Here is a 111,509-nt window from a genome sequence, read left to right as displayed (position 1 = left end):
GCGCCGACATCATGCTCGGCGCATGTGCCTATGCCGCTCGGACATGCAGGCGCACACCCAAGGCACGGATCACGGACCCAATCCGCAGTCAAAAGATGCTGTGCTAGATTCAAGAGCGTGACATTGGCGCGAGAGATGCTTTCATGGATGCGTGGGTCGAGAAATGCGATTCTTCATCAAAACGCGGACGTCGGCGCCGCATCTGGATCGCAGCGCGTCGTCGCCTCGCGATCGTTATTCCGGCGCTTGTGCTGACAGCATGTTCGAGCGCCGCGACGTCGCCCCCATCAGATCATGTGAATCAAAGACAGGCCATCAAATCAGGGAGTGAAGCTGGTATGGAGCGATTCAAGAACAGCATCGAGCGATTGTCCAATGTGCGTTTTGGCGATATCGATGCATTGAACGAACAGCTTCACACGCATCTTGGAAAACCGGCTCGGCAGGGCCTGAGAGACGAGCGAACCGCAGAACGTGGAATGTTGGGCGGCCTTGAAGTTCGGAACATCACACTGAGAAGTGCTGTCGATAATCCTGCGCAGGCGAAGCTGACCTTCGATGTCGCGCCACCGAGCGTCGCGCTCAAAGAAGTCATCTGGGAGGGAACGGCGCAGTATCCACCTCGGCCTGATGCCCCTGACTCCCTCCCCTACTGGACCGCGCCAGTCAACGGTGCTGAGGTTGTACTCACTCTGGCCCCTGACAATGCGACATTGACCCACGTATTGATCAGTCAGCGTTGACCCCCTGGGCAGGAGCTCGAACATGGAACGTACTGAAGACTCTGAACTGCCGCAGCCGCAGGACGGGCCTCGCCCAGGACCCGTACGTCGGCCGGAGTCCCCGTTGGCTGACCCTTCGTTGGCGCCGCTTCTGGCGAAATCCCCAACACTTCGAGCGGGTCTCGCACAGGCCGAGCGCGACGATCTGGATGTTGTCTGGGGACAAGCCGGTAGGGGCACCTATCTTGTTCCGGGTGAGAAGATCGTTATTGACGAGAACGCGGTTGGGCAAGGCCCCAGAATCGCGCGCTCTCTTTCCCATGAAGTGGGGCACCATCTCTTCACTGAACGTCCCGATCCGACGTCCAAGCAATCCTATGTAAACACCCTGCTACGCGGAGAAGCAGCTGCGACGCTCAGTAATGTCCAGGTCCAGCGTGAACTCATTGCAGCTGGTGGGCCGGACATTGGTGTGTCCGGCACGGGTAATCGTCCACAACAGTATGGAGCTATTGCCGTTGAACTCCAGGCCGGGCGGATCAATCGAAACCAAGCGCTTGGGCAGATCGCTGAAGTGTTCAAAACAGAGGCTCCTTCTGTTGGTCCTCATGCGACATACGAGCTTTACTATGGCGCGCACTATGATCAGCACATAGCACCCACGCAGCGTCGACGTAGGCCCGAGCCAGAACTTGACGCCGAGCGCACTTCGGCTGCGGAAAGAGTCGCCGTGGTCGCCGACGACTCACTTTCGCTGCAACGAGCGGCTTTCTCAGTAGCTGAACTCTGCGATGCTGACCGTTCTCTCTATAAGCAGATAAGAGCGGGTGTGGAACGCCTGGATGCCGAGAGCGGGAAGCAGTGGGATGAGTCGAGCCAACGCATGTCCGCGAGTTTGCTGGTGCTCGCGAAGGAGCAAGGGCTTTCAAGAGTTGACCACGTCGTAGTGAACAACCCGACAGAGTCCCTTGCACGTGGCGAGAGAGTATTCATCGTCGAGGGAGCGATGGACGATCCTGCCCAACGCCGTGGAACCATGAATACGATGGACGCGCTTCGCGCGCCTGAAGCGGAGTCACTTCATCGCGCTGATTCATTGGCAGCAAATCTTGAACAGCAGTCAGCGCAGCAGGTCCATGCGCAGGACGGACCATCATTCTCAAGGTAAGACTGCCGAGGCACCGGGTGCACCGCCTTTCGAACCACTGGGCGAGTACCTGGAGCAGCGCAAAGAGGCGCTGACTCATGGGGATGGTGCCGCTTATCCGAATCGAACGGATGACCTACTGTTTACAAGACAGTTAGAATAATTCATATAATCAATGGCTTAGGGCCTCTATTTTTCCTAACTGGTTGTCGTGGAACACCTGACACTGTTGGTTCCGCTACAGAATTTTCCCAGGCCTAGCGCTTGTAGCTTTCGGCTGCCCCACCGCAGACATTGCGCTGCGTTCACCTGCATCTACGCGCTTGGGGCGCCTGGGACCGAGAACGGGAGGCGAAGGCCAGACTGCGCTCACTGGATTACCTAGTGATTAGCCAAGCAGGATGCCGGCCTCATTCGGCCCTCACGCAAAAATTGCAATAATCGCCAATGCGTGATGAACGTCACAATTATCCATTAATATTTGTGATAACCACTGGCTGCGGCATCCCATGTGCCGTGATGAAAGCTGCACGAATCCTAGACCAAGGAGAGATCTAGTATGACTGTGAAAGTCTCGAAGGCTTTAGCCCTTTCCGCTATCGCACTAGGCACGGCATTTATATTGAGTGGCTGTGCCATGAAAACCATGAAGGCCTATGGTGAATGCAGTGGAAAGCAAACGGGCGGTGGCGAATGCAAGATTGGCATGGAGGTGATCTGGGAGGGTGATGGTGGCGGGAAAAAATCAATATACAACTCCCTTCTCTCCACGCTAGACGTACTTCCAGACGCGGCAAGCTTTGAACTGGATACGTCAGGCTCCACCATCCCCTACCCATCAAATGGCAGCGTGGTGCTTCGCGTTAAGAATTCATCGACCGGCGCAATCAGCGCCTCTCAAACCTTCGCATGGATTCGAACGGGGACAGTGATCCGGGTCGCTGATCCTGCCGCCGTGAATGCATGGATCTATTCCAACGTCGGCAGTGGAGATTCGTTGTCGTACGATCTCGCTCCATTCCATTCAGCGTATGGGAACGGACTTCAGGTAATAGCCGGCCAAGCCAAACAGGAGGGCATCACTAAGGCTAGTTATTATCTTGAATTTGAGGGACGCGACTGTGTCAATCATCCATCGCCGCATTTGTGCATGGAAATGTAGTACCTGTTAATTGACTGGAGCGGGGGCATCAGCCCCCGCTCTCATGTGGGGACAAGATGCACAAAATCGCAATCTTCCTGGTCGGCGTCTGCGCCATTGTTCTTTCAGGCTGCGCGACTACCGTACCACCGAAAGGCGTTGCCTCAGCTGGATATACTGAAGTTGTTTCCGTCCCTCTAGGCCCTCTTCGCTACTTCTACACGGCTTCCATGCTTCCTGGCCAGAACGCCGTAGGCACCACTTATCTCGTCCGCTGCGCGCACACCAAGCGGACGATCAACTTACAGATCGCGGATGGGCTTGCGATTAACGCCGAAGATGCCTGCGCACGTGTCGATGCGGCGGCTGCCTCATCCGAGTCATGGATACCGGCAGCATCGAACAGCTATCGGATCCTTCTTGTACAGGAAGGCACTTCTGCGGCAGCGCGGGCAAGATCGCTTGGCCGCTTTGCCACGGGCAGGACGCTCGCACTTGTGTCACCGGTCTACGGCGATCAACATCAGACCTTCGCGAATCTCGTTGACCTGGTTGCGCACGAGAGCCTTCATGCATTGGGCCACGCTACAAAGCATCCCCGAGCGCTGGACGAAAGAAGCGCTTACTACGCGGGCCTATGCGCGCAACTTCAGATCAACGGCTTCATCACGGAAGAAGGCTTGCCGGGGGCCCCTCTCGCGTCCGGTGATCGGGCAGTACGCTACTCCTCGCAGGAAGCCTATCGCGTGCGGCTGGAAACCTATCCGTTGCTAGCGGACGGAGGCATCCGGCTTGGAGCTCGATCCGGCGAGTTGATGCTGCAACGGTGTCAGCAGATCAGACGCGAGATGAATCGGCTTCGGTAGCCTCATTGGCTCCTCTCCCAGAACCTGAGCTCAAGGTCGTTTCCCCGATCGTCGCGAATGAGCCGGCGTACCGCGCTGACCTCTCTCGCTGCACCTGCTTTCAGGGCGTTGGGGCAGTCCCGAGTGATGCCGCTTATCCCATCCAGCCAAACTGCGGCGGGATGTGCAGCTTGGCCGACCTGTTCGCGCGTCTGGCCTCCCGGTGCGCCGTGATCTTGGCCACGTCCTCGCGCAGGCGCGCTTCATGCCTGCCAGCCGAAGGGTGGCTTGATGTGCAGCTTCTTCAACCTGTTCGCCCGCACCGCCTCTCGATAGGCCTCGATCTTGGCCACATCCTCGCGCAGGCGGGTCTCGTGCCTGGTCACCCACATCTCGGCGCCGGCCCGCCCCTGCTCGTAGCTGGTACACCAGCGGAACGGCCCGCCGGGACCATGCCGGTGCCGGCCGAGACTGGCGATCCAGATCCCGTCGTTCACCCGTTGCATCAGTACGACTACCCACACGCCGCTGCAAGCGATGACCGTGGGGGCATCGTCCGGGAGGCTGGCAGAACGCGTCGTCCAGTAGAAGTCGGGGGCAGCGGCATGGCCGGCAGGATACGGCTGGGCGTCGCAAACGCTGCGACAAGGGCGCGGGCTGCAGGCGTGAGCGCGTGCGGCGGCAGGGAAGCTGATGGCCCCCTTACGCGCGCTAGAGTGCAATTTTTGAGGTGACCACGGGAAAGAGGTAACAAAGGTAATCAGCCCATCGAGTTAGGCAAATTAACCTTTAAAATCAATTTCTTATATTATCTTTATGAAGGTAACAATAGGGTAACCTTGGAGTAACCCGATTACCTTTTGGGGAGGTAACATCGGCAGAGTAAAAATTCCTTAGGAATCAATGACATTACTTTGTAGGCCGCAGAAAATTACCTCCTATCACCTCAAAAGGTAACCACCTTTATGATTTTGCAATCAGAGGCTTAGCACCTGTTCGAGGCCGCGTGTTACCTGGTTACCTCTTTCCCGTGGTCACCTGAAAAATCGGGCCTGTCGAGAAGGGCCAGGGGACGCCCGCAGAGGGCCTCGCAGGCGCCCCTCTCGCGCAGGGAACCGCAGGGCCGGGCGTTGGCTGGAAACCCCGGAGAACGCCATACAGGGCCGGGGCTGGGCTTTGCTGCAGGGAGTGCAGAAAAAGCACCCTATGAAGTGCGCAGGCGTGGCGGGGAGACGAGTGCGCACGGCAGGCTCAGAGGCGCGCACGGGCCGGCGCCCCCGAGCGCTATGCTGCTACCCCTGGTTGAGGAACGCTGCACGTGAACGAACTGCAGGACGCGATACGCCGAGCGCTCGCCCAGACCCCGGCCCCCAACCATTCGCGTCGCCTCCCACCACGCGAATCGTTGATGGCTCTCGCCACCGATGCCCAGCAATTCGTTGAAGACACTCGATCAGCAATGGCGGCCGGTGCCGGCGGCCCAAGGACCGAGCGACGGGTCGTCGTCGGCGGACTGCTGGTTTACGCGTTAGACATCGCATGGTCGATTTGCCACCTTCTGCGCACAGAGCCAATGCGCACACATATCGTGGTGCTCACCTTATGGCGACCTTTATTGGAAATCTGGCTGCGCGCAGCGTTCTTTGCGTTGGAGGCGAGCGACGATGAGGTGGCTACCTTCCACAATGAAGGCCTACTTCCTCATCGCCCCTGGCCTAGCAACCCTGGAAGCCCGACGCAGATCACCCCTCGACTTATCGCTAGGCTCGTCGGCCCCAGGATCTGCCCGGATGAGCCAGACATGCTGAACGACCTTGCAGACGAGGTCCCGGACTGGCACAGCCTCGTACACGGTGGGAACGTGGTAGTCGATCTGTACGATGGCGGCGACACACTGCAGTCGCAGGTCGGGCCGGACGACATGGCGTTTAAGGTTAGGCGCGTTGCCGTCCTAGCGTTCCTGAGCGGCATCGTCGGTTTGAACCTCACGGCGGATGAGGGCAGACGCCATGAAGTGGATCACATTGGGAGCCGGCTGCTCGAAAAGATCCGAGCATTCCAGGCGAGGTGGCCACCACCTAGCGAAGTCGGCGAGGCTAAGAATGACGAAAGCCGCCCGTAGATGGGTTCCGGTGGGCTGGCAGGGAAAAAATCACCCTAGGAAGGGTACGGCCTAGCCAAGCGAACCGATACTCTGCTATCTAGATCCCTTTCAGCTTTTAGCTCCGAGGGCCGACCACACCGCAGATGTTGCCGCTGAGCGGTTGCACTCCCTCTGCTAACTCTTGTGTAGGGATGAAAGCGCCGGACTGCTGAACGACTTCTTGCTTTTGCAATACTACTAAGGAGATTGCTATGCCCAAGGAAGAAAAAACCATAACGCTCACGGTTTCGGGCCCTGATCGTGATCCGAACCTAATGAATAAACTCACGGCGAGCGACATCGTCGTAGAAGCGGCGCATGCCGCCATTCAGGCGGTCCCTGTTGTGGGACCGGCCGCGAGCGGGATGCTAAAAATTGCCTTTCAGTCACCGAGCCAGAAGCGGGCGTCGGAGTTCTTCAATCACGTTCACAATGACCTGAGAGCTGTCGAGGGCAAGCTGTCAAGCCTGCCTGATGAACTCTTTGAATCAGGGGCTTACTCCTCAGCTCTTATCAGCACGACCCATATTGCACTACTGACAAAAGAGCCGGAAAAAATTGATGCACTGAGAGCTGCAATGCTCAACGTTGCCCTTAATGCCAGCGATGATGAGGCTTTCAATCAGATGCGAATTGCGGCCTTAAGGGACATGACCAGCATCCATATCAAAGTGCTTCAGTTTTATGCAGCGAGACGGCCAGATGTTGTAGAAAGACTGGGGAAGGATAATAGGGCAATCACCCCATCTGACTTTGAGACACCGTTACGGGCTTGTTTCAGACATGACCTGCCCTTCTACATTGTAGAGAGGGCCTGCCGTGAGCTTGAATCTGCAGGACTAATTTCCGTACGGCCAGGCTTCTACAAAATCATGTCTGGAGACAATTTCGCCACGATGCTTCCCACTGCCTTTGGTTCAGTTGTCCATGGATTCATTAAGCTTCCGGCAGAAGTCAGCCCGCTAACATCGGCGGAGTAGGATCGCTCAGCACAGGTCGGAAGTACGAGGTTGCCAACACAAGTGGTCCGTTACCAGCGAGACACTTTCGACGACGCGAAGCTGTAGTTTCTCCATCTTGGTTCTCACCAGATAGATGCATCCAGCACTGCATCTAGAACGCACAGGGGAAGGCCGCAGATAAGCGGCCTTCCTTCCTGAAGGCATGAGGTCAGTGACCGCCCAATCTACTGCTAGCAACATCGTAGTAGTGTTGGGTCATCTCAATGCCGGTCCATGCATAGCCCTCAGCATCCGCGGCTACCAGGGTGGTACCCGAACCAGCGAAGGGATCGAGGATGCGGCCACCCTCCTCGCAGATGCGTACCAGTTGCCGCATTAGGTCGGTCGGCTTGCCGGTCAGGTGATGCTTGTCGGCTTTGCGTACCGCCTCGCGGAACACGCCCGGAAGCGTGGGCGCCGCCCGGTCCAGCGGCATCCCGCCCTTGCTACCCCACACGACGTATTCGGCTTGGTTGGAGAATCGGCCACGCTGCGGCCGGACGCCGCCTGTCTTGTCCCATACCGCGACACCGCGCCAGGTAAAGCCGGCGCATTGCAGCGCGTCGGTGGTCAGAGGCAGCTGCCGCCAGTCAGTGAAGAGCAACACGGGGGCTCCATCGCGCAGGACGCGGTGGCACTGCGCCAGCCACAGGTGCATCCACGCCAGGTGCGAACGCTGGTCGCGTTCGTCGCTCGGGAAGTCGGCATGCAGGTGCGGGCCACCACTCTGCATGTACTTCTCGTTCGGACTGCGCTGACGGGCGGAGGCGTGCGTGCCGCCGCTGGCGTATGGCGGATCAGTGATGAGGGCGTCGAAGCTGTTGGCCGGCAGGGTCGGCAGGACGGTCAGCGCATCGCCGTGGATCAGTTCGTTCTTCATGGGTAGAGCCTTCTTCGTGGTGTCGCTCGCGGCGATCCGTGGAGAGGCTCTGGGCCTTCATGTGGTTCATGTCCCCACACCGGGGGCACTTCATCTGTAGGTCGTAGTCGCCAGCCGCTCTGGCCAGCAGGCGCGCACAGGCGCCGCAGCGCAGGTTCTGTCGTGCTTGATTCATGCAGCTGCCGCTCCCAGCTCGAAGGCGTCGAAGCGGATCACCTCTTGGCCCAGCCATTCGTTGATCGCAGTCATTCGCGTCTGCAGCGGGGCAAGCTCCATCGCCGCCCACACCGCCGCTCAACCCGGAGATCCCTGGTCACATTGACCAGGGATCGCTTCCACGCGGCGTGTATTGGGGCGAGGGCCGTTGGTACGTGCTCGACCCACACCCCGAGGGCATCGGACAGAAGAAGGAAACGGTGGCCTCGCGGCGCGCCCGCCTTTCGGATCTGCACGCGATCATGGAGGCGCGAGCCGGCGGCAACATTCGTGGAACCCTCGACTACCTGGTCGAGGTGTTCAAGCGGTCCAGCGAGTACATCGACCTGTCGAAGAAGTCGAAGGAGGGCTACGACTACTGCGCAGCAAAGGCGAGCGGCTACCTCCTGCGCGATGGTCGCCCACTGGGCCAACAGCGCATCGAGCATCTTTCGGTGCCGGTCCTCCAGCGAGTGGTGGAAACCATGGCCACCGGCCGGCCTGCCATAGGTAAGCTGCCCCTGATCGCGGCAACACCGGCGGCGGCGAACCGCGTGGCCAGCTATCTGCGGCGTCTGTTCGCTTGGGGAATCCGGCATGGCCACTGCACGTCGAACCCTGCCGACGGCATACGCAAGGTGCGTGAGAAGCGCGATGCGCGCATGCCTGACCACGATTCTTTCGACGCGGTGCTGCGATTCGCACGCACGTGCGCGAGCCGCCAGGCGCATACCGCTGGCAGCTGTCCGCCCTATCTCCCTGCAGTTATGGTGCTGGCCTATGCGGTCCGCCTACGCGGCATTGAGGTGAACACTCTCACCGACGCCAACCTGCAGACTGATGGCATTCGCAGCAATCGCCGAAAGGGGTCGCGCGACAACGTGACGCTGTGGACCAAGGATCTGCGCGCGGCCGTGAAGTGGCTACAGTCCTACCGGGACGAACGGATGCAGGCGCATGGGCGGCCGGTACCGATCAAACCTGAGCAGCGACGCCTTCTTGTTTCGGAGTCCGGCACCCCGCTCACGAAATCAGCCCTCGACAGCGCCTGGCAACGCCTGGTCCGCCGCGCGATTGCGGAGGACGTGATCGATCGAGGAGGAGCAGCGGTTCGCGCTCCATGGCCTGAAACACCGGGGAATCACCGACAGCGAGGACAAGAGCGCTGGCGGCCACGTGACCGAGGCCATGCGTCAGCTGTACGACCATTCCGTACCGGTGGTGAAAGCGGCCGTGAAACCAAAAAAGAAGGGCTAATTTTACCGGCAATTTTACCGGCGGAAGCCAAAAGGCCAGCGCACCGCGCTGGCCTTTTTCGTTGAAACCCCTGTTTTAAAAGGCGTTTCGGCGCTTCCCGAGTGGTGCCGCTTATCCGAATCGAACGGATGACCTACTGTTTACAAGACAGTTGCTCTACCAACTGAGCTAAAGCGGCATGGGTGGTGCACCGGCGGCAGCGCCGCGGTCCGGGGATTCTAGCGCAACCGCGTGCATTCCAGCGACCGGCTCTGTGCCGCTCCGCTGCGCTGCTGGGCCTGGGCCGGCTGCGTGCCCGCCGCCAGCTGTCCTTCCAGCCACCATTGGCCGGCGTCGCCGCTGGCGACCAGGCGCGGCTGGAACCCGGCGGCCTGCACCGCCGCCATGCGCCGTTCGGCGCCTTCGCGGTTGCGGTACTGGCCCAGCGCCACGGCGTTGGCCTCCTCGCCCTGGCTGATGATGTAGTAGTCGCTCAGGCCGGCGGCGATGATGCGCTTCACGGTGGCCTGGGCCTCGTCGCGGTTGGCGGCGGCCGGCAGCAGCACCCGGTAACGGGCGCTGCCGCTGGCAGCGGGCTGTTCGCGCAGGCGCACCTGGCTGAGCAGCGCGCCGGCCTTGCCCTGCGCGCTGCTCGCGGCGGCGCGGTCGGCGAACGGGCCCAGCGCGACGCAGCGCGGCGGCTCGGCGGCCGAGGGCGGGGTTACGGGTTTTTCAGGTGCCGGCACGGCTGCGGGCGGTATTCCCGGCTTGGCAGCGTCAGCAACCGGCGCAGCCTCAGCCACCTGCGGCCTGGCGATCTCCGGCTTGGCCGGCGCAACGGGCGCGGGCGTCGCAGCCACCGTGGTCTTCGCGGCGGGTTCGCGCTCCATCAGCGGTGCGGTCGGGGCGGTGGCAGTGGCCTCGGCTGCGGCATTGGCATCCACGCCACCGGGCACCCAGCGCAGCTCGGCCACGCCAGCGGGTTGCGGTGGCGGCGCAGGCTTCTGTGGTGCATCGCGCAGCAGCCACCAGCAGGCGACGCCAAGGTTGAGGATGGCCAGTACGACGATCAGGGCACGGGTCAGCATGCGCGGATACTAGCGCGCGGGCTGGTGCACCGCCCAGCGGGCGAGGCCATCCAGCACCAGCGAGGGGTGGTAGTCGGCACCGGGCAGCAACGGCATCAGCGCCGGTGCGCCGCCACCGTGCACCAGCAGCGACGGTGCCACACCCAGCAGCGTGTGCGCCTGCTGTGCGCTGCGTTCAATCAGCGCCACCGCGGCGCCATCGCAGCCGGAGGCCAACGCATCGGCGGTGTCGTTGGCGAACTCGCTGTAGTCGCCGCCAGTGGCCGGCAGCTGCACCGCACGCGCGTGCAATGCCTCGCGCATGGTGGTGGGCGATGCGGAGATGCGGCCACCGTGGTGCTGGCCGTCGGCGTCGAGCAGATCGATCGTCAATGCGGTACCCACGCCGACCACCAGCACCGGGCGCTGTGCCTTTGCGGCAGCCAGCAGGGCCAGGAAGCGGTCGACGCCGAACTTTTCCGGCCTGGCATAGGCGATGCGCACACCGGCGCATTCGGCGCTGGTGCGCACCACGTGCACATGCTCGAAGCGGCGCTGCAGCTGGTCCAGCATGGCGCTGGTCAGCGACGGTGCCGCTACGCTGGCCACGAACGCGGTGCGGCCGCTGGGCAGGCTGTGCGGCGGCTGCCCGGCCATGCCTTCGGCGCCATGCGCCCAGGCCTGTACGTCACCGGCACGGTCACCCTGCAACGGCGCGAACTTGAAGCGCGAGTTGCCGAGGTCGAACAACCAATCGCTCATGCCGCCCTCACGCTGACTTCGCCGGCGTGCAGCAAGCGTTCCTGGCCATCGATGCGCACGCGCAGTGCGCCGTCATCGGCCAGGCCGAGCGCGGTACCGTGCTGCCACTGCCCTTCCAGTTCCACGCGTACTTCGCGGCCGGCCAGCATGTCGAAGGCGGCGTAGCGCGGCAGGAACGGAGCGAGGCCTTCGCGATCGAATTCTTCCAGCGCCGGCAGCAACCGCGCCAGCACGGCAGCAACCACCCCATTGCGGTCCACCGGCTTGCCGGCCAACGTATCCAGGTCCACCCACGGCTGAGTGATCTGCTCGCCGAACGACGGCGGCATGTGGGTGTTGATGCCGATGCCGATCACCGCGCGCGCCGGGCCGGCGTATTCGCCACCGCCCTCGGCAAGCAGGCCGACCAGCTTGCGCTTGCCATCGACGATCAGGTCGTTCGGCCACTTCAACTGCGCCTGGGTGTAGCCCAGGTCGTGCAGCGCTTCGGCCACGGCGATGCCGGCCACCAGGCTCAACCCGGCCAGGCGGCCCAGGCCGCCGGAGTACAGGCGCATCACCGACAGGTAGATATGCGCGGCCAACGGCGAGGCCCAGGTGCGGCCACGACGGCCGCGGCCGCCGGTCTGGCGTTCGGCCAGCAGGACGCTGACCCCGCGCTGGGGCGCGCTGCACCGCAGCAATTCGGCGTTGGTGGAGTCCACCGTCCAGGCCACCTGCAGGTCGTGCAGCAGGGCCTGGGCATCGGCAGGCAGGCCGGCGCGGATCGCCGCCGGGTCCAGCAGGTCGACCGGGCGGGTCAGGCCATAGCCCTCGCCAGCACGGCCCTCGATGTCCACACCTGCGGCCCTAAGCCCTTGAATACGCTTCCAAACAGCCGCCCGGGTCTGGCCCAGCTCTCGGGCCAGGGCGTCGCCGGACAGGCGACCGGCAGCGAGTTTGGCCAGCAATTGGCGATCGTCCACGGCAGCTTCCACGAAGTCAGGAAGGAATTATGCGGGAAAGCCGCCAGCGACGCCTGCCACGCTGGGTTCCGCCGGGGCTTCCAACGGGGCGCCGGGTTCGGGCTAGAATCGGGAACTCACCCTCCCTTAACGTGGATGTCGTCAATGCGCCGTTATGCCCATTGCCTGATCCTGCTGATGATGCCCTTCGCGGCGTCTGCAACGGCAGCGCTGGACGACAGCCGGGGCGCCTGCGTGTCCTCCAACGGCGATGCCGCCTCGCAGCGCGCGCCGACCGCGACCGCCTCGGCTGCGACCACCAAGCCGGCACCGGTACGCCCTGCGGCCGGCAGTGCCACCAGCACCGGGGGCGGCGGCAGCGACGACGACGTGCTGCAGCGCATCCGTGCGCCGAAGTGGCACAGCTACCTGCCGGGAATGTTCCGCTGATCAAGTCGTTGCTGCAGTGGCTGCGGCCCTCGCCGCGGCCGATCGACGATGCGCTTTGGGAAGACGCCTGCCGCCGCGCGGCCTGGCTGCGCGGCCTGGACGATGAACGCCGCGCGCGACTGCGCGTGCTGGCCACACGCTTCCTGCATGAGAAGACCATTACCCCTGTCGGCGAACTGCAACTGCAGGCTGGCGATGGCGTGCTGCTGGCCGCACTGTGCTGTCTGCCGCTGCTGGAGTTCGGCGAAGTGGGGCTGGAGGGCTGGTCGCAGCTGATCGTCTACCCCGATGCGTTCCGCGTGCACCGCAGCCACATGGATGCGGCCGGCGTGCTGCACGAGTGGGATGACGAGCTGATCGGCGAGTCGTGGGACAGTGGTCCGCTGATCCTGTCCTGGGCCGACGTGCAGGCCGACCTGGCCGCGCCGCACGAGGGCTACTGCGTGGCGGTGCATGAGATGGTGCACAAGCTCGATGCGCTGGATGGCGCGATGGACGGCACACCGCCACTGCCGCGGCAATGGCAGCGCGAGTGGGCGGCCACGTTCCAGCGCGCCTACGACGCCTTCTGCGCGCAAGTAGATGCAGGCGAGGAAACGCTGATCGACCCGTATGCGGCCGAGGCGCCGGAGGAGTTCTTCGCGGTGGCCAGCGAGTACCACTTCTCGGCACCGGACCTGCTGCAGCAGGCGTTGCCGGAAGTGGCCGCGCAGCTGCGGCGGTTCTACGGCGAGCCGCCCAGCATCGCAATACGGTAGTGCCGGCCGCTGGCCGGCACCCTCATGCTCTTCGATGGCATGGCTTGGTTGCCGGCCAGCGGCCGGCACTACCGATCAACGCGGTTTACGGCCCTGTCGGCAAGCGCACTTCGAAGCGGGCGCCGCCCAGTTCGGCCGAACGGCCCACGGTCAGTTCGCCGCGGTAGTCCTTGATCAGGTCCTGCACGATCGACAGGCCGATGCCGTGGCCCTGCACGCGCTCGTCGCCACGCACGCCGCGCTGCAGTACCTTGCCGATGTCATCCGGGGCGATGCCCGGGCCATCATCGTCCACCGCCAGCAGCAGGCCGGCGCGGCGCGCGTTCGGCGCCGGCAGCGGCTGCGCGGTCAGCAGCACGCGGCGGTTGGCCCACTTGAAGGCGTTCTCCAGCAGGTTGCCGAGCAGTTCCTGCAGGTCACCCGGTTCGCCGTGGAAGCGCGCGGCCGGGTCGATATCGAATTCGCACAGCACGCCCTTGGAGGCATAGACCTTCTCCAGGCCACGCACGATTTCCTCGGCGTTGGACTCGATCGGCAGCGGCGCGGAGAACAGCTTGTGGCCGGACGAGGCCGCGCGCGCCAGCTGGTACGAGACCAGGTTGTTCATGCGCTGCAGCTGCACGTCCAGTTCTTCGCGCAGCGCACCATCGCCAGCGCCGCTGTCCATCTGCGTGCGCAACACCGCAATCGGCGTTTTCAGGCTGTGCGCCAGGTCGGCCAGGGTGTTGCGCTGGCGCTCGAGGTTCTCGCGCTCGCTTTCGATGAAAGCGTTGATGCTGTCGGTCAGCGGTTCCAGCTCGCGCGGGTGGCGCTCGCTCATACGCTCGGTCTCGCCGCGCTGCACCTTGGTCAGCTCGGTGATCACGCGGCGCAGCGGGCGCAGGCTCCACTGCAGGATGACGGTCTGCAGCAGCAGCAGGATCAGGCCGATGCCGCCCAGGTAGAACCAGACGCGGCCACGGAACACGCGCAGCTGCGCACCCAGCGCGCGCGAGTCTTCCATCACGTAGATGGTGTACGGGAATTCGGTGGCGGGGTCGGCGTCGGCGCCCCACACCAGGCCCAGGCCATAGCGGTAGACCGAGCCCTGGCTGCCATCGATCTGGATCATCGGCAGTGGGCCTTCGAACACTTCCTGGCGCGGTGCCAGCAGGCCGCCGCCCACCGTGGGCAGCATCGGGCCTTCGGCGGACATCGAATTGCCCTTGCCGTGCGGCATGACCACCTGCAGGTACAGGCCACTGCCAGGTACGTCGAAGCGCGAATCCGGTGGCTGCTCACGGATGTACAGCGAGCGGTCGCGGGTGAAGTCGATGCCGGCCGCGTAGGAGGTGGCGTAGTTCTTCAGGCGCTCACGCAGGTTCGCCTTCGCCGTATCGGCGAAGGCGGCGTCAAGCGCGTAGCCGGCCAGGGCCAGGAACGCGACCAGGCCCACGGACGCGGCGAGCATCTGGCGCGCCTGCAGTGAGCGCGGCCGCCAGCGTCGGAAGAACCACAGACGGCCGGACATCGTGTTATCGCCAGGGTGAGCCGGCTCAGCCCTCGTTGCGCGGGATCGCGAAACGGTAGCCGCGACCGCGCACGGTCTCGATCGGCTTCAGTTCGCCGTCCGGGTCCAGCTTCTTGCGCAGGCGGCCGATGAAGACCTCCAGCACGTTCGAGTCGCGGTCGAAGTCCTGCTGGTAGATGTGTTCGGTGAGGTCGGCCTTGGAGACCAGTTCACCGGCATGCATCATCAGGTACTCCAGCACCTTGTACTCGTAGCTGGTCAGGTCGACATTGCTGCCGGCCACGCTGACCGTCTGGGCAGCCAGATCCAGGGCGACGGGGCCGCATTCCAGGGTCGGCTTGCTCCAGCCGGCGGCGCGGCGCAGCAGCGCGTTGACGCGGGCCAGCAGCTCTTCGACGTGGAACGGCTTGACCAGGTAATCGTCGGCGCCCTGCTTCAGGCCCTCGACCTTGTCCTGCCAGCTCGAACGCGCGGTCAGGATCAATACCGGGAACTTCTTGCCTTCGTCACGCAGGGCCTTGATCAGCTCCATGCCCGACATCTTGGGCAGGCCGAGGTCGATGATGCCGACATCGAACGGAACTTCGCGCCCCATGTAGAGGCCTTCCTCGCCGTCCTGCGCAGCATCGACGGCAAAGCCTTCGCGCTTGAGCCGGGCTGCCAGGGTCTCACGCAGCGGGGCTTCGTCTTCGACCAGAAGGATACGCATGAACTCTCCCTAGTGTCCTGGGTGTGGCCCGGAGGCCTGTGGGGTACGGGTTGATAGCGACGACTATCCCTGTTCAGGGGTTATCGCCGCGTAGTGATGACATATCCGACCGCGGCGTGCGCGGCTGTGAACGCGACGGGGCGGGGTCGTCCATGTAGCGGACCCGGCCCCGGTCGTCCATGTACTTCACCCGGTTGATATCACGACCATCGAACGGCACGCGCTCGGCGCCGAGGATGTGGCCGCCGGTGCTGCGCTGCACGCGGCGCACGGCATCGGACAGCGAACGCTCGTCGCCACGGTTGCCGCGCTCTCCCCGATCCATCATTTCCGCCCGTGCCTGCTCGCCACGCGGCGGCTGTTGCGCCAGCGCCGACGACAGCGGCGCAGCCGACAGCACCACGCAGGTGGCCAGGGCAATGCGGCAATGGAAGGGAGCGGAAGACATCGATGCGATCCTAGCCGAGCACGGCGATTCGTTCAAAAGTCGTAAATCCGGGAGCCGGGTGCGGGACCCGGCCTTTACAATTCCTTTGCAAATTCTTGGTTTGGGGCAGTGAATCCGGTCTGAACTTTTCCGGCCGCAGCCCTGCGATGTTCAGCTAGGTGAACATTCGGGACGAATCGCCGTCCCTTGTCAAGTCAGGAATGTGACTGCGGTCACGCTGCGGCACGATCGGCTTCGCGCTCGGTGACCGACAGCGCCTGCTCGACCAGGCTCCAGTCGGCGCCCGGGCGGTGCGCGCCCTCGCTCAGCACCTGGCGGAACGCGCGGCCACCGGGCTGGCCGTGGAACAGGCCGAGCAGGTGGCGGGTGATGTGCTTCAGTGCCAGGCCTTCGCCCAGGCGCGCTTCCACGTAGGGACGCAGCGTGCGCAGCAGGTCACCGCGCGCCTGCAACGGGGCGCCGGTCTGCAGCGCCTCCAGCTGATGCAGCAGGTAGGGGTCGTGGTAGGCCGCGCGGCCCAGCATCACGCCATCGACATGCGCGGCCTGCGCCTGCACCGCCTCGATGCTGGCCAGGCCGCCGTTGAGCACCACCGGCAACGCCGGGCGCTCCTGCTTCAGACGGTAGGCCCAGTCGTACTTCAGCGGCGGAACCTCGCGGTTCTCCTTCGGCGACAGGCCCTTCAGCCACGCGTTGCGCGCATGCACCACCACCATTGCCGCACCGGCGGCGACCTGGCGGTCGACGAAGGCGGCGAACACGTCGTAGTCGTTGTCCTCGTCCACGCCCAGGCGGCACTTCACCGTCACCGGGATCTCGACCGCGTCGACCATCGCCGCCACGCAGTCGGCCACCAGCACCGGCTCGCGCATCAGGCAGGCGCCGAAACGCCCTGCCTGCACGCGGTCGGAGGGGCAGCCGCAGTTGAGGTTGACCTCGTCGTAGCCCCACTCCGCCGCGATGCGCGCAGCCTGCGCCAGCAGCGCCGGGTCGCTGCCGCCCAGCTGCAGCGCCAGCGGCTGCTCGCTGCGGTCGAAGCCGAGCAGGCGCTCGCGATCGCCGTGGATGACCGCATTGGCGTGCACCATTTCCGTGTACAGGCGCACACCCGGTGCCAGCACGCGATGGAACACGCGGCAATGGCGGTCGGTCCAGTCCATCATGGGGGCCACGGACAGGCGCAGGGAATCGGCGTAACGGGCGGTGGCGGACGTCATCGGGGTGTTGATCGGGGAGACTGGCATTGCCAGTGAGATCAATAGTTTACACCGGACGGCTGAATAACGCCGGGGCGTCAGGCGGTGTGCGAAGCGTCGGTGCCCCATTGCCGGTGTGGCACACGCCCGCCATCCAATCAAATACGAATGAGAAGTGATATCATTTGAGCGCCGCATGACGATGTGCGGCATGGATGTCCCAAGCAAACGGAACATGTAATGCAGCAACGCACCTATATCGAACTGGTCCTGGAGCTGTTCGGCTTCATCAGCCTGTGCATGGCGATGACGACCTCCGGCACCCCGGTGCTGGTTTTTGGTCTCACGACCATCCTGCTCACGGTATGGATACCCTTCCAACGGCGCGAGATTCATCGCTTCACCCGCGCCGTGTCGATTGCGCTGGTCATTGCGGCAGTAGCCAGGATCGTCATTCATTTCCTACCCAATCCATCCATCTAGGAATCGAATTCGATGAGGCTGTTCCGATACGCCACTGCGGTGGCGTTGTTGCTCTGTGCGCAGGGAGCGCACGCGCAGGTGAAGCAGATACAAGATATCCCGTGCGAAGGGTGTTCATACGCTCAGATGCAGGCGGCCGCGCTGTCGGACGTCGACGTCGGCGGTGCGCTGGTAACCAGTATTTCCACGGGAGAGATACGGAAGTTCGTCATCCTGTGGGATCGCAGGATCCAGGAGCTGCCGATCGAACAGGACCTGGAAGACTACTTCGTAGCCCTGGTCCGCTTCTGGCACGCGAATGGGCGCAGCCTTGAAATGAACTACGACGTTGCGTCGAACACGTGGAGACTCCCCCAGCAAGCGATGGCGACTGCAGGCGTGCGACGGGCACTGGCGGCTCCCGCCGCAGACCGGCCGATTCCGGCAACCGTATACGATGCATTGCAGAGCCCGGCCAGGATGAACAACGCGATCGAACAGTTGAATGCCTCCTGGCTCGCCCGCGGGTATGCGGCGCACATGACCTTCGTCAATTCGGTCAGGGGAAAGAACATCTCGCTGACTGCGGGCCGCCCGGTGACCACCCTGAACTTCGCCGATGGCTCCAGCATCAAGGCCTCCTACGACATCGAGATGAAAAGCTGGGCGCCTATTCCCGGCACCGGCCTCGACGTTCACGGCAACCCGGTTCCAGAGACGAAAGCAGACGTTGCCAAGGACGGCAAGCCGGTGGTGTACGAGTTCCCCGGTGGCATCACCAGTGACGCCTACATGGACTTCAGTCGCTACCTCTTCGATCTGGGCGTGCGCCCCAACATCGGGCCGGGCGACAACCAGATGATCTGCACCAGCGAAGTGATGGACGCCGACATGCGGGTGGAAGTCAGATGCATGGGCCGCAGGCACTGATGCAACAACGCGGGTGACCGCCGCTGCGGTCACCCGGGTGCCCCCTGCCGAAGCGCTTCTGGACCCATGTCCCAGCACAGGTGGCGGCGAGTGAAGAGTGCGAACTCAGTGCCCGCCGCCGCGCCCGCCCACCTGTTCGATCAGCGTCCGGCTGGCGGCATTGAGCCCCACCACCATTACATCGGCGCCATGCGCGGCCAGTTTTTCCTGCGCACGCTCCAGCGCGGCCACGGCGGTCAGATCCCACAGATGGGCATCGCGCAGGTCAATCTGCACCTTCGGTGCTACGTGCTGGTAGTCAAACGCCGCGCCCAGCTGGCCGGCGGAAGCGAAGAACACCTGGCCACGTACGCGGTAGACCTGCGTGTCTCCGGCATCCTCGCACTGCACCTCCAGCATGCGGCCGACCTTGCGGGCGAAGAACAGCGCCGACAGCAGCACGCCACTGAGCACGCCCTTGGCCAGGTCGTGGGTGGCCACGGTGACCACCACGGTCAGCAACATCACCGCCGAGGAACTGCGCGGATGCGTGCGCAGGTCGCGCAGCGAGCGCCAGCTGAAAGTGCCGATGCTGACCATGATCATCACCGCCACCAGCGCAGCCATCGGGATCTGCCGCACCAGGTTGCTGCCGTACACCACCAGCACCAGCAGCAGCACACCGGCCACCAGGCAGGACAGGCGGCCGCGGCCACCAGACGTCACGTTGATGACCGACTGGCCGATCATCGCGCAGCCGGCCATGCCGCCGAGGAAACCGGTGACCGCGTTGGCCACGCCCTGGCCGACGCATTCGCGGTTGCGCTCGCTGGGCGTCTCGGTGATGTCCTCGACGATCTGCAGGGTCATCATCGATTCGAGCAGGCCGACCACGGCCAGCGTGGCCGACACCGGCAGCAGGATGCGCAGCGTTTCCCAGCTGAGCGGTACATCGGGGATGAGGAACTGCGGCAGGCTGTCCGGCAGCTGGCCCATGTCGCCAACACTGCGCACGTCCACGCCAAAGCCGATCACTACGGCGGTGAGCACGACGATTGCCACCAGCGGCGAAGGCACGGCGCGGGTGAGGCGCGGCAGCAGGTAGATGATCGCCAGTGCGGCGGCACACAGCACGTAGACGGTGGGGCCGCGGCCGATCAGTTCCGGCATCTGCGCCAGGAAGATCAGGATCGCCAACGCGTTGACGAAGCCGGTGATGACCGAGCGCGAGACGAATCGCATCAGCGACCCAAGCTTGAACACACCGGCCAGCACCTGCAGCAGGCCGGCCAGGATGCTGGCGGCGAACAGGTACTGCAGGCCATGGTCCTTGACCAGGTCGACCATCACCAGCGCCATTGCACCGGTGGCGGCGGAGATCATGCCCGGCCGGCCGCCAGCGATGGCGGTGACCACCGCGATGGAAAACGCGGCGTACAGGCCGACCTTGGGGTCGACGCCGGCGATGAGCGAGAAGGCGATGGCCTCGGGAATCAGGGCCAGGGCGACGACCATGCCGGACAGCAGATCACCACGGATGTTGCCGAGCCATTGCTGGCGCAGGGGGTAGGACGTTTGCATGGAAAAACTCCGCGCGCACGCGGGCGTGGCCGCGAGGCGCTGCAGTGGAAAGACACGGGATCCTGAGCCGGGCGGGCCGGCTGCCGAGGTGCGGCAAGGGTCAGGGTGGCGTGATCACTGCAGGCGGGAATCGGTACGTGGGAGGGACGCAGTCTACGGCACAGGGCTGCCCAGGGACAGCGTCGGCAGGCCGCAACGGCAGCGGAGCATGGCTCCACTCTACAATCGGGGCATGGCCACTCACCGCCCACAGTTCTTCGATCCCACCACCGAACAGGGCGTGCTGCGCCTGTCGATCGCCGCCTCACTGCTGCTGGCTGCCGCTGCGGTGGTGTTCGGCCTGCTGGCCAATTCCTCGCTGATCATCTTCGACGGCATCTACGGCCTGATCGACGTGGTGATGACCTGGCTGTCGCTGCTGGTCGCGCGGCTGATCGCGCTTTCAACCAGCACCGACGCGCTGCAGTCGCGGCTCAACCAGCGCTTCACCATGGGCTTCTGGCACCTGGAGCCGATCGTGCTGGGGGTGAGCGGCACGCTGATGATCGGTGCGGCGCTGTATGCGCTGGTCAACGCGGTGGATGCGCTGATGTCCGGCGGCCGCCACATCGCGCTCGGCCCAGCCATCGCCTTCGCCGGGTTGTCGATCGTCGGCGAAGGTGCGCTGGCCGGGTTCATCCTGCGCGCCAACCGCCGCATCGGTTCGGAGTTCATCGCGCTGGACGCGAAGAACTGGGTGATCGCCGCCAGCATGTCGGCCTGCTATCTGCTGGCCTTCCTCGGCGGCGTGCTGGTGCAGGGCACCTCGCTGGCGTGGGTCGGGCCGTACATCGACCCGGCCATCCTTGCCTTCGTCTGCGTGCTGGTGATGATCGCCCCGCTCGGCACCGTGCGCCGGGCGCTGGCCGGCATCCTGCTGGTCACCCCGCCGGAGCTGCAGGCGCATGTGGATGCGGTGGCACGCGGGATCGTGGCCAGGCACGGCTTCGTCGAGCACCGCAGCTACGTGGCGCAGGTGGGGCGTGGCGAGCAGATCGAGTTGTTCTTCGTGGTGCCGGAAGACGACCCGCCGCGGCCCTTGGTGGAATGGGACCGGCTGCGCGACGAGATCGGCGACGCGCTGGGCGAGGCTTCGCCGGACCGCTGGCTGACCATCATGTTCACCACCGACCGCGAGTGGACGATCTAGGCCGACAGGACGATCGATCAAGTTTTTCGTACGCGTTGCAACCCAACGTACGCGGAAAGCGGGCAAAGTAGGCTCCAACGCAACACCCACCCACTGACCAGGAGCATCCCGATGTCCATCGAAAAGGTTCTGTACACCGCCCAGGCCACCTCCACCGGCGGCCGCGAAGGCCGTTCCGTCTCCTCCGACAACGTGCTGGACATCCAGCTGTCGACACCGCGTGAACTGGGCGGCGCCGGTGGCCCGGGCACCAACCCGGAACAACTGTTCGCCGCCGGCTACTCGGCCTGCTTCCTGGGCGCACTGAAGTTCGTGGCCGGCCAGGCCAAGGTCGCGCTGCCGGCCGACACCACCGTCACTGGCAAGGTCGGCATCGGCCAGATCCCGACCGGCTTCGGCATCGAGGCCGAGCTGACCATCAACGTGCCGGGCGTGCCGCGCGAGCAGGTGGAAGAACTGGTGCAGAAGGCGCACATCGTGTGCCCGTACTCCAACGCCACCCGCGGCAACATTGATGTAACGCTGATCGTTGCCTGATGCAGTGCTGCCGGCCAGCGGCCGGCACTACCCGCGCGCGGTGCAAAAAAATGGGCGGATGCCGGTCGAAACCGGGCATCCGCCCATCCCACCTCGGGTGGGCCCCAGCACGTGGCCGGGGACGCATTCGCTGCGGCGCGCATCCATCCTTCTGGAGAAGAGCCCCCTTGTTGTTCAAGGGGGCGCGCCAACGGCGCGGGGATAAGGTGGAATGCGCGGACCAGCGACCAGTTACTGGTCGCTGGTGATCAGCTGCACGACGCTGGAGAAATCCAGCTTGCCGCGGCCGGCCTGGTGGTTCATCGAGTACAGGTTGCGGGCCACTTCGCCCAGTGGGATCGAGGCGCCGACGCTCATTGCCGCTTCCACCGCCAGGCCCATGTCCTTCAGCATCAGATCGCTGCCGAAGCCACCGCTGTAGCCGCGCGAGGCCGGAGCGTTTTCCAGCACGCCCGGCCACGGGTTGCACACCTCGGTGGCCCAGCTGCGGCCGGTGCTGACGGCCATCATCTGCGACAGCACCTTCGGGTCCAGCCCGTGCGCCACGCCGAGGGCGATGGCTTCGCCGGTCACCGCCATGATCACGCCCAGCGCCATGTTGTTGCACAGCTTGGCGACCTGGCCGGCACCGCTGGCGCCGACATGGAAGATGTTCTTGCCCATTGCCTGCAGCACCGGGCGGGCGCGTTCCAGCGCGTCCTCTTCGCCACCGACGATGAAGGTCAGGGTGCCGGCCTGGGCACCGGCGGTACCGCCGGAGACCGGTGCGTCGATCATCTGCAGGCCACGCGCGGCGGCCGCTTCCGAGACCTTGCGGGCACTGGCCGGTGCGATCGTGCTGCAGTCGATGACCAGTGCACCGGCGGGGATTGCGGCAAGAATGCCGTCGTCGCCCAGGTATACGCCTTCGACGTGGCGGCTGGCCGGCAGCATCGAGATCACCACTTCGGCATCGGCCAGGGTGTCGCGTGCCGACGACGCCGCGCTTGCACCGGCATCGACGGCGGCCTGCACCGCGGCCGGGACCAGATCGAACACGCGCACGCTGTGGCCGTTCTTGACCAGATTGGCGGCCATCGGGCCACCCATGTTGCCCAACCCGATGAATGCAATGCGGCTCATGCAAGGCTCCTTTCAACAAGGGGAGTGCCCAGGTCGGCCAGCGGATGCGCGGCGTCGGCCCAGGGGGAAGCGAAGAAGGTGTCGGACCACGCGCAGGTGGCCTCGGCCAGGGTGGCCGGGTTCCACTGCGGATTGCGGTCCTTGTCGATCAGCAGCGCGCGGATGCCTTCGGCGAAATCACCGTGGGCGGCGCAATGCAGGGCGACGATGTACTCCAGGCGATAGATCGCGGCCAGGTCCTGGCCGGCACTGCGGCGTTGCAGCTCGTACGCCAACCGTGCCGAACCCGGTGCGCCGGCCGCAAGGGTCTTCTGAGCCGCCTGCAACCAGGCGTCGTCGGTCTGCAGGCCGGCAATGCGCGCGACAATGGCTTCAAGGTCATCGCCTTCGCACAACGCATCGACCTGCGCCGCGTTGGCCAGCAGCGGACCGGTGGCGGCATCGCTGGCATGCGACTGCAGCAGATGGGTCAGGCGTTCGTGGTTGTGTGCGGGGTCACTGGACCAGGCCACCTGCAGCAGCGCATCGAACGCCGCACCGCGGCGCTCTTCGGGCACATGTACATCGGCCAGGCCAGCGTAGATGGCATCGCCCGGGTTGAGCAGCGCCCCGGTCAGCGCCAGGAACAGCCCACCCTTGCCCGGCACGCGCGGCAGCAGCCAGCTGCCACCGACATCAGGGAACAGGCCGACGGTGATTTCCGGGAAGGCCAGCTTGGAGCGCTCGCTGACCACACGATGGCTGGCGCCGGACATCAGGCCGATACCGCCGCCCATCACGATGCCGTGGCCCCAGCACAGGATCGGCTTGGCATAGGTGTGGATGAGGTAATCAACGCGGTACTCGACGTCGAAGAACTCGGCGGCATAGGCGTTTTCGCGGATGTCGCTGCGGCCGGCCTCACGGAAGGCGACCATGGCCTTGTACAGGCTGTGCAGGTCGCCGCCGGCGCAGAACGCCTTTTCGCCGGCACCCTGCAGCACCACCATGGCGATGCCGTCGTCGTCGGCCCAGGCGTTCAACTGCGCCAGCAGCAGGTGTGCCATCGGCAGCGAGAAGCCATTGAGCGTGCGCGGCGCGTTGAGCGTGGCGATGCCGATGCGCATGCCGTTACCGGCCACGCGCTCCTCGAACAGCACCGGTGCGTCGTCGGCAGCGGTGTCGGTGCTCATGCGTTCTTCCACTGCGCGGCGCGCTTTTCCAGGAAGGCAGTCACGCCTTCGACCTGGTCAGCGGTGTCGAACAGGTCGACGAAGGCTTCGCGCTCGGCCACCAGCGCCGAGGCGTGGGTGCCGGTGCGGGTGGCCTGTACCAGGGTCTTGCAGGCGGCGATGCTGGTCGGGCTCTGCTTGCCGGCCTTTTTCGCCCATTCCAGCGCCAGTGCCTTGGCTTCGCCCTTGCCGACCTTTTCTTCGGCCAGGCCGATGCGCAGCGCGGTCTCGGCATTGATGCGCTCGCCCAGCAGGATCATGCGCTTGGCCCAGCCCTCGCCGACCAGGCGCGGCAGGTTCTGGGTGCCACCGGCGCACGGCAGCAGGCCGACGGTGGCCTCCGGCAGCGCGACCTGGGCGTGCTCTTCGATGATGCGCAGGTCGCAGGCCAGTGCGCATTCCAGGCCTCCGCCCATCGCGTAGCCGTTGATCGCGGCGATCGACACGCCACGGAAACCGGACAGCGTCTCGAAGGCTTCACCGAAGCGGCGCGCGGCTTCGCGCGCAGCGGCCTTGTCGCCGGAAGCGAACTGGTTGAGGTCGGCACCGGCGGAGAAGAACTTCTCGCCCTCGCCAGTGATCACCAGCGCGTAGATGTCGCGGTCTGCGTTGAGCGCGCCGACCAGGTCGCGCAGCGCCGACAGGCTGTGCACGGTCCAGGTATGCGCCGGCGGGTTGTTCAGGGTGACCACGGCGGTGTGGCCATCGACCTCGACCTTCAGGCCCACGTGCTCCTGGGTACGCCAATCCTTCATCGCAGTTCCTCTTCGGTGTTGAGCAGGTGGCGGGCAACGATCACCCGCATGATCTCGTTGGTGCCTTCCAGGATCTGGTGCACGCGGCAGTCACGCAGCAGGCGCTCGATCGGGTACTCGCGGATGTAGCCGTAGCCACCATGGATCTGCAGCGCTTCGTTGCAGACGTTGAAACCCGCATCGGTAGCAAAACGCTTGGCCATCGCGCACCACACGTTGGCGTCGCTGGCACCGGCATCGAGCTTGCGCGCGGCGGTGTGCACCATCTGCCGCGCGGCCACCAGCTGGGTGACCATGTCGGCCAGCTTGAACTGCAGCGCCTGGAACTCGGCCAGCGCCTTGCCGAACTGGCGGCGCTCGCCCATGTAGCGGCGCGCGGCATCCAGCGCGCCCTGCGCGGCACCCAGCGAGCAGGCGGCAATATTGATGCGGCCACCATCAAGCCCCTTCATCGCCAGCTTGAAGCCGCCGCCTTCCTCTCCCAGAAGGTGGCTGGCCGGCACGCGGACGTTTTCGAAGGTGATGCCGCGGGTGGGCTGGCTGTTCCAGCCCATCTTCTCTTCCTTGCGGCCGAAGCTGATGCCTGGCAGGTCCGACGGCACCGCGATCGCGCTGACACCGCCGGCACCAGCACCGCCGGTACGCGCCATCACCACCAGCAGTTCGGTGGCCCCGGCGCCGGAAATGAAGGCCTTCGAGCCGTTCAGCACGAAATGGTCGCCCTCACGCACGGCGGTGGTCTTCAGCGAGGCCGCATCGGAACCGGCGCCCGGCTCGGTCAGGCAGTACGAGGCCAGCTTGTTGCCCGAGGACAGGTCGCTGCCCCAGGCGTCGCGCAGGGCCGGCTGGCCCCACGTGGACACCATCCACGAGGCCATGTTGTGGATGCTGATGTAGGCCGCAGTCGACGGATCGACGTTGGCGAGCTCCTCGATGACGACGGCGGCGTCCAGGCGGCTCAGGCCGCTGCCGCCCACTTCCGGGTCCATGTACAGACCGCAGAAGCCCAGTTCACCGGCCTTGGCGATCGCCTCGCGCGGAAAGATGCCCTCCGCATCCCATCGCGCGGCGTGCGGCGCCAGTTCGGCCAGTGCGAAGTCGCGCGCAGCCTCGCGGTACGCCTGCTGTGCTTCGTCCAGTTCCGTCGTCATCGAGTGGCTCATGGCTGCTCCTGCGCTTACTTCAGGCTGATCGTGGTGTTGACGCCGTGGCTCAGCGTCTCGTCGTCGAACCAGCGCGCGGTGACCGTCTTGGTCTGGGTGTAGAACAGCACCACCTGCTTGCCGTACGGGCCCAGGTCGCCCAGCTTGGAGGCGCGCGAACCGGTGAACGAGAACAGCGGCACCGGCACCGGGATCGGCACGTTGATGCCGACCTGGCCGACGTCGATGTCTTCCTGGAACTTGCGCGCGGCCGCGCCGGACTGGGTGAACAGTGCGGTGCCGTTGCCGTTCGGGTTGCTGTTGACCATCGCGATGGCGTCTTCCAGCGTCTCCGCTTCGAGGATGACCAGCACCGGCCCGAAGATTTCTTCCTGGTAGATGCGCATGTCGGTGGTGACACCGGCAAAGATGGTCGGGCCGACGAAGTTGCCCTTCTCGAAGCCATCGACCTGCGGCTTGCGGCCATCGAGCACCAGCTTGGCGCCCTGCTCCACGCCCGAGGCGATCAGGCCTTCCACGCGCTCGCGGGCGCTGCAGGAAATGACCGGGCCGACGTCGGTACCGGACACGGTGCCGGCGCTGACCTTCAACGTCTTGGCCTTTTCGACCAGGTCCTGCACCCAGTTGCGCGCCTCACCGACCAGCACCAGGGTGGAGGCGGCCATGCAGCGCTGGCCCGCGGCACCGAAGGCGGCACCGACCATCGCGTTGAGGGTCTGTTCCTTGTTGGCGTCCGGCAGCACCACGGCGTGGTTCTTGGCGCCCATCATGCACTGCACGCGCTTGCCGGCCAGCGAGGCGCGGTTGTAGACGTGGGTACCGACGCGGGTGGAACCGACGAACGACACGGCCTTGATGTCCGGGTGGTCGCAGATCGCGTTGACCACGTCCTCGCCGCCGTGGACGACGTTCAGCACGCCCTTCGGAATGCCGGCTTCCAGCGCCAGTTCAACCAGGCGCATGGTCACCATCGGGTCCTGTTCGGACGGCTTGAGAATGAAGGTGTTGCCGGTGGCAATCGCCATCGGGAACATCCACAGCGGGATCATCGCCGGGAAATTGAACGGGGTGATGCCGGCGCACACGCCCAGCGGCTGCATGATCGTGTAGGTGTCCACGCCATTGGCCACGTTGTTGGCCAGCTCGCCCAGTTGCAGGTTGCCGATGGCGGCGGCGTGCTCGACCACTTCCAGGCCGCGGAACACATCGCCTTCGGCGTCGGGCAGGGTCTTGCCCTGTTCGGCGGTGAGGATGTGGGCCAGCTCGCTCATGTTCTCGCGGATCAGCTGCTGGTACTTCAGGAAGATGCGCGCGCGGGTGCCGATCGGGGTCTTGCGCCAGGTCTTGAAGGCTTCCTTGGCGGCGGCGACGGCGGCGTCCACTTCGCCGGTGGTGGCGAACGGCACCTTGGCCAGCACGTCCTGGGTGGCCGGATTGATCACGTCCTGCCAGTGGGAGGTGGCCGATTCAACGAACTGGCCATCGATCAGCATGCGGATACGGGGCGCTGCAACAGTCATGACGACAATCCCACGGGGTGCGAAAGATGCTTGGCATTATTCACAGCACCCGTCTCGATTTCTGGGCTGAATCCGCTTAATCTGGCCAACACGCCCCACGATTCCTGTTAATTCTGTGAATCTCTCAGCTCCCCAGCGGCAACTCGGCCTGCGCCTGCTGCGGCTGCGCGAACAGCGCGGCTACAGCCAGGTTGACCTGGCGCGTGCGCTGGGGCTGTCGGCCAGCTACCTGAACCAGATCGAACGCAACAAGCGCCCACTCACACCAGCGGTGCAGAAGAAGCTGGGCGAGGTATTGGGCGACGTTTCCGCACTGTTCGACGAGGATGAGCCCGCCGCGCTGCAGGAAGCGCTGGGCGAGACCCTGCGCGACCTGGGCCTGGCCGAAGTCAGCGCGACCGAACTGCGCGCCCTGGCGGGCAACCTGCCGCAGGTCAGCCGCGCGCTGCTGGACCTGCATCGCCGCCATCTGGCACTGCGCGAACATGCCGCCGCGCTGGAGTTCCAGCTGGGCGAGCCCGGCGCCGGCAGCACCCTGCCCGCCGGTGACCAGGTGCGTGAGTTCTTCAACCGCATGCACAACCACATTCCCGAACTGGACGAGCTGGCCGAACGCCTGTTCGCCGAGTGGGGGCTGTCGCCCGGGCATGTGGCGCCACGCCTGCGCCAGCTGCTGGCCGACCGCCACGGCGTGCTGGTGGAAGTGGCCGCGCTGCAGGCCGGGCGCGAGAAGCGCCAGTACGACGCCGGCACGCGCCGGTTGTGGCTACCCGATTATCTGGAACCGGGCCAGCAGGCGTTCCAGATGGCCGCCGAACTGGCCCTGCACGGCTACCTGCCGCAGATCGATGCGGTGGTGGCGCGTGCCGGCTTCACCGATGACGCACGCATCGCGCAGGCGCGGGTGGGTCTTTCGAACTACTTCGCCGGCGCGCTGGTCATGCCCTACATGCGCTTCCTGCGTGCGGCCGAGGCCAGCAGCTACGACATCGAACTGCTGGCGCACCAGTTCGGCGTCGGCTTCGAGGCGGTCTGCCACCGGCTGAGCACGCTGGCACGGCGCAGTGCGCCCGGCCTGCCGTTCTTCTTCATCCGCGTGGACCGCGCGGGCAACGTATCCAAGCGCCATTCGGCCACCGATTTCCACTTCTCGCAGGTGGGCGGTTCGTGCCCGCTGTGGATCGTCTACGAAGCGTTCAACCAGCCCGGTCGCATCCTTACCCAGACCGCGCGCATGCCCGACGGGCGCCGCCATTTCTGGCTGGCGCGGCAGGTCAGCAGTGGCCCGGTCGGCCATGGCCAGCCCCGCAAGACCTTCGCAGTGGCGCTGGGCTGCGATCTGCAGCATGCCGAGCGACTGGTGTATTCACTGGGGCTGGATGTGCAGAGCCCGGGCAACTCGGTATCGATCGGACCGGGTTGCCGGGTGTGCCCACGCGAGGACTGCATGCAGCGCGCGTTCGCGCAGCTGCCGGGGAGGTAGGGGGGTTTGCAGGGCTGCGCCCTGCACCTGCGGTAGTGCCGGCCGCTGGCCGGCAACCTCAAAAGCAGAAGCGGGCATTCCGGGAGATGGCGGGGTGGATCCGGTTGCAGGGGACGCTGCAAGTATCCCTCCGGGGCCCGGCCCAGCCGCTGGCGGCTGTGCGTTCGGGCGCTTGCGAAGCAGTGCTTCGCAAGCAAAGCGCCCTCACCCATGTAAGCCCGGTCGCCGCTTGCTCGTGTGCGCTGTCCTGCGCACACGGCAAGACCGGGGTTGGGCGTCCTGCCCAACCCGCCCGAGGCACGCCTCGGGCCCATGCGGCTCACGCCCCTGCAACCGGACCCACCCCACCTTCGACAGTTTCCGCGGCTGTTGGAACGGCACGGGGTCAGATCCCGTTGCCACGCAACGGGCTCTGACCCCATTAGGTGCCAACCCTGGTTGGCGCGTTCTAGTCCCAGAACACGGTCAGTACGCGGTGGCCTTCCGAGGGCACGGGTGCGTCGATGTGTTGGCCGTACGGCCAGCCTTCGCCCACACCGTCGCACTCCAGACCCTGCAGCCAGCCTTCCACGGTCTCGACGTCGGCACTGGTCAGCACGTGCACGTTCTCCGCGGCAGGCCATTCGCTGTCGTCGTCCAGTGCGCTGCCCCAATCCTGGTGCAGCCCCACGTAGACACCTTCCACTTCGGGCTTTTCGGCAATCGCGGCGAGGCGTGCGTACAGCTCGGCAATCGGCGGGCGGCCGTAGCCCCACTGGTTCGGTGCAATGCACTCTTCGAAATCGTTCCCTTCGAAGTACGCGGCCAGTGGCACAACCGGCAGGTGCTCCGGGTCGCGGATATCGAGGCGTTCAAGCAGATCCAGCAGTTCCTGACGGGCAGACATCCAAACTCCTTGCAGCGAGAAGCGCGATTGTATCGGCGCCGGTCAGTAGATCGGCGTCACCTTCATCTGCGGCAGCGGGCGCGGTGCGCCATCGGTCAGGTCCGGGCCCAGGTCTTCCCAGGTTCGGCCCTGCTCGACCATCTGCGCCCACAGCTGCTGCGAGCCGCGACGCTTGTCTTCCGAGCCAAGCTTGTACGACGGCGGTGCCGGCTCGCCACGGGCAACCATCGAGTACGCCGCGCGGTAGGCCAGCACCTGCTGCGCCGGGTCGTCGGTACGCGCCACTTCCAGCGTGTAGCGCTGGTAGGCCGAGGCCAGGTTGCGCCAGCGGATCCAGTAGTGGTTCCCGAACGAGAACGAACAGAAGCGCGCGCCCGCCAGGCTGCCCTTGTCGGCGATGCGGGTCAGCACCTCCTGCGGCATGTCCAGGTTCATGCCACCTTCGTCGCCCTGCAGGCTCACGTGCACGATACGGTCGCGGTAACCCGGCGCGCGCGCCTGCAGCAGGTCACGCCAGTTCTGCATGGTCGCCACGACTGCGAACAGGAAGCGCCCCAGCTCGGCTGCGGCCAGCGGCGTGGCAATGGACTGGTAATGCCGTTGCCAACCGTGGCGGTTTTCGGTGGGCAGGAACACGGCACGTTCCAGCGCCTGTCGGCCATCACTGCCGCGACCCACGTCTTCGGCATGCTGCGGGTAGACCAGGTTGATGGCGAAGGTCGGCCAGCGCGGTAGCGCGGCATCAAACAGATGGATCGGGAAGTTGCTGCTGATGCCGCCATCGGAGAACCAGCAGATGCGGAACGCGGTGATCACAGGGCCGCAGGTCTGCCCGGCGCTGGTCAGCCCTTCCATGCTGTCGGCCACGTTGTGCTCCGGGTCGGCTGCCGGCGCGGTCGGTTCGCAGCGGCGTTCGCGGCGCGAGGGCTCATGCAGCGGCACCGCGCTGATCAGCAGCGGGAAGCTCAGGCTCATGCGCGTGGCCACCAGCACAGGCAGCTTCGGGCCCTGCGGCAAGTGGTAGTACCGGCGCCCCTCCACCTCCAGCGGCGGACCGGCCTGCGTCACCAGCCACTGCACCACGCTGGCGGGGAATAGCTGCTCGAACTCCTCGCGCAGGAACCAGAACTGCGCGCCGCCCAGCGGCAGTGTGCGCGGCTCGTTGTGCGACACGCAGGTGGTGATCATCTGCAGGCTGATCGCATGCGGGCTGTCCGGCTCGCCGGCATAGCGCGGCGCGTCGTGCAGGTCGGCAAAGGTCAGGGGTGCATCCAGCGGCTTGCCGGACAACTGCTGCAGGCATTCATGCAGCCACTCGGTCAATGCCGGTTTACGTGCATCGCGACCGAGGCCACTGCACAGGCCCAGCAGGTTGCGCCGGGCCACACGCGCTACACGCAGCGCGGCTCCGGCCACGCCTGCACCGTAGGCGCACAGCAGCGACGGCAGCAGCGTCGCGGCCACGCCGCTCCAGCCCCCGCCCCACCAGCCCAGGCCGAGCAGCAGCGCCAGCGACACCAGCACTTCCAACGGCGCGATCTCGAATACCGCCACCGCCAGGCACAGCAGCTTGTGCGGCAAGCTGGCATTGCCGGTCAGCACCACCAGCAGCCGATAGGCCGCGCGCGCGCCCCGCGCCGGTTGGAACAGGCTGTAGATGAACCCCCGCCGCGACAACTGCGCCGACACTGCCGACAGCCCGCCATAACCGGCATCACCGGGCAGGTGCTCGCCGGCCTGCTGGCGGCGATCACCGCATGCCGCCGCAGCCGCCACCGCCGCAGCGATGGCGCCGGCAGAGGTGCCGCCAATGCTCTTGAACCGGTACTCGCGTGCCAGCGCCAGTACCGCATTGGGGTACACGATGCCGCTGGTGATGCCGCCTTTCATGACCAGATCGCAGTACTTGTCCGCCACCGTCTTGCCCCCGAGCATGCCGTCCGCCGCGTGGATGCCAGTATGGCGCAGCGGCTTCTCAGGGCCTGAGAACACCACCGCAGTCCGGGCAGGAATCTGCGGCGTTCAGCAGATGGCAGGCCTGCAGGCTTGACCGGCCCCGCCATCGGCGTAGCATCTGCAGCAAGCCAAGGGACAGACCCGCGGCTGCCACAACGACATGAGGGATTCTCATGGAATTCGACTATCTCGTCTTCATCGGGCGATTCGAGCCCTTCCACAACGGCCACGCCGCCGTTGCCCGCCTGGCGCTGAGCCGGGCCCGCAAGCTGATCTTCCTGGTCGGCTCTGCCGATACTCCCCGCAGCCTCCGCAATCCCTGGACCGTGGCCGAACGCGCCGTGATGATCCAGGCCGCCCTCGATGGCCACACCGACCGCCTGCTGATCCGCCCGCTGCGTGACCACCTGTACAACGAAGCACAGTGGATCGCCAACGTGCAGCGCCAGGTGGCCGACGCCCTGCGCAACGACGGTGCCGCCGCCGATGCAAAGGTGGGCCTGATCGGCATGGACAAGGATGCCTCCAGCTACTACCTGCGGGAGTTCCCGCAATGGCCGCTGGTGGACGTGCAGCACACCGCCACGCTGTCGGCCACCGAACTGCGGCGTTACCTGTTCGAGGCCGGCGACGTCGACTTCCACGGCGCGCTGCTGATGCTGCGTGGCAATGTGCCGGCGCCGGTGTTCGACATGCTCGAAGCGTTCCGCAAGAGCGCGCCTGCGTATGCCCAGCTGGTGGCCGAGTACCGCTTCATCGAACAGTACAAGGCCGCGTGGAAGGATGCACCCTACGCGCCCACCTTCGTCACCACCGATGCGGTGGTGGTGCATTCAGGCCACGTGCTGCTGGTGCGTCGCCGTTCGGAACCCGGCAAGGGGCTATGGGCGCTGCCCGGCGGTTTCGTCGGCCAGGAGCAGAGCCTGCTGGACAGTTGCCTGCGCGAACTGCGCGAGGAAACCCGTCTGAAGATTCCGCTGCCGGTGCTGAAGGGTTCGCTGAAGGGCCAGCAGGTCTTCGACCACCCCGACCGCAGCCAGCGCGGCCGCACCATCACCCACGGTTTCCACTTCGAATTCCCGGCCGGTGAACTGCCGCCGGTGCGCGGCGGCGACGACGCCGACAAGGCGCGCTGGATACCGGTGAGTGAGGCGTTGGACATGGGCCCGCAGCTGTTCGAAGACCACCTGCACATCCTGGAGTATTTCCTCGGCCGCGGCTGACAGGCCCGGCCTCCCCGCCGGCGGATAGACCGCTGGTGTCACTCGACGCGAAGGAGCTTCCGTCATGCACTACCTCGATAATCTTCTCCTCAATACCGACAGCTACAAGGCCAGCCATTGGCTGCAGTACCCGCCGGGTACCGATGCCACGTTCTTCTATGTGGAATCACGTGGCGGCCTGCACGATCGGACGGTGTTCTTCGGCCTGCAAGCGATCCTCAAGGAGGCGCTGGCAAGGCCGGTTACCCACGCCGACATCGACGACGCTGCTGCGGTGTTCGCCGCCCATGGAGAGCCGTTCAACGAAGCCGGCTGGCGCGATATCGTCGACCGGCTTGGCGGCCACCTGCCGGTGCGCATCCGTGCCGTGCCCGAGGGCAGCGTGGTACCCACCCACCAGGCACTGATGACCGTCGAGTCGACCGACCCGGCTGCATTCTGGGTGCCGTCGTACCTGGAAACGCTGCTGCTGCGCGTGTGGTACCCGGTCACCGTGGCCACCATCAGCTGGCATGCACGGCAGACCATTGCTGCGTTCCTGCAGCGGACCAGCGACGATCCGCAGGGGCAGCTGCCGTTCAAGCTGCACGACTTCGGCGCGCGCGGGGTATCGAGCCTGGAATCGGCCGCGCTGGGCGGTGCCGCACACCTGGTCAACTTCCTCGGCACCGATACCGTCTCGGCCCTGTGCCTGGCGCGCGCGCACTATCACGCGCCGATGGCGGGCTATTCGATCCCCGCCGCCGAGCACAGCACCATCACCAGCTGGGGCCGCGAGCGCGAGGTGGACGCCTACCGCAACATGCTGCGTCGGTTCGGCAAGCCCGGTGCGATCGTGGCGGTGGTATCGGACAGCTACGACATCTACCGCGCGATCAGTGAGCACTGGGGTACCACCCTGCGCGATGAAGTGATCGCCTCGGGCGCCACCCTGGTCATCCGTCCCGACTCGGGCGACCCGGTGGAGGTGGTGGCCGAAAGCCTGCGCCGGCTGGATGAAGCCTTCGGCCACGTGATCAACGGCAAGGGCTACCGCGTGCTCAACCACGTGCGGGTGATCCAGGGCGATGGCATCAACCCGGATACGATCCGCGCCATCCTGCAGCGCATCACCGGCGACGGCTATTCGGCCGACAACGTGGCCTTCGGCATGGGCGGCGCGCTGTTGCAGCGGCTGGACCGCGACACCCAGAAGTTCGCGCTGAAGTGCTCGGCGGCACGGGTCGACGGTGAGTGGATCGACGTCTACAAGGACCCGATCACCGACGCCGGCAAGACCAGCAAACGCGGCCGCATGCACCTGCTGCGGCGGCTGGATGACGGCAGCCTGCATACGGTGCCACTGCCGGCCAACGGCGACGACACCCTGCCGGACGGCTTCGAGGACGCAATGGTGACCGTGTGGGAGAACGGCCGCCTGCTGCACGACCAGCGGCTGGACGACATCCGGGCCCGGGCGGCGGCGGGGCGCTGAAGGCGTTTCCGGGGGTCAGAGCCCGTTGCGTGGCAACGGGCTCTGACCCCGGGCCTTGACCCCTGCGGCCAATCGGTCCACTTTGCACACGCCGAAGGTATCCCTCCCATCGCTCCGGCGCTGGGAAGGATTCAAACGGGAATCCGGTGAAGGCGCCTGGCGCGCCCATTCCGGAGCTGCCCCGCAGCGGTGAATGGAAACGAATCCTGCCAACAGCACTGGGCTCGCGCCTGGGAAGCGGCAGGGAGTAGGTGGGCTGCGGTCCGTGTCCATCAGCCCGAAGACCGGCCCCGGCCGGGGGACACGACCGTCCCCTGATTCGACCTGGACTCTCCGCGGGGAGGGTGCCGGGGCCATCGCCAGCCTGCATGCGCAGGCGGCGTGGCCGCGCGCGTCCTGTTCACGGTAACCGGCCAGACCGCTCCCACGCCCTGACGCACGCCACGATGACCGAGTTCCAACGCCCCACCCTTACCCTGCCCGCCGATGGCAAGCGCCTGCTGCTGCATTCGTGCTGCGCGCCCTGTTCCGGCGAAGTGATGGAGGCGATCACCGCTTCCGGGATCGACTACGCGATCTTCTTCTACAACCCCAACATCCACCCGGTGAAGGAGTACGAGCTGCGCAAGCAGGAGAACATCCGCTTCGCCGAGCAGCACGGCATCCCGTTCATCGACTGCGACTACGACACCGACAACTGGTTCAGCCGTGCGCGTGGCATGGAAAACGAGCCCGAGCGCGGCATCCGCTGCACGATGTGCTTCGACATGCGTTTCGAGCGCACCGCGCTGTACGCGCATGAACACGGCTACGACACCATCAGTTCGTCGCTGGGCATCTCGCGCTGGAAGAACATGGCGCAGATCAACGACTGCGGCATCCGTGCGGCGTCGCGCTATGAAGGCCTGCAGTACTGGGACTACAACTGGCGCAAGGGCGGCGGTGCCAGCCGCATGATCGAGATCAGCAAGCGCGAGCAGTTCTACCAGCAGGAGTACTGCGGCTGCGTGTACTCGCTGCGCGATGCCAACCGCCATCGCCGTGAGAACGGCCGCGAACGGATCAGGATCGGCCTGCTGTACTACGGGCAGGACGCTGGGACGCCGCAGGGCGATTGACGTGCAGGCATGGGGCGGCCACGCTGGTCGCCCCTTCTGATGTAGTGGATCTGCCATGACCGCCGTGCCCGCCGATGTCGCCCTGCTGGTGATCGACCTGCAGCCGGACTTCATGCCGGGCGGTGCGCTGGCCTGCGACCAGGGCGATGCGCTGGTGGCGCCGATTGCCGACCTGTTGGCGCAGCGCCGCTACCGCACCGTGGTGGCGACCCAGGACTGGCACCCGGCCGACCACGCCTCGTTCGCCAGCCAGCACCCCGGCAAGCGACCGTTCGAGACCATCCTGCTGCACGCGCAGCCACAAACCCTGTGGCCCGACCATTGCGTGCAGGGCAGCGATGGCGCCGCGCTGCACCCGGGCGTGGACTGGACCACGGCCGACCTGATCCTGCGCAAGGGCACCCGCCCACAGGTGGATTCGTACAGCGCCTTCCGCGAGAACCACGGCCCCGATGGCGAGCGCCCGGCCACCGGCCTGGCCGGCTGGCTGCACGAGCGCCGCATCCGCGAAGTGCACGTCTGTGGCCTGGCCCGCGACTACTGCGTGCTGTGGAGCGCGCAGGACGCGGTGAAGTCCGGTTTCCGGGTGAAGTTCCTGTGGGACCTGACCCGGCCGGTGACCGAAGCCAACAACGCGATGGTGCGCGAAGCGCTGGGCAAAGCGGGGATCGCGATCATCTGACGCGTGGTCGCCGGTGGTAGTGCCGGCCGCTGGCCGGCAACGCCTGGATCCCTGCAGTTGCCGGCCAGCGGCCGGCACCACCGGATCACACCCGTGGGTAGCGCCGGGCCATGCCCGGCGAACCCCGAAGGGGCAGCACGTTACCGGAACACCACCGTGCGGTGCCCGTTGAGCAGGATGCGGTGCTCCACATGGCGGCGCACCGCGCGCGCCAGCACCAGCGATTCGGTATCGCTGCCCAGCCGCACCAGCTCGCGCGGCGCCATGGCGTGGTCGACGCGGGCCACGTCCTGTTCGATGATCGGGCCTTCGTCCAGATCCTCGGTGACGTAGTGCGCGGTGGCACCGATGATCTTGACTCCGCGCGCGTGCGCCTGGTGATACGGCTGCGCGCCCTTGAAGCTGGGCAGGAAGCTGTGGTGGATGTTGATCGCACGGCCGGCCAGCGCGCGGCACAGCGTGGGTGACAGGATCTGCATGTAGCGCGCCAGCACCACCAGGTCGATGCGCTCACGCTCGACCAGGTCGATGATCTGCTGCTCCTGCACCGCACGCGTATCGGCGGTCACCGGCAGGTGGTGGAACGGTACCTGGTAGGACGCGGCCAATGGCGCGAAGTCGGCGTGGTTGGACGCCACTGCCGCGATATCGACCTTCAGCTGGCCGCTGTGGGCACGGAACAGCAGGTCGTTGAGGCAGTGCCCCTGCTTGCTGACCAGCACCAGCAGGCGTGCGCGGCGGCGGCCGTCATGCAGCTGCCAGTCCATGCCGAAGCCTTCGGCAAGTTTGGCCATCGCGGCATGCACGGTCTCCAGCGGCAGGCTGGCATCGCGGTCGAAATGCACGCGCAGGAAGAAGCGGCCACTTTCCTCGTCGCCGAACTGCTGGGCGTCGAGAATATTGCAGCCGTGGTCGAACAGCAGGCCGGACACGCGGTAGACGATGCCGGTACGGTCGGGGCAGGACAGGGTGAGGATGGAATCGGGGCGCATCGACACAGTGTAGGGCAGCTTCCTGCCCAGCAGCCGGATCATCACCGATGCAATCGAACCGCTTGGTTCAGTCCCAAGCGATACTTGGCCATCACCGTGGCAAGCTGGTCGGTCATGAACCTGTTGCAACTGATCCGCAGCTTCACCCGCACCGCAGAGACCGGCAGCATTGCCGCCGCGGCCCGCATCCTTGGCATCAGCGCCACCGCGGTCGGCCAGAACATCAACCGGCTGGAAGCGCATCTGGGCGTACGGCTGCTGAACCGGAGTACGCGCCAACTGGCCCTCAGCGAGGCTGGCGCGCTGTACCTGGCGCAGGTGCGCCACATCGAGGGCGACCTGGCGCGCGCGCAGGCGATGGTCACCTCCGGTGATATCGAACCGGCCGGGCCCCTGCGCATCGCCAGCAGCAGCGCGTTCGGCCGCCACGTGCTGGCACCGTTGCTGCCGTCACTGCAGCAACGCTACCCGCAGCTGCAGCTGGAACTGCGGCTGACCGACCGTGCCGTACAGCATGGTCCAGAGGCGGTGGATGCCAGCATCCGCATCGGCGCGCAGCTGGAAGACGGTGTGGTCGCACGGCAGCTGGCGCGCGTGCCGTTCGTGTTCTGCGCCTCGCCGGCCTACCTGCAGGCCCATGGCACCCCGCAGGAACCCTCGGATCTGGGCAGCCATCGCGGGCTGCTGCACCGCTTCCCCACCGATGGCCGGCCGTTGCGCTGGGGCCTGCTGAAGGACGGCCAACGCGTGGACGCCGCGCTGCCGCCGAGCATGGTCTGCGATGACATCGATGCGCTGGCGTCGCTGGCGGCGGCGGGTGCCGGCATCACACGATTGGCTGCGTTCGTGGCCGAGCCCTACCTGCGCGACGGCCGACTGCAGGCGGTGTTCGGTACCGACAGCGCGTGGCGGCCGGAACCGATGGACGTCTATTTCTGTGTCAGCGACCGCCGCGACTTCACCGCCAAGATCCGCGCGCTGTTCGAGCACCTGCAGGCCGGCATGGCGCCGGCCTGGCGGGTGTGAGCCTCAGCGCGCCTTGAACACGCCACGCGCATCGCGCGGCTCGCAGCGCAGGTACTGCGGCGCCGGTTCCACGCTGTCGCGCAATGCGGCGGCGGCGTGCCACGGCCAGCGCGGGTCGTAGAGGATGCCGCGCGCCAGGGCCACGGCATCAGCGTGGCGATGGCGCAGGATCGACTCGGCCTGTTCCGGTTCGGTGATCATGCCCACCGCGATCACCGGCATGCGTACCTTGGCCTTGATCGCTGCGGCGAACGGCACCTGGTAGCCGGGACCGACGGTGATCTTCTGCCGCTCGTCCAGGCCACCGCTGGAGACATGCAGGACGTTGCAGCCGCGCGCGTCCAGCACCTGGGCCAGCGCTTCACTCTGCACCAGGTCCCAGCCCCCCTCGACCCAGTCGCTGGCGGAAATGCGTACGCCCACGGCGATCTTGTCCGATACCGCCGCACGCACAGCGTCGAATACTTCCACCAGCAGGCGCAGGCGGTTCGGCAGCGAGCCGCCATAGCCGTCGGTGCGGCGGTTGCTCAGCGGCGACAGGAACTGGTGCAGCAGGTAGCCGTGCGCGGCATGCAGCTCGATCAGCTCGAAGCCCAGGCGCTCGGCGCGCACCGCGCTGGCGGCGAAGGCGGCGATGAGCTCGGCGATGCCGGCCTCGTCCAGTTCCTGCGGTGCCGGGTCGGCGGCATGGAACGGCAGCGGCGACGGCGCCACGGTGGCCCAGCCACGCGCATCACCGGCCGGCAGCTGTCCACCACCGTCCCATGGGCGGTTCACCGAGGCCTTGCGGCCGGCGTGGCCCAACTGGATGCCCAGCGGCATCGGCGACCAGCGGCGGACGCTGGCCAGCACCTGCGCCAGCGCGGCTTCGGTACCGTCGTCCCACAAGCCCAGGTCGGCCCAGCTGATGCGGCCGCGCGGCTCGACCGCAGTGGCTTCCAGGATCAGCAGGCCGGCGCCGGACTGCGCCAGGTTGCCCAGGTGCATGGCGTGCCAGTCGCTGGCGCGACCGTCTTCGGCGGAGTACTGGCACATCGGCGCGATGACGATGCGGTTGGACAGGGTCAGGGGGCCGAACGAGATCGGCGAGAACAGCTGGGTCACGGCGATGCGGGGGACAGGCGGATAGAGGGGGCGTATTGCACCGCCGCACGGCCTGCGAATCAACCGTCTGGATGGATCGCTGTTTCGCGTGACCTGCAGCAGCCGAGCGTGCGCTCGGCCCTACAGAAGCCCTCGCCCCTTGTAGAGCCGAGCCCATGCTCGGCTCAGCGCGAAGCCCAGGCGGCCAGCGCTTCAGCGCAGTCCCGCTCATCCTTGAACAACAGCAGGTCGTCGGCTCGGGTGCGGCCGCGGTTCAGCGCCGCCACCGGCACCCCTGCCTTCGCCGCCGCCTGCACGAAGCGGAAGCCGGAATAGACCATCAGCGACGAGCCCACCACCAGCACGGCGTCGGCCTGCTGGAGGTGATCGTGCACCGCCGCCACCCGTTCACGCGGCACGTTCTCGCCGAAGAACACCACATCCGGCTTCAGCAGGCCGCCGCAGTACGGGCAATCGGGCACCACGAACGTGGAGAAATCGGTCTCCAGATCGGCATCGCCATCGGGCGCGATGCCGGCCTCCAGTGCATCCCAGCCCGGATTGGCGTCCAGCAGCCGCTGCTGGAAATCCTCGCGGCCGCTGCGGCGCTCGCAGCCCATGCAGCGCACCCGGTCCAGGCGGCCATGCAGGTCGATGACATTGTGGCTGCCGGCACGCTGGTGCAGGCCGTCCACGTTCTGGGTCAGCAGCAGCTGCAGCTTGCCGTGGTTTTCCAGCGCGGCCAGGGCCTGGTGGGTACCGTTGGGCCGGGCCAGGCCGAAGCGCGGCCAGCCCAGCAGGCTGCGCGCCCAGTAGCGCTGGCGGGTACCCGCTTCGCCCATGAACGCCTGGTAGGTCACCGGCGGGGTGCGCTTCCACTGGCCGTCGGCATCCCGGTAATCGGGAATGCCCGAGGCGGTGCTGCAACCGGCGCCGGTCAGCACGAACAGGCGCCGGGCGCGGTCGATGAAGTCGGTCAGCGGCGAGGTCATGGCTGCCAGATGGGGGCGCCGCAGCGCCCGTGCAAGCGCCGGCTCAGGCGGCCGGCAGCGGCGGCACCGCGATCGGGTGGCCGTCCTCGTCCAGCGCGATCATCACGAAGTGGCCGCGGGTACACAGCTTGCGCTCGCCGCTATGCAGGTCCTCGGCGACCAGTTCCACCTCGACCTTCATCGAGCTGCGGCCGACTTCGACAATGCGGCCGATGGTTTCCACCATCTGGCCGATGCGGATCGGCAGCTTGAAGTCGACCTGGTCGCTGCGCGCGGTCACCACGGTGCGGCGCGAATAGCGGGCGGCGGCCAGGAAGGCGGCCTTGTCCATCCACGCCAGTGCCTGGCCACCGAACAGGGTGCCGAGGTGGTTGGTGTGGTTGGGGAAGACGATTTCGGCCATGCGCACTTCGGTGGGCGGCACGGTCTCGGGGATCGGGGTCATGGGGGTGCTTCGGTGTGGGGTGCGGCAATTTTAAGCCAGGCCCCGTGCAGGCAGCGCTACACTGCGCCACGCCCACTGCCAGAACCGCCCATGCCCGCACTTTCCGACCTGTTGGCCTTCGCGCTGGTTTCGCTGGCCATGGTGCTCACGCCCGGGCCGAACATGATCTACGTCATCTCGCGCTCGATCTGCCAAGGGCCGCTCGCCGGGCTGATCTCGCTGGGCGGGGTGGCGCTGGGCTTCGTGTTCTACATGCTGTGCGCGGCGCTGGGCATCACCGCCGTGCTGATGACCGTGCCGTTCGCCTATGAGGCGCTGCGCATTGGTGGCGCGCTGTACCTGCTGTACCTGGCCTGGCAGGCGCTGAAGCCCGGCGGCCGTTCGCCGTTCGCGGTGCGTGACCTGCCGCAGGACAGCCCGCGCAAGCTGTTCACGATGGGATTCCTGACCAATCTGCTGAACCCGAAAGTGGCGGTGATGTACCTGTCGCTGCTGCCGCAGTTCCTGCACCCGGACAGCGAAGGCAGCGTGCTGATGCAGTCGATCGTGCTGGGCTCCACCCAGATCCTGGTCAGCGTCAGCGTGAACGGCATGATCGCGCTGACCGCCGGCAGCATCGCTGGCTTCCTGGCCGCACGCCCCACCTGGCAGAGGGTGCAGCGCTGGCTGATGGGCACGGTGCTGGCCGGGCTGGCGGTGCGCATGGCGGTGGAAGGGCGGCGCTAGCCGCTCCTTGTAGAGTCGAGCCGTGCTCGACTGCTGTTTGCGGAGATCAGTCGAGCATGGCTCGACGCTACAGAAACGAAAAACCCCGGCGCTGGCCGGGGTTTTTCGTTGCGACAGGCCTGACCGCTTCGATCAGAAGTTCATGTCGAAGGCGACTTCGCCCTGCACGCCGACCTGGTAGGCCGAGACGCGGCGTTCGAAGAAGTTGGTCAGCTCCTGCACGTCCTGCAGCTCCATGAACGGCAGCGGGTTGCGCACGTTGTACTTCTTTTCCATGCCCAGCTTGGCGAAGTGCTGATCGGCACAGTGCTGCAGGTACTGGCGCATGTCACGGGTCGAGATGCCGGCCACGCCGCCGGACAGCACGTCCTCGGCGAACTGCACTTCGCATTCGATGGCTTCGGCCAGCATGTCGTAGACCTGCTGCTTCATCTCGTCGTCGAACAGGTCCGGCTCTTCCTCACGCACCACGCGCACCGACTCGAAGGCGAACTCCATGTGCGCGCTCTCGTCGCGGAACACCCAGTTGGTGCCCGAGGCCAGGCCCGGCAGCAGGCCGCGCGAACGGAAGTAGTACACGTAGGCGAACGCGGCGAAGAAGAACAGGCCTTCGATGCATGCAGCGAAGCAGATCTGGTTGAGCAGGAACTGGCGGCGCTGTTCGCGGGTCTCGATGCGGGTCAGGTCCTGGATCGAGTCGATCCACTTGAAGCAGAAATCGGCCTTCTTCTTGATCGAGTCGATGTTCTCCACCGCCGAGAACGCCTTGGCGCGCTCTTCCGGATCCGGCAGGTAGTTGTCGAGCAGGGTCAGGTAGAACTGCACGTGCAGCGCTTCTTCATACAGCTGGCGCGACAGGTACATGCGCGCTTCCGGTGCATTGAGATGCTGGTACAGGTTCAGCACCAGGTTGTTGGACACGATCGAGTCGCCGGTGGCGAAGAACGCGACCAGGCGGTGGATCAGGTGGCGCTCGCCCGGCGACATCTTGCTGTGCAGGTCGGTGATGTCGATCTGGAAGTTGATCTCTTCCACCGTCCAGGTGTTCTTGATCGCATTCCGGTACATGTCATAGAACTGCGGGTAGCGCATCGGGCGCAGGGTCAGTTCAAAACCGGGATCGAGCAGCATCTGCTTGGGCTTGTCGGCCATGGGTGTTTCCTTGAATTCTCGGGTCAAAACGCCGGGCATGGCCCGGCGCTACCTTGGTGTTTCCGTGCTGCAGCCGAGCATGGCTCGGCTCTACAGGTGCGAGGTGTTCGAGTGCCGGCCAGCGGCCGGCACTACCGCGCGGCGGTGCCGCTCTTACTGGCACGCCTCGCAGGCTTCCGGGTTTTCCAGCGAGCAGGCGATGGCTTCGTCCGGGCTGAACACCTTGGCCGGTGCGGCGGCACTCACCGTGGTCTTGGCGATCTTGGTGGCCGGGCGCGAACGCAGGTAGTAGGTGGTCTTGATGCCCTGCTTCCAGGCGTACATGTACATGGAGGACATCGCGCCGATGTTCGGGCTTTCCATGAACAGGTTGAGCGAGGCCGACTGGTCGATGAAGGCGCCACGCTCGGCGGCCATGTCGATCAGCGAACGCATCGGCAGTTCCCACGCGGTGCGGTAGACCTCACGCAGCGTTTCCGGGATCTGTGGCAGACCCGCGATGGAGCCTTCGGCCAGCTTGATGGCATCGCGCATTTCCGGCGTCCACAGGCCCAGCTTCTTCAGCTCGTTGACCAGGTAGCGGTTGACCTGCAGGAAGTCACCGGACAGGGTCTCGCGCTTGAACAGGTTGGACACCTGCGGCTCGACGCACTCGTAGCAGCCGGCGATCGAGGCGATGGTCGCGGTCGGCGCGATTGCGATCATCAGCGAGTTGCGCAGGCCGTGTTCCTTGATGCGCTCACGCAGGGCATCCCAGCGCGCAGTGTCTTCCGGCACCACGTTCCAGGCGTCGAACTGCAGTTCGCCGCTGGCGGCACGGGTGTCGTTGAACGACGGGTGCTTGCCGCGTTCCTGGGCCAGCTCGCAGGACGTTTCCAGCGCGTGGAAGTAGATCGCTTCGGCGATCTTCTTCGACAGCGCGCGGGCTTCGGCGCTGTCGAACGGCAGGCGCTTGCGGAAGAACACGTCCTGCAGGCCCATGCAGCCCAGGCCGACCGGACGCCAGCGCAGGTTGGCGCGACGGGCGGTTTCGATCGGGTAGAAGTTCAGGTCGATGACGCGGTCGAGCTGGCGCACGGCCAGGCGCACGGTCTCGGCCAGCTTCTCGAAGTCGAACTCGTTGTGCTCGTCGAAGTGGTTGCCCAGGTTGATCGAACCCAGGTTGCACACTGCGGTTTCATCGTTGGAAGTGACTTCCAGGATTTCGGTGCACAGGTTGGACAGGTGGATCACGTTGCCCGGACGCAGGGTCTGGTTGCTGGCGCGGTTGCACTTGTCCTTGAAGGTCATCCAGCCGTTGCCGGTCTCGGCCAGCGTACGCATCATGCGGGCGTACAGCTTGCGCGCGGAGATGGTGCGGTTGGCCTTGCCCTGGGCTTCGGCCTGCAGGTAGGCAGCCTCGAAGGCTTCGCCGAACAGGTCGGTGAACTCCGGCACGACGCGCGGATCGAACAGCGACCATTCCTGGTCGGCCTCGACGCGCTTCATGAACAGGTCCGGCACCCAGTTGGCCAGGTTCAGGTTGTGCGCACGGCGGGCTTCGTCACCGGTGTTGTCGCGCAGTTCGAGGAAGTCCTCGATGTCGGCGTGCCAGGTTTCCAGGTACACGCAGGCCGCGCCCTTGCGCTTGCCGCCCTGGTTCACCGCGGCCACGGACGAGTCCATGGTCTTCAGCCACGGCACGATGCCGTTGGAGTGGCCGTTGGTCGACTTGATCAGCGAGCCACGCGAACGCACGCGGGTGTAGCTGACGCCGATGCCGCCGGAGAACTTCGACAGCTGGGCGATGTCGCCGTACTTGGCATAGATCGACTCCAGCGAGTCCTGCGGCGAGTCCAGCAGGAAGCACGAGGACAGCTGCTCGTGGGTGGTGCCGGAGTTGAACAGGGTCGGGCTGGACGGCAGGTAGTCCAGGTTGCCCATGCGCTTGTACAGCGCCAGGGTCTCGGACACGTCCTCGCTCAGCGCGCTGGCGATGCGCAGGAAGAACTGCTGCGGGGTTTCGATCACCTTGCGGGTGTGCGGATGGCGCAGCAGGTAACGGTCGTACAGGGTACGCAGGCCGAAGTAATCGAAGTTCAGGTCCAGCGCGCCGTCGATGGCGTCGTTGAGCTTGCGTGCATTGGTCTGCACGAAGTTCAGCAGGCGGTCGTTGATCAGGCCGACTTCATGGCCGCGGCTGACCGACTGCGAGAAGGCGTAGATTTCCTGGCCCGAGACTTCCTTGGCGATGTAGTTGGCCAGCAGGCGCGCAGCGAGGCGGCCGTACTCGGGCTCTTCACCGATCAGCAGGGCGGCGGTGCGGATGGACAGTTCGTCCAGCTCGCGGGTGGTGGCGCCGTTGTACAGGCCGGAAATGGTGCGGGTGGCCACGCGCATCGGGTCAACGGCGTGCAGGCCTTCGGAGGAACGCTGCACCGCGCGCACGATCTTGTTCAGGTCCACCAGCTCGGTGGTCCCGTTGCGCTTGGTCACACTCATCGCGTTGGCCGTCGGCGGCGACGTCAACAGGAATTCGCTTTCCTTCTCGATGGTGGCGCTGGATTCGGTGCTCACGGCGTATGTCCTCTTGGCGTGATTGGGGGTGCTCGATGCATCGGGGTGACGCAGCCCGGGACATGACGGCCCAGGATGGCAGGACGGCGTCGCAGGGGATGAGACCCTGCGCCTGCCACTGCCGTTGACGATCGCCGATGGAGACTGCGGCCAACCCCCAGACGTGGGGTTGCTGCGACCGACGGCCACAAGATAGTGGGGGTAGTGGGGTCCGTCAACGCCAAATGTAGTGAAATTCGGCAATCCCTTGCGCCGCAAGGATCGTGCCATCGGCGCCCGGATCAGACGCTTCAGACCTGCCGGAACGGGCTGCGCAGTCAAGCCCGAAAGGCGTCATGGCGGTGGCACAACGCACCGCGGAAACGGAACAATGACAGCTTCACATGACAGTGATGAAACTGGCTAGGGACAACCCTGTGGATAGAGGGTGGGCAGCCGGTGGGAATCCGGTGGATGCCGGGATCACCCGCCGGGCAGCGACGCGAGGCCGTATGTGGCGGCCAGGCCGGAGGAGCGGCCGCAGGGAAACGCCGTTGCGCCCTATCCCCCGATCATTGCCGGCCAGCGGCCGGCACTACCGGAATCCCAGGGTGGTCGTGCCGGCCGCTGGCCGGCATTGCATTCGCGCGGAACCCCTCACGCCCGGTGCGGGGTGCCCAGGTACTCGGCGCTCTGCATCTCGATCAGGCGCGAGGCGGTGCGCTCGAACGCGCCCTGCAGGCGCTGCCCGGTGTACAGCTCGACCGGCGAGGTGCTGGCGGTGCAGACCAGATTGACGTGGCGGTCGTACAGCTCGTCGATCAGGTTGACGAAGCGGCGCGCGGCATCCTCGTTCAGGCGATCGAAGGCGGGAATGCCGCCCAGCAGCACCGTGTTGAACTCGTGCGCGATCTCGATGTAATCCGACGGCCCACGCGGGCCCTCGCACAGCGCGGCGAAATCGAACCAGGCGATGCTCTTGCCGCGGCCCCGGACCGGGATCTTGCGGCCCTCGATCTCGATGTTGCCGGGCTTGGCCGGCTGGCCGCCGCTCAGTTCGCTCCAGCGCGTGGCCAGCCAGTCGTCGCTGTCGGCGGCCAACGGTGCGCGGTACACCGGCGAGCGGGTCAGCGCGCGCATCCGGTAGTCCTCGGTGCCTTCGGCGTACAGCTCCACGCAGAAGCGCTGCAACAGGCCGATGGCCGGCAGGAAGCTCTCGCGCTGCAGGCCGTTGAGGTACAGGTTCTCCACTGCGGTGTTGGAGGTGGTCACCAGGGTCACGCCCTCGGCGAACAGGCGCTCCAGCAGCCGCGCCAGCAGCATCGCATCGCCGATGTCGGTGACGAAGAACTCGTCCAGCACCAGCACGCGCAGGTTGCTGCGCCATTCCTGGGCGATCTTCGCCAGCGGGTCGCTCTGGCCCTGATGCTCGCGCAGGCGCTCATGGACGCTGCGCATGAAGCGGTGGAAGTGCGTGCGGTACTTCTGCTTGATCGGCAGCCCGTCGTAGAACAGGTCGACCAGGAAGGTCTTGCCACGGCCGACGCCGCCCCAGAAGTACAGGCCCTTGACCGGTTCGGGCTTCTTCCAGAACGAGGACAGGCGGTCCAGCCAACCGTCCTCGGCACTGTCCAGCAGGCCCAGGTGGATGCGGTCCAGCTCGGCCAGCGCCGCATGCTGGGCCGGGTCGTCCTGCCAGTCGCCACGGGCAACCCCTTCCGCGTACCGCTGCGACGGGGTCAACTCGGTTGCACTCATGCCGCCGCGCCCAGCCAGTGCTTCACGCCGTGGGTCAGCGCGCCGCGCAGGTCGATCAGCTTGCGGTGGAAGAAGTGGCTGGTCTCGGGCATGCGCACCAGCTCATGCGGGAAATCCAGCGTGTCCAGCCACTGGTAGACGGCCTGCGGGTCGACGATCTCGTCCTGCTCGCCCTGGATCACCAGCCAGCGCGCCGGCGGTGCGATGCCATCGAAATCCCAGCGGCCGGCCGGCGGCGCGATCGAGATCAGTGCTTCGGGCTGCAGCGCGGCAGCGGCCTTCAGCGAAACGAACGCGCCGAAGCTGAAACCGGCCAGCCACAGGCGGTCGTGCGGGCGCTGGCTGCGCACCCAGGCGGCGACCGCCTTCAGGTCATCCTGCTCGCCCACGCCGCCATCGAAGGTACCGGCCGAAGCGCCGACGCTGCGGAAGTTGAAGCGCACCGTGGCGACGCCCAGCTCGCGCAGGGTGGTGGCGGTCATGGTGACCACCTTGTTGTGCAGGGTGCCGCCTTCGGTGGACAGCGGATGGCAGACGATGGCCACGATCGGCTGCACCGGCACATCGGCCTTGGGCAGGTCGACGACCACTTCCAGCGGGCCGGCCGGGCCATCCAGTTGGAGACAGGCGGTTTCGCCGGGGGCGACGGGGAACGGGGGCTTGTGCATGGCACCATGATACCGTCCCCCGCCCCTGCCCTGTGCCCGCCCCATGCTCTACCTGTCTTTGGCCGTGATCTGCAGCGTGCTGGTTTCGGTGCTGTTGAAGGTGGCCGGACGCCGCCAGCTGGATGTCGCGCAGATGGTCACCTGGAACTATCTGGTGGCGGCAACGCTCACCGCCGTGGTGCTGCAGCCGCCGCTGGATGCGCTGCGCGCGCCGCATGCGCCGTGGCCGTCATTGCTGGCGCTGGCGGTGGTGCTGCCCTCGATCTTCCTGGTGCTGGGCCGCGCGGTGGCGGTGGCCGGCATTGTCCGCAGCGATGTGGCACAGCGGTTGTCGCTGCTGCTGTCACTGGCTGCCGCCTTCCTGTTCTTCGGTCAGACTGCGACGCCGTGGAAGCTGGCCGGGCTCGGCCTGGGCCTGCTGGCGATGGTGGCGATCAGCCTGCGCCCGCGCGGCCCGGCGGTGGCGTCCTCGCCCGGCGGCTGGGGCTGGCTGCTGGGCGTATGGGCCGGGTTTGCGGTGGTGGACGTGCTGCTCAAGCAGGTGGCGCTCTCGGGCACGCCGTCGATGGCGGCGGTGCTGACCAGCTTCAGCGTGGCCTTCGTGCTGATGCTGGCCCTGCAGCTGTGGCGGCATGTCAGTGGCCGCAGCCGGCTGGCCTGGCACAACCTGGGGGCGGGTGCGCTGCTGGGCCTGCTCAATGGCGGCAACATTCTTTTCTATGTGCACGCCCACCAGTCGATGCCGGACAACCCGGCCACCGTGTTCGCCGGCATGAACATCGGCGTGGTGGTGCTGGGCGCGCTGGTGGGCGTGTTCGCCTTCGGCGAGGCCACCACGAAGTGGAACCGCGCCGGCCTGGCGCTGGCGGTGCTGGCGATCGGGTTGATCGCCTGGGGGTGAGCGTTGGTTGCGGCGGGCCATTTCCGCGCCCGCGGTGGGATGTCGCTTTTCTTTTCGCGCGAAAAGAAAAGTAACCAAAAGAAACGCGCCGCCAGCCGCGAGCCGGTGCTGTGCACCGGTTCCCTGCGCTTGTCGGTGAATCAGGGGACAGCGCCAAACTCGCTGCGCTCAGACATCGGCGCCTCTTCGCCCCCGATTCCCCTGCGATGCTCGGCTCGCTTGAAGGCGGAATGGAAGATCAAAAGCAACGGCAGCATCCGTGCCGATCAAGGTCCCCCCAGAGCAGATGCCCGGCGAACCTTATCTGTCGAAGCCCAGCAGCAGCGGGTCGTGGTCGGAACTGCGCCACGGGCCCTGCACGTTGCGGCCCTGATAACCGCTGGCGTCCTGCTCGTCGGCATTGCTGTGCCATTCGGCGGCGCCGCGCAGGCGCCTGGCCATGCCCGGGCTCAGCAGCGCGTGGTCGAGGCGGCCGGTGTAGCCGTTGTAGACGTAGCTGTAGGGATGCTCGACCTTGGCAACCTTGAACGCGTCCTGCCAGCCCAGGTCGTGCAGGGTGCGGATCGGGTCTTCCATCGCGTAGGCATTGAAATCGCCGAGCAGCACCGCGTCCTTTGTACCGGTACCGGTCGGATCCGTCTGCAGCCAGGCATGCAGTTGCTGCGCCGAGGTCACGCGGGTGGCGTTCCAGCAGCCCTGGTTGTCGTTGCGGTCGGCGTCGGCGCCGCTTGCGTCGCGGCAGCCCTTCGACTTGAAGTGATTGGCCACCACCACGAACGGCGCGCCCTGCCTGCCCTGGAAGGCCTGCGCCAACGGTACGCGGCTGTGCTCGACGAACGGGCCACCGGTCAACGTGGCCGGCGTGCCGACCGGCTGCAGGCGTGAGCTGCGGTAGATGATGCCGACCCGGATCGGGTTGTCGCCGGGGCCGTTGCCGGCATCGACGAAGCGCCAGTCGCCCTGCGCGCCGCGGTCGCGGTTGAGCGCATCGACCAGTTCGGCGATGGCCGACTGCGGGCCGTAGCCGTCGTTCTCCAGCTCCATCAACGCGGCGACGTCGGCGCCCAGCGCGTTGACCGTGGTGACCAGCTTGGCCACCTGCGCCTTGTGCTCGTCCAGCGTGCGGGCGCCGCGCAGGGTCGGGAAGCCGCCGCCCTGGCCATCACCGTTGAAGAAGTTCTCCAGGTTGAAGGCGGCCACGTGCAGGCTGCCCGGCACCGTCGGCACCGCCGGGCGCTTGAGTTCCGGCAGTTTCAGCACACCCTCGACCTGCAGGCGCGGATGGCCCTGCGCGTCCACGCGCACGATGCCCTGCACGTCGCGCAGCTGCATGCCGGTGCGCAGCACCGGGCTGCCCGGCAGGTACGCCACGCTGGCCGGATCGCGGGCATCACTGCCATCTTCCAGCACCAGGCGGCGGCGCTGGTTGTCGGCCATCACCTGCTCGTAGCCGGCGGTGCCCGGCGCGGCCACTTCGGTCGGCTGCCAGAGGCGGCCATCGAACGCCACCGTGAGCTGGCCGAAGTGCTCCAGGCCATCGCTACCGGCCAGGGTGAGCGGTGCGGCGATGCGGACGCGCTGTCCATCCAGCGCGCGCCAGTCGGCTGGCGCGGCGGTCAGCACCACGCTGGCGCTGCTGCGCGCAGCGGGCGGCGTCGCGACCGTCGTGGCCTGCGGCTGGGCCTGGGCGATGGCGCCGGCCGGCAGCAGCAGGGACAGGGCAAGGGCTAGGGAGCAGCGGCGCATCGACGGGCGATTCCTGGGACGAGGGCGCACAGACTAACCCTGAAATGCGAAACCCCGCCTGCGGGCGGGGTTTTGACCTTGGTGGGCAAAGCCTGGGTCGTGCCGGCCGCTGGCCGGCAACCTCATGACCTTCGTGCGATGTGTGGTTGCCGGCCAGCGGCCAGCACTACCGCTTACTTCAGATTGGCCAGCATCCAGTCCACGGTGGCGTGGATCTGTTCTTCCGTCAGGGCCGGGTTGCCGCCCTTGGGGGGCATGATGCCGCCGTCGGGGCCGGTATAGCCCTCGATGGCGTGCTTGTAGAGCGTGTCCTTGCCCTGCGCGATGCGCTTGTCCCAGTGCGAATGGTCCAGCGTCGGTGCCATGCCCACGCCGGTGGTGTGGCAGGCGGTGCACAGGTTGTCGAAGATCACCTTGCCATCCTTGGTGCCGCCGTAGGCCACCTGCGACGCGGCCTTGGCCAGCGCGGCGGCCTTGGCGGCGGCCTGCGCGGCAGCGCCGGTACTGCCGGCATAGACCGCGCCGGTGGGCGAGATGCGCTGTTCGGTGCGCTTGGCCGCGGTCGGCGACACCTCGGGCGGAATCCGGGTGTGGATGTAGGCGGCAAGGAGGATGAGGCCGAGGGTGATGGTCGCCAGCAGCGCGATCACCATGGAGAAGCGTTTCAGGAACTCCAGATCGTAATTCCGCACTCTTCGTTACCCCTGGCTGATAGTCGTTGGACCACGGCTGAGCGACTGCGTGATGGGCCGAGTATAGAACGCACTTTGCGTGCGACAACAGGCGTCACTGCTGATGCGGCGCAGCATGCCCACCCGGTAGTGCCGGCCGCTGGCCGGCATCACCATCCTGCCAGATGGATCGCGCAGAAGCCGGCCAGCGGCCGGCGCTACCGAATTGCCGGGGCGCCGATCGCGCGCAGGCAGAAGCTGCAGATCGCATCCACCAGCGCGTCTTCGTCGCGGTGCGCTTCGCGGCTGGGTGCGGTCGGGCCGACCATCGCTTCGGTGAAGGCACCCACCAGGCAGGCGGCGGCCACATGCGCGTCCTGCGCAGGCAGCTCACCGGCCGCCACGCCCTCCTCCACCAGCCGCAGGAACACGTCGCCGAATGCGCGACGACCGCGCATGCGCTCGGCTTCCACATCCGGGTCGACCGGTTCGACGATGAAGGCGTGCGCGAGCCCCGGCCCGGCCAGGGCACGGCGGACGAAGGCGGTGATGGCCAGCCGCAGCCGCTCGCTGGCTGCCTCCGGGCCACTGGCGATCCGCTCCATGATTGCGACCTCGTGGGCCACGGCAGCATTGAGGACTTCCACGAACAATTCGGCCTTGGACGGGAAGTGGCGATAGATCAGGCCGGTGGACACCCCGGCCTGGGTCGCCACGGCCGTCACCGGGGCATTGCGCCAGCCGCCCGTGGCGACCAGCTCGCGGGTGGCCAGCAGGATCCGTTCACGGGCGCCCGCCAGGCGTTCTTCCATCAATGCAGAGCGTTTATAGGCCATGTTCTGATTCTAGTTTCAATTTTTGAATTCGTATTCACTTCTTACCCGAACCCCGCTACGCTGGGGCCATCGCCCGTGTGGGTGACGGTCCTGCAGACCGCCGCCCACTCCCCCGCCGGGTGCGTCCATTCCTGCCATCCCGCCGTGGAGCCACCACAATGCACGTGCCATCCCTGAACTTCGATCTTGGCGAAGACATCGACCTGCTGCGCCAGAGCGTGGCCCATTTTGCCGCCGCCGAGGTCGCTCCGCTGGCTGCCGAGGCCGATGCCAGCAACCAGTTCCCACTGGCGCTGTGGCCGAAACTCGGCGAACAGGGCCTGCTCGGCCTCACCGTGGAAGAAGCATACGGCGGCACCGGCATGGGCTACCTCGCCCACGTGGTGGCGATGGAGGAAATCTCGCGTGCCTCCGGCGGCATCGGCCTGTCCTATGGCGCGCACTCCAACCTGTGCGTGAACCAGCTGCGCAAGAACGGCAACGAAGAACAGAAGCAGCGCTTCCTGCCCGGACTGTGCAACGGCAGCCTGGTCGGCGCGCTGGCGATGAGCGAGCCGGGTGCCGGTTCGGACGTGGTGTCGATGAAGCTGCGCGCGGACAAGCGCGGCGACCGCTACGTGCTCAACGGCAACAAGATGTGGATCACCAACGGCCCGGATGCCGACGTGCTGGTGGTCTACGCCAAGACCGACATGGAAGCCGGCGCCAAGGGCATCACCGCATTCCTGGTCGAGAAGGGCATGAAGGGCTTTTCCACCGCGCAGAAGCTGGACAAGCTGGGCATGCGTTCTTCGCCCACCTGCGAGCTGGTGTTCCAGGACTGCGAGATTCCTGAAGAGAACGTGCTGGGCCAGGTCGGCGGTGGCGTGCGCGTGCTGATGTCCGGCCTGGACTACGAGCGCGTGGTGTTGTCCGGTGGCCCGCTGGGCCTGATGGCCGCGGCCATGGACGTGGTGATGCCATACGTGCACGAGCGCCACCAGTTCGGCGAGCCGATCGGCAGCTTCCAGCTGATCCAGGCCAAGATCGCCGACATGTACGTGGGCCTGGGTGCCTGCCGCGCGTATGTCTATGCCGTGGCACGCGCCTGCGACCAGGGCCGCACCACCCGCCAGGACGCCGCCGGTGCCATCCTGTACGCCGCCGAGAAGGCCACCTGGCTGACCGGCCAGGCGATCCAGATCCTCGGCGGCAACGGCTACATCAACGAATACCCGACCGGCCGCTTGTGGCGCGATGCCAAGCTGTATGAGATCGGCGCCGGCACCTCGGAGATCCGCCGCATGCTGATCGGCCGCGAACTGTTCCAGCGCACCCTGTAAGGCCACTGCGATGACCGTATTGAGCACCCAGCTGCAACCGGGCAGCGAAACGTTTGAAAGCAACCGCGCGGCCATGCAGGCCGTGGTCGACGACCTGCATGCCACCCTTGCCCGCACCGCGCTGGGTGGCAGCGAAGCCGCACGCGCCAAGCACACCGCGCGCGGCAAGCTGCTGGTGCGTGACCGCATCGACGCGCTGCTCGACCCCGGCAGCGCCTTCCTGGAAATCGCGCCGCTGGCCGCGCACGGCATGTACGAAGACGCCGTGCCGGCCGCTGGCGTAGTGGCCGGAATCGGCCGCGTGAGCGGCGTGGAATGCGTGATCGTGGCCAACGATGCCACGGTCAAGGGCGGCACCTACTACCCGATGACGGTGAAGAAGCACCTGCGCGCGCAGGAGATCGCCGAGCAGAACCACCTGCCGTGCATCTACCTGGTCGATTCCGGTGGCGCGTTCCTGCCGCTGCAGGACGAAGTCTTTCCCGACCGCGACCATTTCGGCCGCATCTTCTACAACCAGGCCAACCTGTCGGCGCAGGGCATTCCGCAGATCGCCTGCGTGATGGGCAGCTGCACCGCTGGTGGTGCCTATGTGCCAGCGATGAGCGACGAGACGGTGATCGTGCGCGAGCAGGGCACGATCTTCCTCGGCGGCCCGCCGCTGGTGAAGGCGGCCACCGGCGAAGTGGTGACGGCCGAGGAACTGGGCGGTGCCGATGTGCATACGCGCATCTCCGGCGTGGCTGACCACATGGCCGACAACGACCTGCAGGCACTGGCACGGGTGCGCGCGATCATCGCCCAGCTCAACTGGCGCAAGCCGGAATCGGCAATGGCGGTGCAGCCGACCGAAGAACCGCTGCTGCCAGCACACGAACTGTACGGGGTGATCCCGGCCGATACGCGCAAGCCCTACGACGTGCGCGAAGTGATCGCGCGGCTGGTCGATGGCTCGCGCTTCGATGAGTTCAAGCCGCGCTACGGCGCAACGCTGGTCACCGGCTTCGCTCATCTGAACGGCTACCCGATCGGCATCATCGCCAACAACGGCATCCTGTTCTCCGAGTCGGCACTGAAGGGCGCGCACTTCATCGAGCTGTGCACCCAGCGCAACATCCCGCTGGTATTCCTGCAGAACATCACCGGCTTCATGGTCGGCCGCAAGTACGAACAGGGCGGCATCGCCAAGGACGGTGCCAAGCTGGTGATGGCGGTGGCCTGTGCCAGGGTACCGAAGTTCACCGTGGTCATCGGCGGTTCGTTCGGTGCCGGCAACTACGGCATGTGCGGCCGTGCATACTCGCCGAACTTCCTGTGGATGTGGCCGAACGCGCGCATCGGCGTGATGGGTGGCGAACAGGCCGCCAGCGTGCTGGCCACGGTCAAGCGCGATGGCATCGAGGCCAAGGGTGGCCAGTGGCCGGCAGCGGAGGAAGACGCGTTCAAGGCACCGATCCGCGACCAGTTCGAGCAGCAGGGCCACCCGTACTACGCCAGCGCGCGCCTGTGGGACGACGGCGTGATCGATCCGGCCGACACCCGCCGGGTGCTGGCGCTGGCGCTGTCGGCCAGCCTCAACGCCGCCCCGCAGCAGACGCGCTTCGGCGTGTTCCGCATGTAATCCATGCCATGACCGAGCACGCTCCCATGAAGCCCGTTGCCATGTTCACCAAAGTCCTGATCGCCAACCGCGGCGAAATCGCCTGCCGCGTCATCGCCACCTGCCGCCGCCTCGGCATCGCCACCGTGGCGGTGTATTCCGATGCCGACCGCAATGCACGCCACGTACGCCTGGCCGACGAGGCCATCCACATCGGCCCGGCCGCCGCGCGTGAGAGCTACCTGCGGGGCGACGCGCTGCTCGACGCCGCACGCCTGACCGGCGCGCAGGCGATCCACCCGGGTTACGGCTTCCTGTCCGAGAATGCCGACTTCGCCGATGCCTGCGCCGCCGCCGGCGTCACCTTCATCGGGCCGCCGGCCAGCGCGATCCGCGCGATGGGTGACAAGAGCGCCGCCAAGGCATTGATGGCCAAGGCCGGTGTGCCGCTGACGCCGGGCTACCACGGCGACCAGCAGGAACCGGCGTTCCTGCGCGCGCAGGCCGATGCCATCGGCTACCCGGTACTGATCAAGGCCAGCGCCGGTGGCGGTGGCAAGGGCATGCGCAAGGTCGAACGCAGCGAGGACTTCGTCGATGCACTGGCCAGCTGCCAGCGCGAGGCCGCCTCGGCATTCGGCAACGACCATGTGCTGGTCGAGAAGTACGTCGAGCGCCCGCGCCATATCGAGATCCAGGTGTTCGGCGACAGCCACGGTGATGCGGTCTACCTGTTCGAGCGCGATTGCTCGGTGCAGCGCCGCCACCAGAAGGTGCTGGAAGAGGCGCCCGCCCCGGGCATGAGCCCCGAACGTCGTGCTGCGATGGGCAAGGCCGCGGTCGATGCCGCGCGCGCGGTGGGCTACGTCGGTGCCGGGACGGTGGAATTCATCGCCGGCCCGGACGGCGATTTCTACTTCATGGAAATGAACACCCGCCTGCAGGTCGAACACCCGGTCACCGAGTACATCACCGGCACCGACCTGGTGGAGTGGCAGCTGCGCGTGGCCTCGGGCCAGCCGCTGCCGCTGCGCCAGGAGCAGCTGGCGATCCACGGCCACGCCATCGAGGCGCGGCTGTATGCCGAAGACGCCGACCGCGGCTTCCTGCCGTCCACCGGCACCCTGCGCCGCCTGCGCCTGCCGGCCGCGTCGGCCCACGTGCGCGTCGATACCGGTGTCGAGGAAGGCGACAGCATCACGCCGTACTACGATCCCATGATTGCCAAGCTGATCGTCTGGGACGTGGACCGCGACGCCGCGCTGCGCCGCATGAGCCAGGCCCTGGCCGACTGCCAGGTGGTGGGCGTGACCACCAATGCCGGTTTCCTGCGCCGCCTGGTGAAGACCGATTCGTTTACCCACGCCAAGCTGGATACCGCGCTGATCGAGCGCGAGCAGGCCGCATTGAGCCGGGTGGGTGACAGCGATGATGCGCTGTGGCTGCTGGCGGCGGTGGCCGCCGTGGCCACTACTGCAGGTGCAGCCAGCGATGCGCGCGACCCGCATTCGCCGTGGCAGGCGCAGGACGGCTGGCGCCTTGGCGCGCCCGCGCCGCGCGTGCTGCCGCTGCAGCAGGGCGAACGCCGGCACACGCTGAAGGTGTGGGCGCAGGCCGATGGCTGGCGTGTGCAGTGCGATGACGCAGCACCCGTGCAGGTGATCGGCACAGCCGATGAGCGGGGGCTGGCGGTGCAGCTGGGCGACCGCCGCGGGTCGCTGCAGCTGCTGCGCGACGGTGACCAGCTGTACCTGTTCGGCACCGACGGCCAGCACCGTTTCACCCTGCATGATCCGGTGGGCGAATCGGACCACGCCGTGGCCGATGCCGGCAGCCTGCTGGCACCGATGCCCGGGAAGATCGTGGCCACGCTGGTCGCCGCCGGTACCGAGGTCAAGCGCGGCACGCCGCTGGTGGTGCTGGAAGCGATGAAGATGGAGCACACCCTGCAGGCACCGGCCGACGGCATGGTGAAGGGCTACCGCGCCAAGGCCGGTGACCAGGTCGGCGACGGCGCGGTGCTGGTCGATTTCGAGGCGGCGTGAACGCTGGGGTGGCGACCGCTCAGCGGTCGTCGCCCGTTGCCACCCGCCCGGCGGGATCGAATTCGGCCGTGTCCAGCGTGGCACTGCGCCAGCCCAGGCCACAGATGGCCATCGCGCTCTGGCCGATGCCGTCGAAGCCGAAGGCACGATCGACATCGGCATCGTTGATGGCCGCTGTCACGAACGCCGCCAGCCCGCGCTCGGTCGCGCACAGATACAGCAGCTGCGAGATGTGGCCGACATCCAGCGTGACCGCACGATGCGCCTTGGCGTGGTTGCGGTACTTCCAGAAGCAGCGGTCATAGCGCGGCGCCAGCACCAGCAGCGCTGGCGCATCGGCGAACCACGCCTGCCCGGACAGCATCCGCCGCGCCAGCGCCGGCAATGCATCGGGCGGCGGCGAGGGCAACGGCAGTACCGCGTGCTGCACGGGGTGGTAGTGGTATAGCCCAGGTGCCAGCCCCTTTACGTTCTGTACCAGCAGGAAACCTTCGGTGGGATGCAGGCCGCCACCGGAGGGCACGTTCTTCTTCAGGAACTCGGTATCGCGCTCGACCTTCTGCACCGCGTGCGCCATCAGCGTGCGCTGCAGCACCTGGGCCAGCAGCGGCAGCGGCAGCGCGCGCTGCGGGTCGAAATTGCGGCAGGTGGTGCGGCGCGCCAGCAGTGCGTCGAACGCGGCCTCTTCGCTGCGCGGCAGCGGCTGGTAGTCGCCCTGCATGGGCTGCACCACCGGCGGTGGCGGCCCGAGGCGCTGGCGCAGGCCGGCAGCGGTGTCCAACCCCTGCCGGCGCATGTCCTCCACGCTGTCCACGGCCTGCCAGCGTGCATGGCGATGGGCCAGTGCAGCCAGCGGCCACCACTGGCTGCGCCGCAGCGCCTCGTCGCGCAGCTGGTGCCCCACCTCGCTCGGCGGGTCGGTCAGCAGCAGGCCCTGCTCGACCAGGCGGGCCAGCATCGCCGGGGAGGCATCGGCGGGCGGTTCGCTCCAGCGGTGCGCGCTGAGCTCGCCCAGCAGCTGGCGCTCCTCGGCGTCCACCGGCAGTGGCTGGTCCAGATGCGCGGCCAGCGCCACCCAGCTGATCTGGCTGTCCATCTCGGCATGGCCGGCCAGCATCGCGCGCAGGTCCAGGGTGACTGCCTCGCGGGGCTCGAACATCAGGCTGGCGCAGCGGCGCAGGCGCATGGGTTTCCTTCCTTCTGCCGCACAACCGGCATAGCAGCAACGACCGCGGCGCGGCCAACTTTAGCGATGTGCACAGCGCGGCCCTCAATGGCAGGCTGTCGCGGCCGATACGAGAAACTCCACCTACGGACGATCCCCATGAGCACCCATCCCCGCCTTTCCGCCGCAGACGCCAGCCTCCTGCTGGACCACCTGATCGGCAATGACGACTTCCGCAGCCACTTCACCGCGTCGCCAGCCAAGGCGCTGGCCTCGATCGGGCTGGACGGTGCCGTTGGCGAGAACGACTGCATGAAGATCGGCACCCTGGCCTCGGTCGAAGAGCTGAGCCAGGTGCGTGACGGGCTGCAGGCCCACCTGTCCGGGTCGGTGGCGGCCATGACCGTGGTGTTCTGCTTCGAAGCCGGCAAGGTCGGCGAGCGCATCGACGGCTGACCCGCCATCAGGGTGCGCCGGCCGTGGCCGGCGTGCCCCACGTGGAGACGTCATGCACGTTCAGCGGTTGCCACACCTGCAGGGCGGTGACCTCGGCAATGGCCTGGCCGCGATGCTGGGCCAGCCATGCCTGCTGGCGGCGTACGGCGGCTTCATCGCCCTGCGCACGCAGCGCGAGCAGCAGCACGACGTGCGCCTGCACCGGCTCGCTGCCATCGAGCATCGGCTCGATCAGGGTGCGGGCCGCCTCGGGCCGCTGCCTCTGCAGCTCATCCATGGCGCTGACGATGCGCAGCCAGCGGTCCGCGACCGGACTGCGCAGGCTGCGCAGCAGGGGCCGCTGCTCGTCCAGCCAACGCCTGGCCAGTTCGAACTGGCCCTGCCGCTGCGCCAGGTGGACCAGCGCCAGCCATTGCAGGCCACGGGCATGCAGCATGGGATCATCACGCTCCTGCAGCATCGGCTGCAGCAGCGCCGCAATGGCCTGCAGCCCGGCACGGTCAGCGCTCGGGCACAGCGCCGCCACGCTGGCGTGCTGCAGGCGCTGCTGCACCTGCAGGTCGATCAGCGTCGGCGCCGCTGCATCTTCGCTTATCGCCTGCTGCATGGCCGCGCAATCGCGCTGCGCAGCAGCCAGCAACAACTGCGCACGCAGCTTCATCCGCTCCTGCAGGCCATCACTGGCGTGGATCTGCGGCAACAGCTGCGCGGCCTTCGCGTACTGTCCCTGCGCCACCAGCACATCCACGCCGGTCTCATCGGCATCATCGCGACCGCGCAGGACCTGCGCCTGGGCCAGCGTTTCGGCAGCGAGCTGCGGTTGGTTGGCAGCGATCTGTATCCGCACCAGGTGGACCAGCGGATACAGCCGCAGCGGATCCTGCGGCACTGCGGCCGCACGCGCATAGGGTTCGGCCTCGCTGAACTGGTTGGCCTGCAGCAGGTACCAGGACGTGTTGGACAGCCCCGCGAACGAATCCGGATAGACCTTGGCCAGCGTGCGCCATTGCTCCAGCGCCCAGCCACCCGGCTCCAGCTCGGCCATCCAGGCCTTCAGGTACAGCCGCTCGCGTGGCGGCAGCCGATCCTGCAGGTCCAGCGCATGCTGCATGGCTTCGCGTGCACGCCGCCCTTCTTCGACGCGCGCATGCAGTTTGGCCACGCCCATGTAGGCCAGGGCGAAACCAGGATCGATATCGATCGCCGCCTGGTACAGGTTGCGCGCCTCCTCGAAGCGACGCTGGCCCAGTGCATTCTCGGCCAGCGCGAACGCCCGCAGTGCGCGAAGGTCCTGGGTCGATGCCCGCGGCAGCGGCAACGACTGTTCCAGGCTCGCCACCGATTCGCCCAGTCCGCGACGCAGGCGCCCGACCACGTCGTCCACCGCGAACACCATCTGGTCGGATCGATCCACGGTGGCGGTGAACGTCTGGATCACCTGGCCGGTGCCGGGTGCGGCGACATCGATGGCCAGCTCGTAGCCACCGATCTTCTGCCGCACCGTCGGCAGCAGCACGGCGCGCGCGCCTTCCCGCACCGCCACGTTGGCCGCGGTATCGCGGCTGAGCCGGGTATCGCCCGAGAGCCGCGCCATTTCCAGGCTTTCGCGGATCTTGCCCTCCGACAGCACGTTCACGTAGCGCGACTGCTCCAGCGCAATCCGGATGGCGTGCCGCATCGAGTCGTCGAAGATCGGGTCGCCGGTGAGGTTGTCGACATCACCGAGCACCACCCAGTCGCGCTCGGCGAACGCGATCGCCGGTTCCGGCCGCAGCAGCAGCCACCCGCCCAGCACCACCACCGTCAGTACCAAGCCTTCCGCGGCCAGCACCAGCGGCTGCCGCCACAACGGCAGGTCGCGGCGGGCCTTGGCATTGGCACGCGGCATGCGCAGCGGTGCGGAGCCGATCTCGCCCACTTCGATCACTTCCTGTACCACCGGCACGCCCTTGAAGCGCCAGCGCCCGTGTGACTTCCACAACAGGCGCGTGCCGCGCTCCCCCAACGCATCGGTGGCACGGCGGGTCAGCGATTCGGCTACCGCCGACAACAGGATCTGGCCGGGCCGGGCCAGCATCATCAGGCGCGCCGCCATCGGCTTGGCCAGGCCTTCCACTTCCATCGACTTGGCACCGGCGCGGACCGCCTCGGCACTGTTTTCCCAGGTCAGCACGTCACCCACATGCAGGCCGGCACGTGCGCGCAGTTCAATCGCACGCTGCTGGCCCAGCGCATGCAGTTCGCGCTGGTAGTCCAGGGCGAAGCCCAGGGCATCGATGGCGCGCTCGAACAGCATGAACAGGCCGTCCGAACGATCGATCAGCTGGCCATTCCAGCGGTGCTGCAGCACCAGCACCAGGCGGTCGTGCTCCTGGAACAGGTTCGCCGCCGCCACGTCGCCGATCCGCTCGACCAGCTGCAGCGAATCACACAGATCAGTGAACAGCAGGGCGCGTAGCTGTGGGCTATGCGGGGCTGACGTTCCGTTGTCGCCATTCATCGCCTGCATCTCCCTATTGGCCGTCCGGATCATCCACCCAGCGCAGGCAGTTGCCGCCATCACGCTTGGCCCGGTACAGCGCCCGATCGGCGCTGGCATACCACTCGCTCCAGCCCGCGTCGGCATCCAGCAGGCTGGCCCCGATGCTGACCAGGCTTACATGCGGCGTACCGTGGCTGCGCTCGAGCAGGCCGTGCACCGCACTGAGGATGAACTCGGCAGCGTGCTGCACGATCTCGCGGTTGCCACGGCGCAGCATCAGGCAGAACTCGTCGCCGCCGAGCCGGCAGGCCAGGTCCTGTTCGCCAGCCATCGAGCGCAGGATGTTGCCCATGCTCTGCAGCACCCGGTCGCCGGCCTGGTGGCCGTGGCGGTCATTGATCTGCTTGAAACGGTCGCAGTCGATCAGCAGCAGCGCCTGCGGCGGCCCCTCGGCACGCTCGCGGCACTCCTGCAGGTACAGGGTGAGGCCACGGCGGTTGTGCAGGCCGGTCAGTTCATCGGTACGCACCAGCTCGCGGGTGTGGGTCAGCTGGTGGGTGGTGATGTAGAGGTTGTCCAGCGCGGTTTCCAGATCGTGGTTGCGCCGGCGCAGCTGGCTGATCAGGGCCTGTTCGTTGGCCAGCACGCGCATGATCGTGCGGCGCAGGAAGTAGGCCACCAGACCCGGATCGGATTCGACCAGCCGGTGGAAATCAGCCGGCCCCAGTTCCAGCACATCGCAGTCGACCAGCGCGCGCGCGCTGGCGCTGCGCAGGTGGTCGCCGACCAGCAGGCCCAGTTCTCCGAAGAACTCATGCTGCCCGAGTGTCTTGATCACCAGGTCCTCGCCGAAGTCCAGTTCGATCTGGCCCTCGAGGATCACATACATGCGCTCGCCGCGGTGGCCACGCTGGAACAGCCACTGCCCGGCACGGAGCTTGCATGCGCGGGCGAATCTGGCGAACAATGCCACCTCGGCATCTGACAACAGCGCGTGCACGATCTCGGCCATCGCCACCCGGGCGATACCTGTCGTCATGTCACTGTTCTCGGCCGCACCCCTGCCGGTCATTCCCTGCACCCGCCGCCAGCGTCCCCTGGTGAGCCGCGGAGCATAGCACCGCTTTAAAGTGTGCGCCCTATCTCATTTTGGCCCTTCTGCCGATCTTGATTGATGTGAAGATCGGTGGTGGCCCGTTCTGGTCACGGGTGCCCGGGCAAAACCCCTGCTGGATCAATTCGATGCCGGGTTTCACAGGGATTCGGCCAAGTTGCCGGAACCCGGGGTGCGCCTGATTGACGCTGCCCGCTGGCTGCACCCTTGCATCGATACAACAACGCCGGCAGGTCCCCCGACCGGCCGGCGTTGCCTGGCCCTTCCCTGGCCACCCTGATCGGATTTCGAGGCGGTAGAGCCGGCCGCTGGCCGGCTGCCACGCCGCGCTGGGAGCATCCTGTGATTGCCGGCCAGCGGCCGGCACTACCGGATCACGCGGCGCGCCGCATCACGCCGCGCGTTCGCTGCGCCCGCCATGGAACTGTTCTTCCTCGGTCGAGCCGGTCAGCGCGGTGGTCGAGGACTGGCCCTGCTGGATCGCCTGGGTCACCGCGTCGAAATAGCCGGTACCAACCTCACGCTGGTGCTTGACCGCAGTGAACCCGCGCTCGGCCGCTTCGAACTCGGCTTCCTGCAGTTCCACGAACGCGCTCATCTGGCGGCGTGCGTAGCCGTGGGCCAGGTTGAACATGCCGTAGTTCAGCGCATGGAACCCGGCCAGGGTGATGAACTGGAACTTGTAGCCGTAGCTGCCCAGTTCGCGCTGGAACTTGGCAATGGTGGCGTCGTCCAGGTTCTTCTTCCAGTTGAAGCTGGGCGAGCAGTTGTAGGCCAGCAGCTTGCCGGGGAACTTCGCGTGGATCGCCTCGGCGAATTTGCGTGCGAACTCCAGGTCCGGCTTGCCGGTCTCGCACCACACCAGGTCGGCGTAGGGCGCATAGGCCAGGCCGCGGCTGATCGCTTGGTCCAGGCCGTTGCGGGTCTTGTAGAAGCCTTCGACGGTGCGCTCACCGGTGGTGAACGGCTTGTCGTTGCCGTCGATGTCGCTGGTCAGCAGATCAGCCGCTTCGGCATCGGTGCGCGCGACCAGCAGGGTCGGCACACCCAGCACGTCGGCGGCCAGGCGCGCGGCGTTGAGCTTCTCGATGGCCTCGCGGGTCGGCACCAGCACCTTGCCGCCCATGTGCCCGCACTTCTTGACCGAGGCCAGCTGGTCCTCGAAGTGCACGCCGGCGGCACCGGCCTCGATCATCGCCTTCATCAGTTCAAAGGCGTTGAGCACGCCGCCGAAGCCGGCCTCGGCATCGGCCACGATCGGCTGCAGGAAGTCGATGTCATCCTTGCCTTCGGCGTGGTGCAACTGGTCGGCGCGCAGCAGCGTGTTGTTGATGCGCTTGACCACCGCCGGCACCGAATCAGCCGGGTACAGCGACTGGTCCGGATACATCTGCCCGGCCAGGTTGGCGTCGGCCGCCACCTGCCAACCGGACAGGTAGATCGCCTTCAGGCCGGCCTTGACCTGCTGCATGGCCTGGTTGCCGGTCAGCGCACCCAGCGCGTTGACGAACTCGCGCTCGTGCAGCGACGCCCACAGCTTCTCGGCGCCCAGGCGGGCCAGCGAATGCTCGATGTGGACGGTGCCGCGCAGGCGCACCACGTCGGCGGCGCTGTAGTTGCGCTGGATGCCCTCCCAACGCGGGTGGGTGTCCCAGTCGTGCTGGATCTGTTCGGCAGTGGGCAGCTTGCTCATGTCTTTCTCCAGTTCGGTTCGTGCGTGCAGCGGGGAGGGAAACGGCGGCAGACGCGGGCGGCGGTCAGTCGATGCGCGCGTAGGCCGGCAGGGTCAGGAAATCGGTCAGTTCGTCGCTGCGGCTCAGTTCGCCGAGCAGGGCGATGGCCTCGCCGATGCGCGCGCCGCCGGGCAGCGCGGTGGAGTCGCCCAGCCGCGCCGGCAGCTGCGCCAGGGTGGCATCCAGCAGGGCCAGGTCGATCGCAGTGCCGTCATCCAGCTGCTGGCCCGGGGTGTGCAGCCATTGCCACAGCTGGCTGCGGCTGATCTCGGCGGTGGCCGCGTCCTCCATCAGGTGGTGGATCGGCACGCAGCCATTGCCATCCAGCCAAGCGGCCAGGTAGCGCACGCAGACTTCCACGTTGCCTTCGAAGCCGGCGCGGGTGATCGTGCCCGGCGGCCGCGCGATCAGTTCGTCGCGGCCGACGCGCACATCCTGGCGCAGCACGCCGTGCTGGTTCGGGCCGGGCATGTGCTCGTCGAAGATCGCCATCGCCACCGGAATCAGCGCCGGGTGCGCGACCCAGGTGCCGTCGTGGCCGGCGCTGACTTCGCGCAGCTTGTCGGCGCGCACGCGGGCCATCGCCTGTTCGTTGGCGGCGGCATCGTTGTTGATCGGAATCTGCGCGGCCATGCCCCCCATCGCATGCGCGCCACGGCGGTGGCAGGTCTGGATCAGCAGTTCCGAATAGGCCTTCAGGAACGGCTGGGTCATGGTCACCTGGCCACGTTCGGGCAGGACGCGGTCGGCGTGGCGGCGGAAGGTCTTCAGGTACGAGAAGATGTAGTCCCAGCGCCCGCAGTTCAGGCCGACGATACGATCACGCAGCGCGTGCAGGATCTCGTCCATCTCGAACACCGCCGGCAGCGTTTCGATCAGCACGGTCACCTTGATCTGGCCGTGCGGCAGGCCGAGCATGCCCTCGATGTGCGACAGCGCGGTCTCCCACAGCGCCGCCTCTTCCATGCTCTGCAGCTTGGGCAGGTAGAAGTACGGGCCACGATCCTTCGCCTGCAGGGTGCGGGCGTTGTGAAAGGCGAACACCGCCGCATCGAACAGGCCACCGGCGAGGAACTGGCCGTCGACGCGTACGTGCTTCTCGTCCAGGTGCCAGCCACGCGGGCGCACGATCAGCACCGCCTGTTCGTCGTACGGGCGCAGCGTGTAGTGCTTGCCATTGGGGGCGGTGTATTCCAGATCGCCGCGCACCGCCGCAGCCAGCGACTGCTGGCCGGCCAGCAGGTTGCGCCAGGTCGGCGAGGTCGAATCCTCGAAGTCGGCCATGAACACCTTGGCGCCGGAGTTCAGCGCGTTGATGACCATCTTCGGGTCGGTCGGGCCGGTGATCTCGACGCGGCGGTCCTGCAGCGCGGCCGGCAGCGGCGCAACGCGCCAGTCGCCGCTACGGATCGCGGTGGTGTCTTCGCGGAAGTCCGGCAGGCCGCCCTGGTCGAAGAACGCCTGGCGCTCGCGGCGGGCCTGCAGCCTCGCCTGCCGGCCCGGTTCCACCGCACGGTGCAGCGACACCAGCAGGGCCAGCAGCGGCGCCGGCAGCACGATGTCCTGGCCGGCCACGCGGGTCGCCAGGGCGATGCCGGGGGTGGCCTTGCTGGCAGGGGTGGAAACAGCGGAAGCGACGGCGGACATGGGGCGACTCCAGCGGTGGGGAACGTCTCCACGGTGCCGCCGGGCCTCAGTATTTGGCAAAACAGTTTTTGCAATGTTTTACATAAATTGTGCTAATACTCGTTACACGATGAGCACACGCGCCTCGCCAAGTCCTCGTTTTTCCTACAAATCCGACCGGCTCAAGCCGCTGCGCGCGTTCTGCCAGACCGTGCGCCTCGGCTCGGTCTCACGGGCGGCTGAGGCGCTGTTCGTCAGCCAGCCGGCCATCAGCCTGCAGTTGCAGGCGTTGGAACGGGAGCTGGGGGTGCCATTGTTCGAGCGCAGCGGGCGCCGCCTGGTGCCCAGCCGCGAGGGCCAGCTGCTGTACGAAATGGCGCAGCCGCTGGTGGAGAACCTGGACGGGCTGGAGGCGCGCTTCCGCGACAAGGTGCGCGGCCTGGACGCGGGTGAGCTGAACATTGCCGCCAACAGTTCGACCATCCTGTACCTGCTGCCGAAGATCGTCGAGCGCTTCCGCCTGCACCACCCGGACGTGCGCCTGACCCTGCACAACGCGATCAGCGCCGACGGCACCGACCTGCTGCGCGAGGATGCCGCCGACCTGGCGATCGGTTCGATGACCGATGTGCCGGCCGACCTCAGCTATGCGCCGGCCTACCGCTTCGAACAGGTGCTGATCGCGCCGCATGACCATCCGCTGGCCAGCGGTGCCGAGCTGGAGCTGGCCGACATCGCGCGCTATCCGCTGGTGCTGCCACCGAAGCGGCAGATCACCTACCGGCTGGTCGACCAGGTATTCCAGCGCCACCGCATCGCCTACACCGTGGCGCTGGAGGTGGGGGGCTGGGAAGTGATCAAGCAGTACGTGGCGATGGGCATGGGCATTTCCATCGTGCCGGCGCTGTGCCTGAACGAGGCCGACCACGAGCGGCTGGCGGCGCGATCGATGAAGCGCTGGTTCCCCGAGCGCAGCTACGGGGTGATCGTGCGCCGGGGCAAGGCGTTGTCGGCGCAGGCGCGGGCGTTCATCGAGCTGATCCAGCCGGAGTTGTTCAGTCCGCGCGATTACGATCAGAGCGGGCATTCGGAGCGGTGAGGGTTTGCCGGCAGGGCTGCGCCCTGCACCTGCTGAAGCCAAAGCAACAGCAAAAGCCTGCTATCCGTTGATGGCGGGGCGGTGTGGGTGGGCAGGACACGCCGTACCTCCCTGGGGGCTCGATGGCGCCATCCATGGCGCCAACGGTCCTGCCCACCCACACCGCCCCGCCTCTGACAGGTTTCCGCGATCTGTCGGGGTCGGATCCCGTTGCTGCGCAGCGGGCTCTGACCCCATTCCCGGCTGACGATGAATAAACTGGACGCATGTCCATCGAACTCCGTCACCTGCGCTACTTCCTCGCTGTCGCCGATACGCTGCACTTCGGCCAGGCGGCGGAGCGGCTGGGCATGTCACAGCCGCCGCTCAGCCAGCAGATCCGCCAGCTGGAAGAACTGATTGGCGCGCGCCTGTTCGTGCGCAGCCATCGTCGCGTGCAGCTGACGCCTGCGGGCGAACTGCTGCAGGAGCGCGCGCGCGCCATCGTGCAGCAGGTGGAAACGGCCGTGGACGAGGTGCAGCGTGCACAGCGTGGTGAGCAGGGTGAACTGCATATCGGTCTGACCCGGGCGACGCCGCTGTCTCCGCAGATTCCGCGTTCGATCCTGCGCTACCGTCAGCAGTACCCGCAGGTGCGGCTGCAGCTGAGCGAGATGAACACGCTGCAGCAGATCGACGCGCTGCTCGACGGTTCACTGGACGTGGGCATCATCCGCAAGCGCGCGCTGCCGCCGGAACTGGTGGCGCACAGCCTGTTCGTCGACCCGCTGGCGCTGATCGTGCACGCCGACCACCCTGCCCTGCGCAGGCTGTCGAGGCAGGGCACGCTGTCGCTGCGCGACTTCGCGCAGGAGCCGTTCGTAGCGTTCCGCCGTAGCGCCGGCGCGGGCATCCACGACCACATGATCGCGTTGTGCGCAGCCGCGGGCTTCACGCCGCGCATCGTGCAGGAGGCCGGCGAGGCGTCGACATTGATCAGTCTGGCCGCCGCCGGGCTGGGCGCGGCGATCCTGCCATCGTCCTGCGACCACATCCGGGTGGAAGGCGCACGCTTCGTCGCGCTGGCCGACGCCGGGGCGCATTCGGAGGTGCAGCTGGCGTGGCATCGCGAGCGCGTCACGCCGCTGATCCGCAACTTCGCCGGGCTGCTGCGCGGAGCGTTCGCCGAAGGGTAGGCGTGCACTCCACCCGGGTAGCGCCGGCCGCTGGCCGGCAACCCCACATGGGCCGGCATGCCGGCCAGCGGCCGGCACTACCGTACGCGTTGGGTCACGCGGTGACCGGCTGCGGGGCGCGCTGCTGCAGCGCCCAGATGATGCCGCCCCCGATCAGGGTCAGCACGGCAGCGAACGCGCACACGCCCAGCCATTCCCAGGCCGCATAGGCCAGGCCACCGACCCCACCCAGCACGCTGGATCCCAGGTAGTAGGCGAACAGGTACATCGCCGAGGCTTCCGCCCGCATCGCACCAGCGCGGCTGCCAACCCAGCTGCTGGCCACCGAGTGGCCGCCGAAGAAGCCGAACGTGACCAGCGCGATACCCAGTGCCATCGCACTCAGCCACGGCATTGCCAGCAGCGCGATGCCGGCGCCGATCAGCGCGAACGAGATCGACAGGATGCGGCCGCGCCCGTAGCGCGTGGCCTGCTGGCCCATCCACGCCGAACTGAAGGTGCCCACCAGGTACACGCTGAAGATCAGGCCGACCACGGTCTGGCTGAGGTGGTACGGCGGCGCCAGCAGGTGATAGCCCAGGTAGTTGTAGAGGGTGACGAACACGCCCATCAGCACGAACGAGGTGGCGAACAGCCACGGCAGGCCCGGGTCGGCGAACAGCAGGCGCCAGCGCAACGGCAACTGGCGCAGGCCGTCACGACGGGGATGGAAGTGGCGCGACGGCGGCAGCTGCAGCCACAGCAGCACGGTGCTGGCCACCGCGATGATCGAGACCACGCCGATGCCCCAGCGCCAGCCCCAGTGATCGGCGATGATGCCGGCCAGCAGGCGCCCGCTCATGCCACCGATGGCGTTGCCGCCGATGTACAGGCCCATCGCCAGGCCCAGCGCGCGGCTGTCCATTTCCTCGACCAGGTAGGTCATCGCCACTGCCGGCACGCCGCTCAGCGCCAGGCCGAGCAGGGTGCGCAGCACCAGCAGCGTGGTCCAGTCATCCACCAGCGCCGTGCTCAGCGACAGCATGGCCGAGGCCAGCAGCGCGGCAATCATCAACGGGCGGCGGCCGACCGCGTCGGACAGCAGGCCGGCCAACAGCATTGCCACCGCCAGCGTGCCGGTGGTCAGCGACAGCGACATCGCGCTGCCGGCGGCCGACACGCCGAAGTGGCGGCTGAACTCGGGCAGCAGCGGCTGCACGGTATACAGCAGGCCGAAGGTGGAAAAGCCGGCCAGGAACAGTGCCAGCGCGGTGCGGCGGAAGGCCGGCGTACCCTGCTGGATGCGGGTCTCGGCGCTGGAGTCGACGGTGTGGGGGCGGCGTTCGACGGCCGCCGCGGTTTCGCCAGTCATGGGATCGATGGGCCGGTGGGGGACGGCCGGGCATGGGAGGGAACGGGCCTCAGACTAGGCCCGTCGATCCAGTCGATCCATAACCTGATAGATCAGGATTGATATACAGAAAGTATCAATTCAGCTTACAGCCGTTGCCACTCGAAACCGTCACCGCGGCGGTAGTACACCGCCACCGCGCGGCCATAGAGCTTGTCGGCGTCGACGAAGCCGAAGAAGCGGCCGTCGAAGCTGTTGCCACGGTGGTCCCCCAGCACCAGCACCTTGCCGGCCGGCACCACCAGATCGGCGATGTCCGGACCGCCGCCCATGTCCAGATCAAGGCGGGCACGGCGCTCGCCGAAGGCTTCCACGTCCTGCAGGTCGGCCATCTGCAGCGGCTGGCCGTTGATGCTCAGATGGCCCTCGCGCATCTGCACATGGTCACCGGCCACCGCCGCCACGCGCTTGATCAGGCGGGTGCCGTCGGCCGGTGAGTCGAACACCGCCACCTCGCCACGCCGCGGGGTGCCGGTCGCCATCAGTTCCGTGTTGGTGAACGGCAGGCGCAGGCCATAGGCGCGCATGTCCACCACCACCCGGTCGCCGGGCTGCAGGGTCGGCTGCATCGAGCCACTCGGCACCACGTAATGGTTGGCTAGGGTATCGCGGGCGGCGGCGAGCAGGCCGAGCATCACCAGCAGCGGCAATGCCTCCTTCTTCAGCCAGGCCACGGCGCGTTGGGAAAAGGGGGGACGGGCAACAGCATCCATGACGGGCTCCGGGTGGGTGGTGACTGCATCAGACCACATCCGGGCGGGAGAGGTTCCCGCGCCGGCTTGTTGTAGAGCCGAGCCCGCGCTCGGCTGCTCTTCAAGCGTCGGTGCACGCCAGCCGAGCGTAGGCTCGGCTCTACAGGAAGGGTTACGCAGGTTTTACGCGCGCACCCGGCCACGGGCATCGCACCTTTACGGCCAGCACGTGCATCGTGTGCCCACCGCGCCACAGGGCGCATTCCGCAAGGTGTTGTATGACCCTCCTGGTGATCCGCCACGCCTCTTCGTCGGCACCGCGTCCCCAACTGCCGGCACAGCTGGCCGGCCATCGCGTGCTGTGCAGCGACTGCGCCAGCCTGTCCGAGGTGCGCCAGTGCCTGTGCCAGCCGCAGGCGCGATCGGCCGACTGGGTGCTGCTGGATGTCGGTGCCGCCGACGAGGCGCAATGGCAGGCCGAAGGTGGCGCGCTGCAGGCGGCGCTGGAACGGCTGCCGGCGCAGTACATCGAGTTGCAGGCTCCCAGCGAACCTGGTCTGGATGCACGCCTGCGCCTGCAGCACGGCCCCGCCGCCGTGGTGGTCGACCAGCGCAGCCAGCAGGCCGGTTACCCGTTGTCGCTGGCCATCGTCGGCCGCCGCCTGGCACAGGAGGGCTGAGTCATGTCGATCTTCATCATCCGCGGCCCGGAAGCCGCCGGCGCCCTGATCCGAACCGCGATGCCGCTGCCGGCACCGGTGCTGAAGTCACTGGTGCACCGCGCGATCGACGCCGGCACCAGCGTGGCGATCCGTGCCTGCGGTTCGGAGCAGGAACTGCTGGACGCGCTGCGCGTGGCCGACCACAGCCGCGGCGAGGTGACCCTGCTTGACCCGGGTGCGTGTGCCAACAGTCTGCGCCTGCAGCGGCTGCTGCCCTATCTGCACAACGCGTACGTAGAGGTGCATGACGACGGCGCAGTGGCCGAACCGTGCCTGCCGGCCGGTGTCGGCCAGCGCCTGGGCATCGCTGCTGGGTATGGCGCGCAGAGCTATGTGCTGGCGCTGGATATCGCGCTGGATCACCTGGGGTTGGCCGAACAGGCGAACCGCGTGCACGTGGGGACGTAACGCTGTGTGTAGAGCCGAGCCCATGCTCGGCTGCCTTTCCAGGAGCCATCAGCCGAGCGTGGGCTTGGCTCTACAGAAAGAGAAACGGCGGGGTTGCCCCCGCCGTTTTCTGTTTCTCACTTCAGCCCGCGGAACTTCAGCAGCGGTTCCACCGACGGGTCCTTGCCGCGGAAATCGCGGTACAGGGTCGACAGCTCCACACTGTTGCCGCGCGAGAGGATCTTGTCGCGGAACTCCTGGCCGTTGGCCGCCGTCAGCCCACCGTGTTCGGTGAACCACTGGTAGGCGTCATGGTCCAGCACTTCGGCCCAGAAGTAGGCGTAGTAACCGGCCGAGTAACCACCACCCCAGATATGGTCGAAGTAGGTGGTGCGGTAACGCGGCGGCACCTGTGGCAGGTCGACCTTGAACTTCTTCAGCGCGCTGGCCTCAAAGGCGCCGACATCCTGCAGCGGTGCGTCGGCCTTCTGCGTATGCCAGGCCAGATCCAGCAGCGCGGCCGACAGGTACTCGGTGGTCGCATAGCCCTGGTTGAAGCTGCGCGCCTTGAGGATCTTGTCGACCAGTTCCTGCGGCATCGCCTCGCCGGTCTTGTAGTGCTTGGCGTAGTTGGCGAACACCTTCGGGTCCAGCGCCCAGTGCTCGTTGAACTGCGACGGGAACTCGACGAAGTCACGCGAGGTGGCGGTGCCGGCGATCGACGGGTACTTCACGTTCGAGAACATGCCGTGCAGTGCATGGCCGAACTCATGGAACATCGTGGTGACGTCGTCGAAGCTGATCAGCGCCGGCTGGCCGGCAGCCGGCTTGGTGAAGTTGCAGACGTTGTAGACCACCGGCTTGGCACCGGTCAGGCCGTCCTGTTCGACGAACACGTCCATCCAGGCGCCGCCGGACTTGCTGTCACGCTTGAAGTAGTCGGTGTAGAACAGGGCCAGCGAGGTGCCGTCCTTGTCGAACACTTCGTACACCTTCATGTCCGGGTTGTAGGTCGGAATGTCGGTGCGCGGCTTGAAGGTGATGCCGTACAGCTGGGTGGCAGCGTAGAAGACGCCGTTCTGCAGCACGTTGTCCAGTTCGAAGTACGGCTTGATCTGCGACTCGTCCAGATCGTACTTGGCCTTGCGCACCTGCTCGGCGTAGAAGTCCCAGTCCGAAGCGGCGACCTGGAATCCGCCCTTCTGCGCGTCGATCACCTTCTGGATCTCACCGGCTTCGGCACGGGCCTTCGCGGTGGCGGCGGGAACGGTGTCGGTCAGCAGCTTGAGCGCGGCAGCCGGGGTCTTGGCCATCTGGTCGCCCAGCTGGTAGTCGGCGAAGGTGTCGAAGCCGAGCAGCTTGGCCTTCTGCGCACGCAGCTGGGCCAGGCGCTGCACGGTCTGCCGGGTGTCGTTGGCATCGCCGCGCTCGGCGCGGGTCTCCGAGGCCTTCAGCACGGCGGCGCGCTGGTCGCGATCGCTCAGCGAGCCGAGCACCGGCTGCTGGGTGGTGTTCTGCAGCGGCAGCAGGAACTTTCCGTCCAGCTTGCGTTCCTTGGCGGCGGCCGCGGCGTTGTTGATTGCGCCCTCGTCCAGGCCGGCCAGCTTGGCCTTGTCGTCGACGACGACGGCCGCAGCGGCGGTGGCGGCCACCAGGCGGGTATGGAACTGGGTGGAGAGGGTGGTCTCTTCCACGTTGAGCTTGCGCAGGGTCGCCTTGTCGGCGTCGGACAGCTGCGCACCGGCGCGCACCAGGCCATCGTAATAGTGCTCGACCAGGCGCTTCTGCACCGGGTCCAGCTCCAGCGTGTCACGCTGGTCGTACAGCGACTTCACGCGCGCGAACAGCTTCGGATCGAGGTTGATCTCATCCTGGTGCGCGGCCAGCTTCGGCGCCACTTCTTCCTGGATCTTCTGGCGCGCATCGTTGGTGTCAGCCTGGACCAGGCCGAAGAAGATGCGCGACACGCGGGTCAGGGTCTCGCCGCTGCGCTCCATCGCCACGATGGTGTTGTCGAAGGTGGCCGGCTCGCTGCTGTCGGCGATCTTGCGCACGTCGGCCAGGTGCTGGCGCATGCCTTCTTCGAACGCCGGCAGGTAGTCGCTGTCCTTGATCTTGTCGAACGGCGGGGCCTGGAACGGCAGCGTGCTGGCACTCAGCAGCGGATTGGTGGAGGCTTCGGCCGGCTGCTGGGCCGGGGTCTTCTGGGCATCGGACACGGGGGTGGACTCCTTGCCGGAACAGGCCGCCAGCGCCAGGCTGATGGCGGCGGCCAGGACTACGGTACGCGACATGTAAAACGCTCCTTGGGCAGACGGTATGGATACCAGCCCTCCACCCTACTCCTGTCGCGCTCGCCCGGCATGTGCCGGACGTGGCGTCTATGCGGCGGCCTGCGGCAGGCTCAGACCGTACCGCGGGTCTTGCCGATCCAGGGCCGGTAGAACTCGCGGATGGCAGCCATGTCGGCCACATCGTCGCCGCTCGGGGTGAACAGCGGACCGATGCCGATGGTCTTTTCCGGATAGTGGAAATACGCGGTCAGGATCGGCACGTCGGCCATCCGGGCGATCTTCAGGAAGCCGGCCTTCCAGTCCTTCACCGCCTTGCGGGTGCCCTCGGGGGTGATGGCGAACCACATCTTCTCGTTGTTGCGCAGCAGGTCCACCGCCTGGCCCACCGTGCCCTGTGGCGAGCTGCGATCGAGCGGAATCACGCCCAGCCGGTGCAGCAGCGGGCCCAGCGGCCACCAGAACAGCGACGCCTTGCCCAGCACCTTCACCTTCATGCCGAGCGCGATCTTCGCTGCCATGCCCCACAGCCCGTCCCAGTTGGACGAATGCGGGGCGATGATGAAGACCAGCCTGGGGATGTCAGGCAGGGTGCCGGTCACCTTCCAGCCCCCCATGCGCAGGGTGCAGCGCGCCAGCCAGCGCAGGAAGGCGTTGGGTTTGACCTGCGGCATCTGCGGCGGCACGGCCGGCAGCAACGAAGTCGGGTTGTTCAAGCAATCACTCCCAGTCACGTGATGAGCGCCCGCGCTTGATCTGCGCGCGCCCGCGTTTGGCGTCCAGACGACGCAGTTTCGACCCGAGGGTCGGCTTGGTGGCCTTGCGCGGTTTGGGCACGCTCAACCCGGCCTGGATGAAGGCCGCCAGCCGCTCGCGCGCATCCTCGCGATTGCGATCCTGGGTGCGGAAACGTTGCGCGTCGATGACCAGCACGCCTTCGCCGGTCATGCGCCGGTCACGCCGCGCCAGCAGCCGCGCGCGCAACGGTTCGGGCAACGAGGGCGAGTTGGCCACGTCGAAACGCAGTTCCACCGCGGTGGACACCTTGTTGACGTTCTGGCCGCCGGCGCCACTGGCGCGCACGAACCGCTCGACGATCTCGCCGTCGGGGATTTCAAGCTGCGCGCTGATGGTGACCGGTCCACTGCCCATCCGCGCATTGTAGCGGCAGGCACGTGGTGGAGTGCGCCATCGCGCCCCGTATGCCGCCGATCAGGCGCCGAACACGCCGCCTTCGCCTGGGCTGCGGGTATGCTGGCGGTCCCATGTACCGCAGGAAGCCCGCATGACCCGCTTCGCACCCGCCCTGCCGTCCCTGCTGCGCCGCGCCGCCCTGCTGCTGGCACTGGCCGCAGCCAGCGTCCCGGCCCTGGCCGCCCCGCCGACCGACGGCGACATCAACCGCCTGCTGTCGGCCTCGCGCGCGCAGAGCATGATCGACACCATGGTGCCGCAGATCGAAGCCATGCAGCAGCAGCAGTTCCAGCAGGTGGCCGCGCAGCGCCAGCTCACCGCCCAGCAGCAGGAACAGCTGAAGCGGATCCAGGCCCGGACCAGCCAGACCCTGCGCCAGGCGATGTCGTGGCAACAGCTGCGGCCGATGTACGTGGACCTGTACAAGAAGACCTTCAGCAAGGAAGACGTGCTGGCAATGGCCGAGTTCTACGAGAGCGCGGCCGGCCAGAGCCTGCTGGACAAGACCCCGGCGCTGATGCAGAACGTGATGGTGGCCATCCAGGCGCGCATGCAGCCGCTGTTTGCGGACCTGCAGAAAGACCTGGAAGCGATCGTCAACGAGCCGGAAAAGAAATGAGAATAAGGTAGTGCCGGCCGCTGGCCGGCTCCCCAGTACATCTGGAATCACGCAGCTGCCGGCCAGCGGCCGGCACTTCCGTCAAACGGTATCCACCTGCCAGCCGAACAGGTCCAGTGCCTTCTGGAATTCACGGTCCAGCGGCGCACTGACATCCACGGCGCCGCCGTCGGGATGCGGGAAGCGCAGGCGCTCGGCGTGCAGCAGCATGCGGTGCACGCCCTGCATGCGGAAGATGCGGTTGTGGCGCCCATCGCCGTGGCTGGTATCGCCGATCATGTGATGCGACAGGTGCTTGAGATGCCGGCGGATCTGCCGGAAGCGCCCGGTCTGCGGCTGGCAGCGCAGCAGCGCGTAGCGCGAGCTGCTGAATTCACCCACCGGCACCGACAGCTCGCCGGTGGCCAGGCGCTGGAAATCGGTGATCGCCGGCTTCTTCACCGGCTTGCCCGGCCCGCCGTCCAGGTCATGGTCCACCCGCCAGGACAGCTCGGCCGGCCAGCCCCGGCAGACCGTCAGGTAGTCCTTGGCCACTTCGCCACCCATCAGCGCCTTGCCCAGCGCACCGGCCGTCTCGCGGTCGAAGGCCAGCAGCAGGCAGCCGCTGGTCGCCCGGTCCAGGCGGTGCACGAGGAAGATCGGCCGCCCCAGCTGCTCACGCAGGCGGTCGGCCAGGAAATCATCTTCGCCACGGGCCAGCTTGCTGTCGTGGACCATCAGCCCGGCGGGCTTGTTGACCACGGCCAGGCGCTCATCCAGGTGCAGCAGCTGCAGGGGCGCGGTTTCAGTCTCGACCGCGGCGAGGGTGTCAGGTTCGGTGCTCACCGCGGGATTATCGGGGCTGGGCACTGAATGGGGTAGAGCCGGCCGCTGGCCGGCTGCCTCCGGGCAGTTGGATTGCGGCGGTTGCCGGCCAGCAGCCGGCACTACCGGATCACGCGCGGGCAGCACGGCAATCAGGCGTTGCGCACGGCCAGCAGTTCGCCGTTGCCCACCGGCACCACGCTGGTGCTGAAGTCCGGATCGGCATCCAGCAGCAGGCACAAGGGTTCCATCTCTTCCGCGTGCGAGGTGGCGTTGTCCACCACCAGCAGGCCCCCCGGCCGCAGCACGCGGCGCAGCTGCGGCCACCAGCCGGCGTACTGCCCGCGGTCCGAATCGAGGAACAGCAGGTCGATGCTGCCTTCGGCGGCCCCTGCCAACCACTGCCCGGCATCGCCATGCACCAGCGTGATGTGCGCGGCCAACCCGCTGCGCGCGAACGTGGATCGCGCCATCGCCACCTTGTCCTCGGCGAATTCCAGCGTGGTCACGTGGCCATCGATGGCGGCGGCGGCTTCGGCCAGCCACAGCGTGGAGTAGCCATTGGAGGTGCCGATTTCCAGTACCCGTCGCGCGGTGCCGAAACGCACCAGCACCGACAGGAATTCACCGGTATCCGGCGTGATGTTGAGCATGCGCCGAGCGCGCTCGGTTTCATGCGCGTCGTTTTCAGCACCGAAGTGCATCAGTTCGTTCTTCAATTCCGAAAGCCGCATCGTCATCGCTTCTTTCAATTGCCGCAGCAAGGGTGAGCATTGTGGCCTGTCCGGCCACATTTCGTATTCCTCCTAGCCCCGCGCCGCGTTCACGTTGCGATAGTTCCCGCCTTCTTCACGCGGGACGGTGCACCCGCCCGCTGCCCTCTTGGTTTCCGCAAGGACACGGCCATGGTTCTCGACATTCTGGCAATCGGCGCCCACCCCGACGACATCGAACTCGGTTGCGGCGGCAGCCTGGCCAAACTGGCCCGCGCCGGTGCACGCATCCATGCGCTGGTGCTCAGCCGTGGTGGCCGTGGCTGCCATGCCGGCATCGACCGCGGCGACGAATCGCACCGCGCGTTGCGGCGCCTGGGTGTGGCCGAGGTGATCCAGCGGGACTTCCCGGATACCCGCTTTCCTGCCTGCCGCAACGACATCGTCGCGGCGATCGAGCAGGCCTGCGCGCAGATCACACCGCATCGCGTCTACACGATGTGCGGCGAAGACCATCACCAGGACCATCGCACCGTCCACGAAGCGTCAATCATCGCCTGCCGCAGCATCCCGCAGATCCTCTGCTACGAGAGCCCCAGCACGTTGCCACAGTTCGCACCGCAGGTGTTCGAGGACATCAGCGCACAGCTGGACCTGAAGATCCATGCATTGCGCGAGCATGCCAGCCAGGGCGATCGCCACTACATGCAGGAGGATCACCTGCGCTGCCACGCGCAGTTCCGCGGCCAGCAGATCGGCATCGGCCCCAGTGAGGGCTTCGTGCCCTACCGGCTGGTGCTGTGATGAAAACGCTGCTGTTCCTGGCCATGTGTGCCTTCATCCTGGTGCGGGTGTGTGTGCAGGCCTTGCGCCGCCCCAGCACGCGCCTGTACAGCATCGATGCGATCGTACCGGCCTACAACGAAGCCCCCTGCCTGGAGCGCTCGTTGACCAGCCTGCTGCAGAACCCCTACGTGGCGCGGGTGATCTGCGTGAACGATGGTTCCACGGACAACACCGCGCAGGTGCTCGATGCGCTGCAGGCGCACTGGCCCGGGCGCCTGGTGGCGGTGCATCAGGCCAACACGGGCAAGGGCGGCGCGCTGATGCATGGCCTGCAGCACGCCACCGCCGAGCAGGTGTTCCTGACCGACGCCGACACCCATATCGATCCGCGCGGCCATGGCCTGGGCCACCTGCTGGACGAGATCGAGCGCGGTGCCGATGCGGTCGGTGGCGTGCCCTCGTCCAGCCTGCAGGGTGCCGGCTTCCTGCCGCATGTGCGGGCCAGCCTGAAGCTGCCGATGATCATCATCAAGCGCAGCTTCCAGCAGTGGCTGGGCGGCGCACCGTTCATTGTCTCCGGCTCGTGTGGCCTGTTCCGTACCTCGGTGCTGCGCAAGGTCGGCTTCTCCGACCGCACCCGCGTGGAAGACCTGGACATGTCCTGGTCGCTGGTCGCGCAGGGGTACCGCGTCCGCCAGAGCGTGCGCTGCGTGGTCTACCCGCAGGAATGCAACACGCTGGTCGAGGAATGGCGGCGCTGGCGGCGCTGGATCGTCGGCTATGCGGTGTGCATGCGCCTGCATCGTGGCCTGCTGCTGACCCGTTTCGGCCTGTTCAGCATCCTGCCGATGATGCTGCTTGCCCTTGCCGGCATCGTGCTGACCCTACAGGTCTGGTTCGGTGCGGCCCAGCTGCATGGGCCGGGTGGCCTCGCCCTGTCGGTGATGCCGTTGTTCTGGATTGGCATCGTCATGTTGCTGGCGGTGATCAGTGCGATCCACCACCGCCGGGCGTGGCTGGTACCCGCCGCCGCGTTCTCGATGTTGTACGTGCTGCTCGCCTACGCGATCTGGTTGATGCACGGCGTGGCCGGGCTGTTCACCGGACGCGAACCGCTGCGCGACAAGCCGACCAGGTATCCGCATGTGGTGGAATGACCTGGCCGCGATGGCCGCCGCGCTTTCGACGCTGCCACCGCACGTCGATTCCACTGCACAGGTTTCGCCGCGCGCGACGGTGCAGGGCAACGTGAGGATCGGCGCCGGCAGCCGTATCTGCGACGGCGCCCAGCTGCAAGGGCCGGTATCGATCGGCCGCGACTGCCTGATCGGCAACAACGCGCTGCTGCGCGGCCCACTGCGTATCGGCGACGGCGTGCGCATCGGCTTTGCAGGTGAACTGAAGAACGCACTGATCGGCGACGGCGCCTGCATCGGCCCGCAGTGCTTCATCGCCGACAGCCGCGTCGACGCCCGTGCCTACCTGGGTGCGCTGGTGCGCACCAGCAACCATCGCCTGGATGGCAAAACGGTCGCCGTCCATATCGATGGCACCGTCATCGACAGCCAGCGCGACAAGCTCGGTGCCTGGATCGGTGAGGGCGCCGCACTGGGCGTCGGCGTGATCATCCTGCCCGGTCGCATCGTCGCGCCGGGCAGCCAGTTCGGACCGCGCATCACCGTGGAACGAAACCTGCCGCCCGGTCGCTACCGGCTGCTGCAGTCGCTGCATTCCCAACCCCTGGAGTAACCCCATGCGATTGATCATCCGTGGCGCACTGCCGTGTGCCCTGCTGCTGGCTGTGTCCAGCGCCCACGCCGGCATCGACCGGGTCTCGGTGCAACTGGACCATGCCGACTACACCGACGGCTTCGGCAAGCGCGACGTACAGACTGTGGACGTGGCCGGCCGCAGCGGTGACAGCCGTTGGCATCTGGGCCTGGCCCATGGCGAACGCGACTACGGCAGCAAGCGCTTCGGCGGCAATCGCGTGCAGGGTTCGCTGCACCAGCGCTGGAGTCCTCGTGTCTCGACCCGCACTGCCTTCACAGCCTCCAACGATGACCCGGTATTCGTCAACCGCCAGGTCAACCAGGACCTGCAGTGGCACGTGGCACCGCAGACCGTACTGAGCGTGGGCGGCAAGTACGCCCAGTACCATGCAGGCGCGTACGTGAGTGGCTGGTCGGTGGGCGCAGCGCATTACTTCCCGCGCGTGACCGCCTCACTGCGCCACGAGCGGCATCGCCAGTCCAATGGGCCCGACGGCCATGGCACCACGCTGTCACTGCACCTGAAGGATGCGCAGGGCCGTGGGTCGACCCAGCTGTGGCTGGGCAGCGGTACTTCCGGCTACACCGCCGATTCCGATCCGCTGCTGCTGCGCGAACACGATGCACGACGTGCCTTCCTGCGCCGCAGCCAGCCGCTGGGCAAGCATCTGGTGCTGGACATGGGCATCGGCAAGACCTGGCACAGGACACGCCTGGACCGCTTCCAGAGCGTGCAGTCACACCTGTGCCTGGGCTATCACTGGTAGAGCCGTGGCCGGTCGGCGGCGTGTGACGCCGCCGACTGTGGATAAACAGGGATCAGCGCCACCACGCGCGCGCCAGCGCCGCCGCGCCAACGGCACCGGACACCCAGCTCCACATCGGCAGGTCGCCCCAGTACCAGCCCGGCGGCTGCAGCACGTACATCAGCGCGGCGATGGCCAGCAGGCCGACGCCGGTGATCGCGCCGACCGCGCGCTTCTGCAGGCGCTGCACGCTGGCATCCAGCGCGACCAGGTCGCGCGAGCGCATCGCCAGTTCGTGGCGCCCCTCCACCTGCTGGGTCAGCCAGGCGTGTACCAGGCGCGGCATGTCCGGCGCGTGGGTCATGATTTCCGGCAACCGCTTGCCGATCTCGCGCACGACCCGGCGTGGGCTGTAGCGCTCGCGCAGGATCTTCGCCAGCACCGGCTTGGCCACCGCCCAGATATCGATCTGCGGATCCAGCTGGCGGCCGACACCTTCGATGTTCAGCAGGGTCTTCTGCAGCAGGATCAGCTGCGGCTGCAGGGTCAGCTGGTAGCGCTGCGCCACGCGGAACAGCTTCATCAGCACTTCGGCCAGCGAGATCTGCGACAGCGGACGGGTGAAGTACGGCTCGCACACCGAACGCACAGCCGCTTCCAGATCATCGATGCGCACGTTGTCCGGCATCCAGCGCGCCTGCACATGCAGTTCGGCGATGCGGCGGTAGTCGCGGTTGAAGATGGCCATGAAATTCTCGGCCAGGTAGTACTGATCCTCCTGCGACAGCTGCCCCATGATGCCGAAGTCCAGCGCGATGAATCGCGGATCGGCGCGGCGGGCCGGATCGGTGTCGACCCAGATGTTGCCGGCGTGCGCATCGGCATGGAAGAAGTTGTCGCGGAACACCTGAGTGTAGAACACCCGCACGCCCTTGGCGGCCAGTGCCTTGCGGTCGATGCCCGCCTTGTCGAGCGCGGCGATGTCGTCGGACGGAATGCCCCACACGCGCTCCAGGGTCAGCGCGCGCTCGGCGGTATGGCTCCAGATCACTTCCGGCACGTACAGGTCGTCGCTGTTCTCCCAGAAGCGGCGCAGCACGCTGGCATTGGCGCCTTCGCGCTGCAGGTCCAGCTCGGCGGCCAGGGTGTTCTCGACTTCGGCCACCACTTCGCGCGGACGGATCTTGTCGGCGCGCGGATGGGTGCGCTCGACCAGCGCGGCCAGCGAGTTGAGCAGGGCGATATCGGCATCGATCTGCTTCTCGATGCCGGGGCGCAGCACCTTGACCACCACCTGGCGGCCATCGGCCAGCGTGGCCGCATGCACCTGCGCGATCGAAGCCGACGCCAGTGGTTCGGTATCGAAGCTGGCGAACGCCTCGCTGACAGGCAGGCCAAGCGCTTCCTCGACAATCCGGCGCGCGGTATCGCCGTCGAACGGCTTGACCCGGTCCTGCAGCAGGGTCAGCTCGTTGGCCACATCCGGCGGCACCAGGTCGCGGCGTGTGGATAGGATCTGGCCGAACTTGACGAAGATCGGGCCGAGATCCTGCAGCGCCAGCCGCAGGCGCGCACCGCGCGACTGTGCGGCGATGTCGGCCGAGGCACGCGGCACGAACGGCTTGGCCAGGCGCAGCCAACGCTCGGCCGGCGTGCCCTGCAGCAGGTCGTCAAGGCGGTAACGCAGGATCACCCGGCCGATGCGGCTCGCCCGCAGCACGGCCTTCATGCGGCACCCCGCAGGCGCTGCACGCGCGCGCCGAGACGCTCGACGTCATCACGCAGCACGTCCACGTCATCGTGGAAGGCATCCAGCTCGGCACGCGGCACCACGTCGCGCGACTCCTCGGTGATGAATTCGGCGGCGCTGTGGGCCAGGTCGATCGCACCCTGGCGCGCATGCTGCAGGGCGCTGCGCAGGGTGTTGGCAACCTGCACGCCCAGTACCTCGCCGAATACGCTGACGAAGGGCTGCTGCCAGTCCGGATCGAAGCCCTTGGCCAGTTGCTGGAGGCGTCGCGCCAGTTCGGCGTCACCGGCCACGCGTACACGGCCCTTGTTGTTGGACTCGCCGCGCCGTGCGTTGGCCAGCAGCGGCAGCTGCGCCAGCACGCCGGCCAGACTGCTGCGCACGGCCAGGTCGGCTTCCTGCGCATCCACCGGGCCGACCCGCAGCTGGTCGCCGTCGACGCTGATGCGCATCGCCAGCGACGGCGCTTCCAGGGTCAGGTCGATGTGCCGGCCATCGAGGCTGGCCAGGGCATGGCGGGTATCCGGATCCAGCGCCAGCGCGCGGTTCAGGGCGATCTGCAGGGCGCGGCCAGCGACCGGCTTGAGGGACTTGAGCAGGGAGAGAGCCATGTGCGCATTCTACCTGCGTGGGTGCGGGGCTTGGGCCGGGCTGCCGCCCGGCACCCGCGGTAGTGCCGGCCGCTGGCCGGCAAACCTCAACCCCAACAGCAACAGCGGGCATTCCGTGGGTTGGCGGGGTGGGTCCGGTTGCGGGGGACGCTGCAAGTACGTCCATGCAAGCTCGGTCGCGCCATCCATGGCGCTCACGCCCCCGCAACCGGACCCACCCCTCCTTCGACAGCTTGCTGCGATCTGTCGGGACCGCGTTCTGTGTTGCTGTTGGTGGGTGTCGACCTTGGTCGACACGGCAGATCCACGCCATGCGTGGATGGATATCCGGTTCATCTGTGCCTCACGCGGAGGGCCGATGAAGGTTCATGCTATGAGGCCACGCAACGCACAGGACATCGCATTCCCCATGGCACGGACCCGGGTCGGCATCATTTTCGGGGGCAAGTCTTCCGAGCACGAAGTTTCGCTGCAGTCGGCGAAGAACATCCTCGATGCGCTCGATCGCGAGCGCTTCGAGCCGGTGCTGGTCGGCATCGACAAGCAGGGGCAGTGGCACCTGAGCCAGCCGGAGACGTTCCTGATCAATGCCGAAGATCCCGCACGCATCGCGCTGCATCGGTCCGGCACGTCGCTGACGGTGCGCCCGGGCGCCGAGCAGGGGCAGCTGCAGCCGTGCGATGCGGCCAGCGTGCTCGGCCAGATCGATGTGGTGCTGCCGATCGTGCACGGACCGCTGGGCGAGGACGGTGCGCTGCAGGGGCTGCTGCGCATGGCCAACCTGCCCTTCGTCGGTTCGCCGGTACTGGGCTCGGCAGTGGCGATGGACAAGGACGTGACCAAGCGTCTGCTGCGCGACGCCGGGCTGCAGGTGGCGCCGTGGCTGTGCATCCGCCGCCACCAGGTGGCGGAAGTGGATGTCGATGCGGTGATCGCCCAGCTTGGCCTGCCGCTGTTCGTGAAGCCGGCCAACCAGGGCTCGTCGGTAGGCGTGAGCAAGGTCAAGGACGCGGCGGGCTTTGCCGAAGCGCTGGCAATGGCGCTGCGCTACGACCACAAGGTGCTGGTGGAATCGGCGGTGATCGGCCGCGAGATCGAGTGCGCGGTGTTGGGCAACGAACATCCGCAGGCCAGCCTGTGCGGCGAGGTGGTGGTGCACGACGAGTTCTACGCCTATGACACCAAGTACATCAACGAGGATGGTGCCGAGGTGGTGGTACCGGCCGATATCGATGCCGGCACCCAGGCACGTATCCAGCAGATCGCGCTGCAGGCCTACCAGGCGCTGGAGTGTGCCGGCATGGCGCGGGTGGATGTGTTCCTCACCGCAGGCGGAGAGATCATCATCAACGAGATCAATACCCTGCCCGGATTCACCCGCATCAGCATGTATCCGAAGCTGTGGGGCGCCAGCGGTGTCGACTACACGACCTTGATCACGCGCCTGATCGAACTGGCGCTGGAGCGCCATGAGGCCGATCGCGGGCTGCAGAGCGCTGTGTAACGTCGTGATCGCCCGCAGAGTCGAGCATGGCTCGACTCTGCGGAAAGCGATGCCGGCCAGCGGCCGGCACTACCGGCTAGCCGCGCTTGCGGAACATCGAGATCACCGCAAGGATCAGGAACACCACGAACAGGATCCAGGCGATGTTGGTTGCGGCGCCGGCAATTCCGGAGAAACCCAGAACGGCGGCGATGATGGCGATGACAAAGAAGATGATGGCGTAGTGCAGCATGGCGCTCCTCGCGGGTGGTCGAGCCTTGGATGGCGTGGGTCCATCCTCCCGATCCTGCGGTGTGCAACCAGTGATGGCGATCTATGCAGCAGATGAAGCCTTCAGCCTGCGCAGACCCTCTTCGATGCTGACCTGCGGCACGTAGCCGAAGTCACGGCGCGCCGGTTCCATGCTGTACCAGTGCGGCGTGCACAGCTGTTCGGCCAGGAAGCGGGTCAGCGGCGGCTCGCCACGCAGGCGCAGCAGCGGCCACAGCCGCTCGCAGATGGCGCCGATACGGTACGCGGTCTTGAAGCTGATCGCCTTGTCCACCGTCGGCGCGCCAACAGCGGCCAGCAGCCTGTTGACCAGCTCGCGCATCGGCAGCGGCTCGCCGTTGGAGATGAAGTAGGCCTTGCCCGCGCACGCAGCGCCCGGTGCCAACGCTTCGAAGGCGAGGAAGTGGGCGAGTGCGGCGTTGTCGATGTAGGTGGTGTCCACCTTGTTGTTGCCATCCCCCACCAGGCGCAGGCGGCCCTGCCGCGCACGCTCGGCCAGCCTTGGCACCAGCTGCTGGTCGCCCGGGCCCCAGATCAGGCGCGGACGCAGCGCGACCGTCGCCAGCGCGGCGTCATTGGCCGCCAGCACGCGCTGTTCGGCGATGGCCTTGGTAGCCGCATACGGCGCCTGGAAATCTTCGCCATACGGCACCTCGTCAGCCCCCAGGCCCTCCACCGGGTGCGTGGCACGATGGGTCACGCTGGGCGTGGAGGTGTAGACCAGCCGGTTGATGCCGTGCGCGCGGCATGCCGCAATGACATTGTCGGTGCCGACCACGTTGGCCTGGTGGTAGCTGTCATAGCTGCCCCAGGCGCCGGCCTTGGCGCCGTTGTGGAACACCGCATCGACGCCGGCCACCGCATGCAGCACCGCCTGCGCATCGGCCAGATCACCGCGGATCTGGCCCACGCCCATGGCCTGCAGCGCCGGGTAATGACTGCGGTTGAACGCCAGCACCTGGTGGCCACGCTCGACCAGGCCACGGCACAGCGCCTGGCCAAGGAAACCACCACCGCCAGTGACCAGGATCTTCATGCGCGCTTCTCCAGTTCGGCGCTGGCCCAGACGGCGAGCTTTTCGCGGCCGATCTTGGCGTTGTGACGGATATCGACGGGGAACGCCGGATGCACCAGGAAGTGCTGCAGGCCGGCCTCCGGCAAGCGGGCGGCGGCATGTGCACGCAGCGCTTCCTGCAGCGCCGGGCTGTCGGACTGGCCGCGCTGCAGTTCCACGCACAGCACCGGCACCTGCGCGCCGGCGGCGCCGACGCCGACCAGTGCCGTGCGCGCCACGCCGGCCACGGTGTTGAACACCGGCTCGACCTGCTCGGTGTACAGCGGCCCGCGCGCGGTTTCCACGCGCTGGGTCTTGCGCCCGCAGAACCACAGGCGGCCCTGCGCGTCGAAGTAGCCCACATCGCCCATGCGGTGGACGATGCGCGTGCTGCCGTCGTCCAGCGTCTCGCGGATCTTCGCCGCCGCCGTGGCCTGCGGGCGGTTGAAGTAGCTGTCGGTGGCGGTCGGCCCGGCCACGGTGATTTCCCCCACTTCACCCACCGCCAGCACGCGCGCCTGCGACCAGTCCGGCAGCGGTGCGTCGTCGATGGCGATGATGCGCACCTCGTTGGGGGCCACCACGCTGCCCACGCAGGTGCCGGCACCGGCCTCGGTCGCCGCGCGGGTGCGCTCCAGTTCGCGGCCTTCGACCACCGCCACCGGCAGGCACTCGGTGGCGCCATAGGGGGTCCAGAACTGCGCATCGGCCGGCAGCAGGCTGCGGATGGTGGCGACCACATCCGGCGGCACCGGTGCCCCGGCCGAGGTCACCCGGGTCACCGTCGGCAGTGGCCGCCCGTGCCGGGCCAGCACCCGCATCAGGGCTGGCGAGCCGAACAGCTGGGTCACCCCGAAGCGCTGGATGGCATCGTGCAGGCGTCCCGGGTCGGCCTGCGCCGGCCGCGTCGGGTCCATGTCCGGGATGACCGAGGTCAGGCCCAACGCCGGGTCGAACAGCGCGAACGGCGGGAAGGTCGGCAGGTCCACCCCACCCGCTTCCATGCCGAAGGCACTGCCCAGCAGCTGGATCTGGCCGACGAAGTGGCGGTGGCGGTAGACCACGCCCTTGGGCACGCCGGTGGAGCCACTGGTGAACAGGATCGCGGCCATGTCCTCGCCATCGGTGTCGGCCAGCATCGGCCCCCCCTTGGCACCGGCACGTTCCAGCGCGGCCAGGCTGGTACCGCCCCAGCCGAGGCGGCGGCCGACCGTCACCAGCCGGGTGGCCGACGGCGCCCAGCGCAGCACCAGCCGCGCCACATGCGCCAGCGGAATGCCGATGAAGGCTTGCGGCTGGGCTTCGTCCAGGCATTGCTTCAGCGCGCGCCGGTCGATGCCCGGATCGACCAGCACCGGCACTGCGCCCAGCTTGAACAGCGCGAACATCAGCAGGAAGAACTCCGGAGAAGGCCGCACCATCACCACCGTGCGCACGCCACGGCCGATCCCGTAGCCGGCCAGGCCGGCGGCCATGGCATCACTGCGGGCGTCCAGCTGGCGGTAATCGAGGGTGACATCGTAGGCGGCCATGCCGTTGCCGGCGCCGCGGCGGCCCGGGCAGCGGATGGCGATCTGATCGGGACGTTCACGCGCCAGTTCAGGCAGGCGCGCGGCAATGTTGCAGGGTCGGTTCATCCGTTCATTGTCGCCGCTTACGGAATTTCTTGCGCGGCGGCCCACTTCGTGGAAAATCCGCACCCTCGTTCCCGATTCCGACTGCCGCCCGAGGCGGCTTGCCCATGCAACATCCCTGCATGACCTGCGGCGCCTGCTGCACCCAATACCGCGTGGCCTTCCACTGGATGGAATCGGACGAGGTCACCCCCGGCGGCGTGCCGCACCAGCTCACCGAGGTGCTGGACCCACACCGCCTGTGCATGCGCGGCACCCACTCCAGGCCGGTGCGCTGCGTGGCGCTGGATGCGCAGATCGGCGTCTACTCGCGCTGCACCATCCACCCCAACCGGCCCAGCGTGTGCCGTGAGGTGGATGCATCGTGGGAGTACGGCAAGGCCAGCCCGCAGTGCGACAAGGCGCGCATCGCCTATGGCCTGGATCCGCTGACGCCGGCCGACTGGCGGTGGCGCGATGACGCCGACAACGACGACGATCACCCGGACGACAACGGCAACAGCCCGTCCTCGCCACCGCAGGCGCCGGTCGCGGCGTAGTGGTAGTGCCGGCCGCTGGCCGGCAAGCGCGCTATGCGCGCCGGGTTCATGAGGTTGCCGGCCAGCGGCCGGCACTACCGGAATCCGCCCCGGGAACCGATCAGATCGGGTTGGCGTCCAGGAACGCACGGATCTCCGGCACCAGCACTTCATGCTTGTCTTCCAGCACATAGTGGCCGGCGTCCTCGAAGGCATGCACCTGGGCCTGCGGCAGTGCGGCCTGGAAACCCTTCAGGAAATGATGGTCGAACACGAAGTCGCGCAGGCCCCAGCCGAGGAAGGCCGGGCGGTCGGCGAACGAGGGCAGTGCCTTGCCGGCACGCTCCAGCAGCGACCAGGCCTTGTCGGCCGGCGACAGCGGGATGTCCTGCATGAAGCGGATGGTGCTGATGCGGTTGGCCCAGCTGTTGTACGGCGACACATAGGCGCGGCGGACGTCGGCCGGCATCCTGCGCTCCACGCCCAGCCACGAGGCGCCGGACGAGAATGCGTTGAAGCTGCGGATGATCCACTCGCCGATCTTCCAGTGGCGACCCAGCGCGATCTGCCACGGCATTTTCTTCGCCGCCGGCATCGGGAAGGCAGCGGTGTTGAGCACGACCAGGCGCTTCACCTGGTCGTGGTGCGACAGCGCCCAGCCGAAGCCGATCATGCCGCCCCAGTCGTGCACGGCCAGCGTCACCGGGCCGGTGACGCCCAGATGCTTCAGCAGCGCATCAAGATCGTCCACGCGCGACTGCAGCGTGTACTCATAGCGGCTGTCATCGGGCTTGTCCGACAGGCCCATGCCGATGTGGTCCGGCACGATGCACCGGTACCTGTCCGACAGGCCGGCTACCAGCGTGCGCCAGTAGTAGCTCCACGACGGGTTGCCGTGCACCATCACCACCACCTCGCCATCGCGCGGGCCCTCGTCGAGATAGTTCATCGACAGGCCGGGGCGGACCTCGAAGCGCTGCGGGTGGGCGGGGTAACCGGGAAGATCGCGCATGCGGAGCACCTAAGGAGAGTCGCGGCGCAATGTAGAGCCGAGCCGTTGCTCGGCTGCTCTCCGGTCCGCTGCGGAAGAGCCGCGCTGCGCGCGTGAGCCGAGCAGGGCTCGGCTCTACAGGAGGTCGGGCAACGGGCTGCTTACCAGACCACTTCAGCCATCGAGCAGTTCAGGCCCGAGCCAATACCCAGAAGCGCGATGCGATCGCCCTTCTTCAGCTTGCCCAGCTGCTTGAGCTTGCTCAGCACGATCGGCACCGAGGCCGGGCCAATGTTGCCGTGCTCGCCGAAGATGGTCATGACCTTCTTCGGGTCGATGCCGAAGTTCTTGATGAACGCGGCGGTGTGCGGCTGGCTGACCTGGTGGATCACGAACTGGTCCAGCTCTTCCACGGCCCAGCCGAGTGCGATCTTGGCGGCGCTGAAGGTCTTCTGCGCCAGCTTGATGCCTTCGATCAGCAGCAGGCGGGTATCGGTGACCATGCGGTCCAGGTTGCCCAGGCACAGCTGGTTCCACTCGGTGGCCGAGCGGGTCACGCCGCCCTTGTAGCGCGGCGCGTCCGGCACCAGCTCCGCGCGCGCCATCACCATCGCCGCGGCGCCCGACCCGGTGGTCAGCGCGGCCAGCTCGTTGCGGAAATCATCGGCGGTGACGTCCGGGGCGGTCATGCGCTCCAGGGTCTTCTCGTACACCAGGTTGGCGGTCTCGCCGTCCACCACCAGCGCGTAGTCGATATCACCGCGCTCGATCATGCGCGCCGCGATGTCCATGCCATTGATGAAGGCCAGGCAGGCATTGGCGACGTCGAAGGTCATGCATTCGTCGCTGACACCGAGGTTGCCCGACACGATGGAGGCCGTGGACGGCTCCAGATAGTCGCGGCTGACCGAGGTGTTGACCAGCAGGCCGACCTGGGTCGCGGTGATGCCCGCGTCTTCCAGTGCCTTGCGGCCGGCCATGGTGGCGGCGTCCGACGCCAGCACGCCGTTGTCCCACAGGCGGCGGGCGTGGATGCCGGCGATGTCGCCAAGCACATCGGTACGGATACCCAGGCGATCCAGCGTCGGCTGCAGGCGTTCGTTGATTTCCTTGGTCGTCAGCGTATGCGGTGCGTCGACGTGTGCCAGGCCGGCGATCGAGACATTCTTGAAGAGCATCGAGGTTAGCGCCAAGGCTCAGGCAAAAGGGGGCGCTATTCTATAACCCCCGGGCTTTCACCGCATCTTTACGAATTCAGCCTCGGCCGTATGGTGAAGCGTTCAGCGCGGTGGGCACTGGAACGCGGCGAAGCGCTGGCTGCCATCGGCGGGGGCCGCAGCGGCCTGGACGGCATTGGCGCCGGCGCTCGGGGCCTCGTTGCGGGCCAGCGTTTCCAGCTCTTCCTGCACCCGCAGCGGGTTGCGGTTGTAGAAGCCGACCTTGCTCTTCACGGTGACCACCACCTCGCCCTTGGCGATGCAGCCGGCTGGAACCGGGCCCGCCGGCAGCACGCGGGTCGCCTTGCCGGCCGGTTCGATCGGCACCCAGGTACAGGCGGTGACGGTGAGCAGCAGGGAGGAAAGCAGCAGAACGCGCATGGGCAGATCCTGGAAGGGTATGGGGGGATTCTGCCTGAACAGCCTGAATCGGGGGTAGCCGGTGGGGAGCGGATCCCCCGCAGGGGGCTCTGACCCCTTCAGGGTTGCCGGCCAGCGGCCGGCACTTCGGGGGAGCCGGCCCGCCACAGGGCGGGCCGGGTCGTGCCTTATTTCTTGACCGGGTTGCCTTCGGCGTCGATCACCGTCACCTCGCCCAGGTTCAGCGCACGCACGGCCGCTTCGGTCTGCTTGAGGTCACCCACCACCACCCAGGTCAGGGCCTGCGGCTTGATCTCGGCGGCGGCCTGCTGCACCTGCGCCGGGGTCATCGCTTCGATCTCGGCCTTGCGCCGCAGCACGTAATCGTCCGGGCGCTTGAACTGCACGATCGAACCGATGGTCGACGCCACCGCACTGGCGGTCTCGTAGGCACCGGGCAGGCTCAGGGTCTGGATGTTGCGGATGCGGTTGACCTCGGCAGCGGTGGCCGGCTTGCTGCCATCGGCGAACGCGGCGATTTCCTTGCGCATTTCCGCCAGTGCCGGGCCGGTCTTGTCGATCTGCACCGGCGCGCTGGCCATCCACGGGCGCTGGCCCACCGAATTGACCGCGCTGCTGCGCGCACCGTACGACCAGTGCTTGTCCTCGCGCAGGTTCATGTTCAGGCGCGAGGTGAAGTCGCCACCGATCACGCCGTTGGCGATGTCGAAGCGGGTCGAGCTGGTGGCACTGGAAGGTGCCACCACCTGGCCGGCGAACAGGTTGGCCTGTACCGCGCCCGGCTGGTCGATCAGGAAGACGCGCGGGCCTTTCGGCAGCGCAACGTCGGTGGCCGCCTTCACCTGCGGGGCCTCGCCACTGGCCTTCCAGTCGCCCAGCTGCTTGTCCAGCAGCGGCACGATCTCGGCCAGGGTGGTGTCGCCGACGACGATCAAGGTGCCGTTCTGCGGGCGCAGCCAGTCCTGGTGGAAGTCGACCAGGTCCTCGCGGGTCAGGCCGTTGATCGCCGCCTCGTCACCGCTACCGGTAAACGGAATGGCATACGGGTGGCCCTTGCCGTACAGCAGCGGGGGCAGCACGCGCATCGCCACCGCACCCGGGTTGACCTTCTCCTGCTGGATGCCCGCGATCCAGCTCGCCTTGACCCGGTCGATCTCGCCCTGCTCGAAGCGCGGCTCGCGCAGCAGGTCGCGGTACAGCGCCAGCGACGGCACCAGGTTTTCCTTCAGCGCCGACAAGTCCACGCTCATCGAGTCCAGGCCGGCCGAGGCATCCAGGCTGGCGCCCAGCGCATCTGCGGCGTCGGCGAAGGCCAGCGAGCCCAGCTTGCCGGCGCCTTCGGTCATCAGGCTCATGGTGAAGTTGGCGGTGCCCGGCTTGCGGCCCTGGTCGGCGCTGAAGCCGCCCGGGAACTGGTAGCTGAACTGCACCACCGGAATCTCGTGGCGCTCGGCCAGGATCACCTCGGTGCCGTTCTTCAGCGTGGCGCGCTGCAGCGCCGGGAACTTCAGCTGCGGGAACTCGCGGGTCTGAGGCACGCCGGCCTTGCGGTCGACCTGCTCGGGCAGGGTGCTGTACTTCGGGTCCACCGCCGGCACAGTGAACGGCTTCGGCGCCTGGCTCGGGTCTTCCTTCAGCGCCACGCGCTCACCCGGTGCGATCACCAGGGTGTGGCTGCCCTTGTCCAGCCACTGCGCGCCCAGCCGGCTCAGATCAGCAGCACTGGCCTTCTCGATGTTGGCCAGCGAGGCGCGGAAGCAGCCCGGGTCGCCGGTGAACACCGCGCACTCGGCCAGTGCATCGGCCTTGCCGCCGAAGCCACCGATGCGCTCGATGCCGCGGATGAAACCGGCGCGGGCACCGGTCTTGGCGCGCTCCAGTTCGGCCGCGGTCGGGCCCTGCTTGATCAGCCGGTCCAGTTCCTCGTCGATGATCTTCTCGACCTTGGCCGGGTCCTGGCCCTGCTTGACCGTGGCCATGATCACGAAGTTCGAGCCCAGCTGCGAAGTCGACAGGCCCGACGCGATGCTGTCCACCAGCTTGTCCTGGTGCTGCAGGCGCTGGCTCAGGCGCGAAGACTTGGCACCGCCCAGCACCTGCGCGAACAACTGCAGCTGATCGACCTCGGTGGTGCCGACCTGCGGTACGTTCCATGCACGGTAGATGCGCGCCTGCGGCACCTTGTCGGTCATCGTCTCGCGCGTGTCGGCACTGCGCTTGGCCACGTTCACCGCCGGCTGCGCCATGGTCGGGCCGGCCGGGATGCTGCCGAAGTACTTGGCGACCTTTTCCTTGGCGGTGGCCAGGTCGATGTCGCCGGCCAGCACCAGCACCGCGTTGTTCGGGCCGTACCAGGTGCGGAACCAGGTCTTCACGTCATCCAGCGACGCCGCGTTCAGATCGTTCATCGACCCGATCACGCCGTGGTGGTATGGGTGGCCCACCGGGTACAGCGCCTTGTTGAGCTGGTCCCAGGCCTGGCCGTAGGGCTGGTTCTCGCCCTGGCGCTTCTCGTTCTGCACCACGCCACGCTGCTCGTCGAGCGCGGCCTGGTCGATCGCACCGACCAGATGGCCCATGCGGTCCGATTCCATCCACAGCGCCATGTCCAGCGCGGTGGTCGGCACGTTCTCGAAGTAATTGGTGCGATCGGTGTTGGTGGTGCCGTTCTGGTTGGTGGCACCGACCTGCTTGAACGGTTCGAAGAATTCGCCGTCGTGGTTTTCGCTGCCCTGGAACATCAGGTGTTCGAACAGGTGCGCGAAGCCGGTACGACCAGCCGGCTCGTCCTTGCTGCCCACGTGGTACCAGACGTTGACCGCGACGATCGGCGCCTTGCGATCGGTATGCACGATCACGCGCAGGCCGTTGGGCAGGGTGAACTGCTCGTACGGGATATCGACCTTGGCCGGTGCCGCGGGCCTGGCGGCAAGCGCGGAGGTAGGAGCAAGCGTGCCCAGGGCGGTGCTGAGGGCGACGGCCAGCAATGCGGTGCGCGGGCGAAGGGCGAGAGACATATCCGGATCCTTGGTCACATAGGTGAACCCCGATCCTAGCCTGCGCACGCGGCGGCAGGAATCGGTCGCCAGTCACTGGGGGTGTTTGCCCAGATGGCCATCGAGCCCGACGCCCACGGGCGCTCTTGAAACGTCACAGACGCCGGCTGAAGGCGTCCGGACAGTGTCCGCGGCTTATCGAATGGACAGGTGTCCGCCCAGCGGACACTTTCGGGACCACACAAAAGCCTTGCAAATCAATAACTAAAAGTTGGCACGCGGATTGCTTGGTACTTCCTGCGCCAGGAAGGGCTTCAGACAAAAGCTGACTGAAGACTGAACAAATGCAGGAAATCGAAAATTTCTCTTGCATGTCCAGAACTGGTGTACTACCTTACTACCACACCACTGCTCACCAACACTAAACAGGCCCCGTCATGAACGCCAAGACCATTGCCATCGCCATCGCCCTGATCGCCGGCACCGCGGTTGTTTCGTCGGTGCAGGCCTCCGAATCCATCAAGACCCTGTCCACCGTGCAGGTTCGCCCGGCCGCCGACCAGCTGGCCCAGCAGGCCTGGGAACAGGCCAGCGGCATCCCGACCCTGGCCACCGTGGAAGTGCGCCCGAGCGCCGACCAGCTGGCCGAGCGCAACGGCTACGTCGCCGCCCCGGTTGCCGCCGCGCTGCCGATCACCACGCTGGCCTCGGTGGAAGTGCGCCCAAGCCTGGAACAGCGCGTCGCCCTGGCCGCCGAACTGGAAGCCCAGCGCTACGCCGCCACTCTGGCTGCGGCCGCGACCAACGTCGCCCACTCGGTCATCGTCAACCTGCCGGCCCTGCAGGTGCGTCCGAGCGCCGCCGATCTGCAGGCCCTGGCCACCGAAACCGCCCAGGTCCTGCTGCGCCCGTAACCGGTGCCGCCCTGCCCCGAGCAGGGCGTGCGCCGTAAAGGCGGCGGTCGTCGCAGGTACACTGCGCCGATGAATGCCGCGCCCCCGTTCCACGTGATCCTGTTCCAACCGGAAATCCCGCCCAACACGGGCAATGTGATCCGGCTCTGCGCCAACACCGGCGCGCAACTGCACCTGGTCGAGCCGCTCGGCTTCGCACTGGAAGACAAGCAGCTCAAGCGCGCCGGCCTGGACTACCACGAGTACTCGCGCCTGCAGGTGCACCCCGACCTGGACACCGCACTGGCGCGGATCGCACCGATCCGGTTGTTCGCACTCAGTACGCGCGCCAGCGTGCGCTACGACAGCGTGGCCTTTGAAGAGGGCGATGCGTTCCTGTTCGGCCCGGAAAGCCGCGGCCTGCCGCAGGAGGTGCTCGATGCCCTGCCCGACGGCCGCCGCCTGCGCCTGCCGATGCGGCCGGGCAACCGCAGCCTCAATCTTTCCAACACCGTTGCCGTGGTGATGTACGAGGCGTGGCGGCAGCATGGGTTTGCCGGCGGCGCGTAGCGCCACGCGCCTCTCTTCTGCCTGATTGTTGCTGTGGCGGGCGCATGCGTTCATGGGCGTTACTTTTCTTTCCGCGCGGAAAGAAAAGTAACCAAAAGAAACGCGCCGCCGTCTGCGAGCTGGTGCTGCGCACCGGTACCCTGCGCTCCTCGGCCCGCCGGGGGACGGCGCGGAACTCGCTGCGCTCAGACACCCGCGCCTCTTCGCCCCCGCCGGACCTGCGGTGCTCGGCTCGCTTCAAGGCGGACCCAACAGCCGCGCGGTACAGGCTGTCCTTGAATCCATCGCGGTCCGGTGCGCGGTTCGGTACACCGATCGCTCGCCTGCGAATACGCTGCTGGGCAATGCCGGCCAGCGGCCGGCACTACCACTTCGCGCTGGCCAGCGGCCGGCACTACCGGTGCACTCAGAACGCGTTGATGCCGGTCAGTTCGCGGCCGATCACCAGCTGGTGCACGGTCTCGGTGCCTTCATAGGTGATCACCGATTCCAGGTTCAGCGCGTGCCGGATCGCCACGTGTTCGGTGGTGATGCCAGCCCCACCGAGCAGATCGCGACACTCGCGGGCGATGTCGATGGCCATGCGGCAGTTGTTCCACTTGGCCAGGCTGACCTGCTGCGGCTGCAGCTGGCCGGCTTCCTTCAGCCGGCCCAGCTGCAGGGCCAACAGCTGGGCGGTGGTGATGCGGCGGGCCATTTCCGCCAGCTTGATCTGCGCGCTCTGGGTGGCCGCCAGCGGGCGGCCGAACAGCACGCGCTCCTTGGCGTAGCCCAGCGCTTCATCCAGGCAGGCGATGGCCGCGCCGATCGGGCCCCAGCTGATGCCATAGCGGGCCTGGGTCAGGCAGCCCAGCGGCCCCTTCAGGCCCTTCACGTTCGGCAGGCGGTGGCTGTCGGGCACGCGCACGTCATCGAAGAACAGCGCACCGGTCAGCGATGCGCGCAGGCTCATCTTGTGCTTGATTTCCTGCGTGGTGAAGCCAGCCATGCCCTTCTCCAGCACGAAGCCCTGGATGCCGTCCTCGGTCTGTGCCCAGACGATGGCCAGGTCGGCCACCGGGCCGCTGGTGATCCACATCTTGCTGCCGCTGATGCGCCAGTCGCTGCCGTCGCGCACCGCGCGGGTCTTCATGCTGGCCGGGTCGGACCCACCGTGCGCCTCGGTCAGGCCGAAGCAGCCGATCAGTTCGCCGCGTGCCATCGCCGGCAACCACTGCTGGCGCTGTTCTTCGCTGCCGTACGCGTAGATGGGATACATGCACAGCGAGCTCTGCACCGAGACGAAGCTGCGCAGGCCCGAATCGCCGCGCTCCAGCTCCTGGCAGATCAGGCCATAGCTGACCGCGCCGAGGCCACCGCCGCCGTACTGGGTCGGCAGGGTCGCGCCCAGCAGGCCCAACGAAGCGATCTCAGGCACCAGTTCGTCGGGGAAGCGGGCCTGGTCGAAGGCATCGCCGATGATCGGCAGCACGCGCTCGTTGGTGAAGCGGGCGACGCTCTCCTGCACTGCGCGCTCTTCCTCGTTGAGCAGGGAACGGACATCGAACAGATCGTACGGATGCAAAGCCATGGCACTCACGCGCAGTCAGGACCCGGCCATTGTCGGTCATCCGCACGCATCGCGTCTGGTAGATGTGGACCTTGGTCCACACGGATGCAGGTCCGGGCGGTGAAGCAATGTGCCAACCCGAGGTTGGCACCTACCCGGCCACGATCATTACGCTGCACTGCAGCAATCATGAGGTGAACATCGTCGATCTAGCTCGATCACGCGCGGCCCGGTACCCTGACACATTCAAACAACCGTTTCGCCCGTGGCCGCACGCGCGATTCCCAGGCACCGCCGGTGGCCCCGATGCCGGCCCTACCCACGAGTCATGCAATCGATGAGCGCTGAAGCCAACGCCCTGCCCCCGCGTGAAGTAATGGAGTTCGACGTGGTGATCGTCGGCGCCGGCCCCGCCGGCCTGGCCACCGCGATCCGCCTGCGCCAGCGCGCGCTCGAAGCCGGCCGCGAGCTGTCGGTATGCGTGCTGGAGAAGGGCTCCGAACCGGGCGCGCACGTGCTGTCCGGCGCCGTGATGGATCCGCGCGCGCTGGCCGAACTGTTCCCGGACTGGGCCGAACGCGGCGCACCGCTGAAGCAGAAGGTCACCCGCGACGAGTTCCTGTTCCTGAGCGAGACCGGGTCGCGCAGCACGCCCAATGCGCTGCTGCCGGAGTGCTTCCACAACGAAGGCAACTACATCATCAGCCTGGGCGAAGTGACCCGCTGGCTGGCGCAGCAGGCCGAGGCGCTGGAGGTTGCGATCTTCCCTGGCTTCGCCGCTGCAGAAGTGTTGTACGGCGACAACGGCGAGGTGATCGGCGTGGCCACCGGCGACATGGGCATCGAGAAGGACGGCAGCATCGGCCCGGCCTTCGAGCGTGGGATGGCGCTGCACGCCAGGTACACGGTCTTCGCCGAAGGTGCTCGCGGCCACCTCGGCCGCCAGCTGATCGCCCGCTACAAACTGGACGAAGGCAAGGACCCGCAGGCCTACGGCATCGGCATCAAGGAGCTGTGGCAGATCGACCCGGCCAGGCACGAGCCGGGCCTGGTGGTGCATGCGGCTGGCTGGCCGCTGGACAGCGACACCTATGGCGGCGCGTTCCTCTACCACGCCGACGGTGGCAAGGTCGCCATCGGCTACGTGGTCGGCCTGGACTACAAGAACCCCTGGCTGAGCCCGTTCGAGGAATTCCAGCGCTTCAAGACCCATCCGGATATCCGCAAGCACCTGGAAGGCGGTACCCGCATCGGCTACGGCGCGCGTGCGATCACCGCCGGCGGCCTGCTGTCGCTGCCGAAGACGGTGTTCCCCGGTGGCGCGCTGGTCGGCTGCGAGGCCGGCTACCTCAACGCCAGCCGCATCAAGGGCAGCCATGCCGCGATCAAGACCGGCATGCTGTGCGCCGACGCTGCGTTCGACGCGCTGGCTGCCGACCGCCAGCACGATGAACTGAGCGCCTACCCGAAGGCGTTCGAATCGAGCTGGCTGTTCAACGAACTGCAGCAGGCCAAGAACTTCAAGCAGTGGTTCAAGAAGGGCCAGACCGTTGCCACGCTGATGACCGGCGTGGAGCAGTGGCTGCTGCCGAAGCTGGGCGTGCGCAACCCGCCGTGGACCCTGCACCGCACCCAGCCGGACCACGCCTGCCTGGAGCCGGCGTCCCAGCACACCCGCATCGCCTACCCCAAGCCCGATGGCGTGCTGACCTTCGATCGTCTCAGCTCGGTGTTCCTGAGCAGCACCAACCACGACGAGAACCAGCCCAGCCACCTGACGCTGAAGGATCCGAGCATTCCGGTGAAGGTGAACCTGGCCGAGTACGCCGGTCCCGAAGCACGTTACTGCCCGGCCGGCGTGTACGAGTTCGTCGGCGACGCCGACAACGCGCGCCTGCAGATCAACGCGCAGAACTGCGTGCACTGCAAGACCTGCGACATCAAGGACCCGACCCAGAACATCGTCTGGGTGACCCCGCAGGGCGGCGGCGGCCCGAACTACTCGGGCATGTGATCGCCCCGGGCTGCGACCGCGTGTCGCAGCCCGGCCGCTCCACCGCACCGCTATCCTGCCCGCCCATGCGTGCCTCCTGCCTGCTCACCACCGTTGCCGTGGCCCTGCTCGCCACGGCGTGCCAGCGCCCGCCTGCGGCGCCGGCCACGCCCGAACAGGCCCGGCAGCAGGCCATGCAGCGCGCGTTCGAACTGTGCGCCGGCTGCCACACCGTGCAGCCCGACGGCATCCACCGCTTCGGGCCGAACCTGCACGGCGTGATCGGCCGCCGCGCCGGCAGCCTGCCCGACTACGGCTATTCCGAGGGCATGCGCCGCGCCGACATCACCTGGAGCGCGCAGACCCTGGATGCGTTCCTGCAGTCGCCCACCCACGTGGTGCCCGGCACACGCATGTACAACGCCTTTCCCAGCGCCGAACGCCGCGCGCTGGTGATCGCTTACCTGCAACAGCAGTCGGCTCAGTGAGCCAGTCGCTGCAGCTGGTGCTGCAGCCGTGCCACGAACGCCGTTACAGCGGCGAACACCGGTGCCGGATCGGCCTCGGTCGCATCCTGCAGCCGCTCGACCAGCGCGTTGGCCTGCCCCGCCAGTGCGCTTGCCCCGATTGCCCCCAGACCACCCGCCTGGCGATGCAGGTGGAGCGCCGCAGTCTCGCGGTCACCGGCCCGCACGGCGCGCTGTACCGCCGCCAGATCACTTTCACTGGCCTGCAACAGGCTGTCACGCAGCTGCTCGGCCACGGCGCGCGAGCCATAGCGCTGCTGCAGGGTGGCCAGATCAGGCAGTACTTCGGCGTCGTCGGCGACAGTCTCCTGCACTGGCGACTCGAACGACTGGCCCTGTGCCTGCGGCAGCCAGCGCAGCAGCGCGGTGCGCAGCGTGGCCAGCGACAGCGGCTTGGCCAGCACCTCGTCCATGCCGGCCTCGCGGCAGCGGCGCGCATCGTCGTCCAGCACGCTGGCGGTCAATGCCAGCACCGTCAGTCGCGGCTGCCCGGTACGACCCTCGCGTTCGCGCAGCAGGCGGGTGAATCCAAACCCGTCGAGTACCGGCATGCGGCAGTCGGTAATGACCAGGTCGAAGGACTCCGATGACAGGCGGTCCAGCGCCTGCTGGCCGTCGCCCAGCAGCACATGGGGCACGCCCAGTTGCTGCAGCCGCCACGCCATCATCGCCTGGTTGGTCGGGTGATCCTCGATCACCAGCACCCGCGCCTGGCGCAACGCGGCGGGCAGCAGCGCGGTCTGCTCCTGCTCGGCCAGCAGCGCCGCCGCGTCCTCGCTGCCGGCCTCGACCAGCGAGACCCGCACTTCGGCGCGCGTGCCTTCGCCCAGCGTGCTGTGCAGGGTCAGTTCGCCCTGCATCATCTGCACCAGGCGCTGGCAGATGCTCAGGCCCAGGCCGGTGCCGCCGTGGTCACGCTGGATGTAGGCGCCGGCCTGGGTGAATGGCGCGAACAGGTGCTGCAGTTGTTCCGGTGCGATGCCCACGCCGGTGTCGGTCACGCTCAGGCACAGCGGCTGCACACCGTCCTCGCTGGTCGGCCCCAGCACCTCAAGCTGCAGGCGCACCTCGCCCTGGCTGGTGAACTTGATGGCATTGCTGAGCAGGTTGAACACGATCTGGCGCAGCCGTACGCCGTCCACTTCGTGGGCCGGCGCCAGCTGGGGATCGATCTGCACGTGCAGCGCCAGGCCACGCGCGCTGGCCTGCGGGGACAGCAGGCGGCACACGCTTTCCAGCAGGGGCCGCAGCGGTTGCGGCACCGGCTCCAGGCGCAGTGCACCTGCTTCCAGCCGCGAGTAATCGAGGATGTCGTCGAGGATCTGCCGCAGCATCTGCGCCGAATCCTCGATCACGCCGAGGATGCGCTGCTGCTCGCTGTCCAGCGGTGAGTGCGCCAGCACCTCCAGCATGCCCAGCACGCCGCTCATCGGCGTACGGATCTCGTGGCTCATCGTGGCCAGGAAACGCGATTTGGCCTCAGCGGCCTGCTCGGCGTCCGCCTTCGCCGCCGCCAGTGCGTCGGCCTGCATCCGGGCTTCGCTTACATCCACCCAGTACCCGCTCCAGATCACCGCGCCTTCTTCGGCGGCGTAGGGATGGGCCTGGCTGCGCACCCAGCGCACGCCTTCCCCGTCGCTGCGCAGGCGGAACTCCAGGATCAACGGCGCGAACTGGTGCGCGGCCTGCTCGATGGAATGCAGGATGCGCGCGCGGTCCTCCTGCTCGACGCGTTCCAGCAACACCCTCGCATCCTGTTCGGCCTGCTGCCGGGTGATGCCGAACAATGCAGGCAGGTCGCCGGCGATGAACGGGAAGCTCAGCGTGCCATCGGCATCGCGACGGGCCTGGTAGACCACCGCCGGCAGGTTGTCGGTCACCTCGGCCAGTCGCTGCTCCAGCTGGCGGCGTCCTGCCACCTCACGGCGCAGCCGCCAATGGCCCACGCCATGCACCAGCAGCGCGGTCAACAGCACCATCAGCACCGGCACGCCCCACCGCAGCAGATTGCTCCAGTCGACCCCATTGCGGTACTCCACCGCCAGCCAATCGCTGCGCAGCGCCTCGCGCTTGCGTGGGGTCATCTGCAGCAGCAGGCGATCGAAGGTCGTGGCCAGGGCCGCATGGCGGCGATCCACTGCCAGCGCCAGCTGGTCGTTGAAACCGGCCGGAGCCGCTACCTGCATCCGCCCCGGGAAACGGCTGCGCAGCAGGTGATCGACCACGGCAAGGTTGCCGACATAGGCATCGGCTTCACCCTCGAGCAGGCGCTGCAGCGCCTGCTCGGCACTCCGCGCAGCAATGATCCGGGCCTGCGGCGCCTGCTGCTGCACATAGCCACGCACGCGCTCCGGGTCGGACAGCAGCACGCGCTTGCCCTGCAGGTCGGCCAGGCCCAGCAGCGACTCACCATCGCTCCTGACCACAATCACGTTCGGCACGCTGATGAAGGGCTGGCTGAACACCCAGTCCGGGCCCAGGTAGCGCGAATCAACGGGTATGCCCATCACCGCCTGCAGTTCACCGCGGCGGGCCTTCTCACGCACCTCGTACCAGTCATGGCTGTTCTCGACCTTCAGGTTGGCGCCGGCCTGCATCAGGCGCTGCAGGTACTCGCTGGCCAGGCCACTGGGCCGGCCATCCTCGCCGGTGAACGACAGGGGCGCGGCATTCGGCGCGAAACCGATCATCAGCGGCTTCTCCAGCACACGCTTCTCGGCCTGGCTCAGCGCCAGCTGCGCCGATGCCGACCAGTGCGGCGGTGACAACCAGCGTTGTGCGAGGGCATCGCGCTGGGCCTGGCTGGTCGCGGCCAGCGCCAGGTCCAGGGCTTCGGCCAGCGGTTGCTTGCTGTTGGGAATGCCGAAGTGCAGCCGCTCAGGGGGCAGGTCGCTCGGCCGCAGCAGCGCCACGCCCTGCAGGCGCCGGCTGGCAATCAGCTCGGTGGCGACAAAGGCATTGCCGATGTAGACGTCGGCCTTGTCGTCTATGACCATCTGCAATGCGCTCAACGTGTCGTTTGCGACAAGCTGGCGGGCACGCGGGAATCGGGCGCGCACCTGCGGACCGGTCAGGAAATCCTGCTCGATCACGACCCTCAGGCCATCCAGGTCCGGCATGTCGGAGGCACGCAGGTCATCGGGCCGGCCCACCAGTGCGAGGGGCGCCTCACTGTAGGCCGCGGTATAGACCATGCAGCGGGTGCGGTCGGCACTGAGGCCAACATTCATCACCACGTCGATCTCGCCACGACATGCCGCATCCAGCACGGATGTCCAGTCCGGATAGCGGCGCGCCTCGACCTTCACATCGAGCTGGCGAGCAAGATGCGACAGGTAGTCCGGTCCCAGCCCGACCTGCTCGCCATCACGGAGGGACTCGAAGGGCGGCCAGCCACTGTCATACTGCCCGACAACGATGGTCGGATGCGCCACCAGGTATTCGCGCTGCAACGGGCTGAGCGGCAGCAGGCCAGGGGCCGGCTGTGCCTGGGCCACGGGCAGCGCCAGCACCGCCAGCAGCAGGAGCAGCCCGCGAACAGCCCACCTACGCATCTGCGTCGATCTCCTAGAATCCTGCCAGGGACCGCGATCGTCGCGGTCCGGCGTGCCCGATGGCCATACTAGAGCATGAGCTTGCGCATCATCATCGCAGACGATCACCCGGTGGTCCGCATCGGTACCCGCGCCGTCATCGAGTCCAGTGGCGTGGGCCGCGTGGTCGGCGAGGCCGACAGCGCGCAGGCACTGATGACCCTGCTCGCCAACCAGCCCTGTGACCTGCTGGTCACCGACTACTCCATGCCGGGCAGCCCGCAGGCCGATGGCTTCGCCATGATCGGCATGATCCGGCGCCGCCACCCGGACCTGCCGGTGCTGATGCTCAGCGTTTCCAGCAACCTGGCGATCCTGCGCATGGTGCTCGACAGTGGTGTGCTCGGCCTGGTCGACAAGAGTTCGTCGATGGACGAGCTGCCGCAGGCGATCCAGGCGGTCTACCGCGGCCAGCCCTACATCAGCCGCAGCCTGCGCGAGCGGGTCGAGGCAGCCGGCAGCTGGCGCATGCGCGAGGGTGACGGCAAGCCGCTGTCCCCGCGCGAGGTGGAGGTGCTGCGCCTGCTCGGCACCGGCATGACAGTGAAGGAGATCTCGCTGCTGCTGCACAAGAGCGTCAGCACCATCAGCCGGCAGAAGGGCGACGCGATGCTCAAGCTGGGGTTGAAGGGCGATGCCGAATTGTTCGACTACCTGCGTGACGGCAAAATCTGAGACGCGATTCACATAATCGCCCCGGCAACGGCGGCCGCCTTGCTGGTCTGCGGATCTGTACCAGGATGAACGGGCGTGGGTTCTCAATTCGAGGTCGAAGGAATCGACCCGGCTCATGTCCGGCCGCCAGCCGCGTCACCGTGGAGACGCGGGCCGCCAGCGAGCGACGGGCGTCTGACATGCCAACGCCTTGGCAGAGAAGGGAGGGCCCACGCCCGCGTGGCCTTTTCCCTTTCTGCCAGCTGAGCGGCCGAGGCCGCTTTCAGCCTTGCTTCATGCCACCTGCCGCTAGATGAATGCGCAAGCCGCTCGATACGCCAGGCAATGTTCCGGCAATGTTGGAACGCCAGCGTGGACATCACGGCAGCCGGGGCGCCCCGCGCCCTCCCTGCCCAGCGTGGCATGCACCTCACAGGAGAACGAATCATGCTCAGTACTTCCACACTCAGCTTCCGTGGTCTGGCGATGGCGCTGGCACTGGTGGCCGGTGTCGCCGTGGTCAGCGATGCCAGCGCGATGTCGAGGAAGGACAAGCGCACCCTGGTCGGCGCCGTGGTCGGTGGCGTGGCCGGCAACCTGCTCTCCAACGGTGATCCTGCCGCCACCGTCGGTGGTGCCGTGGCCGGCGGCGCGATCGGCAATCTGACCACCTCCGACCGCCGCGACCGTCGTTATTACGACAATCGTTACTATGACAACCGCTACGACCGCCGCTACGATCGTGGCTACTACCGCAGCGGTTACTACGACCGTGGCGACGACCGCCGCTGGCAGCGCGAGCGTTACTACGACAACCGCTACTACCACGACCGCGGTCGCCATCGCGGCTGGTAAACGGCACGGCGGCGGTACCCCTGCCGATGGCAGAGACGGGCGGGTCGATGACCCGCCCGTTTGCGTTGGCCGCGCGCATGGCGTTGAATGCGCAGCCTTGGATGTGACTTTCCCCTCTCGGGCCGCGGCATGACGTCTTCCTCCCACCGTGTGCAGGGCCTCAACAACGACGAGGTGGCTGCCGACTGGCCACCGATCAGCGCGGCGGACATCGCATGGCTGCGCCAGCGCTACTCGCAGCTGGACAGCGGCAGCCAGCCACGCTGGCACAGCCCGCGGCCACTGTCGGCTGCCGCCATCGTCGATGGCACGCGCGGCGCAGTGTTCATCAAGCGCCATCACCACAGCGTGCGCAACGCGGCCTGCCTGGAGGAAGAGCACCGCTTCATCGCCCATCTCGCCGCTGCCGGCGTGCCGGTGGTGCAGGTGCTGGCGGCAACCGATGGCCACACCGCGGTCGAGCACGGCGAATGGACGTTTGAACTGCACGACGTCGGCGTAGGCGACGACCTGTACCGCGACGCGGTGTCGTGGTCGCTGCTGACCGATGTCGCGCAGGCCCGCGAAGCCGGACGCGCACTCGCACAGCTGCACCGCGCCGCCGCCAGCTACCACGCGCCCCAGCGCAGCACCCATCTGCTGGTGGCGCGCGACGACCTGATCCGCGCCGACGATCCGATTGCCGCAATCAAGGCAGGGCTGCACGAGCGCCCCGGCCTGGCCCGCTATCTCGCGCGCATTCCGTGGGAAACGCAGCTGCGGCGTGACGTGCTGCCGTGGCACACGGGACTGGCCGAGCGCCTGCACGACGAACCACGGCTGTGGGCGCACAACGACTGGCATGTCTCCAACCTGCTGTGGCGCGACGGGCAGGTCAGCACCGTGCTGGATTTCGGCCTGACCTCGCCCACCAGCGCACTGTTCGACCTCGCCACCGCAATCGAGCGCAACGCCGTGGCATGGCTGGAACTGGCGCGCGGCATGGAGGCAGTGCGCATCGATATCGCGCTGGCGCTGCTCGATGGCTACCGCCAGGTGCTGCCGCTGTCGGCGGCACGCGTGCACCTGCTGGCCGACCTGCTGCCGATGGTGCATTTCGACTTCGCACTGTCCGAAGTGGAGTATTTCGAGGGCGTCACCGGCTCGACCGCCAATGCCGATGTGGCGTGGCAACCCTTCATGCTGGGGCATCCGGCGTGGTTCCACAGCGCGCCAGGGCAGGCACTGCTCAACGCGCTGCACGCGGCAGCCTGAAGGGCACCGGCTCGCAAATCCGTACCATTTGTAGTGAAATGGTCACCTGAAGCGGGGGTGCCTGGATCTGCCAGGCTGAGAGAGTCCCTTGGAACCTGATCCGGTTTGCACCGGCGTAGGGAGCTTTGAGCCGCAGCCACACCCCCATCCTGGGCCGGTGCACCTGCGCGCCGTCGCTTCGTCTCCCTTGTTGGCCGAAGACGAACCGAATGAACCGCTGCCTGCGCCCCACCGTGCTCTCCCTCGCCCTCTGTGCCGCGCTCCCGCTACATGCCAGCGAGGCCGAGGCCACCACCGATGCGGCCGCCATCGGCGCCGAACGCTCACCGACCGAACTGGCAGCGGTGCGCGTGCAGGCCGGCAAACCGAAGGCCGATACCTCGCGCGTGAACGCCTTCGGTGGCGGTTCGTGGAAGGACACGCCGGCTTCGGTGAATGTGCTCGAGCGCGACTATCTCGACCGCCGCCAGCTACGTTCGCTGTCCGAGCTGGCCAGCAATGATGCCTCGCTGGGTGATGCCTACGCGCCGGTGGGCTACTACCAGAACGTCGCCATCCGCGGCTTCGCCCTGGACGCCGCCACCGGCTACCGCTTCAATGGGCTGTCCATCGCCGGCGAGCAACGCCTGGCGCTGGAGAACGTGCAGTCGGTGGAGATCCTCAAGGGTGAAGCCGGCCTGGCGGCAGGCGTGATGGCGCCGGGCGGAATCATCAACTACATCGGCAAGCGCCCGGCCGAAGTGCGCACCGCCACGCTCGGTACCGATTCGGAAGGCTCGCGCTACGTCGCCGTCGATGTCGGCCACTGGATCACCCCGCGCTTCGGCCTGCGCCTGAATGCCGCATGGGACTCCAGCAATTCCTATGTCGAGCATGCCGATGGCCGCCGCAACTTCTACTCGCTGGCCGCCGACTGGCTGATCGGCGAACGCGGCAAGCTGGAGGTGGACGCCAATTACCAGACCAGTTCGCAACGTTCGGTGTCCGGCTACCAGCTGCTGGGCGCACGTGACCTGCCGCGCGGCGTCGACCGCGAGCACCTGCTCGGCTACCAGCCGTGGCAGCGGCCGGTGGATATCGCCAGCACCAACATCACCGCGCTGCATACCTACGACTTCAACGACGCTTGGCAATCACGTGTATCGGTGGGCCACAGCCGTTCGGTGATCGATGACAACGTCGCCTTCGCCTACGGCTGCTACTACGCCGCGCAATGTGCCGACGGCAGCGTGCCGGGCAACTACTTCGCGCCGAACGGCGACTATGACATCTACGACTACCGCAGTCCGGACGACACGCGCCGCAACCAGCAGGCTCGTGCCGAACTGCGTGGCCGCTTCGAGACCGGCAGCGTCGGCCACCAGCTGACCATCGGGGCCGACTACTTCCGCCGCACCGTGGACAGGCGCCCGAGCGTCAACGAGTACGTTGGCACCACCAACATCCACGACGCACCGGTGCCGGTGTTCGCGCCGTCGCCGAAGATGCCGGGCCCGTCCGCACGTCGCCTGGACAGCCGCCAGACCGCGTTCTTCGTGCTGGACCGGATCAGCTTCGGTGACGACTGGCAGTGGCTGGCCGGTGGCCGCTTCGTCCGCCTGGATGAGCGCGCCTATGACAAGCGCGGCACCCCGCAGCGGCACAGCCGCCTGTCGCGCTTCCTGCCACAGACCGCGGTGGTGTGGAAAGCCACCGACCAGCTCAACGCCTACGCCAGTTACGTGCGCGGCATTTCGCTGGGCCAGGAAGCGCCGTTCTGGACCAGCAACGCCGACACCTTCCTGCCGTCGGTACAGTCGCGGCAGCTGGAAGTGGGCCTGAAGTACGTGCCGGTCGAAGCGCTGACCCTGGGCGCGGCGGTGTTCCGCATTTCGCAGCCGTACCAGTACGCCAAGCCGGACAGCAGCGACGTGGGTTACACCTTCGTCGAGGAAGGCACCCAGACCCACACCGGCCTGGAGTTGACCGCCAACGGCCAGCTGACGGATGCACTGCAGATCGTCGCCAGTGCCAGCGTGCTGCAGGCGCGCGCGCGCGACACCGGCACGCCGGCCTATGAGGGTCATCAGCTGGTGAACGTGCCGAAGGTGCGTGCCAGCGTGCACGTGGCCTATGCGCTGCCGTTCGTGCAGGGCCTGGATGTCACTGGCGGGTGGCGCTATGCCGGTGCCAACGTGGCACGCGCCGACGGCGCCGTACGCGCGCCGGACTACTCGGTGTTCGATGCCGGCCTGCGTTTCCAGCACCGGCTGCACGAGCGCGCCGTGACCTGGAACCTGTCGGTGGACAACGTGTTCAACCGTTTCTACTGGCGCGATACCGGCAGCAGCGGCGGTGACTACTACCTGTTCCCCGGCGCACCGCGACAGGCGCGCCTGTCGGTGACGTTCGCGCTGTGAACGGCGTCGTGCTCGAGTGGACCGCCGCGCTGTGCAGCGTCCTCGGCGTCTGGCTGATGGCCCGCCGCCGGCTGTCTGCATGGCCGGTGGGCCTGCTGTCGGTCATGCTGTATGGCCTGGTGTTCGCCGAGGCCAAGCTGTACTCGGACACCCTGCTGCAGGTTGCCTTCGGTGGTTTCCTGATCTACGGCTGGCTCAACTGGCGCCAGCACGCCGCCGATGAGGGCAGCATCCGCATCGTGCCGCTGGCGCGAGGCAAGCTCTTGCGTGACCTGGCCATCGGCCTGTGCGGCGGCGTGACGCTGGGCGCCGGCATGCACAGCTTCACCGATGCCGCGCTGCCGTGGCTGGACGCGATGCTGACCGCGCTGAGCCTGGTCGGCCAGTGGTGGCAGGCACGCCGCCACGTCGCCTGCTGGTGGGTATGGATCGCCGTGGACGTGGTCTACGTGGGCGCCTACCTGTTCAAGTCGCTGCACGTGACCGCCGCGCTGTACGTGTTCTTCCTCGGTCTGGCCGTGTTCGGCCTGCGCGCATGGAGCGCGGCCGCGCGTGAACCGCAGGTGGCAACGCGGTAGAGCCGCGCCATGCGTGGCTGTTGCTGACAATCGGCGCGCCATCCACGCATGGCGTGGATCTACGGGGTCAGGGCCAAACCCAGCCGCAGCGGCTGGCGCATGTCCGCCGGCGGTCCCGCCTGCAGCGGGCCGGCCTGCAGCGTCGCGCGCAGGTCGGCGTCGACCTGGGCGTCACCCAGGCTGTCGAATTCCAGTTTCGAAATACGGCCATCCGCCGCGATCCACACGCTCACCGGCAGCGGCGTCGGCGTGTCCGGGTGGGCCTGCAGCCACTGCAGCACGCGCTGCGCCTGCGGGTCCTGCTCCTGCTGCAGGCGCTGCTGCAGCTGGCCACCCACGGCGGCGGCGTAGGCCATCCAGTGCGCAGGGGCTTCCTGCGCGGACGCCGCGGCACTCCCCAGTGCCAGTGCGCCGAACACTGCAGCCAGACGCCGCCACCAGCGGCGTAGGCCTGTCCTGTTCCCTGCCATGACCATCGCCTGCCTCCTGCGCGCCCATCCAGCGCGCCATGGTCGGCGTCATAGATGACAGGCAGATGGCGGTCGGCCCGGCGCGATCACTCGCCCAGGTCGGCCAGCACCTTGCGCGAGGGCGCGAAGAAGGTCACGCCGGTGGTGGCGGTGGAGAAATCGAGGATGCGGTCGTGCAGCGGCGCGGGATTGCCGATGAACATGCGCTCGAGCATCTTCTCGATCACCCACAGGCGGCGCGTGTAGCCGATGAAGTAGGTGCCGTACTCGCCACGGCCCGGGTTGGCGAACGGCATGTTGTCACGCAGGATCTCGTGCTCGCCGTCAGCGTCTTCGATGGTGCACAGCGTCTTGTGCGATTTCTGCGCATCGGCCGGCGCATCATCCAGCTCGATGTTGTCGTGCTTGGTGCGGCCGATGATCGCCTCCTGCGCCTCGGTCTTCTGCGCGCGCCAGGCATCGAGGTTGTGCAGGTACTTCTGCACCACCACGTAGCTGCCACCGGCATGCTCCGGGTCTTCATCGCCAACAATGGTGGCTTCCGGCAGCGACAGTCCTTCCGGGTTGGCGGTGCCATCGACGAAGTCGAGCAGGTCGCGGCCATCGAAGTAGCGGAAGCCGGCCACGTCATCGACCGCTTCGACCGCATCACCGAAGGCCATCAGCAGGTTGCGCTCGAACGCCACGATCAGGTCCATGGTACGTGCGCGGATGTGGTACAGCAGGTCACCCGGCGTGGACACAGCGGTGTGGGTCGCGCCCTTGATCTCGCGGAACGGCTTCAGCTCGCGTGGCGGCGTGGACCCTACCAGCGGCTGCCACACGCGATGGCCGATGGCCACGTTGCAGGTGAAGGTGCGCTCGATCTCGCGGATGGCGGTGTTCTTGATCAGATCGTCGGTACTGGCCAGCACCTCGCGCGCCTTGGCGATCGACGCCTCGTCGTCCTTCACCTTCAGCACCAGGAACGCCGCCGAATGGGTGAGCGGCGCGGTGATCTGCTGCGGCTCGTTGTCGAGCGTGTGGTTGAGGGCGGTGATCTGGACGGGCTGGGTGTTCACGGTATTCCTGCGGGCTTGAGGCGGGCGCTTCGCGTGCGGCGATGTGGGGGCGATCATAGCCGAAGCTCCTGATCGGCGACGGAGCGGTTCTCAGGTTGCGGCGGATACCGCGTGCGTTTGAGACGGCGCCATGACGCTGCTAGCCTGCGCCATGAGGCCGGCAGCACGTGGCCATCCCTGCACTTCACGGAGGAAGACGCTGATGTCCCATACATCGATGCAGTGGCTGCGCGCATCCGCCACAACCGTGGCCCTCGCTCTGGCGCTGGGCACACCGCTTGGCGCGCACGCCGCTGCCGAGGATCCCTTCTTCACCGCCCTCGATCGCTACGGCGCCGATGACTTCAGCGCATGCGCGCGGCTGCTCGGCGAGCTGTTGCAGCGTGGTGGCCGCTTCCCCGACGGCGGCGAGCTGCTGCTGGTGGAATGCACGGCCGCTGCCGGCGACCGCAGCCAGGCAATGGACTACGTGAACCAACTGCTGCCCCGCGGGCGCCTGTCATTCGATGATCTGCTGCACAAGGATCGGCCGGGCCTGAACGCCCTGCGCGCCGATCCGGCGTGGCCGGACATGCAGCGGCGCGTGGAAGCCGCCGAGCAGCAACGCCTCGCGCAACTGGACGCCCCGTTGCGCAAAGAGCTGCTGGAGCGCGCCGCACGTGACCAGGCCGCCCAGCATGTGGCCATCGACGCGGGGGGTGGCAATGCGTTCAAGGGCGTAGCACCGGTGGCCCAGGCCAATGCCGATTGGTTGAAGACCATGATTGCCGACAAGGGCTGGCCGACCTATTCGCGGGTCGGCCATGACGGGGCCAAGGCGGCCTGGCTGATCGTCCAGCACGCCGATCACGATCCCGCGTTCCAGGCACAGGTGCTGCCGCTGATCGAACATGCGGCGAAGGCCGGCGAGGCCGATCTTCCCGATCTGGCGTTGCTGACCGATCGCGTACTGCTCGCGCAGGGCAAGCCGCAGCGTTACGGCAGCCAGTTCACCACCGCCGGCGACGGCACGATGGAGCTGCGGCCCACCGAAGACATGGACGGGCTGGACGCACGGCGCCAGGCCATGGGGCTGCAACCGCTGGCGCAGTACAAGGCCACGCTGTCGGAGGCGTATCGCAAGCCAGTCCGCTAGGGCCGTATCAGCCTGGACGCATCACGGGTCGATGCAGACAACGTACTGCCGTGGGTCGGTCCAGGCGATGCGCAGATACGGACCTTCGAGCAGACCGCGGTCGCGAAGCCAGGCAAACACCTCGGCCGGGCTCCATTCGCGACCGGCCAAGAACGCTACGCCCCGGTCACGCAGGGCAGCGAACAAGCGGGCTTTGCCGATGTCGTCGCCCACTTCGGCGCACAATGTCGCCGCCTGCCCCGCCACGCCGAGTGCCTGCAACGCCGCACGCGCGTCTGCGTCCAGCACCACCACCTGCACGGTATTGCCGTCGGCCTGCTGCACATACGCGGAAATGGGGATCAGCATGCATACTCCTGGCTCGGCCCAGTATGCATGCTCCGCGGCGGGTATCAGCAGGTTCAGGTCGCGTCACTCCAGACCGCCAGCTCGTAGCCATCCAGATCGCGGAACTGGAAGCGGCGGCCACCGGGGAAGGCGAACACCGCCAGCACCACCTCGCCACCGGCAGTGATCACGCGTTGCTGTGCATCGGCCAGGTCCGCGCAGTAGAGGATCACCAGCGGCCCCCCGTGGGCACGCACCGGCGCGTCGGCCACGAAGCCACCTTTCAGACGGCCGTCGTCGAACTCGGTGTAGGCCGCGCCGTAGTCGGTGAAATGCCAGCCGAACACCTCGCCGTAGAAGCGTTTGCTGCGGGCAATGTCGGCGACGTTGAATTCGATGTTGTCGATGCGGCGTTCGGCATCGTGAGTAGCGGCATGGCTCATGGCATAGCTCCTGGGTGGGAGCCCAGCTTCAATCAGCGCGGCACCGCGGTCTTGAACGAAACGGCCATCATTGGCCCCATTCGAGGCGCAGTTCGCGTGCGGTCATGCTGGCAAGCTCGCGCGCCTCGCGGCTGAGGTGGGCCTGGTCGGCATAGCCGGCCTCTGCGGCCAGCATCGCCAGCGAGTGCTGCGGCAGCGCACGGCTGTGGCGCAGAAAGCGTTGCAGGCGCAGGATCCGCTCCAGCGTCTTGGCGCCGTAGCCGAACTGCAACTGGCTGAAACGTCGCAGGCTGCGCGGGCTCAGGCTCAAGTGCGCCGCCAGCATATCCAGCGTGGCGTCACCCGCGGCGAGCGACCGGAACAGAACATGTGCACGCTGCGCCGAAGTATCGA

The 111,509-nt window shown here is 67.0% G+C and carries 102 protein-coding genes, 1 tRNA gene, 1 pseudogene and 2 riboswitches (1 of these 106 cut by a window edge); of the genes and pseudogenes, 46 read left to right on the top strand and 58 right to left on the bottom strand.

Annotated elements, in window-relative coordinates; genetic code table 11:
- Window positions 1-143: 143 nt before the first annotated feature.
- From AC5P66_RS05090 to AC5P66_RS05075, 4 genes are all read left to right on the top strand, one after another.
- Complete coding sequence (locus AC5P66_RS05090) at window positions 144-743, top strand: hypothetical protein (protein WP_143566425.1); 600 nt, start codon at window positions 144-146, stop codon at window positions 741-743.
- 22 nt (window positions 744-765) lie between these two features.
- Window positions 766-1,890, top strand: a complete 1,125-nt coding sequence (locus AC5P66_RS05085; protein WP_099495459.1) for an XVIPCD domain-containing protein — start codon at window positions 766-768, stop codon at window positions 1,888-1,890.
- Window positions 1,891-2,428: 538 nt separating this feature from the next.
- Window positions 2,429-3,031 carry a hypothetical protein gene (locus AC5P66_RS05080; protein WP_143566426.1) on the top strand — a complete coding sequence of 201 codons (603 nt, stop codon included), beginning with the start codon at window positions 2,429-2,431 and terminating at the stop codon, window positions 3,029-3,031.
- A gap of 56 nt (window positions 3,032-3,087) precedes the next feature.
- Window positions 3,088-3,876: a hypothetical protein gene (locus tag AC5P66_RS05075; RefSeq protein WP_143566427.1), complete on the top strand. Its 789-nt coding sequence runs from the start codon at window positions 3,088-3,090 to the stop codon at window positions 3,874-3,876.
- A 242-nt stretch (window positions 3,877-4,118) separates the two neighbouring features.
- Here the strand turns inward: AC5P66_RS05075 and AC5P66_RS05070 are convergent, their stop codons facing one another.
- Window positions 4,119-4,352 (bottom strand): hypothetical protein, encoded by a 234-nt coding sequence (locus AC5P66_RS05070; protein WP_241896215.1) that lies wholly within the window; start codon window positions 4,350-4,352, stop codon window positions 4,119-4,121.
- 821 nt (window positions 4,353-5,173) lie between these two features.
- On the opposite strand from AC5P66_RS05070, the gene AC5P66_RS05065 reads away from it, so the two are divergent.
- A complete protein-coding gene (locus tag AC5P66_RS05065; RefSeq protein WP_143566428.1) occupies window positions 5,174-5,977 on the top strand; it encodes a hypothetical protein in 804 nt (267 codons plus the stop codon).
- A gap of 233 nt (window positions 5,978-6,210) precedes the next feature.
- A complete protein-coding gene (locus AC5P66_RS05060) occupies window positions 6,211-6,978 on the top strand; it encodes a hypothetical protein (protein ID WP_143566429.1) in 768 nt (255 codons plus the stop codon).
- Between the two features lie 190 nt (window positions 6,979-7,168).
- On the opposite strand, the gene AC5P66_RS05055 is transcribed toward AC5P66_RS05060, so the two are convergent.
- Both AC5P66_RS05055 and AC5P66_RS05050 read right to left on the bottom strand, forming a co-directional pair.
- Complete coding sequence (locus AC5P66_RS05055; RefSeq protein WP_099495457.1) at window positions 7,169-7,879, bottom strand: DNA-methyltransferase; 711 nt, start codon at window positions 7,877-7,879, stop codon at window positions 7,169-7,171.
- The gene (locus AC5P66_RS05050; protein WP_099495456.1) at window positions 7,797-8,054 is read right to left on the bottom strand and encodes a Com family DNA-binding transcriptional regulator; all 258 of its coding nucleotides are present in this window, start codon (window positions 8,052-8,054) and stop codon (window positions 7,797-7,799) included. The genes AC5P66_RS05055 and AC5P66_RS05050 overlap by 83 nt, the downstream gene beginning before the upstream one ends.
- Before the next feature lie 130 nt (window positions 8,055-8,184).
- On the opposite strand from AC5P66_RS05050, the pseudogene AC5P66_RS05045 reads away from it, so the two are divergent.
- A pseudogene (locus tag AC5P66_RS05045) lies at window positions 8,185-9,331 on the top strand (site-specific integrase).
- 102 nt (window positions 9,332-9,433) lie between these two features.
- Here the strand turns inward: AC5P66_RS05045 and AC5P66_RS05040 are convergent.
- The 4 genes from AC5P66_RS05040 to birA all read right to left on the bottom strand — a co-directional run bounded on the left by AC5P66_RS05040 (window position 9,434) and on the right by birA (window position 12,104).
- Window positions 9,434-9,509 (bottom strand) — tRNA-Thr (locus tag AC5P66_RS05040).
- 40 nt (window positions 9,510-9,549) lie between these two features.
- The gene (locus AC5P66_RS05035) at window positions 9,550-10,398 is read right to left on the bottom strand and encodes an SPOR domain-containing protein (protein WP_099495455.1); all 849 of its coding nucleotides are present in this window, start codon (window positions 10,396-10,398) and stop codon (window positions 9,550-9,552) included.
- A gap of 9 nt (window positions 10,399-10,407) precedes the next feature.
- The gene (locus AC5P66_RS05030) at window positions 10,408-11,139 is read right to left on the bottom strand and encodes a type III pantothenate kinase (RefSeq protein ID WP_099495454.1); all 732 of its coding nucleotides are present in this window, start codon (window positions 11,137-11,139) and stop codon (window positions 10,408-10,410) included.
- The gene (gene birA, locus AC5P66_RS05025) at window positions 11,136-12,104 is read right to left on the bottom strand and encodes a bifunctional biotin--[acetyl-CoA-carboxylase] ligase/biotin operon repressor BirA (protein WP_099488192.1); all 969 of its coding nucleotides are present in this window, start codon (window positions 12,102-12,104) and stop codon (window positions 11,136-11,138) included. The genes AC5P66_RS05030 and birA overlap by 4 nt, the downstream gene beginning before the upstream one ends.
- A 144-nt stretch (window positions 12,105-12,248) precedes the next feature.
- Between birA and AC5P66_RS05020 the strand changes: the two genes are divergently transcribed.
- Together AC5P66_RS05020 and AC5P66_RS05015 are read left to right on the top strand one after the other, a co-directional pair.
- A complete protein-coding gene (locus AC5P66_RS05020; protein WP_049412595.1) occupies window positions 12,249-12,533 on the top strand; it encodes a hypothetical protein in 285 nt (94 codons plus the stop codon).
- Window positions 12,500-13,291 carry a M90 family metallopeptidase gene (locus tag AC5P66_RS05015; RefSeq protein ID WP_181452423.1) on the top strand — a complete coding sequence of 264 codons (792 nt, stop codon included), beginning with the start codon at window positions 12,500-12,502 and terminating at the stop codon, window positions 13,289-13,291. Before AC5P66_RS05020 ends, AC5P66_RS05015 begins: the two co-directional genes overlap by 34 nt.
- An 85-nt stretch (window positions 13,292-13,376) precedes the next feature.
- On the opposite strand, the gene AC5P66_RS05010 is transcribed toward AC5P66_RS05015, so the two are convergent.
- From AC5P66_RS05010 to dusA, 4 genes are all read right to left on the bottom strand, one after another.
- Window positions 13,377-14,801 (bottom strand): ATP-binding protein, encoded by a 1,425-nt coding sequence (locus tag AC5P66_RS05010; protein ID WP_099495452.1) that lies wholly within the window; start codon window positions 14,799-14,801, stop codon window positions 13,377-13,379.
- A 25-nt stretch (window positions 14,802-14,826) separates the two neighbouring features.
- On the bottom strand, window positions 14,827-15,510 hold the full coding sequence (locus tag AC5P66_RS05005) for a response regulator transcription factor (RefSeq protein WP_004136763.1): 684 nt from the start codon (window positions 15,508-15,510) through the stop codon (window positions 14,827-14,829).
- A 73-nt stretch (window positions 15,511-15,583) separates the two neighbouring features.
- Window positions 15,584-15,958, bottom strand: a complete 375-nt coding sequence (locus AC5P66_RS05000; RefSeq protein WP_005420623.1) for a hypothetical protein — start codon at window positions 15,956-15,958, stop codon at window positions 15,584-15,586.
- Window positions 15,959-16,170: 212 nt separating this feature from the next.
- Complete coding sequence (gene dusA / locus AC5P66_RS04995) at window positions 16,171-17,202, bottom strand: tRNA dihydrouridine(20/20a) synthase DusA (protein ID WP_049412601.1); 1,032 nt, start codon at window positions 17,200-17,202, stop codon at window positions 16,171-16,173.
- Window positions 17,203-17,394: 192 nt separating this feature from the next.
- Between dusA and AC5P66_RS04990 the strand changes: the two genes are divergently transcribed.
- Window positions 17,395-17,637, top strand: coding sequence for a hypothetical protein (locus tag AC5P66_RS04990; RefSeq protein WP_099495451.1), 243 nt, complete (start codon window positions 17,395-17,397; stop codon window positions 17,635-17,637).
- A gap of 12 nt (window positions 17,638-17,649) precedes the next feature.
- Window positions 17,650-18,546 (top strand): hypothetical protein, encoded by an 897-nt coding sequence (locus tag AC5P66_RS04985; protein WP_099495450.1) that lies wholly within the window; start codon window positions 17,650-17,652, stop codon window positions 18,544-18,546.
- A 105-nt stretch (window positions 18,547-18,651) separates the two neighbouring features.
- Here AC5P66_RS04985 and AC5P66_RS04980 read toward each other — a convergent pair whose 3' ends face one another.
- Window positions 18,652-20,106: a SulP family inorganic anion transporter gene (locus tag AC5P66_RS04980; protein WP_099495449.1), complete on the bottom strand. Its 1,455-nt coding sequence runs from the start codon at window positions 20,104-20,106 to the stop codon at window positions 18,652-18,654.
- Window positions 20,107-20,314: 208 nt separating this feature from the next.
- Here AC5P66_RS04980 and AC5P66_RS04975 point away from each other — a divergent pair, with 208 nt between their 5' ends.
- Both AC5P66_RS04975 and AC5P66_RS04970 read left to right on the top strand, forming a co-directional pair.
- On the top strand, window positions 20,315-21,295 hold the full coding sequence (locus tag AC5P66_RS04975; RefSeq protein ID WP_049412608.1) for a cation diffusion facilitator family transporter: 981 nt from the start codon (window positions 20,315-20,317) through the stop codon (window positions 21,293-21,295).
- A 111-nt stretch (window positions 21,296-21,406) separates the two neighbouring features.
- Window positions 21,407-21,832 carry an organic hydroperoxide resistance protein gene (locus AC5P66_RS04970; RefSeq protein WP_004153735.1) on the top strand — a complete coding sequence of 142 codons (426 nt, stop codon included), beginning with the start codon at window positions 21,407-21,409 and terminating at the stop codon, window positions 21,830-21,832.
- 231 nt (window positions 21,833-22,063) lie between these two features.
- Here the strand turns inward: AC5P66_RS04970 and mmsB are convergent, their stop codons facing one another.
- From mmsB to AC5P66_RS04945, 5 genes are read right to left on the bottom strand one after another with little or no spacing between them, the layout of a single operon-like run.
- A complete protein-coding gene (gene mmsB / locus AC5P66_RS04965; RefSeq protein WP_032962101.1) occupies window positions 22,064-22,954 on the bottom strand; it encodes a 3-hydroxyisobutyrate dehydrogenase in 891 nt (296 codons plus the stop codon).
- Window positions 22,951-24,126 carry an enoyl-CoA hydratase/isomerase family protein gene (locus AC5P66_RS04960; RefSeq protein WP_099488071.1) on the bottom strand — a complete coding sequence of 392 codons (1,176 nt, stop codon included), beginning with the start codon at window positions 24,124-24,126 and terminating at the stop codon, window positions 22,951-22,953. Before AC5P66_RS04960 ends, mmsB begins: the two co-directional genes overlap by 4 nt.
- Window positions 24,123-24,920 (bottom strand): enoyl-CoA hydratase, encoded by a 798-nt coding sequence (locus AC5P66_RS04955; protein ID WP_049412611.1) that lies wholly within the window; start codon window positions 24,918-24,920, stop codon window positions 24,123-24,125. Before AC5P66_RS04955 ends, AC5P66_RS04960 begins: the two co-directional genes overlap by 4 nt.
- A complete protein-coding gene (locus AC5P66_RS04950; protein ID WP_049412613.1) occupies window positions 24,917-26,083 on the bottom strand; it encodes an acyl-CoA dehydrogenase family protein in 1,167 nt (388 codons plus the stop codon). Before AC5P66_RS04950 ends, AC5P66_RS04955 begins: the two co-directional genes overlap by 4 nt.
- 14 nt (window positions 26,084-26,097) lie before the next feature.
- A complete protein-coding gene (locus tag AC5P66_RS04945) occupies window positions 26,098-27,603 on the bottom strand; it encodes a CoA-acylating methylmalonate-semialdehyde dehydrogenase (RefSeq protein WP_049412616.1) in 1,506 nt (501 codons plus the stop codon).
- Between the two features lie 115 nt (window positions 27,604-27,718).
- Here AC5P66_RS04945 and AC5P66_RS04940 point away from each other — a divergent pair, with 115 nt between their 5' ends.
- The gene (locus AC5P66_RS04940; protein ID WP_049412618.1) at window positions 27,719-29,086 is read left to right on the top strand and encodes a helix-turn-helix domain-containing protein; all 1,368 of its coding nucleotides are present in this window, start codon (window positions 27,719-27,721) and stop codon (window positions 29,084-29,086) included.
- 448 nt (window positions 29,087-29,534) lie between these two features.
- On the opposite strand, the gene AC5P66_RS04935 is transcribed toward AC5P66_RS04940, so the two are convergent.
- Together AC5P66_RS04935 and AC5P66_RS04930 are read right to left on the bottom strand one after the other, a co-directional pair.
- Window positions 29,535-29,972, bottom strand: a complete 438-nt coding sequence (locus tag AC5P66_RS04935; protein WP_099495447.1) for a YfbO family protein — start codon at window positions 29,970-29,972, stop codon at window positions 29,535-29,537.
- A 42-nt stretch (window positions 29,973-30,014) separates the two neighbouring features.
- On the bottom strand, window positions 30,015-31,907 hold the full coding sequence (locus AC5P66_RS04930; protein WP_049415821.1) for a patatin-like phospholipase family protein: 1,893 nt from the start codon (window positions 31,905-31,907) through the stop codon (window positions 30,015-30,017).
- 194 nt (window positions 31,908-32,101) lie between these two features.
- On the opposite strand from AC5P66_RS04930, the gene AC5P66_RS04925 reads away from it, so the two are divergent.
- The 4 genes from AC5P66_RS04925 to pncA all read left to right on the top strand — a co-directional run bounded on the left by AC5P66_RS04925 (window position 32,102) and on the right by pncA (window position 36,425).
- Window positions 32,102-33,151 carry a bifunctional nicotinamide-nucleotide adenylyltransferase/Nudix hydroxylase gene (locus AC5P66_RS04925; protein WP_049415811.1) on the top strand — a complete coding sequence of 350 codons (1,050 nt, stop codon included), beginning with the start codon at window positions 32,102-32,104 and terminating at the stop codon, window positions 33,149-33,151.
- Between the two features lie 64 nt (window positions 33,152-33,215).
- Window positions 33,216-34,625: a nicotinate phosphoribosyltransferase gene (locus tag AC5P66_RS04920; RefSeq protein ID WP_099495446.1), complete on the top strand. Its 1,410-nt coding sequence runs from the start codon at window positions 33,216-33,218 to the stop codon at window positions 34,623-34,625.
- A 78-nt stretch (window positions 34,626-34,703) separates the two neighbouring features.
- Window positions 34,704-34,932, top strand: a riboswitch (cobalamin riboswitch).
- Window positions 34,933-35,071: 139 nt separating this feature from the next.
- On the top strand, window positions 35,072-35,743 hold the full coding sequence (locus AC5P66_RS04915) for an epoxyqueuosine reductase QueH (protein ID WP_049415804.1): 672 nt from the start codon (window positions 35,072-35,074) through the stop codon (window positions 35,741-35,743).
- Between the two features lie 55 nt (window positions 35,744-35,798).
- Complete coding sequence (gene pncA / locus AC5P66_RS04910) at window positions 35,799-36,425, top strand: bifunctional nicotinamidase/pyrazinamidase (protein WP_049438534.1); 627 nt, start codon at window positions 35,799-35,801, stop codon at window positions 36,423-36,425.
- A 140-nt stretch (window positions 36,426-36,565) separates the two neighbouring features.
- Here pncA and purU read toward each other — a convergent pair whose 3' ends face one another.
- On the bottom strand, window positions 36,566-37,417 hold the full coding sequence (purU, locus tag AC5P66_RS04905; protein WP_049415819.1) for a formyltetrahydrofolate deformylase: 852 nt from the start codon (window positions 37,415-37,417) through the stop codon (window positions 36,566-36,568).
- A 114-nt stretch (window positions 37,418-37,531) separates the two neighbouring features.
- Between purU and AC5P66_RS04900 the strand changes: the two genes are divergently transcribed.
- Window positions 37,532-38,443, top strand: coding sequence for a LysR family transcriptional regulator (locus tag AC5P66_RS04900; protein ID WP_049438538.1), 912 nt, complete (start codon window positions 37,532-37,534; stop codon window positions 38,441-38,443).
- Between the two features lie 3 nt (window positions 38,444-38,446).
- Here the strand turns inward: AC5P66_RS04900 and AC5P66_RS04895 are convergent, their stop codons facing one another.
- The 3 genes from AC5P66_RS04895 to AC5P66_RS04885 all read right to left on the bottom strand — a co-directional run bounded on the left by AC5P66_RS04895 (window position 38,447) and on the right by AC5P66_RS04885 (window position 40,963).
- Entirely contained in the window at window positions 38,447-39,547 is a 1,101-nt protein-coding gene (locus tag AC5P66_RS04895) for an NADH:flavin oxidoreductase/NADH oxidase (RefSeq protein ID WP_099495445.1), read from the bottom strand.
- A 164-nt stretch (window positions 39,548-39,711) separates the two neighbouring features.
- On the bottom strand, window positions 39,712-40,518 hold the full coding sequence (locus tag AC5P66_RS04890; protein WP_099495444.1) for an NAD-dependent protein deacetylase: 807 nt from the start codon (window positions 40,516-40,518) through the stop codon (window positions 39,712-39,714).
- Between the two features lie 43 nt (window positions 40,519-40,561).
- A complete protein-coding gene (locus tag AC5P66_RS04885; protein WP_021203756.1) occupies window positions 40,562-40,963 on the bottom strand; it encodes an acyl-CoA thioesterase in 402 nt (133 codons plus the stop codon).
- A 90-nt stretch (window positions 40,964-41,053) separates the two neighbouring features.
- On the opposite strand from AC5P66_RS04885, the gene AC5P66_RS04880 reads away from it, so the two are divergent.
- Window positions 41,054-41,689, top strand: a complete 636-nt coding sequence (locus AC5P66_RS04880; RefSeq protein ID WP_099495443.1) for a LysE family translocator — start codon at window positions 41,054-41,056, stop codon at window positions 41,687-41,689.
- A 132-nt stretch (window positions 41,690-41,821) separates the two neighbouring features.
- Here the strand turns inward: AC5P66_RS04880 and AC5P66_RS04875 are convergent, their stop codons facing one another.
- The 4 genes from AC5P66_RS04875 to AC5P66_RS04860 form a co-directional block, all read right to left on the bottom strand.
- Entirely contained in the window at window positions 41,822-42,841 is a 1,020-nt protein-coding gene (locus AC5P66_RS04875; RefSeq protein ID WP_005420683.1) for a ribonucleotide-diphosphate reductase subunit beta, read from the bottom strand.
- 153 nt (window positions 42,842-42,994) lie between these two features.
- Window positions 42,995-45,397, bottom strand: a complete 2,403-nt coding sequence (locus tag AC5P66_RS04870; RefSeq protein WP_049415794.1) for a ribonucleoside-diphosphate reductase subunit alpha — start codon at window positions 45,395-45,397, stop codon at window positions 42,995-42,997.
- Window positions 45,398-46,033: 636 nt separating this feature from the next.
- Entirely contained in the window at window positions 46,034-47,134 is a 1,101-nt protein-coding gene (gene zapE, locus AC5P66_RS04865) for a cell division protein ZapE (protein WP_049415791.1), read from the bottom strand.
- Window positions 47,131-47,802, bottom strand: coding sequence for an alpha/beta hydrolase (locus tag AC5P66_RS04860; RefSeq protein ID WP_099495442.1), 672 nt, complete (start codon window positions 47,800-47,802; stop codon window positions 47,131-47,133). The genes zapE and AC5P66_RS04860 overlap by 4 nt, the downstream gene beginning before the upstream one ends.
- Before the next feature lie 43 nt (window positions 47,803-47,845).
- Between AC5P66_RS04860 and AC5P66_RS04855 the strand changes: the two genes are divergently transcribed.
- Entirely contained in the window at window positions 47,846-48,703 is an 858-nt protein-coding gene (locus tag AC5P66_RS04855) for an EamA family transporter (RefSeq protein WP_099496109.1), read from the top strand.
- A gap of 300 nt (window positions 48,704-49,003) precedes the next feature.
- On the opposite strand, the gene AC5P66_RS04850 is transcribed toward AC5P66_RS04855, so the two are convergent.
- The 3 genes from AC5P66_RS04850 to AC5P66_RS04840 all read right to left on the bottom strand — a co-directional run bounded on the left by AC5P66_RS04850 (window position 49,004) and on the right by AC5P66_RS04840 (window position 51,956).
- Window positions 49,004-50,449, bottom strand: coding sequence for an ExeM/NucH family extracellular endonuclease (locus AC5P66_RS04850; RefSeq protein ID WP_099496108.1), 1,446 nt, complete (start codon window positions 50,447-50,449; stop codon window positions 49,004-49,006).
- Window positions 50,450-50,622: 173 nt separating this feature from the next.
- Window positions 50,623-51,141, bottom strand: coding sequence for a c-type cytochrome (locus AC5P66_RS04845; protein WP_005420711.1), 519 nt, complete (start codon window positions 51,139-51,141; stop codon window positions 50,623-50,625).
- A 197-nt stretch (window positions 51,142-51,338) separates the two neighbouring features.
- Window positions 51,339-51,956, bottom strand: coding sequence for a TetR/AcrR family transcriptional regulator (locus tag AC5P66_RS04840; RefSeq protein WP_049413500.1), 618 nt, complete (start codon window positions 51,954-51,956; stop codon window positions 51,339-51,341).
- A gap of 158 nt (window positions 51,957-52,114) precedes the next feature.
- Between AC5P66_RS04840 and AC5P66_RS04835 the strand changes: the two genes are divergently transcribed.
- The 3 genes from AC5P66_RS04835 to AC5P66_RS04825 are packed head-to-tail and all read left to right on the top strand — an operon-like array spanning window position 52,115 to window position 56,923.
- Window positions 52,115-53,278 (top strand): isovaleryl-CoA dehydrogenase, encoded by a 1,164-nt coding sequence (locus tag AC5P66_RS04835; RefSeq protein ID WP_014035590.1) that lies wholly within the window; start codon window positions 52,115-52,117, stop codon window positions 53,276-53,278.
- A gap of 10 nt (window positions 53,279-53,288) precedes the next feature.
- Complete coding sequence (locus tag AC5P66_RS04830) at window positions 53,289-54,899, top strand: carboxyl transferase domain-containing protein (protein ID WP_099496107.1); 1,611 nt, start codon at window positions 53,289-53,291, stop codon at window positions 54,897-54,899.
- Window positions 54,900-54,907: 8 nt separating this feature from the next.
- A complete protein-coding gene (locus AC5P66_RS04825) occupies window positions 54,908-56,923 on the top strand; it encodes an acetyl/propionyl/methylcrotonyl-CoA carboxylase subunit alpha (RefSeq protein WP_495216103.1) in 2,016 nt (671 codons plus the stop codon).
- 19 nt (window positions 56,924-56,942) lie between these two features.
- Here the strand turns inward: AC5P66_RS04825 and AC5P66_RS04820 are convergent, their stop codons facing one another.
- Window positions 56,943-58,109: a putative peptide maturation dehydrogenase gene (locus AC5P66_RS04820; RefSeq protein ID WP_049438816.1), complete on the bottom strand. Its 1,167-nt coding sequence runs from the start codon at window positions 58,107-58,109 to the stop codon at window positions 56,943-56,945.
- A 138-nt stretch (window positions 58,110-58,247) separates the two neighbouring features.
- Between AC5P66_RS04820 and AC5P66_RS04815 the strand changes: the two genes are divergently transcribed.
- A complete protein-coding gene (locus AC5P66_RS04815) occupies window positions 58,248-58,544 on the top strand; it encodes an NHLP-related RiPP peptide (protein WP_005420725.1) in 297 nt (98 codons plus the stop codon).
- 7 nt (window positions 58,545-58,551) lie between these two features.
- Here the strand turns inward: AC5P66_RS04815 and AC5P66_RS04810 are convergent, their stop codons facing one another.
- From AC5P66_RS04810 to aceB, 4 genes are all read right to left on the bottom strand, one after another.
- On the bottom strand, window positions 58,552-61,044 hold the full coding sequence (locus tag AC5P66_RS04810; RefSeq protein WP_428992440.1) for a putative peptide modification system cyclase: 2,493 nt from the start codon (window positions 61,042-61,044) through the stop codon (window positions 58,552-58,554).
- A 13-nt stretch (window positions 61,045-61,057) separates the two neighbouring features.
- Window positions 61,058-62,098, bottom strand: a complete 1,041-nt coding sequence (locus AC5P66_RS04805; protein ID WP_049410942.1) for a GGDEF domain-containing protein — start codon at window positions 62,096-62,098, stop codon at window positions 61,058-61,060.
- A gap of 433 nt (window positions 62,099-62,531) precedes the next feature.
- Entirely contained in the window at window positions 62,532-63,833 is a 1,302-nt protein-coding gene (gene aceA / locus AC5P66_RS04800; protein WP_049410939.1) for an isocitrate lyase, read from the bottom strand.
- A 64-nt stretch (window positions 63,834-63,897) separates the two neighbouring features.
- Complete coding sequence (gene aceB / locus AC5P66_RS04795) at window positions 63,898-65,520, bottom strand: malate synthase A (RefSeq protein ID WP_099496104.1); 1,623 nt, start codon at window positions 65,518-65,520, stop codon at window positions 63,898-63,900.
- A 109-nt stretch (window positions 65,521-65,629) separates the two neighbouring features.
- Between aceB and AC5P66_RS04790 the strand changes: the two genes are divergently transcribed.
- Window positions 65,630-66,598 (top strand): LysR family transcriptional regulator, encoded by a 969-nt coding sequence (locus AC5P66_RS04790; protein WP_049410934.1) that lies wholly within the window; start codon window positions 65,630-65,632, stop codon window positions 66,596-66,598.
- Between the two features lie 266 nt (window positions 66,599-66,864).
- Window positions 66,865-67,773, top strand: coding sequence for a LysR family transcriptional regulator (locus AC5P66_RS04785; protein WP_049439147.1), 909 nt, complete (start codon window positions 66,865-66,867; stop codon window positions 67,771-67,773).
- Between the two features lie 94 nt (window positions 67,774-67,867).
- Here the strand turns inward: AC5P66_RS04785 and AC5P66_RS04780 are convergent, their stop codons facing one another.
- A complete protein-coding gene (locus AC5P66_RS04780; RefSeq protein ID WP_099496103.1) occupies window positions 67,868-69,124 on the bottom strand; it encodes an MFS transporter in 1,257 nt (418 codons plus the stop codon).
- A 125-nt stretch (window positions 69,125-69,249) separates the two neighbouring features.
- Window positions 69,250-69,876, bottom strand: coding sequence for a signal peptidase I (lepB, locus tag AC5P66_RS04775; protein ID WP_099496102.1), 627 nt, complete (start codon window positions 69,874-69,876; stop codon window positions 69,250-69,252).
- Window positions 69,877-70,133: 257 nt separating this feature from the next.
- Here lepB and AC5P66_RS04770 point away from each other — a divergent pair, with 257 nt between their 5' ends.
- Together AC5P66_RS04770 and AC5P66_RS04765 are read left to right on the top strand one after the other, a co-directional pair.
- Complete coding sequence (locus AC5P66_RS04770; protein ID WP_019661885.1) at window positions 70,134-70,535, top strand: hypothetical protein; 402 nt, start codon at window positions 70,134-70,136, stop codon at window positions 70,533-70,535.
- A gap of 3 nt (window positions 70,536-70,538) precedes the next feature.
- Window positions 70,539-70,985, top strand: coding sequence for a 3-dehydroquinate dehydratase (locus tag AC5P66_RS04765; protein WP_004153636.1), 447 nt, complete (start codon window positions 70,539-70,541; stop codon window positions 70,983-70,985).
- A gap of 116 nt (window positions 70,986-71,101) precedes the next feature.
- Here AC5P66_RS04765 and dcp read toward each other — a convergent pair whose 3' ends face one another.
- The 3 genes from dcp to arfB form a co-directional block, all read right to left on the bottom strand.
- On the bottom strand, window positions 71,102-73,258 hold the full coding sequence (dcp, locus tag AC5P66_RS04760; protein ID WP_099488103.1) for a peptidyl-dipeptidase Dcp: 2,157 nt from the start codon (window positions 73,256-73,258) through the stop codon (window positions 71,102-71,104).
- Between the two features lie 110 nt (window positions 73,259-73,368).
- The gene (locus AC5P66_RS04755; protein ID WP_049413619.1) at window positions 73,369-73,971 is read right to left on the bottom strand and encodes a lysophospholipid acyltransferase family protein; all 603 of its coding nucleotides are present in this window, start codon (window positions 73,969-73,971) and stop codon (window positions 73,369-73,371) included.
- 4 nt (window positions 73,972-73,975) lie between these two features.
- Window positions 73,976-74,407, bottom strand: a complete 432-nt coding sequence (gene arfB, locus AC5P66_RS04750; RefSeq protein WP_005420755.1) for an alternative ribosome rescue aminoacyl-tRNA hydrolase ArfB — start codon at window positions 74,405-74,407, stop codon at window positions 73,976-73,978.
- A 133-nt stretch (window positions 74,408-74,540) separates the two neighbouring features.
- Here arfB and AC5P66_RS04745 point away from each other — a divergent pair, with 133 nt between their 5' ends.
- Window positions 74,541-75,068, top strand: a complete 528-nt coding sequence (locus AC5P66_RS04745) for a DUF2059 domain-containing protein (RefSeq protein ID WP_049413620.1) — start codon at window positions 74,541-74,543, stop codon at window positions 75,066-75,068.
- A gap of 81 nt (window positions 75,069-75,149) precedes the next feature.
- Here AC5P66_RS04745 and AC5P66_RS04740 read toward each other — a convergent pair whose 3' ends face one another.
- Entirely contained in the window at window positions 75,150-75,917 is a 768-nt protein-coding gene (locus tag AC5P66_RS04740; protein ID WP_414715494.1) for a pseudouridine synthase, read from the bottom strand.
- A gap of 107 nt (window positions 75,918-76,024) precedes the next feature.
- The gene (locus AC5P66_RS04735; RefSeq protein ID WP_049413624.1) at window positions 76,025-76,612 is read right to left on the bottom strand and encodes an O-methyltransferase; all 588 of its coding nucleotides are present in this window, start codon (window positions 76,610-76,612) and stop codon (window positions 76,025-76,027) included.
- A 165-nt stretch (window positions 76,613-76,777) separates the two neighbouring features.
- On the opposite strand from AC5P66_RS04735, the gene AC5P66_RS04730 reads away from it, so the two are divergent.
- Genes AC5P66_RS04730 through AC5P66_RS04715 form a run of 4 tightly spaced genes read left to right on the top strand, consistent with a single transcriptional unit; the run spans window position 76,778 to window position 79,910 of the window.
- Window positions 76,778-77,389, top strand: a complete 612-nt coding sequence (locus AC5P66_RS04730; RefSeq protein ID WP_049413625.1) for a PIG-L deacetylase family protein — start codon at window positions 76,778-76,780, stop codon at window positions 77,387-77,389.
- Complete coding sequence (locus AC5P66_RS04725; protein ID WP_099496101.1) at window positions 77,389-78,528, top strand: glycosyltransferase family 2 protein; 1,140 nt, start codon at window positions 77,389-77,391, stop codon at window positions 78,526-78,528. Before AC5P66_RS04730 ends, AC5P66_RS04725 begins: the two co-directional genes overlap by 1 nt.
- Window positions 78,515-79,120: an LbetaH domain-containing protein gene (locus AC5P66_RS04720; protein ID WP_049413629.1), complete on the top strand. Its 606-nt coding sequence runs from the start codon at window positions 78,515-78,517 to the stop codon at window positions 79,118-79,120. The genes AC5P66_RS04725 and AC5P66_RS04720 overlap by 14 nt, the downstream gene beginning before the upstream one ends.
- A 4-nt stretch (window positions 79,121-79,124) precedes the next feature.
- Window positions 79,125-79,910 carry a YaiO family outer membrane beta-barrel protein gene (locus AC5P66_RS04715; protein WP_495216102.1) on the top strand — a complete coding sequence of 262 codons (786 nt, stop codon included), beginning with the start codon at window positions 79,125-79,127 and terminating at the stop codon, window positions 79,908-79,910.
- A gap of 52 nt (window positions 79,911-79,962) precedes the next feature.
- Here the strand turns inward: AC5P66_RS04715 and ubiB are convergent, their stop codons facing one another.
- Together ubiB and AC5P66_RS04705 are read right to left on the bottom strand one after the other, a co-directional pair.
- Entirely contained in the window at window positions 79,963-81,618 is a 1,656-nt protein-coding gene (ubiB, locus tag AC5P66_RS04710) for a ubiquinone biosynthesis regulatory protein kinase UbiB (protein WP_049439154.1), read from the bottom strand.
- Window positions 81,615-82,250: a ubiquinone biosynthesis accessory factor UbiJ gene (locus AC5P66_RS04705; RefSeq protein ID WP_005420772.1), complete on the bottom strand. Its 636-nt coding sequence runs from the start codon at window positions 82,248-82,250 to the stop codon at window positions 81,615-81,617. Before AC5P66_RS04705 ends, ubiB begins: the two co-directional genes overlap by 4 nt.
- A gap of 409 nt (window positions 82,251-82,659) precedes the next feature.
- Between AC5P66_RS04705 and ddlA the strand changes: the two genes are divergently transcribed.
- Entirely contained in the window at window positions 82,660-83,754 is a 1,095-nt protein-coding gene (ddlA, locus tag AC5P66_RS04700) for a D-alanine--D-alanine ligase (RefSeq protein ID WP_099496114.1), read from the top strand.
- Window positions 83,755-83,830: 76 nt separating this feature from the next.
- Here ddlA and AC5P66_RS04695 read toward each other — a convergent pair whose 3' ends face one another.
- From AC5P66_RS04695 to oleC, 3 genes are all read right to left on the bottom strand, one after another.
- Entirely contained in the window at window positions 83,831-83,986 is a 156-nt protein-coding gene (locus AC5P66_RS04695) for a DUF1328 domain-containing protein (protein WP_005407633.1), read from the bottom strand.
- An 81-nt stretch (window positions 83,987-84,067) separates the two neighbouring features.
- Window positions 84,068-85,060, bottom strand: a complete 993-nt coding sequence (gene oleD, locus AC5P66_RS04690; RefSeq protein ID WP_099496098.1) for a 2-alkyl-3-oxoalkanoate reductase — start codon at window positions 85,058-85,060, stop codon at window positions 84,068-84,070.
- Window positions 85,057-86,715: an olefin beta-lactone synthetase gene (gene oleC / locus AC5P66_RS04685; protein ID WP_049441070.1), complete on the bottom strand. Its 1,659-nt coding sequence runs from the start codon at window positions 86,713-86,715 to the stop codon at window positions 85,057-85,059. Before oleC ends, oleD begins: the two co-directional genes overlap by 4 nt.
- Window positions 86,716-86,819: 104 nt before the next feature.
- Between oleC and AC5P66_RS04680 the strand changes: the two genes are divergently transcribed.
- Complete coding sequence (locus AC5P66_RS04680; protein WP_049416617.1) at window positions 86,820-87,251, top strand: YkgJ family cysteine cluster protein; 432 nt, start codon at window positions 86,820-86,822, stop codon at window positions 87,249-87,251.
- Between the two features lie 100 nt (window positions 87,252-87,351).
- Here AC5P66_RS04680 and AC5P66_RS04675 read toward each other — a convergent pair whose 3' ends face one another.
- The 4 genes from AC5P66_RS04675 to AC5P66_RS04660 form a co-directional block, all read right to left on the bottom strand.
- Window positions 87,352-88,242, bottom strand: coding sequence for an alpha/beta fold hydrolase (locus AC5P66_RS04675; protein ID WP_099488115.1), 891 nt, complete (start codon window positions 88,240-88,242; stop codon window positions 87,352-87,354).
- Between the two features lie 140 nt (window positions 88,243-88,382).
- On the bottom strand, window positions 88,383-89,399 hold the full coding sequence (locus AC5P66_RS04670) for a 3-oxoacyl-ACP synthase III (protein WP_005420782.1): 1,017 nt from the start codon (window positions 89,397-89,399) through the stop codon (window positions 88,383-88,385).
- A 102-nt stretch (window positions 89,400-89,501) separates the two neighbouring features.
- Window positions 89,502-89,819 (bottom strand): DUF4156 domain-containing protein, encoded by a 318-nt coding sequence (locus AC5P66_RS04665; RefSeq protein ID WP_005407628.1) that lies wholly within the window; start codon window positions 89,817-89,819, stop codon window positions 89,502-89,504.
- Between the two features lie 167 nt (window positions 89,820-89,986).
- A complete protein-coding gene (locus AC5P66_RS04660; RefSeq protein WP_495216101.1) occupies window positions 89,987-92,836 on the bottom strand; it encodes a M16 family metallopeptidase in 2,850 nt (949 codons plus the stop codon).
- A gap of 416 nt (window positions 92,837-93,252) precedes the next feature.
- On the opposite strand from AC5P66_RS04660, the gene AC5P66_RS04655 reads away from it, so the two are divergent.
- Both AC5P66_RS04655 and AC5P66_RS04650 read left to right on the top strand, forming a co-directional pair.
- Entirely contained in the window at window positions 93,253-93,729 is a 477-nt protein-coding gene (locus AC5P66_RS04655) for an XAC0231 family protein (protein WP_049441064.1), read from the top strand.
- A gap of 69 nt (window positions 93,730-93,798) precedes the next feature.
- Complete coding sequence (locus AC5P66_RS04650) at window positions 93,799-94,278, top strand: tRNA (cytidine(34)-2'-O)-methyltransferase (protein WP_099496096.1); 480 nt, start codon at window positions 93,799-93,801, stop codon at window positions 94,276-94,278.
- A 406-nt stretch (window positions 94,279-94,684) separates the two neighbouring features.
- On the opposite strand, the gene AC5P66_RS04645 is transcribed toward AC5P66_RS04650, so the two are convergent.
- Window positions 94,685-95,848: an acyl-CoA dehydrogenase family protein gene (locus AC5P66_RS04645; protein WP_049416607.1), complete on the bottom strand. Its 1,164-nt coding sequence runs from the start codon at window positions 95,846-95,848 to the stop codon at window positions 94,685-94,687.
- A gap of 316 nt (window positions 95,849-96,164) precedes the next feature.
- Here AC5P66_RS04645 and AC5P66_RS04640 point away from each other — a divergent pair, with 316 nt between their 5' ends.
- Window positions 96,165-97,841: an electron transfer flavoprotein-ubiquinone oxidoreductase gene (locus AC5P66_RS04640; protein WP_049416605.1), complete on the top strand. Its 1,677-nt coding sequence runs from the start codon at window positions 96,165-96,167 to the stop codon at window positions 97,839-97,841.
- A gap of 65 nt (window positions 97,842-97,906) precedes the next feature.
- Complete coding sequence (locus AC5P66_RS04635) at window positions 97,907-98,308, top strand: c-type cytochrome (protein WP_495216100.1); 402 nt, start codon at window positions 97,907-97,909, stop codon at window positions 98,306-98,308.
- Here the strand turns inward: AC5P66_RS04635 and AC5P66_RS04630 are convergent.
- Window positions 98,302-101,901, bottom strand: coding sequence for an ATP-binding protein (locus AC5P66_RS04630; protein WP_099496095.1), 3,600 nt, complete (start codon window positions 101,899-101,901; stop codon window positions 98,302-98,304). The genes AC5P66_RS04635 and AC5P66_RS04630 overlap by 7 nt on opposite strands.
- Window positions 101,902-101,976: 75 nt before the next feature.
- Between AC5P66_RS04630 and AC5P66_RS04625 the strand changes: the two genes are divergently transcribed.
- The 5 genes from AC5P66_RS04625 (at window position 101,977) to pnuC (ending at window position 107,680) form a co-directional block, all read left to right on the top strand.
- Complete coding sequence (locus tag AC5P66_RS04625) at window positions 101,977-102,615, top strand: response regulator (RefSeq protein ID WP_049439268.1); 639 nt, start codon at window positions 101,977-101,979, stop codon at window positions 102,613-102,615.
- A gap of 426 nt (window positions 102,616-103,041) precedes the next feature.
- Window positions 103,042-103,449, top strand: a complete 408-nt coding sequence (locus AC5P66_RS04620; protein WP_049416597.1) for a glycine zipper 2TM domain-containing protein — start codon at window positions 103,042-103,044, stop codon at window positions 103,447-103,449.
- Between the two features lie 129 nt (window positions 103,450-103,578).
- On the top strand, window positions 103,579-104,703 hold the full coding sequence (locus AC5P66_RS04615) for a phosphotransferase enzyme family protein (protein WP_099496094.1): 1,125 nt from the start codon (window positions 103,579-103,581) through the stop codon (window positions 104,701-104,703).
- 43 nt (window positions 104,704-104,746) lie between these two features.
- A riboswitch (TPP riboswitch) is annotated at window positions 104,747-104,842 on the top strand.
- Window positions 104,843-104,912: 70 nt separating this feature from the next.
- On the top strand, window positions 104,913-107,102 hold the full coding sequence (locus AC5P66_RS04610) for a TonB-dependent receptor (protein WP_099496093.1): 2,190 nt from the start codon (window positions 104,913-104,915) through the stop codon (window positions 107,100-107,102).
- Between the two features lie 8 nt (window positions 107,103-107,110).
- Window positions 107,111-107,680: a nicotinamide riboside transporter PnuC gene (gene pnuC / locus AC5P66_RS04605; protein WP_099488199.1), complete on the top strand. Its 570-nt coding sequence runs from the start codon at window positions 107,111-107,113 to the stop codon at window positions 107,678-107,680.
- 59 nt (window positions 107,681-107,739) lie between these two features.
- On the opposite strand, the gene AC5P66_RS04600 is transcribed toward pnuC, so the two are convergent.
- Both AC5P66_RS04600 and AC5P66_RS04595 read right to left on the bottom strand, forming a co-directional pair.
- Window positions 107,740-108,156, bottom strand: coding sequence for a hypothetical protein (locus AC5P66_RS04600; protein ID WP_099496092.1), 417 nt, complete (start codon window positions 108,154-108,156; stop codon window positions 107,740-107,742).
- A gap of 80 nt (window positions 108,157-108,236) precedes the next feature.
- Entirely contained in the window at window positions 108,237-109,211 is a 975-nt protein-coding gene (locus AC5P66_RS04595) for a Dyp-type peroxidase (protein ID WP_099496091.1), read from the bottom strand.
- A 202-nt stretch (window positions 109,212-109,413) separates the two neighbouring features.
- Here AC5P66_RS04595 and AC5P66_RS04590 point away from each other — a divergent pair, with 202 nt between their 5' ends.
- A complete protein-coding gene (locus tag AC5P66_RS04590) occupies window positions 109,414-110,346 on the top strand; it encodes a DUF6624 domain-containing protein (RefSeq protein WP_049439259.1) in 933 nt (310 codons plus the stop codon).
- Between the two features lie 21 nt (window positions 110,347-110,367).
- Here the strand turns inward: AC5P66_RS04590 and AC5P66_RS04585 are convergent, their stop codons facing one another.
- The 3 genes from AC5P66_RS04585 to AC5P66_RS04575 all read right to left on the bottom strand — a co-directional run.
- Window positions 110,368-110,694, bottom strand: coding sequence for a hypothetical protein (locus AC5P66_RS04585; RefSeq protein WP_099496090.1), 327 nt, complete (start codon window positions 110,692-110,694; stop codon window positions 110,368-110,370).
- 53 nt (window positions 110,695-110,747) lie between these two features.
- Window positions 110,748-111,116, bottom strand: a complete 369-nt coding sequence (locus AC5P66_RS04580) for a VOC family protein (protein ID WP_049439257.1) — start codon at window positions 111,114-111,116, stop codon at window positions 110,748-110,750.
- 67 nt (window positions 111,117-111,183) lie between these two features.
- On the bottom strand, window positions 111,184-111,509 hold the final stretch of the coding sequence (locus AC5P66_RS04575; protein WP_099496089.1) for a helix-turn-helix transcriptional regulator. The gene runs 442 nt beyond the window's last position; the window shows 326 of its 768 coding nt (coding positions 443-768); its start codon lies beyond the right edge, outside the window; its stop codon occupies window positions 111,184-111,186.

The organism is Stenotrophomonas sp. YJH_SMC_122, assembly GCF_059369535.1.
This window is presented reverse-complemented; position numbering and strand designations above follow the sequence as displayed.

Excerpts from the sequence above, each read along its gene's own strand:
- AC5P66_RS05090 (WP_143566425.1), top strand. The coding sequence starts at position 144 with ATGGATGCGTGGGTCGAGAAATGCGATTCTTCATCAAAACGCGGACGT.
- AC5P66_RS05085 (WP_099495459.1), top strand. The coding sequence starts at position 766 with ATGGAACGTACTGAAGACTCTGAACTGCCGCAGCCGCAGGACGGGCCT.
- AC5P66_RS05080 (WP_143566426.1), top strand. The coding sequence starts at position 2,429 with ATGACTGTGAAAGTCTCGAAGGCTTTAGCCCTTTCCGCTATCGCACTA.
- AC5P66_RS05075 (WP_143566427.1), top strand. The coding sequence starts at position 3,088 with ATGCACAAAATCGCAATCTTCCTGGTCGGCGTCTGCGCCATTGTTCTT.
- AC5P66_RS05060 (WP_143566429.1), top strand. The coding sequence starts at position 6,211 with ATGCCCAAGGAAGAAAAAACCATAACGCTCACGGTTTCGGGCCCTGAT.
- AC5P66_RS05055 (WP_099495457.1), bottom strand. The coding sequence starts at position 7,879 with ATGAAGAACGAACTGATCCACGGCGATGCGCTGACCGTCCTGCCGACC.
- AC5P66_RS05050 (WP_099495456.1), bottom strand. The coding sequence starts at position 8,054 with ATGAATCAAGCACGACAGAACCTGCGCTGCGGCGCCTGTGCGCGCCTG.
- AC5P66_RS05035 (WP_099495455.1), bottom strand. The coding sequence starts at position 10,398 with ATGCTGACCCGTGCCCTGATCGTCGTACTGGCCATCCTCAACCTTGGC.
- AC5P66_RS05030 (WP_099495454.1), bottom strand. The coding sequence starts at position 11,139 with ATGAGCGATTGGTTGTTCGACCTCGGCAACTCGCGCTTCAAGTTCGCG.
- AC5P66_RS05020 (WP_049412595.1), top strand. The coding sequence starts at position 12,249 with ATGCGCCGTTATGCCCATTGCCTGATCCTGCTGATGATGCCCTTCGCG.
- AC5P66_RS05010 (WP_099495452.1), bottom strand. The coding sequence starts at position 14,801 with ATGTCCGGCCGTCTGTGGTTCTTCCGACGCTGGCGGCCGCGCTCACTG.
- AC5P66_RS05005 (WP_004136763.1), bottom strand. The coding sequence starts at position 15,510 with ATGCGTATCCTTCTGGTCGAAGACGAAGCCCCGCTGCGTGAGACCCTG.
- AC5P66_RS05000 (WP_005420623.1), bottom strand. The coding sequence starts at position 15,958 with ATGTCTTCCGCTCCCTTCCATTGCCGCATTGCCCTGGCCACCTGCGTG.
- dusA (WP_049412601.1), bottom strand. The coding sequence starts at position 17,202 with ATGCCAGTCTCCCCGATCAACACCCCGATGACGTCCGCCACCGCCCGT.
- AC5P66_RS04990 (WP_099495451.1), top strand. The coding sequence starts at position 17,395 with ATGCAGCAACGCACCTATATCGAACTGGTCCTGGAGCTGTTCGGCTTC.
- AC5P66_RS04985 (WP_099495450.1), top strand. The coding sequence starts at position 17,650 with ATGAGGCTGTTCCGATACGCCACTGCGGTGGCGTTGTTGCTCTGTGCG.
- AC5P66_RS04980 (WP_099495449.1), bottom strand. The coding sequence starts at position 20,106 with ATGCAAACGTCCTACCCCCTGCGCCAGCAATGGCTCGGCAACATCCGT.
- AC5P66_RS04975 (WP_049412608.1), top strand. The coding sequence starts at position 20,315 with ATGGCTCCACTCTACAATCGGGGCATGGCCACTCACCGCCCACAGTTC.
- AC5P66_RS04970 (WP_004153735.1), top strand. The coding sequence starts at position 21,407 with ATGTCCATCGAAAAGGTTCTGTACACCGCCCAGGCCACCTCCACCGGC.
- mmsB (WP_032962101.1), bottom strand. The coding sequence starts at position 22,954 with ATGAGCCGCATTGCATTCATCGGGTTGGGCAACATGGGTGGCCCGATG.
- AC5P66_RS04960 (WP_099488071.1), bottom strand. The coding sequence starts at position 24,126 with ATGAGCACCGACACCGCTGCCGACGACGCACCGGTGCTGTTCGAGGAG.
- AC5P66_RS04955 (WP_049412611.1), bottom strand. The coding sequence starts at position 24,920 with ATGAAGGATTGGCGTACCCAGGAGCACGTGGGCCTGAAGGTCGAGGTC.
- AC5P66_RS04950 (WP_049412613.1), bottom strand. The coding sequence starts at position 26,083 with ATGAGCCACTCGATGACGACGGAACTGGACGAAGCACAGCAGGCGTAC.
- AC5P66_RS04945 (WP_049412616.1), bottom strand. The coding sequence starts at position 27,603 with ATGACTGTTGCAGCGCCCCGTATCCGCATGCTGATCGATGGCCAGTTC.
- AC5P66_RS04935 (WP_099495447.1), bottom strand. The coding sequence starts at position 29,972 with ATGTCTGCCCGTCAGGAACTGCTGGATCTGCTTGAACGCCTCGATATC.
- AC5P66_RS04930 (WP_049415821.1), bottom strand. The coding sequence starts at position 31,907 with ATGCTCGGGGGCAAGACGGTGGCGGACAAGTACTGCGATCTGGTCATG.
- AC5P66_RS04925 (WP_049415811.1), top strand. The coding sequence starts at position 32,102 with ATGGAATTCGACTATCTCGTCTTCATCGGGCGATTCGAGCCCTTCCAC.
- AC5P66_RS04920 (WP_099495446.1), top strand. The coding sequence starts at position 33,216 with ATGCACTACCTCGATAATCTTCTCCTCAATACCGACAGCTACAAGGCC.
- AC5P66_RS04915 (WP_049415804.1), top strand. The coding sequence starts at position 35,072 with ATGACCGAGTTCCAACGCCCCACCCTTACCCTGCCCGCCGATGGCAAG.
- pncA (WP_049438534.1), top strand. The coding sequence starts at position 35,799 with ATGACCGCCGTGCCCGCCGATGTCGCCCTGCTGGTGATCGACCTGCAG.
- purU (WP_049415819.1), bottom strand. The coding sequence starts at position 37,417 with ATGCGCCCCGATTCCATCCTCACCCTGTCCTGCCCCGACCGTACCGGC.
- AC5P66_RS04900 (WP_049438538.1), top strand. The coding sequence starts at position 37,532 with ATGAACCTGTTGCAACTGATCCGCAGCTTCACCCGCACCGCAGAGACC.
- AC5P66_RS04890 (WP_099495444.1), bottom strand. The coding sequence starts at position 40,518 with ATGACCTCGCCGCTGACCGACTTCATCGACCGCGCCCGGCGCCTGTTC.
- AC5P66_RS04885 (WP_021203756.1), bottom strand. The coding sequence starts at position 40,963 with ATGACCCCGATCCCCGAGACCGTGCCGCCCACCGAAGTGCGCATGGCC.
- AC5P66_RS04880 (WP_099495443.1), top strand. The coding sequence starts at position 41,054 with ATGCCCGCACTTTCCGACCTGTTGGCCTTCGCGCTGGTTTCGCTGGCC.
- AC5P66_RS04875 (WP_005420683.1), bottom strand. The coding sequence starts at position 42,841 with ATGGCCGACAAGCCCAAGCAGATGCTGCTCGATCCCGGTTTTGAACTG.
- zapE (WP_049415791.1), bottom strand. The coding sequence starts at position 47,134 with ATGAGTGCAACCGAGTTGACCCCGTCGCAGCGGTACGCGGAAGGGGTT.
- AC5P66_RS04860 (WP_099495442.1), bottom strand. The coding sequence starts at position 47,802 with ATGCACAAGCCCCCGTTCCCCGTCGCCCCCGGCGAAACCGCCTGTCTC.
- AC5P66_RS04855 (WP_099496109.1), top strand. The coding sequence starts at position 47,846 with ATGCTCTACCTGTCTTTGGCCGTGATCTGCAGCGTGCTGGTTTCGGTG.
- AC5P66_RS04850 (WP_099496108.1), bottom strand. The coding sequence starts at position 50,449 with ATGCGCCGCTGCTCCCTAGCCCTTGCCCTGTCCCTGCTGCTGCCGGCC.
- AC5P66_RS04840 (WP_049413500.1), bottom strand. The coding sequence starts at position 51,956 with ATGGCCTATAAACGCTCTGCATTGATGGAAGAACGCCTGGCGGGCGCC.
- AC5P66_RS04835 (WP_014035590.1), top strand. The coding sequence starts at position 52,115 with ATGCACGTGCCATCCCTGAACTTCGATCTTGGCGAAGACATCGACCTG.
- AC5P66_RS04830 (WP_099496107.1), top strand. The coding sequence starts at position 53,289 with ATGACCGTATTGAGCACCCAGCTGCAACCGGGCAGCGAAACGTTTGAA.
- AC5P66_RS04825 (WP_495216103.1), top strand. The coding sequence starts at position 54,908 with ATGACCGAGCACGCTCCCATGAAGCCCGTTGCCATGTTCACCAAAGTC.
- AC5P66_RS04820 (WP_049438816.1), bottom strand. The coding sequence starts at position 58,109 with ATGCGCCTGCGCCGCTGCGCCAGCCTGATGTTCGAGCCCCGCGAGGCA.
- AC5P66_RS04815 (WP_005420725.1), top strand. The coding sequence starts at position 58,248 with ATGAGCACCCATCCCCGCCTTTCCGCCGCAGACGCCAGCCTCCTGCTG.
- AC5P66_RS04810 (WP_428992440.1), bottom strand. The coding sequence starts at position 61,044 with ATGAATGGCGACAACGGAACGTCAGCCCCGCATAGCCCACAGCTACGC.
- AC5P66_RS04805 (WP_049410942.1), bottom strand. The coding sequence starts at position 62,098 with ATGACCGGCAGGGGTGCGGCCGAGAACAGTGACATGACGACAGGTATC.
- aceA (WP_049410939.1), bottom strand. The coding sequence starts at position 63,833 with ATGAGCAAGCTGCCCACTGCCGAACAGATCCAGCACGACTGGGACACC.
- aceB (WP_099496104.1), bottom strand. The coding sequence starts at position 65,520 with ATGTCCGCCGTCGCTTCCGCTGTTTCCACCCCTGCCAGCAAGGCCACC.
- AC5P66_RS04790 (WP_049410934.1), top strand. The coding sequence starts at position 65,630 with ATGAGCACACGCGCCTCGCCAAGTCCTCGTTTTTCCTACAAATCCGAC.
- AC5P66_RS04785 (WP_049439147.1), top strand. The coding sequence starts at position 66,865 with ATGTCCATCGAACTCCGTCACCTGCGCTACTTCCTCGCTGTCGCCGAT.
- AC5P66_RS04780 (WP_099496103.1), bottom strand. The coding sequence starts at position 69,124 with ATGACTGGCGAAACCGCGGCGGCCGTCGAACGCCGCCCCCACACCGTC.
- lepB (WP_099496102.1), bottom strand. The coding sequence starts at position 69,876 with ATGGATGCTGTTGCCCGTCCCCCCTTTTCCCAACGCGCCGTGGCCTGG.
- AC5P66_RS04770 (WP_019661885.1), top strand. The coding sequence starts at position 70,134 with ATGACCCTCCTGGTGATCCGCCACGCCTCTTCGTCGGCACCGCGTCCC.
- AC5P66_RS04765 (WP_004153636.1), top strand. The coding sequence starts at position 70,539 with ATGTCGATCTTCATCATCCGCGGCCCGGAAGCCGCCGGCGCCCTGATC.
- dcp (WP_099488103.1), bottom strand. The coding sequence starts at position 73,258 with ATGTCGCGTACCGTAGTCCTGGCCGCCGCCATCAGCCTGGCGCTGGCG.
- arfB (WP_005420755.1), bottom strand. The coding sequence starts at position 74,407 with ATGGGCAGTGGACCGGTCACCATCAGCGCGCAGCTTGAAATCCCCGAC.
- AC5P66_RS04745 (WP_049413620.1), top strand. The coding sequence starts at position 74,541 with ATGACCCGCTTCGCACCCGCCCTGCCGTCCCTGCTGCGCCGCGCCGCC.
- AC5P66_RS04735 (WP_049413624.1), bottom strand. The coding sequence starts at position 76,612 with ATGACGATGCGGCTTTCGGAATTGAAGAACGAACTGATGCACTTCGGT.
- AC5P66_RS04730 (WP_049413625.1), top strand. The coding sequence starts at position 76,778 with ATGGTTCTCGACATTCTGGCAATCGGCGCCCACCCCGACGACATCGAA.
- AC5P66_RS04725 (WP_099496101.1), top strand. The coding sequence starts at position 77,389 with ATGAAAACGCTGCTGTTCCTGGCCATGTGTGCCTTCATCCTGGTGCGG.
- AC5P66_RS04720 (WP_049413629.1), top strand. The coding sequence starts at position 78,515 with ATGTGGTGGAATGACCTGGCCGCGATGGCCGCCGCGCTTTCGACGCTG.
- AC5P66_RS04715 (WP_495216102.1), top strand. The coding sequence starts at position 79,125 with ATGCGATTGATCATCCGTGGCGCACTGCCGTGTGCCCTGCTGCTGGCT.
- ubiB (WP_049439154.1), bottom strand. The coding sequence starts at position 81,618 with ATGAAGGCCGTGCTGCGGGCGAGCCGCATCGGCCGGGTGATCCTGCGT.
- AC5P66_RS04705 (WP_005420772.1), bottom strand. The coding sequence starts at position 82,250 with ATGGCTCTCTCCCTGCTCAAGTCCCTCAAGCCGGTCGCTGGCCGCGCC.
- ddlA (WP_099496114.1), top strand. The coding sequence starts at position 82,660 with ATGGCACGGACCCGGGTCGGCATCATTTTCGGGGGCAAGTCTTCCGAG.
- AC5P66_RS04695 (WP_005407633.1), bottom strand. The coding sequence starts at position 83,986 with ATGCTGCACTACGCCATCATCTTCTTTGTCATCGCCATCATCGCCGCC.
- oleD (WP_099496098.1), bottom strand. The coding sequence starts at position 85,060 with ATGAAGATCCTGGTCACTGGCGGTGGTGGTTTCCTTGGCCAGGCGCTG.
- oleC (WP_049441070.1), bottom strand. The coding sequence starts at position 86,715 with ATGAACCGACCCTGCAACATTGCCGCGCGCCTGCCTGAACTGGCGCGT.
- AC5P66_RS04680 (WP_049416617.1), top strand. The coding sequence starts at position 86,820 with ATGCAACATCCCTGCATGACCTGCGGCGCCTGCTGCACCCAATACCGC.
- AC5P66_RS04675 (WP_099488115.1), bottom strand. The coding sequence starts at position 88,242 with ATGCGCGATCTTCCCGGTTACCCCGCCCACCCGCAGCGCTTCGAGGTC.
- AC5P66_RS04670 (WP_005420782.1), bottom strand. The coding sequence starts at position 89,399 with ATGCTCTTCAAGAATGTCTCGATCGCCGGCCTGGCACACGTCGACGCA.
- AC5P66_RS04665 (WP_005407628.1), bottom strand. The coding sequence starts at position 89,819 with ATGCGCGTTCTGCTGCTTTCCTCCCTGCTGCTCACCGTCACCGCCTGT.
- AC5P66_RS04660 (WP_495216101.1), bottom strand. The coding sequence starts at position 92,836 with ATGTCTCTCGCCCTTCGCCCGCGCACCGCATTGCTGGCCGTCGCCCTC.
- AC5P66_RS04655 (WP_049441064.1), top strand. The coding sequence starts at position 93,253 with ATGAACGCCAAGACCATTGCCATCGCCATCGCCCTGATCGCCGGCACC.
- AC5P66_RS04650 (WP_099496096.1), top strand. The coding sequence starts at position 93,799 with ATGAATGCCGCGCCCCCGTTCCACGTGATCCTGTTCCAACCGGAAATC.
- AC5P66_RS04645 (WP_049416607.1), bottom strand. The coding sequence starts at position 95,848 with ATGGCTTTGCATCCGTACGATCTGTTCGATGTCCGTTCCCTGCTCAAC.
- AC5P66_RS04640 (WP_049416605.1), top strand. The coding sequence starts at position 96,165 with ATGAGCGCTGAAGCCAACGCCCTGCCCCCGCGTGAAGTAATGGAGTTC.
- AC5P66_RS04635 (WP_495216100.1), top strand. The coding sequence starts at position 97,907 with ATGCGTGCCTCCTGCCTGCTCACCACCGTTGCCGTGGCCCTGCTCGCC.
- AC5P66_RS04630 (WP_099496095.1), bottom strand. The coding sequence starts at position 101,901 with ATGCGTAGGTGGGCTGTTCGCGGGCTGCTCCTGCTGCTGGCGGTGCTG.
- AC5P66_RS04625 (WP_049439268.1), top strand. The coding sequence starts at position 101,977 with ATGAGCTTGCGCATCATCATCGCAGACGATCACCCGGTGGTCCGCATC.
- AC5P66_RS04620 (WP_049416597.1), top strand. The coding sequence starts at position 103,042 with ATGCTCAGTACTTCCACACTCAGCTTCCGTGGTCTGGCGATGGCGCTG.
- AC5P66_RS04615 (WP_099496094.1), top strand. The coding sequence starts at position 103,579 with ATGACGTCTTCCTCCCACCGTGTGCAGGGCCTCAACAACGACGAGGTG.
- AC5P66_RS04610 (WP_099496093.1), top strand. The coding sequence starts at position 104,913 with ATGAACCGCTGCCTGCGCCCCACCGTGCTCTCCCTCGCCCTCTGTGCC.
- AC5P66_RS04600 (WP_099496092.1), bottom strand. The coding sequence starts at position 108,156 with ATGGTCATGGCAGGGAACAGGACAGGCCTACGCCGCTGGTGGCGGCGT.
- AC5P66_RS04590 (WP_049439259.1), top strand. The coding sequence starts at position 109,414 with ATGTCCCATACATCGATGCAGTGGCTGCGCGCATCCGCCACAACCGTG.
- AC5P66_RS04585 (WP_099496090.1), bottom strand. The coding sequence starts at position 110,694 with ATGCTGATCCCCATTTCCGCGTATGTGCAGCAGGCCGACGGCAATACC.
- AC5P66_RS04580 (WP_049439257.1), bottom strand. The coding sequence starts at position 111,116 with ATGAGCCATGCCGCTACTCACGATGCCGAACGCCGCATCGACAACATC.